The 108,304-nt window shown below is 71.9% G+C and carries 95 protein-coding genes, 5 tRNA genes and 3 pseudogenes; 54 read left to right on the plus strand and 49 right to left on the minus strand.

Features of this window, described 5'->3' with window-relative positions; all coding sequences use genetic code 11:
- Together AB0G63_RS08565 and AB0G63_RS08570 are read right to left on the minus strand one after the other, a co-directional pair.
- The coding region (locus AB0G63_RS08565; RefSeq protein ID WP_360746315.1) for a hypothetical protein at positions 1–455 on the minus strand (455 nt) is incomplete at its 3' end.
- A gap of 306 nt (positions 456–761) precedes the next feature.
- Entirely contained in the window at positions 762–1,601 is an 840-nt protein-coding gene (locus tag AB0G63_RS08570) for a hypothetical protein (protein ID WP_360746318.1), read from the minus strand.
- Between AB0G63_RS08570 and AB0G63_RS08575 the strand changes: the two are divergent.
- A pseudogene (locus AB0G63_RS08575) lies at positions 1,579–2,199 on the plus strand (YihY/virulence factor BrkB family protein); the annotation flags it as partial. The gene AB0G63_RS08570 and the pseudogene AB0G63_RS08575 overlap by 23 nt on opposite strands.
- Before the next feature lie 42 nt (positions 2,200–2,241).
- Here the strand turns inward: AB0G63_RS08575 and AB0G63_RS08580 are convergent.
- The 5 genes from AB0G63_RS08580 to AB0G63_RS08600 form a co-directional block, all read right to left on the minus strand.
- Positions 2,242–4,077, minus strand: coding sequence for a copper resistance protein CopC (locus AB0G63_RS08580; protein WP_360746584.1), 1,836 nt, complete (start codon positions 4,075–4,077; stop codon positions 2,242–2,244).
- A 274-nt stretch (positions 4,078–4,351) separates the two neighbouring features.
- Positions 4,352–5,116 (minus strand): SDR family NAD(P)-dependent oxidoreductase, encoded by a 765-nt coding sequence (locus AB0G63_RS08585; RefSeq protein WP_360746321.1) that lies wholly within the window; start codon positions 5,114–5,116, stop codon positions 4,352–4,354.
- Positions 5,113–5,586, minus strand: coding sequence for a cupin domain-containing protein (locus tag AB0G63_RS08590; RefSeq protein ID WP_360746324.1), 474 nt, complete (start codon positions 5,584–5,586; stop codon positions 5,113–5,115). Before AB0G63_RS08590 ends, AB0G63_RS08585 begins: the two co-directional genes overlap by 4 nt.
- A 10-nt stretch (positions 5,587–5,596) precedes the next feature.
- On the minus strand, positions 5,597–6,202 hold the full coding sequence (locus AB0G63_RS08595) for a GNAT family N-acetyltransferase (protein ID WP_360746327.1): 606 nt from the start codon (positions 6,200–6,202) through the stop codon (positions 5,597–5,599).
- Entirely contained in the window at positions 6,195–8,480 is a 2,286-nt protein-coding gene (locus tag AB0G63_RS08600) for a penicillin acylase family protein (RefSeq protein ID WP_360746330.1), read from the minus strand. Before AB0G63_RS08600 ends, AB0G63_RS08595 begins: the two co-directional genes overlap by 8 nt.
- Before the next feature lie 173 nt (positions 8,481–8,653).
- Here AB0G63_RS08600 and AB0G63_RS08605 point away from each other — a divergent pair, with 173 nt between their 5' ends.
- From AB0G63_RS08605 to AB0G63_RS08630, 6 genes are all read left to right on the plus strand, one after another.
- The gene (locus AB0G63_RS08605) at positions 8,654–9,247 is read left to right on the plus strand and encodes an HhH-GPD-type base excision DNA repair protein (RefSeq protein WP_360746333.1); all 594 of its coding nucleotides are present in this window, start codon (positions 8,654–8,656) and stop codon (positions 9,245–9,247) included.
- A 183-nt stretch (positions 9,248–9,430) separates the two neighbouring features.
- Entirely contained in the window at positions 9,431–10,096 is a 666-nt protein-coding gene (locus AB0G63_RS08610) for an HdeD family acid-resistance protein (RefSeq protein WP_360746336.1), read from the plus strand.
- 83 nt (positions 10,097–10,179) lie between these two features.
- Positions 10,180–10,503, plus strand: coding sequence for a hypothetical protein (locus tag AB0G63_RS08615; protein WP_360746339.1), 324 nt, complete (start codon positions 10,180–10,182; stop codon positions 10,501–10,503).
- 49 nt (positions 10,504–10,552) lie between these two features.
- Entirely contained in the window at positions 10,553–10,687 is a 135-nt protein-coding gene (locus tag AB0G63_RS08620; RefSeq protein ID WP_360746596.1) for a hypothetical protein, read from the plus strand.
- Between the two features lie 194 nt (positions 10,688–10,881).
- Positions 10,882–11,178: a type II toxin-antitoxin system VapB family antitoxin gene (locus AB0G63_RS08625; protein WP_003999914.1), complete on the plus strand. Its 297-nt coding sequence runs from the start codon at positions 10,882–10,884 to the stop codon at positions 11,176–11,178.
- Positions 11,179–11,276: 98 nt separating this feature from the next.
- Positions 11,277–11,918 (plus strand): LytR C-terminal domain-containing protein, encoded by a 642-nt coding sequence (locus AB0G63_RS08630; protein ID WP_360746343.1) that lies wholly within the window; start codon positions 11,277–11,279, stop codon positions 11,916–11,918.
- An 88-nt stretch (positions 11,919–12,006) separates the two neighbouring features.
- Here the strand turns inward: AB0G63_RS08630 and upp are convergent, their stop codons facing one another.
- Positions 12,007–12,642 carry a uracil phosphoribosyltransferase gene (upp, locus tag AB0G63_RS08635; protein ID WP_360746346.1) on the minus strand — a complete coding sequence of 212 codons (636 nt, stop codon included), beginning with the start codon at positions 12,640–12,642 and terminating at the stop codon, positions 12,007–12,009.
- A gap of 163 nt (positions 12,643–12,805) precedes the next feature.
- On the opposite strand from upp, the gene AB0G63_RS08640 reads away from it, so the two are divergent.
- The 4 genes from AB0G63_RS08640 to AB0G63_RS08655 all read left to right on the plus strand — a co-directional run bounded on the left by AB0G63_RS08640 (position 12,806) and on the right by AB0G63_RS08655 (position 14,549).
- Positions 12,806–13,060 (plus strand): hypothetical protein, encoded by a 255-nt coding sequence (locus AB0G63_RS08640; protein ID WP_360746587.1) that lies wholly within the window; start codon positions 12,806–12,808, stop codon positions 13,058–13,060.
- Positions 13,061–13,403: 343 nt separating this feature from the next.
- Complete coding sequence (locus AB0G63_RS08645) at positions 13,404–13,931, plus strand: hypothetical protein (RefSeq protein WP_360746349.1); 528 nt, start codon at positions 13,404–13,406, stop codon at positions 13,929–13,931.
- A gap of 56 nt (positions 13,932–13,987) precedes the next feature.
- Positions 13,988–14,419, plus strand: coding sequence for a tRNA adenosine(34) deaminase TadA (gene tadA, locus AB0G63_RS08650; RefSeq protein ID WP_360746352.1), 432 nt, complete (start codon positions 13,988–13,990; stop codon positions 14,417–14,419).
- A gap of 45 nt (positions 14,420–14,464) precedes the next feature.
- A tRNA-Ser gene (locus AB0G63_RS08655) sits at positions 14,465–14,549 on the plus strand.
- On the opposite strand, the gene AB0G63_RS08660 is transcribed toward AB0G63_RS08655, so the two are convergent.
- Positions 14,544–14,807 carry a hypothetical protein gene (locus tag AB0G63_RS08660; RefSeq protein ID WP_360746355.1) on the minus strand — a complete coding sequence of 88 codons (264 nt, stop codon included), beginning with the start codon at positions 14,805–14,807 and terminating at the stop codon, positions 14,544–14,546. The two genes, AB0G63_RS08655 and AB0G63_RS08660, sit on opposite strands and share 6 nt — an antisense overlap.
- A 328-nt stretch (positions 14,808–15,135) precedes the next feature.
- On the opposite strand from AB0G63_RS08660, the gene AB0G63_RS08665 reads away from it, so the two are divergent.
- From AB0G63_RS08665 to AB0G63_RS08685, 5 genes are all read left to right on the plus strand, one after another.
- Positions 15,136–15,315, plus strand: coding sequence for a hypothetical protein (locus AB0G63_RS08665; RefSeq protein WP_360746358.1), 180 nt, complete (start codon positions 15,136–15,138; stop codon positions 15,313–15,315).
- Positions 15,312–15,605 carry a Dabb family protein gene (locus AB0G63_RS08670; protein ID WP_360746361.1) on the plus strand — a complete coding sequence of 98 codons (294 nt, stop codon included), beginning with the start codon at positions 15,312–15,314 and terminating at the stop codon, positions 15,603–15,605. The genes AB0G63_RS08665 and AB0G63_RS08670 overlap by 4 nt, the downstream gene beginning before the upstream one ends.
- Before the next feature lie 155 nt (positions 15,606–15,760).
- Positions 15,761–16,615: an RNA polymerase sigma factor SigF gene (locus AB0G63_RS08675; protein WP_360746364.1), complete on the plus strand. Its 855-nt coding sequence runs from the start codon at positions 15,761–15,763 to the stop codon at positions 16,613–16,615.
- Positions 16,616–16,926: 311 nt separating this feature from the next.
- Complete coding sequence (locus AB0G63_RS08680; RefSeq protein WP_360746367.1) at positions 16,927–17,820, plus strand: RNA polymerase sigma factor SigF; 894 nt, start codon at positions 16,927–16,929, stop codon at positions 17,818–17,820.
- Between the two features lie 39 nt (positions 17,821–17,859).
- Entirely contained in the window at positions 17,860–18,684 is an 825-nt protein-coding gene (locus AB0G63_RS08685) for a hypothetical protein (protein WP_360746369.1), read from the plus strand.
- Between the two features lie 121 nt (positions 18,685–18,805).
- Here the strand turns inward: AB0G63_RS08685 and AB0G63_RS08690 are convergent, their stop codons facing one another.
- A complete protein-coding gene (locus AB0G63_RS08690; protein ID WP_351887720.1) occupies positions 18,806–19,000 on the minus strand; it encodes a hypothetical protein in 195 nt (64 codons plus the stop codon).
- A 195-nt stretch (positions 19,001–19,195) separates the two neighbouring features.
- On the opposite strand from AB0G63_RS08690, the gene AB0G63_RS08695 reads away from it, so the two are divergent.
- The 3 genes from AB0G63_RS08695 to AB0G63_RS08705 all read left to right on the plus strand — a co-directional run bounded on the left by AB0G63_RS08695 (position 19,196) and on the right by AB0G63_RS08705 (position 23,259).
- On the plus strand, positions 19,196–19,690 hold the full coding sequence (locus tag AB0G63_RS08695; protein ID WP_360746373.1) for a MarR family transcriptional regulator: 495 nt from the start codon (positions 19,196–19,198) through the stop codon (positions 19,688–19,690).
- A gap of 13 nt (positions 19,691–19,703) precedes the next feature.
- Entirely contained in the window at positions 19,704–22,331 is a 2,628-nt protein-coding gene (locus AB0G63_RS08700; RefSeq protein ID WP_360746376.1) for an MFS transporter, read from the plus strand.
- 106 nt (positions 22,332–22,437) lie between these two features.
- Complete coding sequence (locus tag AB0G63_RS08705; RefSeq protein ID WP_360746379.1) at positions 22,438–23,259, plus strand: YceI family protein; 822 nt, start codon at positions 22,438–22,440, stop codon at positions 23,257–23,259.
- A 62-nt stretch (positions 23,260–23,321) separates the two neighbouring features.
- Here AB0G63_RS08705 and AB0G63_RS08710 read toward each other — a convergent pair whose 3' ends face one another.
- Both AB0G63_RS08710 and AB0G63_RS08715 read right to left on the minus strand, forming a co-directional pair.
- Positions 23,322–24,020 carry a GAF and ANTAR domain-containing protein gene (locus tag AB0G63_RS08710; RefSeq protein WP_360746381.1) on the minus strand — a complete coding sequence of 233 codons (699 nt, stop codon included), beginning with the start codon at positions 24,018–24,020 and terminating at the stop codon, positions 23,322–23,324.
- Between the two features lie 128 nt (positions 24,021–24,148).
- The gene (locus tag AB0G63_RS08715; protein ID WP_360746385.1) at positions 24,149–24,877 is read right to left on the minus strand and encodes an ANTAR domain-containing protein; all 729 of its coding nucleotides are present in this window, start codon (positions 24,875–24,877) and stop codon (positions 24,149–24,151) included.
- 226 nt (positions 24,878–25,103) lie between these two features.
- Here AB0G63_RS08715 and AB0G63_RS08720 point away from each other — a divergent pair, with 226 nt between their 5' ends.
- Positions 25,104–25,457: an STAS domain-containing protein gene (locus tag AB0G63_RS08720; protein WP_360746388.1), complete on the plus strand. Its 354-nt coding sequence runs from the start codon at positions 25,104–25,106 to the stop codon at positions 25,455–25,457.
- A gap of 65 nt (positions 25,458–25,522) precedes the next feature.
- Positions 25,523–25,993, plus strand: coding sequence for a PPOX class F420-dependent oxidoreductase (locus AB0G63_RS08725; protein WP_360746391.1), 471 nt, complete (start codon positions 25,523–25,525; stop codon positions 25,991–25,993).
- 117 nt (positions 25,994–26,110) lie between these two features.
- On the opposite strand, the gene AB0G63_RS08730 is transcribed toward AB0G63_RS08725, so the two are convergent.
- The 7 genes from AB0G63_RS08730 to AB0G63_RS08760 form a co-directional block, all read right to left on the minus strand.
- On the minus strand, positions 26,111–26,881 hold the full coding sequence (locus tag AB0G63_RS08730; protein ID WP_360746394.1) for a TetR/AcrR family transcriptional regulator: 771 nt from the start codon (positions 26,879–26,881) through the stop codon (positions 26,111–26,113).
- Positions 26,882–27,086: 205 nt separating this feature from the next.
- Positions 27,087–29,453 (minus strand): glycosyltransferase family 39 protein, encoded by a 2,367-nt coding sequence (locus AB0G63_RS08735; protein WP_360746397.1) that lies wholly within the window; start codon positions 29,451–29,453, stop codon positions 27,087–27,089.
- Entirely contained in the window at positions 29,450–30,916 is a 1,467-nt protein-coding gene (locus tag AB0G63_RS08740; protein WP_360746400.1) for a bifunctional glycosyltransferase family 2/GtrA family protein, read from the minus strand. Before AB0G63_RS08740 ends, AB0G63_RS08735 begins: the two co-directional genes overlap by 4 nt.
- 14 nt (positions 30,917–30,930) lie before the next feature.
- Positions 30,931–32,601: a HAMP domain-containing sensor histidine kinase gene (locus AB0G63_RS08745; RefSeq protein WP_360746403.1), complete on the minus strand. Its 1,671-nt coding sequence runs from the start codon at positions 32,599–32,601 to the stop codon at positions 30,931–30,933.
- Positions 32,598–33,338, minus strand: coding sequence for a response regulator transcription factor (locus AB0G63_RS08750; protein WP_360746406.1), 741 nt, complete (start codon positions 33,336–33,338; stop codon positions 32,598–32,600). The genes AB0G63_RS08745 and AB0G63_RS08750 overlap by 4 nt, the downstream gene beginning before the upstream one ends.
- 133 nt (positions 33,339–33,471) lie before the next feature.
- Complete coding sequence (locus AB0G63_RS08755; protein WP_360746409.1) at positions 33,472–34,500, minus strand: amidohydrolase family protein; 1,029 nt, start codon at positions 34,498–34,500, stop codon at positions 33,472–33,474.
- Between the two features lie 75 nt (positions 34,501–34,575).
- On the minus strand, positions 34,576–35,451 hold the full coding sequence (locus AB0G63_RS08760; RefSeq protein WP_360746412.1) for a DUF2797 domain-containing protein: 876 nt from the start codon (positions 35,449–35,451) through the stop codon (positions 34,576–34,578).
- Positions 35,452–35,866: 415 nt separating this feature from the next.
- Here AB0G63_RS08760 and AB0G63_RS08765 point away from each other — a divergent pair.
- Positions 35,867–36,270: pseudogene (locus AB0G63_RS08765) on the plus strand (MarR family transcriptional regulator).
- Positions 36,271–36,397: 127 nt separating this feature from the next.
- Here the strand turns inward: AB0G63_RS08765 and AB0G63_RS08770 are convergent.
- Complete coding sequence (locus AB0G63_RS08770) at positions 36,398–36,592, minus strand: hypothetical protein (protein WP_360746415.1); 195 nt, start codon at positions 36,590–36,592, stop codon at positions 36,398–36,400.
- A gap of 389 nt (positions 36,593–36,981) precedes the next feature.
- Between AB0G63_RS08770 and AB0G63_RS08775 the strand changes: the two genes are divergently transcribed.
- The 3 genes from AB0G63_RS08775 to AB0G63_RS08785 all read left to right on the plus strand — a co-directional run bounded on the left by AB0G63_RS08775 (position 36,982) and on the right by AB0G63_RS08785 (position 41,608).
- Positions 36,982–38,166: a DNA cytosine methyltransferase gene (locus tag AB0G63_RS08775; RefSeq protein ID WP_360746418.1), complete on the plus strand. Its 1,185-nt coding sequence runs from the start codon at positions 36,982–36,984 to the stop codon at positions 38,164–38,166.
- 176 nt (positions 38,167–38,342) lie between these two features.
- On the plus strand, positions 38,343–39,512 hold the full coding sequence (locus AB0G63_RS08780) for a Shedu anti-phage system protein SduA domain-containing protein (protein ID WP_360746421.1): 1,170 nt from the start codon (positions 38,343–38,345) through the stop codon (positions 39,510–39,512).
- 509 nt (positions 39,513–40,021) lie between these two features.
- Positions 40,022–41,608 carry a DUF262 domain-containing protein gene (locus tag AB0G63_RS08785; RefSeq protein WP_360746424.1) on the plus strand — a complete coding sequence of 529 codons (1,587 nt, stop codon included), beginning with the start codon at positions 40,022–40,024 and terminating at the stop codon, positions 41,606–41,608.
- Between the two features lie 278 nt (positions 41,609–41,886).
- On the opposite strand, the gene AB0G63_RS08790 is transcribed toward AB0G63_RS08785, so the two are convergent.
- Together AB0G63_RS08790 and AB0G63_RS08795 are read right to left on the minus strand one after the other, a co-directional pair.
- On the minus strand, positions 41,887–42,276 hold the full coding sequence (locus AB0G63_RS08790) for a hypothetical protein (RefSeq protein WP_360746427.1): 390 nt from the start codon (positions 42,274–42,276) through the stop codon (positions 41,887–41,889).
- Positions 42,270–42,677 (minus strand): ATP-binding protein, encoded by a 408-nt coding sequence (locus AB0G63_RS08795; RefSeq protein ID WP_360746430.1) that lies wholly within the window; start codon positions 42,675–42,677, stop codon positions 42,270–42,272. Before AB0G63_RS08795 ends, AB0G63_RS08790 begins: the two co-directional genes overlap by 7 nt.
- 212 nt (positions 42,678–42,889) lie before the next feature.
- Here AB0G63_RS08795 and AB0G63_RS08800 point away from each other — a divergent pair, with 212 nt between their 5' ends.
- Both AB0G63_RS08800 and AB0G63_RS08805 read left to right on the plus strand, forming a co-directional pair.
- A complete protein-coding gene (locus AB0G63_RS08800) occupies positions 42,890–43,204 on the plus strand; it encodes an antibiotic biosynthesis monooxygenase (protein ID WP_360746434.1) in 315 nt (104 codons plus the stop codon).
- The gene (locus AB0G63_RS08805; RefSeq protein WP_360746437.1) at positions 43,185–44,423 is read left to right on the plus strand and encodes a helix-turn-helix transcriptional regulator; all 1,239 of its coding nucleotides are present in this window, start codon (positions 43,185–43,187) and stop codon (positions 44,421–44,423) included. The genes AB0G63_RS08800 and AB0G63_RS08805 overlap by 20 nt, the downstream gene beginning before the upstream one ends.
- 620 nt (positions 44,424–45,043) lie before the next feature.
- On the opposite strand, the gene AB0G63_RS08810 is transcribed toward AB0G63_RS08805, so the two are convergent.
- Together AB0G63_RS08810 and AB0G63_RS08815 are read right to left on the minus strand one after the other, a co-directional pair.
- Positions 45,044–45,116: transfer RNA gene (locus tag AB0G63_RS08810), tRNA-Arg, on the minus strand.
- 191 nt (positions 45,117–45,307) lie between these two features.
- Positions 45,308–45,398: transfer RNA gene (locus tag AB0G63_RS08815), tRNA-Ser, on the minus strand.
- A 169-nt stretch (positions 45,399–45,567) separates the two neighbouring features.
- On the opposite strand from AB0G63_RS08815, the gene AB0G63_RS08820 reads away from it, so the two are divergent.
- The 3 genes from AB0G63_RS08820 (at position 45,568) to AB0G63_RS08830 (ending at position 51,999) form a co-directional block, all read left to right on the plus strand.
- Positions 45,568–46,041 carry an SSI family serine proteinase inhibitor gene (locus AB0G63_RS08820; RefSeq protein ID WP_360746440.1) on the plus strand — a complete coding sequence of 158 codons (474 nt, stop codon included), beginning with the start codon at positions 45,568–45,570 and terminating at the stop codon, positions 46,039–46,041.
- A gap of 268 nt (positions 46,042–46,309) precedes the next feature.
- Complete coding sequence (locus AB0G63_RS08825; RefSeq protein WP_360746443.1) at positions 46,310–51,256, plus strand: PAS domain-containing protein; 4,947 nt, start codon at positions 46,310–46,312, stop codon at positions 51,254–51,256.
- A 188-nt stretch (positions 51,257–51,444) separates the two neighbouring features.
- Positions 51,445–51,999: a hypothetical protein gene (locus tag AB0G63_RS08830; protein WP_360746446.1), complete on the plus strand. Its 555-nt coding sequence runs from the start codon at positions 51,445–51,447 to the stop codon at positions 51,997–51,999.
- A gap of 129 nt (positions 52,000–52,128) precedes the next feature.
- Here the strand turns inward: AB0G63_RS08830 and AB0G63_RS08835 are convergent, their stop codons facing one another.
- From AB0G63_RS08835 to AB0G63_RS08860, 6 genes are all read right to left on the minus strand, one after another.
- Entirely contained in the window at positions 52,129–53,808 is a 1,680-nt protein-coding gene (locus tag AB0G63_RS08835; protein WP_360746448.1) for a long-chain fatty acid--CoA ligase, read from the minus strand.
- Positions 53,809–53,921: 113 nt separating this feature from the next.
- Positions 53,922–54,482, minus strand: a complete 561-nt coding sequence (locus AB0G63_RS08840; protein ID WP_360746451.1) for a SigE family RNA polymerase sigma factor — start codon at positions 54,480–54,482, stop codon at positions 53,922–53,924.
- A 274-nt stretch (positions 54,483–54,756) separates the two neighbouring features.
- Positions 54,757–55,923 (minus strand): lipid-transfer protein, encoded by a 1,167-nt coding sequence (locus AB0G63_RS08845; protein ID WP_360746454.1) that lies wholly within the window; start codon positions 55,921–55,923, stop codon positions 54,757–54,759.
- Positions 55,920–56,330 carry a MaoC family dehydratase gene (locus AB0G63_RS08850; protein ID WP_360746590.1) on the minus strand — a complete coding sequence of 137 codons (411 nt, stop codon included), beginning with the start codon at positions 56,328–56,330 and terminating at the stop codon, positions 55,920–55,922. Before AB0G63_RS08850 ends, AB0G63_RS08845 begins: the two co-directional genes overlap by 4 nt.
- Before the next feature lie 8 nt (positions 56,331–56,338).
- Positions 56,339–57,382, minus strand: coding sequence for an OB-fold domain-containing protein (locus AB0G63_RS08855; RefSeq protein WP_360746457.1), 1,044 nt, complete (start codon positions 57,380–57,382; stop codon positions 56,339–56,341).
- 223 nt (positions 57,383–57,605) lie between these two features.
- Positions 57,606–57,917 carry a hypothetical protein gene (locus AB0G63_RS08860; protein WP_360746460.1) on the minus strand — a complete coding sequence of 104 codons (312 nt, stop codon included), beginning with the start codon at positions 57,915–57,917 and terminating at the stop codon, positions 57,606–57,608.
- Positions 57,918–58,266: 349 nt separating this feature from the next.
- On the opposite strand from AB0G63_RS08860, the gene AB0G63_RS08865 reads away from it, so the two are divergent.
- Positions 58,267–59,148, plus strand: coding sequence for a bifunctional DNA primase/polymerase (locus AB0G63_RS08865; RefSeq protein ID WP_360746463.1), 882 nt, complete (start codon positions 58,267–58,269; stop codon positions 59,146–59,148).
- 3 nt (positions 59,149–59,151) lie between these two features.
- Here the strand turns inward: AB0G63_RS08865 and AB0G63_RS08870 are convergent, their stop codons facing one another.
- The 3 genes from AB0G63_RS08870 to AB0G63_RS08880 form a co-directional block, all read right to left on the minus strand.
- Entirely contained in the window at positions 59,152–59,817 is a 666-nt protein-coding gene (locus tag AB0G63_RS08870) for a hypothetical protein (RefSeq protein WP_360746466.1), read from the minus strand.
- A gap of 273 nt (positions 59,818–60,090) precedes the next feature.
- A tRNA-Ser gene (locus AB0G63_RS08875) sits at positions 60,091–60,177 on the minus strand.
- A gap of 64 nt (positions 60,178–60,241) precedes the next feature.
- Positions 60,242–61,699 (minus strand): trypsin-like peptidase domain-containing protein, encoded by a 1,458-nt coding sequence (locus AB0G63_RS08880; protein WP_360746468.1) that lies wholly within the window; start codon positions 61,697–61,699, stop codon positions 60,242–60,244.
- Between the two features lie 247 nt (positions 61,700–61,946).
- Between AB0G63_RS08880 and AB0G63_RS08885 the strand changes: the two genes are divergently transcribed.
- The 3 genes from AB0G63_RS08885 (at position 61,947) to AB0G63_RS08895 (ending at position 64,932) form a co-directional block, all read left to right on the plus strand.
- Positions 61,947–62,774, plus strand: coding sequence for a glycerophosphodiester phosphodiesterase (locus tag AB0G63_RS08885; RefSeq protein ID WP_360746471.1), 828 nt, complete (start codon positions 61,947–61,949; stop codon positions 62,772–62,774).
- 167 nt (positions 62,775–62,941) lie between these two features.
- Entirely contained in the window at positions 62,942–63,589 is a 648-nt protein-coding gene (locus tag AB0G63_RS08890) for an ATP-binding protein (RefSeq protein ID WP_360746474.1), read from the plus strand.
- Between the two features lie 353 nt (positions 63,590–63,942).
- On the plus strand, positions 63,943–64,932 hold the full coding sequence (locus AB0G63_RS08895; RefSeq protein WP_360746477.1) for a DUF5926 family protein: 990 nt from the start codon (positions 63,943–63,945) through the stop codon (positions 64,930–64,932).
- Between the two features lie 426 nt (positions 64,933–65,358).
- Here AB0G63_RS08895 and AB0G63_RS08900 read toward each other — a convergent pair whose 3' ends face one another.
- Positions 65,359–66,018, minus strand: coding sequence for a bifunctional DNA primase/polymerase (locus AB0G63_RS08900; protein WP_360746480.1), 660 nt, complete (start codon positions 66,016–66,018; stop codon positions 65,359–65,361).
- Between the two features lie 493 nt (positions 66,019–66,511).
- Here AB0G63_RS08900 and AB0G63_RS08905 point away from each other — a divergent pair, with 493 nt between their 5' ends.
- The 4 genes and pseudogenes from AB0G63_RS08905 (at position 66,512) to AB0G63_RS08920 (ending at position 72,629) form a co-directional block, all read left to right on the plus strand.
- The gene (locus AB0G63_RS08905; protein WP_360746483.1) at positions 66,512–68,023 is read left to right on the plus strand and encodes a PP2C family protein-serine/threonine phosphatase; all 1,512 of its coding nucleotides are present in this window, start codon (positions 66,512–66,514) and stop codon (positions 68,021–68,023) included.
- A 204-nt stretch (positions 68,024–68,227) separates the two neighbouring features.
- Entirely contained in the window at positions 68,228–69,745 is a 1,518-nt protein-coding gene (locus AB0G63_RS08910) for an aminopeptidase P family protein (protein WP_360746486.1), read from the plus strand.
- A 155-nt stretch (positions 69,746–69,900) separates the two neighbouring features.
- The gene (locus AB0G63_RS08915; RefSeq protein ID WP_360746489.1) at positions 69,901–71,268 is read left to right on the plus strand and encodes a PLP-dependent aminotransferase family protein; all 1,368 of its coding nucleotides are present in this window, start codon (positions 69,901–69,903) and stop codon (positions 71,266–71,268) included.
- An 88-nt stretch (positions 71,269–71,356) separates the two neighbouring features.
- Positions 71,357–72,629: pseudogene (locus AB0G63_RS08920) on the plus strand (MFS transporter).
- On the opposite strand, the gene AB0G63_RS08925 reads toward AB0G63_RS08920, so the two are convergent.
- From AB0G63_RS08925 to AB0G63_RS08935, 3 genes are all read right to left on the minus strand, one after another.
- A complete protein-coding gene (locus AB0G63_RS08925; protein WP_360746492.1) occupies positions 72,604–73,452 on the minus strand; it encodes a triphosphoribosyl-dephospho-CoA synthase in 849 nt (282 codons plus the stop codon). The pseudogene AB0G63_RS08920 and the gene AB0G63_RS08925 overlap by 26 nt on opposite strands.
- A gap of 9 nt (positions 73,453–73,461) precedes the next feature.
- Positions 73,462–74,394 carry an intradiol ring-cleavage dioxygenase gene (locus tag AB0G63_RS08930; protein WP_360746495.1) on the minus strand — a complete coding sequence of 311 codons (933 nt, stop codon included), beginning with the start codon at positions 74,392–74,394 and terminating at the stop codon, positions 73,462–73,464.
- Between the two features lie 109 nt (positions 74,395–74,503).
- The gene (locus AB0G63_RS08935) at positions 74,504–74,950 is read right to left on the minus strand and encodes an ATP-binding protein (protein ID WP_351887575.1); all 447 of its coding nucleotides are present in this window, start codon (positions 74,948–74,950) and stop codon (positions 74,504–74,506) included.
- A 221-nt stretch (positions 74,951–75,171) separates the two neighbouring features.
- Here AB0G63_RS08935 and AB0G63_RS08940 point away from each other — a divergent pair, with 221 nt between their 5' ends.
- The 9 genes from AB0G63_RS08940 to AB0G63_RS08980 all read left to right on the plus strand — a co-directional run bounded on the left by AB0G63_RS08940 (position 75,172) and on the right by AB0G63_RS08980 (position 85,001).
- Positions 75,172–76,017 (plus strand): hypothetical protein, encoded by an 846-nt coding sequence (locus tag AB0G63_RS08940; RefSeq protein WP_360746499.1) that lies wholly within the window; start codon positions 75,172–75,174, stop codon positions 76,015–76,017.
- A 141-nt stretch (positions 76,018–76,158) separates the two neighbouring features.
- Entirely contained in the window at positions 76,159–76,905 is a 747-nt protein-coding gene (locus tag AB0G63_RS08945; RefSeq protein ID WP_360746502.1) for a YcnI family protein, read from the plus strand.
- A 96-nt stretch (positions 76,906–77,001) separates the two neighbouring features.
- Positions 77,002–77,655 carry an SCO family protein gene (locus AB0G63_RS08950; RefSeq protein ID WP_360746505.1) on the plus strand — a complete coding sequence of 218 codons (654 nt, stop codon included), beginning with the start codon at positions 77,002–77,004 and terminating at the stop codon, positions 77,653–77,655.
- Complete coding sequence (locus tag AB0G63_RS08955; RefSeq protein WP_360746508.1) at positions 77,652–78,110, plus strand: copper chaperone PCu(A)C; 459 nt, start codon at positions 77,652–77,654, stop codon at positions 78,108–78,110. Before AB0G63_RS08950 ends, AB0G63_RS08955 begins: the two co-directional genes overlap by 4 nt.
- Before the next feature lie 13 nt (positions 78,111–78,123).
- Complete coding sequence (locus AB0G63_RS08960) at positions 78,124–80,190, plus strand: copper resistance protein CopC (RefSeq protein WP_360746511.1); 2,067 nt, start codon at positions 78,124–78,126, stop codon at positions 80,188–80,190.
- A gap of 8 nt (positions 80,191–80,198) precedes the next feature.
- Complete coding sequence (gene efeB, locus AB0G63_RS08965; RefSeq protein ID WP_360746514.1) at positions 80,199–81,479, plus strand: iron uptake transporter deferrochelatase/peroxidase subunit; 1,281 nt, start codon at positions 80,199–80,201, stop codon at positions 81,477–81,479.
- A 73-nt stretch (positions 81,480–81,552) separates the two neighbouring features.
- Positions 81,553–82,485, plus strand: coding sequence for a prephenate dehydratase (gene pheA, locus AB0G63_RS08970; protein WP_360746516.1), 933 nt, complete (start codon positions 81,553–81,555; stop codon positions 82,483–82,485).
- Between the two features lie 438 nt (positions 82,486–82,923).
- Positions 82,924–84,201, plus strand: coding sequence for a serine--tRNA ligase (serS, locus tag AB0G63_RS08975; RefSeq protein WP_360746519.1), 1,278 nt, complete (start codon positions 82,924–82,926; stop codon positions 84,199–84,201).
- Positions 84,198–85,001, plus strand: a complete 804-nt coding sequence (locus tag AB0G63_RS08980) for an HAD family hydrolase (RefSeq protein ID WP_360746522.1) — start codon at positions 84,198–84,200, stop codon at positions 84,999–85,001. Before serS ends, AB0G63_RS08980 begins: the two co-directional genes overlap by 4 nt.
- A gap of 542 nt (positions 85,002–85,543) precedes the next feature.
- Here AB0G63_RS08980 and AB0G63_RS08985 read toward each other — a convergent pair.
- The 6 genes from AB0G63_RS08985 to AB0G63_RS09010 form a co-directional block, all read right to left on the minus strand.
- Positions 85,544–85,631 (minus strand) — tRNA-Ser (locus AB0G63_RS08985).
- 254 nt (positions 85,632–85,885) lie between these two features.
- A complete protein-coding gene (locus AB0G63_RS08990) occupies positions 85,886–86,086 on the minus strand; it encodes a hypothetical protein (protein ID WP_360746525.1) in 201 nt (66 codons plus the stop codon).
- Positions 86,087–86,187: 101 nt separating this feature from the next.
- Positions 86,188–86,907, minus strand: coding sequence for an ABC transporter permease (locus tag AB0G63_RS08995; protein ID WP_360746528.1), 720 nt, complete (start codon positions 86,905–86,907; stop codon positions 86,188–86,190).
- A 9-nt stretch (positions 86,908–86,916) separates the two neighbouring features.
- Positions 86,917–87,828: an ABC transporter ATP-binding protein gene (locus AB0G63_RS09000; RefSeq protein ID WP_360746531.1), complete on the minus strand. Its 912-nt coding sequence runs from the start codon at positions 87,826–87,828 to the stop codon at positions 86,917–86,919.
- Entirely contained in the window at positions 87,828–88,736 is a 909-nt protein-coding gene (locus AB0G63_RS09005; RefSeq protein WP_360746534.1) for an ABC transporter permease, read from the minus strand. The genes AB0G63_RS09000 and AB0G63_RS09005 overlap by 1 nt, the downstream gene beginning before the upstream one ends.
- Positions 88,726–89,688 carry an ABC transporter ATP-binding protein gene (locus AB0G63_RS09010; protein ID WP_360746593.1) on the minus strand — a complete coding sequence of 321 codons (963 nt, stop codon included), beginning with the start codon at positions 89,686–89,688 and terminating at the stop codon, positions 88,726–88,728. The genes AB0G63_RS09005 and AB0G63_RS09010 overlap by 11 nt, the downstream gene beginning before the upstream one ends.
- A gap of 223 nt (positions 89,689–89,911) precedes the next feature.
- Here AB0G63_RS09010 and AB0G63_RS09015 point away from each other — a divergent pair, with 223 nt between their 5' ends.
- From AB0G63_RS09015 to AB0G63_RS09030, 4 genes are all read left to right on the plus strand, one after another.
- Entirely contained in the window at positions 89,912–91,669 is a 1,758-nt protein-coding gene (locus AB0G63_RS09015) for an SDR family oxidoreductase (RefSeq protein WP_360746537.1), read from the plus strand.
- A gap of 151 nt (positions 91,670–91,820) precedes the next feature.
- Positions 91,821–92,369: an RNA 2'-phosphotransferase gene (locus tag AB0G63_RS09020; protein ID WP_360746540.1), complete on the plus strand. Its 549-nt coding sequence runs from the start codon at positions 91,821–91,823 to the stop codon at positions 92,367–92,369.
- Between the two features lie 41 nt (positions 92,370–92,410).
- Positions 92,411–93,328, plus strand: a complete 918-nt coding sequence (locus AB0G63_RS09025; RefSeq protein WP_360746543.1) for an LLM class flavin-dependent oxidoreductase — start codon at positions 92,411–92,413, stop codon at positions 93,326–93,328.
- 119 nt (positions 93,329–93,447) lie between these two features.
- A complete protein-coding gene (locus AB0G63_RS09030) occupies positions 93,448–94,335 on the plus strand; it encodes a Cof-type HAD-IIB family hydrolase (RefSeq protein ID WP_360746546.1) in 888 nt (295 codons plus the stop codon).
- A 55-nt stretch (positions 94,336–94,390) separates the two neighbouring features.
- Here AB0G63_RS09030 and AB0G63_RS09035 read toward each other — a convergent pair whose 3' ends face one another.
- The 5 genes from AB0G63_RS09035 to hisC form a co-directional block, all read right to left on the minus strand.
- Entirely contained in the window at positions 94,391–95,446 is a 1,056-nt protein-coding gene (locus AB0G63_RS09035; protein ID WP_360746549.1) for a M23 family metallopeptidase, read from the minus strand.
- 105 nt (positions 95,447–95,551) lie between these two features.
- On the minus strand, positions 95,552–99,055 hold the full coding sequence (gene cydD / locus AB0G63_RS09040; RefSeq protein ID WP_360746553.1) for a thiol reductant ABC exporter subunit CydD: 3,504 nt from the start codon (positions 99,053–99,055) through the stop codon (positions 95,552–95,554).
- A 71-nt stretch (positions 99,056–99,126) separates the two neighbouring features.
- Complete coding sequence (cydB, locus tag AB0G63_RS09045) at positions 99,127–100,146, minus strand: cytochrome d ubiquinol oxidase subunit II (RefSeq protein ID WP_360746556.1); 1,020 nt, start codon at positions 100,144–100,146, stop codon at positions 99,127–99,129.
- Between the two features lie 17 nt (positions 100,147–100,163).
- The gene (locus AB0G63_RS09050; protein WP_360746559.1) at positions 100,164–101,672 is read right to left on the minus strand and encodes a cytochrome ubiquinol oxidase subunit I; all 1,509 of its coding nucleotides are present in this window, start codon (positions 101,670–101,672) and stop codon (positions 100,164–100,166) included.
- A gap of 378 nt (positions 101,673–102,050) precedes the next feature.
- A complete protein-coding gene (gene hisC, locus AB0G63_RS09055) occupies positions 102,051–103,130 on the minus strand; it encodes a histidinol-phosphate transaminase (protein WP_360746562.1) in 1,080 nt (359 codons plus the stop codon).
- A gap of 397 nt (positions 103,131–103,527) precedes the next feature.
- Here hisC and AB0G63_RS09060 point away from each other — a divergent pair, with 397 nt between their 5' ends.
- The 3 genes from AB0G63_RS09060 to AB0G63_RS09070 all read left to right on the plus strand — a co-directional run bounded on the left by AB0G63_RS09060 (position 103,528) and on the right by AB0G63_RS09070 (position 106,993).
- Positions 103,528–104,640, plus strand: coding sequence for a LacI family DNA-binding transcriptional regulator (locus AB0G63_RS09060; RefSeq protein WP_324790139.1), 1,113 nt, complete (start codon positions 103,528–103,530; stop codon positions 104,638–104,640).
- Positions 104,641–104,841: 201 nt separating this feature from the next.
- Positions 104,842–105,918, plus strand: coding sequence for a metallophosphoesterase (locus tag AB0G63_RS09065; protein ID WP_360746565.1), 1,077 nt, complete (start codon positions 104,842–104,844; stop codon positions 105,916–105,918).
- A 193-nt stretch (positions 105,919–106,111) separates the two neighbouring features.
- Entirely contained in the window at positions 106,112–106,993 is an 882-nt protein-coding gene (locus AB0G63_RS09070) for a hypothetical protein (protein WP_360746569.1), read from the plus strand.
- Between the two features lie 57 nt (positions 106,994–107,050).
- Here AB0G63_RS09070 and AB0G63_RS09075 read toward each other — a convergent pair whose 3' ends face one another.
- A complete protein-coding gene (locus AB0G63_RS09075) occupies positions 107,051–108,154 on the minus strand; it encodes a hypothetical protein (RefSeq protein ID WP_360746572.1) in 1,104 nt (367 codons plus the stop codon).
- Between the last annotated feature and the right edge of the window lie 150 nt (positions 108,155–108,304).

Raw genomic sequence — 108,304 nt, forward strand, 5'->3', positions numbered from 1 at the left:
TCCTCACGCCGGCGCATCAGCGCCGCGAGCAGCAGCGGGTGCTGGATGATCGACTCCTCGCCCCCGCGCTCCTCACGACGGCGCATCAGCGCGGCCAGCAGCAGCGGGTTCTGGATGATGGACTCGCCGCCCCGCTCCTCACGCCGGCGCATCAGCGCCGCGAGCAGCAGCGGGTGCTGGATGATCGACTCCTCGCCCCCGCGCTCCTCACGACGGCGCATCAGCGCGGCGAGCAGCAGCGGGTGCTGGATGATCGACTCGCCGCCCCGCTCCTCACGCCGGCGCATCAGTGCGGCGAGCAGCAGCGGGTGCTCGATGATCTGCTCCTCACCGCGGTCCTCACGGCGGGCCAGCATCGCTGCCAGCAGGAGCGGGCCGAAGGCGGATTCCTCGCCGAACTCTTCCTGGCCGGCCTCGGCCTTTTCACGAGTGGGAGTCTCCGTCGTTGCCGTCATGGTTCCCTCTTTCTTCGACGCATGTTCAGCGGAGTGCCGGCCTTTACCGGCCTGGCGCCCCGCCCTTCATCGCCATCGTCCAGGCGCACGTCGTCGGCCGCATTTCGATCATGCGCCAGATGGCTGGTGAATTCCCGGAAACTCGCGCACGTCGAAAGCGGGAGTTATAGCGGCAGCAAATGAGGGAAAAGTTCCGGGTCCGGTGCCTGTCGCGCGGGCCGCGCCGCTGCGGGCCGCGGCCCGTACGGCGGCGGACCACCGCTGCCGTCATGACCACGGCCGGCCGTCGGCGGCGGCCTCCACTGATCACCCGACCGGCCCACCGGTCCTCGGTGGCCGTACGGGCGAAGGCCCCGACCGGTTCGCCGGTCGGGGCCTTCGTCGGGGCGGGGAGTCGCGGGGAGTCGCCGGGGGTCGCCCCGGGCTCAGCTGGTGAAGGTGAGGTAGGAAGTAGAAGGAGTACGCGCTGCCCGTGCCGAGGGGCTTGGTGCCCAGGGACTTGCCGTTCGGCGACTCCAGGTCGGTGCGGGTGACCTGCAGCGGGGTGCCCGCGGGCAGCGCCAGGTTCGCGGCCGGCTTGCCCTTGACGGTGAGGGAGGCGGCGCGGGTGGCCGTCGAGGGGGCGTCGACCGTCAGGGTGGGGGCGTACTTGCGGGGCGCGTCGACGGTCTGGAACCGCATGGCGTTCGCGGACCCGGTCAGCACGAACAGCTGCGAGCCGTCGGCCGACCAGGTGGTGGTGTGTCCGCCGCCCGGCATCCAGGAGTGCGACAGGTTGCGGACACTGGCCGGCTGGGCGGGGTCGGTGCCGAAGACGTAGGTGTCGCCGACGTCGTCGGTGTCGAGGACGGTGGCCGCGACCGTGCCGTCCGGGGCGACGCTGACCGTCAGCGGATTCGAGGCGATCGGGTAGGTGCGCACCTCGGACAGGTCGGAGCGGCGGTACTCGGTGAGCGTCCGCGGCCCGGGCACATAGCCGAACCACAGCCTGCCGTCGGCGCAGGCGAGGCGGGAGGGGCCGGTCTTGTCGCCCGTCGGGTACTCGGCCGCCTGCATGAGCTGCTCGGTGTCGAGGGCGACGATCTTGTCGGCGCCGGGGACCGCGGCGTACGGGGTGCTGGAGTCCGGGTACGTCGCGGCGTTCATCCGCACCGCCAACGCGGTCTACGACATCCCCGAGGGACGCCCGGTGTGGAAGATCCTGCCGGTGCGGCTCGGGGTGACGGTCACGCTCATGGTGCTGGCCGTCATCAGCGCGCTGATCGTCGTCTTCACCGGCGGCGTCGCCCGTCAGGCGGGTAAGGCGCTCGGCATCGGCGACACGGCGCTGACCGTCTGGTCCATCGCGAAGTGGCCGGTGCTGGTCCTGCTGGTCACGATCATGATCGCGATCCTGTACTGGGCGACGCCGAACGCCAGGACGCGCGGACTGCGGTGGGTCACGCCGGGCAGCTTCCTGGCCCTGCTGATCTGGCTGGCCGCCTCCGCCGGGTTCGGGGTCTACGTCGCCAACTTCGCGTCGTACAACAAGACGTACGGCACGATGGCGGGGGTGATCGTCTTCCTGATCTGGCTGTGGATCGGCAACCTCGCCATCCTGCCGGGCCTGGAGTTCGACGCGGAGGCGGCACGGCAGCGCGCCCTGGCCGGCGGGCATCCGCCGGGCGAGGAGCCGTACACCACGCCACGCGACACCCGCGCCTGGGACGAGGAGGACCGCCGCCGCCTGCGCGGCACCACGTGACGACGGCGCCGCCTCCCCGGCCTGACCGGTCGGTGCAGCCGGCTAGCCGGTGATGCGGACCGGCTTCGTGACGGTCACCTGGTCGACGTCGGAGACGCGGACCGTGACCCTCATCGTCCAGGTCCCGGCCAGGGGGAGGGTGAGGGAACCGGTGCCCCAGTAGCCGCCCCGGTCGGTGAGCCGGGCGTCGACCGGGCCGATGCCGCGGGCGGGCAGCGTGAGCGACATCCGCAGTTCGGGGACGGTGGAGATACCGCCGTCGGGCCCGTACACCACGGCCTGCACGGAGTTGCCGCCCACCCGGCCGGGGTCGAGGGTGATCTGCACCTTGCCGCGGCCGCCGGGGGTGCCGACGTCGAAGGGGACCGTGGTGACCGACGCCACCGGCAGTCCGCCCGCGGTGGTCGCGGGCCCTCGGGCCGCCTCGGCCTCGGCGCGGCCGGGCAGGGTGCCGGTGAGCACGGTGGTGATCACCAGCACCACCAGGCCGACGGCGACCTCGGCCAGCACCCGATGGCGCAGGACGCGGCGGTGGTCGTCGCCGGACCGGTCGTCTCCGGACCGGTCGTCGCCGGACGCCTTCTCGGCCTCCTCGGCCGCCTCGGCGGGCTCCGGCGGCAACGACGGCAACGACGGCAACGACGGCAGGGACGCCGGCAGCGGCAGCGGCGGGGCGCCCACCGGCTCGGAGACCCGCTCGGGCACGGCTGCCTCCGCCCGCGCCGCCGGGAGAAGCGCCGTTGCGCGCCGGGACAGCCCGGCCGCCGCCAGCAGCAGCGCCACCGCGGCCAGCTTCGCGGTCAGCAGACGGCCGTACGCGGTGCCGGTGACCTGGTCCCAGGAGCCGAGGCCGCGCCAGGACTGGTAGACGCCGGTGATCACGAGGACGGTGACGCAGGCGAACGCGATGCGGGAGAACCGGGCGACGACGGCCGCCGGGACCCGGTCGCGGTGCAGCGTGCGCAGCAGGGCCGTCAGGCCGCCCAGCCAGACCGCCATGGCCAGCAGGTGCAGCACCGACGACGCCATCGCCGCCGGCACCTGGATCCCGGCCGACGCGTGCTCGGCGGACGCCCAGGTCAGCGCCAGACCCACGGCGAGCGCGGCGCCCGCCGCGAGCGCCGGGCGCGGCCACGTCCCGCGCCCGCGCAGCCACCGGGCCCACACCGCCGCGGCCACCAGCAGCAGCGCGAGCCGGGCCAGCAGGGCCAGGCCCGGCCGACCGGTCAGGGTGCGGGCCAGGGCGGAGGGGTCGAGGGCGGCCGACGGGCCAGCGCCCGTCTCGTAAGGGCCGCGCAGCACCAGCAGGGCGAGCGTGGCGGCCAGCAGCGTCCACCAGCCCGCCGTCAGGGGCCGGCGCAGCGCGCCCCGCTCGGTCGGCCGGCACAGCGCCACGAACGCCGCCGTGCCGATGAGCAGGGCAGCGGCCAGATACGCCAGATAGCGGGCGACGGTGAAGAGACTGCCGGTGACCGGGTCCTCGACGGGGCCGGTGTCCACGGGCGCCGTGGTCGCGGAGGGCCGGCCGACGGAGAAGGTGAAGGCGCCGGACACCGGGTGACTGTCGGCGGAGACGACCCGCCACGCCACGACGTACGTGCCCTCGGACAGGCCCGCGGGCAGCGGCACCCGGACCGTGTCGGAGCCGCCGGGGCCGTGCTGGGCGCCGCCCGTGCGGACCCGCCGGTTGCCGGGGTCCAGGACGCGCACGGAGTCGTCGAGCAGTCCGACGGACTCGGTGAAGGCCAGGGTGACGTGGCGGGGGGCGGAGTCGAGGACGGTGCCGTCGGCGGGGTCGGTGGAGCGCAGGGCCGCGTGGGCGGACGCCGGGACAGCGCCGCCGAGGACGAGCAGGAGCAGCAGGACGCCGAGCAGCACCAGGCGCGGCGGTCGCCGGGGTCCCCGGCGGGCCGGGTCGGCGCGCCGGGCCTCCGGGCGGGCCTCCCGGCGGGCCGGACCGGCGCTGTGCGCCGGGTCATGCGACACGTCGTGTCCCGGGCTCTTCGCCACGCTCCCTCACTTTCCGCCGTGCGGCCGTCCCGTCGTCGCCGAACCCCTCCCCATAGGTACGGACGCCGGTCCCCGTGCGCTCACCACGTACGCACGCCGGTCCCCATGCGCTCACCACGTGGGCCGCGCCGGCCCCGTGCGCTCACCACATGGGCCGCGCCGACACGCCGCCGTCCACGACGAGGTCGTGCCCGGTGATCCAGGAGGCGAGCGGGGAGGCGAGGAACACGCAGGCGTCGCCCACGTCCTCCGGCCGTCCGAGCCGCCCCGTGGGCGCCGCCGCCCGCCAGCGCCGCACCCCCTCCGGCCAGTCCTCGGCCAGCCCGGCGCGGTCGATCAGGCCGGGCGAGACCGTGTTGACCCGGATGCCGTGCGGGCCGTACTCCAGGGCGGCGGAGCGGGCGTGCATCACGACCGCCGCCTTGGACGCGCTGTAGTGCGCGTGCCCGGGGGCGGGCTGTCGTGCCTCGATGGAGGCGATGTGCGTCACGGAACCCCCGCCGGCCTGCTCCCGCATGATCTCGGCGGCGGCCTGCGTGCAGGCGAAGACGCTCGACAGGTTGGCGTCCACGACCGCCCGCCACTCGGCCGCCGTCATGCCGGGCAGTTCCCGGACCGGCTGCACGCCCGCGTTGTTGACCAGCGCCGTGAGCCGCCCGCCGCCCCAGTCGGCCGCCTCCCGCACGACCCTCGCGCACGCCTCCTCGTCGGTGAGGTCGCCCCGCAGTACGACGGCCCGGCCGCCCGCCCCCTCGATGTGGCGGGCCACGTCGTGCGCCGCGTCCACCGCCGTACGGCAGTGCACCGCGACCGCCGCGCCCTCCTCGGCCAGCCGCACCGCGATCCCCCGCCCGAGGCCGCCGCTCGCGCCCGTGACCAGGGCGACCTGGCCCGCCAGCAGGCTCATGGGCGGCACAGTCGCGCGATCCGCGCGGCCTCGGCGGGATAGCGCGCGGTCAGCGCGGCCGCGTCGCCGTGCTCGTAGTCGGCGTAGGTGAAGCCGGGCGCCATCGTGCAGCCGAAGAACGTCCACGCCCCGCCCGCGGCGACCCGTCCGCCCATCCAGGTGCCGGCCGGAACGGTCAGCTGGGGCCGCTGGCCGTGCAGGACGTCCGGTCCGAGGACGGCGTCGGCGGAGGTGCCGTCCGGGGCGAGGAGCAGCAGCTCCAGCGGGTCGCCCAGGTAGAAGTGCCAGATCTCGTCGGCTGGCAGGCGGTGCAGGGCGGAGAAGTCGTCCGCGGTCAGCAGGGCGACGATCGCGGTGCCCTCCGGCCGCCCGTCGGCGCGCTCGGGGCCCGCCCAGGTACGGCGGAACAGGCCGCCCTCGCGCGGGATCGGCTCCATCCGGTAGTGGGCGACGAGGTCTTCCGGAGTCATCCGGCGAAGGCTACCGCCCTCCCCCGGACTCCCGGTGGAGGAACGCCAGCCGGGCCGTCTTGGCGGGCAGGTACACGTCCGGGAGGTCGACCTCGGGCAGCACCACCACCGGGCCCGCCGTGAAGCCCTGGCGCAGGAAACGGGCGACCGCCTTCTCGTTGCGCACGTCGGGGTCGACCACGATCCGGCGCCGGTCCGGGCCGGTCAGGAGGTGGGCGGTGACGACGCCGAGCAGCGCGGCCGTCCAGCCGGGACGCGGGCCGCCCGGCCCGGCGGGCGCGAGCAGCAGGTGCAGGCCGATGTCGCCGGGGCGCACCTCGTAGCACTCGCCGACCCGGTCGGCCCGCGGGTCGTACGTCTGCACCAGCGCGGCCGGTTCGCCGTCCTTGACGACCAGGAAGGCGTGGTGGGTGTCCAGCGTGTCCAAGTGGGCGTAGACGTCGGCCACCTGGTCGCGCGTCAGGCCGTTCATGCCCCAGAAGGCGGCGCGTTCCTCGCGGACCCAGCGGTGGACCGTCCCGGCGTCGCCGTACGGGTCGAGGGGCCGGATGCGGACGGTGCCGAAGCCGTCGACGGTCTCCTCGTGGACCGGGGCGGGCGGGACGACGTCAGGCATGGCTCTCCTTCTCGAGGCGGGCGAAGTCGGTGACGACCGGGACGAGGTCTCCGGTGAGCCACAAGGGCAACTGGTCGCGGTGGTGGGGGGAGCCGGGGACCCCGGAGGCGCCGAACGGGACCACCCACCGGCTGTCCTCACGCCGGGCCAGGTCCCACACGTAGCGGGCGGCCGGACCGCGCGCGGCCAGATCGGTCAGCCCGGGCACGCCGGAGGTGCACAGCACGCAGTCGTGGTCGCCGGACAGGCCCGGTTCCTCGGGCGCGGAGGCGGGCGTGGGGAGCGCCCGCCAGGGGGCGAGGCGGTGGGTGTCTCCCCAGGTGGCCGCCGTGCCCGCGGCAGCCACCTCCTCCAGGGCCGCGCGTACCGTGGCCGGGCGGTCGACGCCGTACAGCTCCTCGGCCCGCAGCAGGTGTTCGAGGGCCAGGCCGACGCGCGGCGTCAGGGCGAGCCAGGGGAGGAAGACCTCCGGGTAGGCGGGCGGCGCGGCCAGCGCGGCGAACGCCGGGTGCGCGGCGAGCCGGCGGACGACCGCGCCGCGCACCGCCGCGTAGCCGGCCGCGTCGGCGCTGTCCGCGTCCATCCGGCGGTCCCAGCGCAGCAGGCGGTCGCGCAGGGCGGCGGCCTCGGGGGACAGGCCGTCCAGGGCCGCGAGGAGGTCCAGCAGGGGCGCGGCGGAGGCGAGGTGGGTGTCCCTGTGGATCGCCGCCATGTCGCCGGGCGCCCAGCGGTCCTTCCGGGCCAGCAGGGCGGTGATGCGGTCGGCGCGGTGCGGCGGGGCGAACTCGACGCCGAGGGCGGCCGAAGGGCCGCGCTGGTTGGCCATCACCGCGACGCCGTCGGTCAGCCCGGCCCGCGGGGGTTCGTGCCAGCCCCGCCATTCGTGGCCGGGCTCCCAGGCGGGCACGAGCCGGACGCGGTTCGCCGCGGAGCGCACGGGCACCCGGCCGGCCACCCGGTGCAGCACGCCGCCCTCGGTGTCGCCGGCCAGCACGACGTTGACGGGCTCGGCCCACAGGTCGACGGCCCGGTCGACGTCGCCGACCCGGCGCGCCCGCAGCAGCGGAAGCAGGGCGCTGAAGCCGAGGTCACCGGTGACCCGGGGCGGGTAGCGCAACGCCAGGGCCAGGGGGACGGGGACGGGGACGACGGGGTCGGCCGCGTCCCGCGCGGCGCCGGACGCGGCCCCGGAGGGGGCGGGGGCGGCGGCGGACGCGGGGGCACCGGCGGGACCGGCGGCGGACGCGGGGGTCCTGGCCGGGCCGGCGGCGGACGCGGCCTGGGCGTCGGGCGGGGCCTGGGCGTCGGCGTCTGCGTCGGCGCCGGGCGGGGTCCCGGGTTCCGTCACCCCGCCGTCCAGGCCCTCCGGGCCGCCGATGATCACCGGTCCGCGGGCGGTTTCGAGGATCTCGATCTCGACCGGTTCCTCCCCGGCCACCTCGACGGTCTCCGTGTGGCGCGAGACGCGGTGCCAGGCGCCGTCCGGACCGAGGGCCTGCACGCCCGCGCCGGTACGCCTGAGGCGTTCCCGGTACAGGTCCTGGTAGTCGGCCATGGCGTTGGTGATGGCCCAGGCGACCGTGCCCGTGTGGCCGAAGTGGGCGATGCCGGGAACGCCGGGGACGGCGAGGCCGACGACGTCGAACTCGGGGCAGGAGAGGTGGATCTGCTGGTAGACGCCGGGGTCCTCGATGAAGCGGTGGGGGTCGCCCGCGAGGACGGCGTGCCCGGTCGCGCTCCGCTCGCCGCTGACCAGCCAGCCGTTGCTGCCCGAGGTGCCCGGGCCGTCGGCGGCGAACAGCCCGACCGCCTCGGGCCCGAGGTGCACCAGTGCCTGCTCCCGCCAGAGCTTGGCCGGGAAGCCCGCGAAGAGGATGTGCGTGGCGAGCCAGACGCCGAGCGGGGTCCACGGCTGCCAGCGGCCGGGGCGCAGGCCGGTCGCGGCGAACTCGGGCGCCGCGGTCCGCGCGAGTTCCGCGTTGACCCCGTCGACGTACGCCCGGACCCACTCCGCCGTCTCCGGGTCCTGTTCCGCCAGGCTCGCCCAGCAGCGGCGGGCGGTGTCGTCGAGGCGGGCGCGGCGGGCGAACAGGTCCCAGGGCAGGGCCGCGGCGCCCAGGAAGGACGCCGAGGTGCCCTGGGCGCGGTGCCGCTCGACCTCCAGTTGCCAGGCCCGGTCGCGGGCGGTGACGACGCCCTGGGCGCGGGCGAGTGCGCGGGCGTCGTCGGCGCGCAGATGCGGGATGCCCCAGGCGTCGCGACGGATCTCGGCTGCCACCCCGCGACCCCCTTTCACTTAAGTAAGCCTTGCCTAACCAGTCCGGACGGAATCGTACGTCAGGGGCGCCGTGGGAGCGCCGTACGGCCGGAAGCGCCGTACCGCCGGAAGCGCCGTACGGCTGGGTGGGCGCATCGCGCGCGGCCCGGAACGGTCCGCGGGATCATCGGTCCATGGACGTCACCCTGCACCTTGCCCAGGACCCCGAAGCCGACGAACTCCTCGGGCGTTCCCCGCTGGCCGCGCTCGTCGGGATGCTGCTCGACCAGCAGGTCCCCATGGAGTGGGCGTTCAAGGGGCCCCGCACGATCGCGGACCGGCTCGGCGCCGACGACCTGGACGCGCACGACATCGCCGTGCAGGACCCGGAGGCGTTCGCGGCCCTGCTGGCCGAGAAACCGGCCGTGCACCGCTATCCCGGCTCCATGGCCAAGCGGGTCCAGGAGCTGTGCCAGTACCTGGCCGAGCACTACGACGGCAACGCCGAACTGGTCTGGAAGGGCGTCACCGACGGGCGCGAGCTGCTGCGCCGTCTGCAGGAGCTGCCCGGGTTCGGCAGGCAGAAGGCGCAGATCTTCCTGGCCCTGCTGGGCAAGCAGCTCGGCGTGCGCCCCGAGGGCTGGCAGGAGGCCGCCGGCGCGTACGGCGAGCCGGGGTCCTTCCGCTCCGTCGCCGACATCACCGGACCGGAGTCGCTGGCCAAGGTGCGCGCCCACAAGCAGGAGATGAAGGCGGCCGCCAAGGCAGCGAAGGGCGCCCGCGGCTGAACGGCTGATACCGCTGATACGGCTGATACGGCTGATACGGCTGATACCGCTGATACGGCTGAGCGACTGAACGGCTGAACGACTGAACGGCTGAACGGCTGATACAGCCGAACGGCTGATGCCCGTAAGCCGATCGGCCCTCGCCCGGTGGCGGGGCGTCCCGGGCCGGTCCCAGCATGGACCATGACCGAGGCACCGACCGGCTCCTCACAGGGCCCTCACTTCGACGACCGCAAGGTCCACGCGGCAGGCCACGCACCGGGCGGACACGAACCCGAGCCGCCCCTCGAAGGCCCCCTGCACGCGCTGTCCCACGCCGCCTGGCAGGTCGTCCTGCTCACCGGCGTGGCGTCCCTCGTCCTGGGCGTCCTGCTGCTGGTCTGGCCGGGCCCCTCCCTGCTCGCCGTGGGCGTCCTGTTCGCCCTGTACCTGCTGATCAGCGGCGTCTTCCAGCTGGTCGCCGCGTTCGGCACGCACCGCACGACGTCCCTGCGGGTGCTGGCCTTCGTCAGCGGCGCCCTGTCGATCCTGCTGGGCCTGTTCTGCCTGCGCGGCCCCATGCGCTCGATCCTGCTGCTCGCCCTGTGGATCGGGATCGGCTGGCTCATCCGCGGGATCACGCAGACCCTCGCCGCCGCCTCCGACCGGTCCATGCCGGCGCGCGGCTGGCAGATCTTCCTCGGGATCCTCACCTTCCTCGCCGGGATCGTGCTGATCGTCTCGCCCTTCACATCGGTCGCCGTGCTCACCCTGGTATGCGGGATCTGGCTGATCGCGGTCGGCGTCGTGGAGATCGTCACCGCGCTGCGCATCCGGGGCCTGGCCCGGCAGGTGCCGCGCGCCCTGTGACCGGCACGGCGCCCGCTACGCCGAACGGGCGGATTCCGCGTCCGCGTGACGCACACCGGGCGTGCCGGGGGAAGCCACCCGGCGTGAGCACCGCACGACTCCTCCCGCGCGGCCGCGGCTGGCCGCGGCTGCTCGTGCTGCTGTTCGTGCTGCTGGTGCCGGCCGCGCACACCGACGCCCTGGCGGCCCCGCCGATGTCCGCGGAGACCGTCGAGTACGACGCCCCGGACACGGCCGTACGGCCACCGGCCCCCGCCGCCCACCGTCCCGCCGCCCCCGCGCGCCCGGCCGCCGTCACGGCCGCCGCGCCCCACGCGCGCGCCCTGCCCGGGGCCCGCCCGTGCGCCGCCCCGCCACTGCCGCCGTACGCCCTGCGGGCCCGGCGCTCCGTGGTCCTGCGCTGCTGACCGGCCCTCCTTCCTCCCGGCCCGTCAGCACACCGCAAGGAGCACTCCCATGCCCACAGACATGCCCACAGACCCGTACGCGGTGCTGCGCGCCCTGCTGCGCGCGGAGGCCGTGCGCAGCGCCTCCCGGCCGCAGCGCGCGGAAGCGAAACCGCAGCCGGCCGGACAGGACCGGCGCGGCTGACCGCGCGGCCGGGCGCCGCCGGACGGCGCCCGGCCCACCCCCCGGTTCCTCTCGCTCATTCACGCGAACATGTCCCGGCAAGCCGGCCACAGCCAACCCCTTTGACCGACATGGCCGGAATCTCCGCGCACTTGCCCCGCCCCGCCGGGGCCTGAAGGCTGCGCCCGGCGAGGCTCGCCCGGTAGGCTTTCCGTGTGATCTTCAAGCGCATCGGAAACGGCCGGCCGTACCCCGACCACGGCCGGGAGAGCACCCGGCAGTGGGCGGACGTCGCGCCACGCCCGGTCCGCCTCGATCAGCTCGTGACGACCAAGGGGCAGCTCGACCTGGAGACCCTCCTGGCCGAGGACTCGACCTTCTACGGCGACCTGTTCGCCCACGTCGTCAAGTGGCAGGGCGACCTGTACCTGGAGGACGGACTGCACCGCGCGGTGCGGGCGGCGCTCCAGCAGCGCCAGGTGCTGCACGCACGCGTCCTGGAGCTGGACTGACGCGCTCCCGCGTCCCGGGTTGGACCTTTCGGGTTGACTGAGCGGCGTCCAATGATCATCTAGTAGGAATCACCGCCCGGGCGCACTACGCTGCGCCCATGAGCATGCTGACTCCCCCGGGCATGGGCGGGAAGTACCGGATCACGGGGGACACGTACCCGCGGATGCGCCCGCGTCGGCGGCACGGAAGGCTCCTGGCCGCCGTGGCGGCGTCCGTCGCCGTGCTCGGTCTGATCGGCTGGGGCACCCTGCAGCTCATCGACGTCTTCACCGGCGGCGCCAAGAAGGATTCGGCGTCCCGCACCAAGGCGGCCTGCGCGGCCCAGGCGAGCCCGTCGGCCACCGCGGTCGTGCTGCCCAGGCCCGCGCAGATCACGGTCAACGTGTTCAACGCCACGCCCCGCAGCGGGCTGGCCAAGGAGACCGCGGACGAACTGAAGAAGCGCGGCTTCAAGATCGGCGAGGTCGGCAACGCGACCAAGCAGTACGACAAGAAGGTCAAGGGCACCGGGCTGCTGCTCGGCCCGGCCTCGTCGCTGAAGACCTCGCTGCCCGTGCTCGCCGCCCAGCTCTCCTCCGCCGAGCAGCAGGCCGACGCGGGCCGCAAGGGCACCGACGTGGACCTGATCATCGGCAGCGGCTTCAAGGCGCTCACGAAGAAGGCGGACGCCGACAAGGCGCTGGCCACGCTGGCCGAGCCACGGCCGACGCCCGCCACGAGCAAGAAGAAGGGCTGCTGAGCCCAGCAGGACCCCGGCGCGGGACGCCCACCCGGGGTCCATTCGGCGGTGGCCGCCCGGGGTCCGTTCGGCGGTGGCCGCCCGGGGGCTATTCGGCGGCGCCGTAGAGCCGGTCGCCCGCGTCGCCCAGGCCCGGCACGATGTAGCCCTGCTCGTTGAGGTGGTCGTCGACGGCGGCCGTCACCACGGTCACCGGGGTGCCCGCCAGCTCGCGCTCCATCACCTCGACGCCCTCCGGGGCGGCCAGCAGCACCACGGCGGTCACGTCGTCGGCGCCGCGCCTGATCAGCTCCCGGATCGCGGCGACCAGCGTGCCGCCGGTGGCCAGCATCGGGTCCAGGACGTACATCTGGCGACCGGAGAGGTCCTCGGGCATGCGCGTGGCGTAGGTGGAGGCCTGCAACGTCTCCTCGTTGCGGATCATGCCCAGGAAGCCCACCTCGGCGGTCGGCAGCAGCCGCATCATGCCGTCCAGCATGCCGAGTCCGGCGCGCAGGATCGGCACGACCAGCGGGCGCGGGTGGGACAGCTTGACGCCGGTGGTCGCCGCGACCGGCGTGTTGATGTCGACCTGCTCGGTACGCACGTCGCGCGTGGCCTCGTAGGCGAGCAGGGTGACCAGCTCGTCGGCGAGACGGCGGAAGGTCGCGGAATCGGTGCGGCGGTCGCGCAGCGTGGTGAGCTTGTGGGCGACCAGAGGGTGGTCGACGACGTGGAGACGCATGACCACACAGTAACCGGGCCCGCCGGGGCCGGCGTCCTCACCAGGCACAAGCCGCCACACCGGCCTTCACCCGTGAACCCGCATCAAACCACTCGCCCGAGGGAAAGTGGGAGGGACGGACCAGGGTGGTGAACCGATGCCTGAGCTGTCTGACCTGTCTGAGCTGCCGGAAGGCGAATCCGAGAGGAAGTCCCGATCCGAGAGGAAGTCCCGATCCGAGCCAGAGCCCCGATCCGAGCCAGAGCCCTCCGCGCCGGAGTCCTCCGCGCAGGACACCGATGCCGAGCGCCGCAGGCGCCGCGCCCAGTTCCTGCGCGACCTCGCCGAGGCCCGCGAACTGCGCGCCCGGGTCCAGCCCCGGCGCGCCAAGGCGGCCCGGCTGCGCCACGCGATGCGCATGCGGACGTTCCGCTGGTAGGACCCTCCGCCGGGAACCTCCGCCGGCGGCACCCGCCGCTCCGCCGCGCCGGGAAGATCTTCGGGGCACACGGGTGTTGACCGGGTGGCCGTGCATGGACTCGGGTGAAAGCCGCGTACGATCCGCTGGTGGCGGCAACGAGTGTGCTGGTGAGTGCTTGACCGACGCGCCTGCGGACGCGCGGTCGAAACTGCCGGACACAGGGAGCCGAAGACGTCCCCTGAACGCCTTGTTTCTGCCACGATTCCGAGTGGGTGGGGCTCGGAGCCCGAGCTCTCCCCGCCCGTAGCCTCCGCCGGGGGGATCCCCAACCGGCACGCCTAAGAACAGTGGGAGAGTCACGGTGTACTTCGCCGCACTGCTCGCGCGCACCGAAGACGGGTGGGAAGCGAGCGACACAGAACTCCTCGACAACGTGGAGACCCTGTCGGATCTGGCCGACCTCGCCCGGGAAGCCTCCGCCGACGAGGACACGGTGCTCGTCCTCATCGAGCAGGAGGACGAGTGGTTCGGCGTCGTCCGGATCGACGGCGAGGACGACCCTCGTATCTACGTCTCGGACGCCGCAGCCGCCGCCCGCAGCAGTTACGGCGAGATCCTGCTCACCGACGAACTGCTCGGAAGGGAGCCCGGCGACGACGGCCCCGACCTGGACTCCCTGGACCTCGACGGCACGGAGGACGGAGAGGACGAGGACGGCGACGAGGACGCCCCGTCCGCCGAGTCCGTTCCGCACGGCCCCGTCGGTGACAGCGAGATCCTCGACGACCTCGGTGTCAGCGCGAAGGAGCTGCGCCTGCTCGACGAGGACGCCCTGACCGCGATCGCCGAGGCCCTGGGCGCCTCGGAGGTACTGGAGACCGTCCGCTGACCTCACCGACCGCACCCCGTACGGCCGACCCGGTACGCGACCCCTGGCGGGCCGCGATGCGGCTCGCCCTGGCCGAGGCCGAGCAGGCCGGCCGGGGCGGGGACGTGCCGGTCGGCGCCGTCGTGCTGGCCCAGGACGGCACGACGGTGCTCGCCGCCGGACACAACGAACGGGAGGCCACCGGCGACCCCACGGCCCACGCGGAGGTGCTGGCGATCCGCCGGGCCGCCGCCGGGCTCGGCGGGTGGCGGCTGTCCGGCTGCACGCTCGTCGTCACGCTGGAGCCCTGCACGATGTGCGCGGGCGCGCTCGTGCAGTCCCGTGTGGACCGCGTCGTCTACGGCGCCCGCGACGAGAAGGCCGGAGCGGCCGGCTCCCTCTGGGACGTCGTGCGCGACCGGCGGCTCAACCACCGTCCGGAGGTGATCGAGGGCGTGCTCGCCGACGACTGCGCCCGGCTGCTCACGGACTTCTTCCGGAGCCGCTGAATACCGATTTCTGAGCTGGGCCGGTCTTGCTGTAGGGTCTCCCTCGGTAGCGTGTCCGAGCGGCCGAAGGAGCTCGCCTCGAAAGCGAGTGTGGCGCAAGTCACCGAGGGTTCAAATCCCTCCGCTACCGCTTGGCGAAGGGTCCGGCTCGGTGAGCCGGACCCTTCGCGCTTCTCCCGCCGCGGTTTCCGTCCCGGTCGCTCCGGCCCCGGCCGGGGCTCGCCCGTCGGACGGTCGCGGCGAGCCAGCCGATGGTCTCGGTGGTGTGCTTGCCGTCGCTCTTGGCGGCGCCGGCGCACACCTCGTTCAGGCGGATGAGGAAGCCCGTGTCGGTGACGTCGTGGATGCGGATGCCCGGCGTCTCCGGACCGTTGCAGCCCCGCCCCACCGCAGAAGGGCCCCACCGCAGAAGGGCCCCGTCGTGAGACGGGGCCCTTCGGGTGCTTACGGACGGACCCTCAAGTGCGCGTCGCCTACGGGGGAGAACAGCGCCGCACACCCCGCAGTGGGGGTCCGTCCGGGCCCTCGGGACTCCTGCCAGATCCGCCGGGCTTGGTCCCATGATGGCCCCCGGCGGCGCCGCGTGGACCCGGCGAAAGCCCCTGAACCGCGGGCCGTTGGTCCCTAAAGACGATGTGAGCGGGACGACGCGGGGGTTACACTCGCGGCCGGCAACAGGGGGCCCTCGGGGCACAGCAGTCACAGGGGAGGCCGCGGTGGCGGTGAACTTGAAGAAGATCGCCGTCTACCTGCTCGTGGTCTTCGCGCTGTACGTGATCATCACGGACCCGGCAAAGGCGGCCGACTACGTCCAGATAGGCTTCGAGGGCATATCGGACGCAGCCAAGGCCATGGGCGACTTCATGACCTGGGCCGTCAACGGAGGTAAGTCATGATCCGCCATCTGGTCCTCTTCAAGCTCGACGAGGGCGTCGAGCGCGACGACCCGCGCGTCGTGGAGGGCTTCGAGGCCTTCCGCTCGCTGGAGGGAAAGATCCCCGAGATCCGGTTCTGGGAGCTCGGCTGGAACCTCAGCGACCGGCCCATCGCCTACGACTTCGCCATCAACTCCGGCTTCGACGACGTCGCCGCGCTGCGCCGCTACGTCGAGCACCCGGAGCACCAGGCGGGGGTCGCGCTGTGGAAGCAGTTCTCCACCTGGGTGATCGCAGACTACGAGTACTGAGCCCGGCGTCCTCCGAGCCCTCCGCCGCGACGGCGGGGGGCTCTCTCGCGTTCACCGGTCAACTCGTCCCTCAACACGGCGTTATGCGGTGCTTGCACACAGTGCACATGTCTTGTGATGCTATGACCGCTTTTGACGGATGAGTTGACCGATGTATGACCGATGAAGAGGTGGCGTTGACCGTGTCGGCCAGTACTGCGCCTCCCCAGGACGTCGACGATCCCGCTCCCGCCGCCGACCGGCGCAGCCGCGGCGCGGACACCCGGGCCCTCACCCAGGTGCTCTTCGCCGAGCTCAAGCAGCTGCGGCCGGGCACCCCCGAGCACGACCGGGTGCGCGGGGCACTCATCGAGGCCAACCTCCCGCTGGTGCGCTACGCCGCCGCCCGCTTCCGCTCCCGCAACGAGCCCATGGAGGACGTGGTCCAGGTCGGCACCATCGGGCTGATCAACGCCATCGACCGCTTCGACCCGGACCGGGGCGTGCAGTTCCCGACGTTCGCGATGCCGACGGTGGTCGGCGAGATCAAGCGGTACTTCCGCGACAACGTCCGCACCGTCCACGTACCGCGCCGCCTCCACGAGCTGTGGGTCCAGGTGAACAGCGCCACCGAGGACCTGACCACCTCCTTCGGGCGCAGCCCGACGACCGCCGAGATCGCCGAGCGGCTGCGCATCACCGAGGAGGAGGTGCTCTCCTGCATCGAGGCCGGGCGGTCGTACCACGCGACCTCCCTGGAGGCCGCCCAGGAGGGCGACGGGCTGCCGGGCCTGCTGGACCGGCTCGGCTACGAGGACCCGGCGCTGGACGGCGTGGAGCACCGCGATCTGGTCCGGCATCTGCTCGTCCAACTCCCCGAGCGGGAACAGCGAATCCTTCTTCTGCGGTACTACAGCAATCTCACCCAGTCGCAGATCAGCGCGGAACTCGGCGTGTCACAGATGCACGTCTCCCGGCTACTCGCACGTAGCTTCCAGCGGCTGCGGTCCGCGAATCGCATCGAGGCATAAGAGGCGCACGGGAGCATGACCGGAACACACCCGGAACTCCGCAGTTCGCAAGCAGGATCGACGGGTAACCGATGCGAGCGAATCGCTCACCAGCGCTCTTCCCGACAGTTTCGCACCGAAAAAGCCTCAGACCCCCTCTTTCCAGGGCCGATTCGGCTCTTACATGTCGACATGTCACTACAGCGTGTTGCCGACATGTGACATTCTTCCGGAAGCGCGTTTGCCGCGGCTTCGGCTCCGGTATTCAGGTGAAGGCTGCGTTCCTCGATGGGACGTTCGCCGCGACCGTCCCGCGACCCAGAGGGGGTGGCATGTCCGTAGACCAGGGCAGCTCGAAGGTGCTCACGCTCACGAAGAGCGAAGCGGCGCCCGTAGAGCCCGACGTGCTCGACGACGTGGTGGCTCTCGAGGCCGCGCCGGCCCCGGCCCTCCCGACCTCGGAGAGCATCGACACCCGCACCCTGTCCCGCTCCCTCTTCCTGCGGCTGGCCGCCCTCGACGAGAACAGCCCCGAGCGCGCGTACGTCCGGGACACCCTGATCGAGCTCAACCTCCCGCTGGTGCGCTACGCCGCCGCCCGCTTCCGCTCCCGCAACGAGCCGATGGAGGACATCGTCCAGGTCGGCACCATCGGCCTGATCAAGGCGATCGACCGCTTCGACTGCGAACGGGGCGTGGAGTTCCCGACCTTCGCGATGCCGACGGTCGTCGGCGAGATCAAGCGGTTCTTCCGCGACACCTCGTGGTCGGTGCGCGTGCCGCGCCGCCTGCAGGAGCTGCGGCTGGCCCTGACGAAGGCGAGCGACGAGCTCTCGCAGAAGCTGGACCGCTCGCCGACGGTCACCGAACTCGCCGGCGCGCTCGGCGTCTCGGAGGAGGACGTCGTCGACGGCCTCGCGGTCGGCAACGCCTACACCGCCTCCTCGCTGGACTCCCCGGCGCCCGAGGACGACGGCGGCGAGGGCTCCCTCGCGGACCGCCTCGGCTACGAGGACAGCGCCCTGGAGGGCGTCGAGTACCGCGAGTCCCTCAAGCCCCTGCTGGCCAAGCTGCCGCCCCGGGAGCGCCGGATCATCATGCTGCGCTTCTTCGCCAACATGACCCAGTCGCAGATCGGCGAGGAGGTGGGCATCTCCCAGATGCACGTCTCGCGACTGCTGACCCGGACCCTGTCCCAGCTCCGCGAGGGGCTCATCTCCGACTGAGGGGTTTTCTTCTGACGGAGCGTCAGCCACACTGGCGCGATGCTTCGCGGGTCTTCTCGGACTACGACGACATGGACACCCGGCCGTCGGCGCGCCCTGATCGGCGCGTCGGCGGCCGTCGTCTGCCTGGGCGGCGTCCTGGGCGCCTGCGCCGGTGACGACGGGGGCGGCGGATACGTGGCGACCGGGGCGGCGGGCGGACCGCCGCCGGTCTCGGGCGCGGCCGCGGCGCCGACGGACGGGGTGCGGCTGGTTCCGCTCGACGACAGCGCCGGGAGCGGCGGGAACGGCGGGGGCGGGGGCGACAGCGGGGACACCGGCGCCTCGGGTGACGGGGGTGACCGGCGGGCGGCGGGTGCGGACGGCTCACCGGATCGCGGGACTGCGCCGGACCCCGGCGGTACTCCTCGGTCCACGCCGACGACGGCGTCCGGCACGCACGGCGGCACCGGCGGGCCGGGCGACGGCACCGCGTCCGGCGGCGGAACGGCCGGTCCGGGCTCTCCGGGCTCTCCGGGCTCTCCGGCGCCGACTCCCGGTCAGCCGACGCCGGCCGGACCCGCCGTACTGAGCTGGAGCGAGCCGGAGCGGGAGGCGACGGACCGGCGGTGGTGCGAGAAGGTGACCGTCGCCTTCGACAACTCCGGCGGTACCGCGGTGCGTTCGGGCACCGTCACGTTCGGCACCCATGTCGTCGGCGCGCTCGGCGTCGACTGGGGGACCGTCGAGTCGACGGTGGGGCTTCCGGTGCCGATCGGGGCCGGGACGCGGACGGAGCGGACCTGGACGGTGTGCGTCGACTGGTGGCGGGTGCCGCTCGGCATGCACATCGAGACGCGGGACGTCTCCGTCCGGTGGGAGTAGCCCGGCCGTCGGGGCACTCTTGAACGCCGCCCGGCCGGCCGGAAAGCGGCCCGTCCGGTCCACTCGAACGTGGTCCGGTCCACTCGAACGTGGTCCGGTCTGCTTGAACGCGCGGTCCGTTCTACTTGAACGCCAGCCAGGCCACCGCGGCGACGACCGCGACGGCGACCACGATGCCGACGATCAGGCCGACGCGCGGGCCGGACGACGCGGCCGCCTGCTGCCGGGCCGGCGGCGCCTCGTCGACGAAGGCGCGGAACATCTGGGTGCTGCCTGCGGGGTCGTGGTTGCCCTGGGGGCCCTGGGGGTTAGCCATAGCCCGGAACACTAGCGAATACCGGGTGGGGACCCAAGTGCGGGGCGTCCCACCACCACGGACGCCCCCACCTGCACGTTTACGTCCGCAATACTTGCCTTTGCCAAGTTTTTGGCCCGCACCCGCCCGATTTTGTTTGCCTTCAGCAACCAACAACTCCTATGGTTGCCCCAAGCAACGAATGCGGGAGGTGTCATGGCCGAGCGGGCGCAGTACGAGGAACTGATCCGCCAGTTCAGCGCCTTCGGCGCCGTGAAGCGGGAGCTGGGGCGCATCCTGCCGCACGACTGCCCCAGTGGCTCCGCGGCCGTCCTGACGCTCCTCGGACGCCACGGCGACATGCGCATGAGCAAGCTCGCCGAGCTGCTCTCGGTGGACATGTCGGTCACCAGCCGCCACGCCGCGCACCTCGCCGACCGGGGCTGGATCGACCGCTCCCCCGACCCGTCGGACAAGCGGTCCCGGATCCTGCACCTCACAGCCGCGGGCCGCGCCCAGCTGGAGGCGCTGTCCGAGCGCACCGCCGAACTGCTCGCCGACCGCCTGAGCGACTGGAGCGACGACGAGGTCGCACAGCTCACCCGGCTCATGGCGCGGCTCAGGTCGAGCTTCGACGACTGCCGCACCGCAGCGCCCCGGCACGCGCCGCCCGCACTCGCACCGACCACCCGTACACCCGCAAGCACGTAAGAGAAGGAAGCCCATGGCAACGACCACACCAGCCGGTGTGCGGGCCCACGCCAAGCACGGGGGAGGCTCCTCCGACGGCGCTCCGATGACGCACCGGCAGATCATGGAGGCGCTCTCCGGGCTGCTGCTCGGGATGTTCGTGGCGATCCTGTCGTCGACGATCGTCTCCAACGCCCTTCCGGAGATCGTCGGCGACCTCGGCGGCGGCCAGTCCGCCTACACCTGGGTCGTCACCGCCAGCCTGCTGGCGATGACGGCGACCACTCCCCTGTGGGGCAAGCTCGCCGACCTGTTCAGCAAGAAGGTCCTCGTCCAGGCAGCCCTGGTCGTCTACGTCCTGGGATCGGCCGCCGCGGGTCTGTCGCAGAGCTCGGGGATGCTGATCGCCTGCCGCGTCGTGCAGGGCATCGGCGTCGGCGGTCTGTCGGCCCTGGCGCAGATCGTCATGGCCGCCATGATCTCCCCGCGGGAACGCGGCCGTTACTCCGGCTACCTGGGCGCGACCTTCGCCGTCGCCACCGTCGGCGGCCCGCTGCTCGGCGGTGTCATCACCGACACCTCCTGGCTGGGCTGGCGCTGGTGCTTCTACGTCGGCGTGCCCTTCGCCGTCATCGCGCTGATCGTGCTGCAGAAGACCCTGCACCTGCCCGTCGTCAAGCGGGACGTGAAGGTCGACTGGGCCGGCGCGTTCTTCGTCTCCGCCGCGGTCTCGCTGCTGCTGCTGTGGGTCACCTTCGCCGGTGACAAGTACGACTGGCTGTCGTGGCAGACGTACACGATGATCGCCGGATCGGTCGTGCTGGGGCTGATCTTCCTGCTCGTCGAGTCGAGGGCCGCCGAGCCGATCATCCCGCTGCGGCTGTTCCGCAACCGCACCATCACCCTGTCGTCGCTCGCCTCGCTGTTCGTGGGTGTGGCGATGTTCTCCGGGACGGTCTTCTTCGCCCAGTACTTCCAGCTGGCGCGGGACGAGTCCCCGACCATGTCCGGCGTCCTGACGATCCCGATGATCGGCGGCCTGTTCGTCTCCTCCACCGTCTCCGGGCAGTTCATCACCCGCACCGGCAAGTGGAAGGCGTGGCTGGTCAGCGGGGGCGTGCTGGTCACGGCGGGGCTGGGTCTGCTGGGCACCATCCGCTACGACACGCAGTACTGGAAGACCGCCGTCTTCATGGCCCTGCTGGGTCTCGGCATCGGCATGATGATGCAGAACCTGGTGCTGTGCACGCAGAACCAGGTCGACCCGCACGACCTCGGCGCGGCCAGCTCCACGGTCACGTTCTTCCGGTCCCTCGGCGGTGCGATGGGCGTCTCGGCGCTCGGCGCCGTCATGGCCAACCGCATCACCGACTACGCCCGGGACGGCATCGCCGGCCTCGGCCCGAAGTACGCCGCGCTGGCGTCCGGCTCGAGCTCCTCCAGCCAGATCCCGGACATGGACAAGCTGCCGGCGCCGCTGCGCACCGTCATGGAGAGCTCCTACGGCCACGGCATCGCGGACGTGTTCCTGATCGCGTCGGGACTGGCGCTGGTCGCCTTCCTGATCACGCTGTTCATCAAGGAGGTCCCGCTGCGGACCAAGGGCGGGCTGGCGCAGGCCGCCGAGAACGAGACACCCGCCGGGGCTCCCGCCGTCGAGACCGCGTCCGCCGCCGGGTCCGGGGGCACCGCCGCCGTGGCCGCGTCCGCCGTCCAGGCCGAGGCCGCTGCCGCCGCCGAAGCCGGGTTCGCCGCCATCGAAGCCGGGGCTCCCGCCGTCGAGACGGCCGCGGGCCGGGCGGTGTCCGGCACGGAGCCGGCGCCCGAGGGCGGGCGGCCGCTCGCGGCCGTCGCCACGGCGGCCCGCCCCGAGGAGACCTCCGGCGTCCCGGGCCCCTCCGACGGCATACCGGTGCGCGGGTTCGTGCGCGGCGCCGAGGGCGTGCCCGTGCCGCAGGCCGCCGTCACGCTGATCTCGCTGACCGGACGGCAGCTGGGCCGGTCGGTCGCACAGGCCGACGGCTCCTACACGCTGGACGCGCCGGGCGCGGGCTCCTACGTCCTGATCGCCGCCGCCGACGGCTTCCAGCCGCAGGCGTCCACGGTCGTGGTGACCGGCGAGCCGGTCTCCTACGACGTCCTGCTCAGCGGGACCAGCGGGCTGAACGGTCTCGTGCGGGCCGCGCGGACCGGTGAGCCGGTGAAGGACGCGATGGTCGTCGTCACCGACGTGCGCGGAGACCTGCTGGCCACCGGGACGACCGGGGAGCAGGGCGAGTTCGGCTTCACGGAGCTGGTGCCGGGTGCCGTGACCGTCGCCGTCAACGCCTCCGGGTACCGGCCGCGGGCGCTGCCCGTCGAGGTGGGCGGCACCGGCGTCACCCGGATCGAGGTCGGCCTCGACGCGGGCGCCCAGGTCCAGGGCGTCGTACGGGCCCCGCACGGGCCGCTGGCCGACGCCCGCGTGACGCTGGTCGACGCGGCGGGCAACGTGGTCGGCACTGCCACCACCGGGCCGGACGGCGCGTACGCCTTCGCCGACCTGGACGGCGGCGAGTACACGGTGATCGCGGCGGGCTACCCTCCGGTGGCCACGGCGCTCACCGTCAGCGGCCGCGGAGTCGACGACCACGACATCGAACTGGCCCATCCGGGGGAGTAGTTCGGAACCGGCCCCGGCCCGTGGCGGTGGCGCACTGTGAGCGGCGGTGCGCCCGCCACGGGCCGGCCTCTTTCACGACCACGTGCTGTTGCAGGGAGAAAACGGGATGGGACTGACCGCGAGGATCCGCACGCGGGACGGATGGGCCGTGTCGCACGCGATCGTCACGGTGACCGACATGACCGGTGCGCAGGTGCTGCGGGCCGAGGCGGACGCCGAGGGAAACGTACGGGACACGACCGGGCTCGCTCCCGGGCCGTACACCGTCGTCGTCACGGCCGTCGGGTACGCGCCCGCCGCCGCGACCGCGATCGTCACCGCGAGCCGGCGGGCCGAGGTCGGCACGGTGACCCTGGACCGGCAGGGCGGCACCGAGCTGCCGGCGCCCGGGCCGTGGACCATCGACCCGGCGCACTCGGCGGTCACCGCCGTCGCCCGGCACCTGGGGATCTCCAGTGTCCGCGGCCGGTTCACCGAGTTCGCCGGACGCGTCGAGATCGCCCCGGACGAGGCGGAGAAGTCCAGCGTCGAGGCCGTCATCCGGGCCGCGTCCATCGACACCGGCAACGGCATGCGCGACGGCCACCTGCGCTCGCCCGACTTCCTGGACGTCGAGAAGTACCCGGAGATCGTCTACCGTTCCACGGGTCTGACGGCGGCCGGGCCGGACCGCTGGACAGTGCACGGCGAGCTGACGCTGCACGGCGTCGTACGGCCCGTCGACCTCGACCTCGCCTACCTCGGCACCGGCGCCGACCCGTGGGGCGGCACCCGCGCCGCGTTCCGCGCGACGACGGAGCTGCGGCGCGAGGACTTCGCCATGCACTACAACCAGGTCGTGCAGGCGGGCATCGCCGCGATCGGCACGACGCTGAAGGTGGAACTGGACGTCCAGGCGGTACAGGGCGAGTCACTGCCCCAGCCGTGACCCACCCGGACCGCGGGCGGCTGACCGCCCGGGGTGGACGGTCAGCCGCCCGGGGTGGACGGTCAGCCGCCCGCGGTCCGGGTGACGAGTTCGGCGCACAGGTCGCGCAGCTTCATGTTCGCGTTCTGCGAGACGCGGCGCAGGCGCTCCATGGCCGTGGCGGCGTTGATGCGCTCCTGCGCCATGAGGATGCCGATCGCCTGGTCGATGACGCTGCGGGAGAGCAGGGCGGTGCGGACGTCGGCGACGGAGTCCGCCTCGCGTTCCACGCGCAGCGCGAGGCTGACGGCGTCCGCGGCCTGCGCGGCGAAGGCGCGGGCCGCCCGTCTGCCGGTGCCCAGGACACCCGGCTCGACGCCGTAGAAGTTGAGGGCCGCGCCCCGTTCGCCCTGCACGACGAGCGGCAGGGCCAGGACGCAGCGGACGCCGACGGAACGGGCGTAGGCCGTGTAGCGCGGCCAGCGGGTCTCGGCGGCGAGGTCGGGCGCGTACTGCTCGAGGCCGGTGTCGGCGGCCTCGACGCAGGGGCCCGAGCCGTTCTCGTACTGGCGCTGGTCGAGACCGTTGACCAGGTCGCTGCTGCCCGCCAGGGTCAGCAGGCGGTCGCCCCTGCGCACGGTGACACTGCACGCGGCGGCACCGGGCACCGCCCGGACCGCTCGGTCGGTCAGGTCCCGCAGCAGCGTGTCGAGTCCGCCGCTGCGCGCGATCGCCATCTCCAACGTGTCGGAGCCGGATGTGCCGGGCGTGTCAGGACTCATGAGAGTACTGATAACCTGGAAGGCCGCGGACAAGCACGGACCGGACCGTGGCGGACGTCGCACCGCCGCCCGCGCGCCCGCGCGCCCGCGCCCTCACGACGCCCGCGCACACGCCCTCACGCACGCCCTCACGCAGGCCGGTTGCTCGCGTCGACGATGCGCCGGGCCAGGTCGCGCAGCTTGACGTTCTCCCGCTGTGAGGCCCGCACCAGGCTGTCGAACGCCTCGGCCGCGTCCATGTTCATGCGCTCCATGAGGATGCCGGTGGCCTGGCCGATCAGGTCGCGGGTGCGCATCGCCTCGGTGAGCTGCTCACGCACCGTCGTGGAGTCCAGGGCCTGGCTGACGTGCGCGGTGAACAGGCGGCCGATGCGGGTGGCGGCCTCGTCGAAGGCCCGGGGCCGGCGCGCGTACGCGGTCAGCACGGTCAGCCGCCGCCGGTCGGTGCGCAGCCGCAGCGCGAGCGCGGAGCGCAGGCCCAGGTCCGCCAGGCCGCCGCCGCCCTCCTCGGTCTCACTGTCGTCCAGGCGGACGACGGGCCGGTGCCAGAGCCCGTCCCAGTACGGCTGCTGCCGGTCCCCGTCCGCGCCCGACGCCTCCGCGGCGCGGACGATCTCGTCGGTCCAGGCGACCGTGCGCGGGTGGCTGTCGCCGTCGAGCACCGAGACGCCGGCGTGCTCGGCGCCGGGCAGCAGGTGCACGGCCAGGCGGGCCGCGGTGCGCATGGCGCTGTTGGGGGTGACGGTGTCGTGCAGTTGCTGTGCCGCCACCGTCAGGGCCTCGGCCAGCTCGAAATCCGCTGAAAAAGGGGGCAAATCAGGAAATTCAGACGCAGTCACCACGAACCTCTTCGGCATGCACGGCCGACAAGCCGCGCGCAGGAGAGCTCCGCAGCACATTCCTGACTGCGAGCACAGTACGGACAGCACTTTATCCGTTCTCCCGCACGCCGATCACGTCCTCCCGGCCGTCGGTACGGCTGCCCTTTTCAAGCCTCCATGGGGCATGGTGGAATGACGGCAGGTCGGGAAGTGGCCTCCCCCGGATTCCGGACGTCCGTCTGCCGTCTGCCAGGTGAGTGCGATGACCTTCCTGCTGACCCTCTGCCGGGTCGATGACCTGCCCGGATGCACACTGATCACTCTTCCCGACGAGATCGACCTCGCCAACGGCGCGCTGCTGCTCGACGCCGTGGCCGCCGCCGTGACCTCCCGCCTCGACCGGATGGACCTGCTGGTGCTGGACCTGACCGGCACCGGCTTCATGGACTCCCAGGGCGCCCGACTCGTCGGGGACGTCCACCGCTTCCTGGCCGGCCGCGTCCCGCTGCGGGTCGTGGCGGCGCCGGGCGGCCTGCCCAGCCGGGTCCTGGAGCTGACCGGCATACGCCGGGACGTGCCCGTCTTCGGCAACCTGGCGGAGGCGCTGCCGGGCTGAGCGGCGCGGCGAGAAGCCGCGCGACACGTCCCGGGCCGGCGGGCGGGACGTCCTAGGCTGGCGCCATGGCACCGAACATCGCGACCAACACCCGCGTCTCCCTGGACGAGCTGCTGGACTTCGTACGGCCCCGCCATCGCGCGATCCTGCTGACCCGGCGTGCCGACGGCAGCCCGCAGGGCTCCCCGCTGACCTGCGGCGTCGACGACTCGGGCCGGATCGTCGTCTCCACCTACCCCGAGCGCGCCAAGACGCGCAACGCCAAGCGGGACCCGCACGTCAGCCTGATCGTGCTGAGCGACGACTGGAACGGGCCCTGGGTCCAGATCGACGGCACCGCCGAGGTGATCGACAGCCCCGACTCCGTCGAGCCGCTGGTGGAGTACTACCGCAACATCGCCGGCGAGCACCCGGACTGGGACGAGTACCGGGCGGCCATGCTGAAGCAGGGCAAGTCGATCATCCGGGTCACGCCCGAGAAGTGGGGTCCGGTGGCCACCGGCGGCTTCCCGGCCCGGCTGGCGTCCCAGGAGTAGCGCGGCCGGCGGCCGGGAGCAGCACGGCGGGCGGCCAAGAGCAGCACGGCCGGCGGCCAGGAGCGGGAGGCCCGGCGGCGGCCAGGAGCGGGAAGCCCGGCGCCCGGGAGCGAGCGGTCAGCCCCGGGCGGCCATCGCCTCGATGCCCGCCACCAGCAGCTCCAGGGCGAAGGCGAAGTCCCTCTCCCGCATGTCCTGCACCGTGTCGCCGCCGCGGGCCGCCATCAACTCGGCGGACTCCTGGACGACCTCGGCGGCTTCCGGGGCCCGGGTCGCCGCGCTCATCGCGTACCGGAAGTACTCGTCCTGGGTCATGCCCGCGGCGGCGCAGCGGGCGATGAAGTGGCCCTCGACCGTGCCGTAGCCGTACACGAACTGGAAGACGGCGGAGATGGCGCCGGTCAGACCGTGCACGGGCAGGCCGGTCCTGCGGACGACCTGCTGGACGGCGCGGGAGAACGACAGCGAGTTCGGGCCGATGTTGAGGAACGTGCCGGCCAGCGGGGAGAGCCAGGGGTGGCGCACCAGCAGGGTGCGGTACTCCCGGGCCAGCGTCCGCAGCTGGTCGCGCCAGTCCTCGTCGGCGTCGGGGCCGGCGTCCGGGTCGGGCAGGGCCAGTTCGCCGAAGGCCGCGTCGAGGGCGAGTTCGAGCAGGTCGTCCTTGGTGTCGACGTACCAGTAGACGGACATCGCGGTGACGTTCAGCTCGGCGGCCAGGCGGCGCATGGAGAATCCGGCCAGCCCCTCGCCGTCCAGCAGCCGGACCGTCGCCTCGGTGATCCGCTCCCGGTCCAGCCCCGACGGCTGTCCGCTGCCGCGCCCTCCCCGGCGGGCCTTGCCCTCCAGCCAGACGCTGGTCCGCCCGGCCCGCTCGGCTGCCCTCACCATGGCGCACCTTCCTCGACGTCGTTCGCCGGTCAGGATGCCAGGTGCCGGCATCCGCCCGCCCGGCTGCGGGCGGCCACCACCCCGAGTCTGCCCGCTCCGCCCCGCACGCCAACGCGGCGCGGGCCGCAGGACGTTTCCCGCGCTGGACGACAGAACGGAGCAGGGCGGTGGCCGTGGCCACCGCCCTGCTCCGTCCGACGGACCGTCAGTCGCTCGCCTTCTGCGTGAGGTCGTAGAAGGTGGCCGAACCGGCCGTGACCTTCTTGAAGTTGGCCTCCACCCAGGAGGTGATCTGGGAGGACGTGCCGCTGTTGCCGCCCATGCCGCCGCCCATGCCGCCGCTCGCGATGAAGTAGTGGATCTTCCCCTCCGCCACGTACTTCTTGAACTGGGCCAGCGTCGGGGAGGGGTCGGTGCCGTTGAAGCCGCCGATCGCCATCACCGGTTCGCCGGTGGAGAGCTGGTAGCTCGCCGCGTTCTGCGAGCCGATGGCCGCGGCGGCCCAGGTGTACTTGTCCGCGTCGGTCTCCAGCAGCTTCTTGGCCTCGGAGCTGACGCTCGCGCCGTTCAGCAGGCCGCCGACGCCACCGCCGCCCATGCCGCCGCCCTCGCCCATCTGGCCGCCGGGCATGCCACCCTGCTGGTTCTGGCCCTGGCCCTGGGTGCTGCCGTTGCCGTTCTGCTGGCCCTGCTGGCCGGGTGTGCCGCCCGGGAAGCCGCCGGTGCCGCCGGGGAAGCCGTTGCCCTGCTGCCCCTGCGTGCTGCCGTTGCCGTTCTGCTGGCTCTGGCCCTGCCGGCCCGGCATGCCGCCGCCGAAGCCGCCCCGCATGCCGCCACCGCCGCCGGGGCCGCCGCCCATCGTGCTCGCGCCCGCCGGGCCGGCCGTCACGATGGAGCCGGTGTGTCCGCTGTCTACGGTGCTCAGGGTGTACGCGGTCGGGCCGGCCAGCGCGGCCACCAGGCCCAGGGCCGCCGCCGCGAGGGCGAGCCGCCGGGTGATGCGGCCCGCGAAGATCAGGCCGAGGGCGGCGGTCAGGCCGCCGATCAGGACCAGCCACTTCAGCCAGGGCAGGTAGTCCGGGGTGCGGTTGAGCAGGACGTAGCCCCAGGCGGCGCTCGCCACGACCGAGGCCGCGAGGGTGAGCGACGCCCGTGTCTCGCTCCGCCGCTCCCACAGCAGCGCCGAGCCCATGCCGACCACGGCCGCCAGGTAGGGGGCGAGGGCCACCGTGTAGTACTGGTGGAAGATGCCCGCCATGTAGCTGAAGACGACCATGGTCGTCAGCAGCGAGCCGCCCCAGACCAGGAACGCGGCGCGGGTCGCGGAGGTACGCGGCAGCTTGCGGGTGGCCACCAGACCGGCGGCCAGCAGGATCAGCGCGGCCGGCAGCAGCCAGGAGATCTGGCCGCCGACCTCGGAGTTGAACATCCGGTTCCAGCCGGTCTCGCCCCACATGCCGGTGCCGCCCCCGCCGCCCCCACCGCCGACGCTGCCGGTCTCGTCGCCGCTCAGGCGGCCGAGGCCGTTGTAGCCGAAGGTCAGCTCCAGGAAGGAGTTGTTCTGCGATCCGCCGATATAGGGGCGGGAGGAGGCCGGCCACAGCTCGACGATCGCGACCCACCAGCCGCCGGAGACGACCAGCGCGAGCGTCGCCGCGGCCAGCTGCCCGAACCGCTTCTTCAGCGGCACCGGCGCGCACACCGCGTACACGATCGCCAGCGGCGGCAGGATCAGGAAGGCCTGCAGGGTCTTGGCGAGGAACGCGAAGCCGATCGCGACCCCGGCCCACAGCAGCCACCTCGTCCGGCCGTCCTCGACCGCGCGGACGACGTAGTAGCAGGCCAGCGCCATCAGCAGCGCCAGCATCGCGTCCGGGTTGTTGAACCGGAACATCAGCGCCGCGACGGGGGTGAGCGCGAGTACCGCGCCGGCGATCAGTCCGGCCGCGGGGGTGGACCGGCGGCGCACGGCCGCGTACACGACGGCGACCGTCGCGACGCCCATCAGGACCTCGGGGACCAGGATCGCCCACGAGTTCAGCCCGAAGATCCGCACCGACAGCTCCATCGGCCACAGCGAGGCCGGGGGCTTGTCGACGGTGATGGCGTTGCCCGCGTCCAGCGAGCCGAAGAAGAACGCCTTCCAGCTCTTGCTGCCGGCCTGGACGGCCGCGGAGTAGAAGGAGTTGGCGTAGCCGGAGGCGCTGAGGTTGTAGAGGTAGAGCAGGCCGGTGGCCAGCAGCAGGCCGAGGAGGGCCGGGCGGGCCCAGCGGGGGTCCTCGGGCCGGCCCCGCCACAGTCCGCGCCCGAGCGGCTGCTTCGGTTCGCCCGCCGCGGGGGCGGGCGGGAGCGGCGGCGGCGCCACGGGCTCGTGCGGGGCCGGGGTGAGCGTGTCCGTCGTCGGCACGCTCACCGGCGGCCCGCCGGCTGTCCGGGTGCTGGTCGTCGGTGCGCTCGTCGTCGGTGCGCTCGTAGTCGGTGCGCTCGTCGTCGGTGCGCTCGTAGTCGGTGGTCCCCAGGCTGAGGGACCCGGTCCGCCCTCGTGGCTGGTCCGGTCGTAGTCGGTGGTCATCGGAAGTCCCTCGGGTCGGTGTCGGTGGGGCGCGCCGGCTGCAGCTGCGCGGTGGCGTCCCCCCAGGTGCGGGTGCGGTTGCGGTCCGCGGCTTCACCGGCGTGGAACGGGACCGTGGTCTGCTGCCAGTACGGGTGCGCGTGCGGGTGCTGGGGCTGCGCTTGCTGTGCGTGGGCCGGCGCGGACGGGGTGTGCGAGGCCACCACGGCCGAGTGCAGCTCCTCCTGGCGGTCGGGGAACACCCACGCCCGGAACAGCAGGAAGCGCAGCACCGTCGCCGCGAGGTTGGCGGCGATCAGGACGGCCAGTTCGGTGGAGTGGGCCGGGTCGGACGTCGCCGCGTTGAGGGCGGCGAGCGAACCGCTGGTCAGCGCGAGGCCGATGCCGAAGACGACCAGGCCCTGAGCCTGGTGCCGGACGGCGCCGCCGCGCCCGCGCACCCCGAAGGTCAGGCGGCGGTTGGCCGCGGTGTTGGCGACCGCCGAGACCAGCAGGGCGAGCGCGTTGGCCGCCTGGGAGCCGGAGAACATGCGGAAGCCGCTGTAGAGCAGCAGGTAGAACAGCGTCGACAGCCCGCCGACCACGCAGAACCCGACGAGCTGGCGGGCCAGCCCCTTGGGTACGTCCTTCAGGTCGCGGTCGCGCGGATCGTCGCCGAAGGGACGGGCGAGCCGGTCCAGCGGCAGCGAACCGGTGGCCAGGGCCCTGCCCACGCGCCACACCCCCTTGAGGTCGTCGGTCGCCGTCTTCACGATGTGCACCGTCGAGTCCGGGTCGTCGACCCAGTCGACCGGCACCTCGTGGATGCGCAGGCCCGCGCGCTCGGCGAGGACCAGCATCTCGGTGTCGAAGAACCAGCCGGTGTCCTCCACCAGCGGCAGCAGCACCTGGGCGACATCACGGCGTATCGCCTTGAAGCCGCACTGCGCGTCCGAGAACCGGGCCTGCAGCGAGCCGCGCAGGATGAGGTTGTAGACCCGGCTGATGAACTCCCGCTTGGGACCCCGTACGACGCGGGAGGAGCGGGCCAGCCGGGAACCGATCGCCAGGTCGGAGTGGCCCGAGATCAGTGGTGCCACCAGCGGCAGCAGCGCGTTGAGGTCGGTCGACAGGTCCACGTCCATGTAGGCGAGGACCGGGGCGTCCGAGGCGGACCAGACGGTCCGCAGCGCGCGGCCGCGGCCCTTCTGCTCCAGCCGGCAGGACCGGACCTCGGGGATGTCCGCCTCCAGCCGCCGGGCCACCAGGGGGGTGGTGTCCGTCGAGGCGTTGTCCGCGATCGTGATGCGGAACGCGTACGGGAAGGTGCGCCTGAGGTGCTCGTGCAGTCTCAGCACGCACGGCTGGAGGTCCTTCTCCTCGTTGTAGACGGGGATCACTACGTCCAGGACAGGCGTACCGGCGTCGCCGGCCGGGAGGTGCTCCCGCGCCGGCAGGGTGCCGGGAGAAGAGTCGGTTCGCATGACATCGACTCTGGTCAAGCGCCCTGTCGCACCCATGTGGTGGCGCTGTGCTGTGCCTGTGAGTGCGATTGCCAGTTCGTTTCGGGGGCCGGGTGGGGCGCCTGCGGGGCCAGGGCCGGCAGATGGACGGTGAACACCGTGCGTCCGGGCACGCTGTCCACGGTCACGGCGCCGCCGTGCGCGGTCGCCACGGCCTGCACGATCGCGAGCCCCAGCCCTGTCGAGCCGGTCGAGCGGGAGCGCGCCGAGTCGCCGCGGGCGAACCGTTCGAAGACGTGCGGCAGCAGCTCCGGCGGGATGCCCTGGCCGTTGTCCTCGACGTCCACGCACATCCACGGTCCGCGCCGCTGCACGCGCGCGGTGACGGTCGTACCGGGCGGGGTGTGCTTGCGGGCGTTGCCGAGCAGATTGACCAGCACCTGCTGGACGCGTGCCGCGTCGGCCGACACCAGGGCCGGCTCGTCGGGCAGGTCGAGGCGCCAGTTGTGGTCCATGCCGGCCGCCCGGGAGTCGCTCACGGTGTCGACGACGAGGGGGATGAGGTCAGTCTGCTCAAACTGCAGCGGACGGCCCGCGTCCAGCCGGGCGAGCAGCAGCAGGTCCTCCACGAGCAGCGTCATCCGGCCCGCCTCGGACTCGATGCGGCCGAGGGCGTGCCGGGTGTCGGGCCCGACCTGTTCACGGCCGCGCCGGGTCAGCTCGGCGTAGCCGCGGATGGAGGCGAGGGGCGTACGCAGTTCATGGCTGGCGTCGGCGACGAACTGCCGTACCCGCATCTCGCTCTGCTGGCGGGCGTGCAGGGCGCCGTGGACGTGGTCCAGCATCCGGTTGAGCGCGGCGCCGACCTGGCCGACCTCGGTGTGCGGGTCGGTCTCGGACTCCGGGACGCGCTCGCTGAGGTTGACCTCGCCGGTGTGCAGGGGGAGTTCGGAGACGCGGGTGGCGGTGGCGGCGACCCGGCGCAGCGGGCGGGTGGCGACGCCGACCAGCACGTAACCGGCGATGACGGCCGCGCCGAGACCGGCGGCGGTGACGCTGACCTCGACGAGGATCAGGGTGTTGACGGTGCTGTCGACCTCGGTGGTCGGGAGGGCGACGTAGTACGAGTCGCTGCCGTTCGTGACGTACCGGACGCGGTAGTCCCCGAGGCCCGGGATCGACACGGAGTGCTCGGTGTTGTCCTTCGCCACGGAGGCGAGGGCCGCCTTCTGCGCCGTGCTGAGGCTGCCCGCCTTCATGTCCTTGAACACGCCGTTGCTGTCGCTCGTCTGCTCCGCGACGGCCGCACTGACGATCTTGCCGCTCTGCACGTAGGCGGCGATCGTCCCGAGCTGCGTCGGGGGTTGCTTGACGAACTTGGTCGCCTTCTCGCTCGCCGGGATGTCGTCGTCCCGTGCGCCGGGCTGGCCCGCGATCCCGGAGGAACCGCTGTTCGAGCCGCCGACCTGACCGCCGGGCGGCAGCTTGCCGTCCATGCGACCGCCGACCGCGCGCATGGCGACGTCCCCCACCTTGGTGTCGAGCTGCTCGTACAGATGGGAATTCAGCGCCAGCGTCGTCACCGCGCCGATCACCGCGCACACCACGGCGATCAGCACCACGGAAGCGACGACGAGCCGCGCCCGCAGGGTGCGCGGCTGTCCCGCTCGACGCTTCTGCGGACGCGTTCGTCGTCGTCCGCTCATGACACGGCGGGCTTGATCAGGTACCCGGCACCCCGACGGGTGTGGATCATGGGCTCGCGTCCGGCGTCGATCTTCCGGCGCAGGTAGGAGATGTACAGCTCCACCACGTTGGCCTGGCCGCCGAAGTCGTACGACCACACGCGGTCGAGGATCTGCGCCTTGCTGAGCACGCGCCGCGGGTTGCGCATCAGGAAGCGCAGCAGTTCGAACTCGGTGGCGGTGAGGTGGATGTTCTGGCCGGCCCGTGAGACCTCGTGGCTGTCCTCGTCGAGGGTGAGGTCGCCGACGACCAGGACCGATTCGGAGCGGCGGTCGGCGGCGCCGGAACGGCGGATCAGTCCGCGCAGCCGGGCGACGACCTCCTCGAGGCTGAAGGGCTTGGTCACGTAGTCGTCGCCGCCGGCGGTGAGACCGGCGATACGGTCCTCGACCGCGTCCTTGGCGGTGAGGAACAGGACCGGCACGTCGGGCAGCTCGCGGCGCAGCCGCCCCAGGACGGTCAGCCCGTCCATGTCGGGGAGCATCATGTCGAGGACGACGGCGTCGGGACGGAACTCCCGCGCGGTCTGGACGGCTCCCGTGCCGTCACCGGCGCTGCGTATCTGCCAGCCCTCGTAGCGAAGGGCCATGGACAGCAGTTCGGTGATCGACAGTTCGTCGTCCACCACCAGGACTCGGACGGGGCTCCCGTCCGGCCTCAGCAGTTCGGTGCGCCCCTGGGGCGAGGTCGTGGTCATGGTGAACACACTGTCCGGACCCTCTGAGAGCGCCCTTTCGGCAACCTGTGATTTTGCTAAGAAACGCACAGGCGCCTCTCAGGCGGCGCTTGGGCAATCCCTTGCCGCTTCCCTGGTGGGAAGTGACGTGAGGTCACAGCCCGAACAGCCGGGCCCCGTTGTCGTGGCACACGGCGCGCAGCCACGGGTCCCCGAGCCCCAGCTCCTCCAGGGCCCGCAGCTGCTCGAGGTAGGGGTAGGGGATGTTGGGGAAGTCGCTGCCGAGCAGGATGCGGTCCCCGAGGCCGGCCAGCCTGGGCAGCGCGCGCTTCGGGAACGGGGCCAGCCGCTCGCTGAAGCCGGTGAACGCCATGGTGGTGTCCAGCCGCACCTCGTCGTACCGCTCGGCCAGGGCGAGGAAGTCCTCGTACTCCGGCATGCCCATGTGCGCGACGACGAGCCGCAGCCGGGGGTGGCGGGCCAGCACGCGGGCGACGGGTCCGGGACCGGTGTGCTTGCCCGGCGCGGGACCGGAACCGCAGTGGATCACCACCGGCGTACCGGCCTCGGCCAGCAGCCCCCAGGCCGGGTCGAGCAGTTCGTCGGCCGGGTCGTACGCCCCCACCTGCACGTGCGCCTTGAAGACCCGCGCGCCCGCCTCGACCGCGTCCCGCACGTACGCCTCGACCCCGGGCTCGGGGAAGAGCGTCGAGGTGTGCAGGCAGTCCGGGGTGCGGCGGGCGAAGTCCACGGCCCAGCCGTTGAGCCACTCGGCCATGCCGGCCTTGTGCGGATAGAGCATGGCCGTGAACGCGCGCACGCCGAACTCCCGGATGACGGCGACCCGTTCGGCCTCCTCCGCCCGGTAGGTGATGGGCCACTCGACACCGCCGGTCAGCGGGCCGAGCGAGTCGAAGTACCTCCAGACCTTGCGCAGGACGCGCTCCGGCATGAAGTGCGTGTGGACGTCGACGAGCCCCGGCACCCCGAGCCGCTCCCAGAACCGCCGCACTTCGGCGGCCTCGCCCGCCCCGGGCGGGGTGGGGGCGGTAGGCGCAGTGGGGGCGGGCTCGGTGCGGGCAGGCTCGGTGTGCTCGGTGGTGGCGGGCGTACGGGTGTGGGTGCCCGGCTGCACTGCTCTCCGTCCGCCCGGCCGCCCGGACAGGGCTCGGTGATCGCTCATGCCCTCACCATCACCCGCACCCGCAGGCCGGAACAACCCGTCCCGCAGACCCCTCCCGCAGACCCGTCCTGCATGTCAGAACAACCCGTCCTGGACCCCCGCGTCCTCTCTGAACTCCCGCACCGGAACGGTGAACCCGTCTCCGCCCGGGGCGGGAACGAGGTCCCAGCCGGTCATCAGCCGGGTGTCGAGCACGACGATCCCGCGCCCGGTCGCGAGATGCAGGTCGGGCCCGGCCGCCGCCAGCAACTCGCCGGCCACCGACCCGCCCGCGACCAGTTCGCCGACCTGCCCGGCGGCGGGCGGCAGCCCCGCGATCCCGAACGCCTCCACGTGGTCGACCACCCGGCACGGCTCACACGCCAGCGACTCCGGCCAGCCGGCCAGCCCCACCGCCCGCGCGTGCAGCGCCGCCACCTCGGCCGCCCGCTCCGCCGCCGACGCGGGCAACCGGGGCCGCACCGCCCGCTTCTCGCCGTACGGGATCCGGTCCGGCACCTGAAGCGCGGCCCGCAGCAGTTCCTCGGTGCGCCGGGCGGCCATCAGGGGTCCGGCGCCGAGCCAGCTGAAGCAGACCGCCCCCTGTTCGAGCAGCCGGGCCGAGCCCCGCTCCACCGCGGTGATCCCGACCTTGACCATGCCGGGCCCGAACCACGCCAGGTATACGCGGTACGGCCGCGGGTCGTCCGCGATCGTGTCGGCGGCGACGGAGTGCGCCCGGTCCAGCCGCGCGCACTCCTCGCACCGCGCCCCCGTGCTCCGCCCCGGCACACCCGCCCGCACCGGACACGGATGCCCCCTGGCTCCCACGCATGTCCGCCCACCCCCGTCCGCGACCGCGAAGGCCACGCGTTTCCCCCGCACCAGCGCGCTGCCCCGCCCGCCCTCCCAAGCCAGCACGGGACGACCTGCCGTCCAGCGCAGCCCCGCGCACTTCCATGCCTGTGCCATCTCTCACGAGCGTAGAGGGAGCCACTGACAATCGGTCCCCGCGCGGGCCGCCCCCGGCCGCCCCCGGCCGCAGACTCAGCCGCCGGTCTCCGCAGCGGCAGCGGACGCCGGCCCCGCGGGACCGGTGACCCTGACCTCCGTCTCCGCCGTGGCCGCACGGCGTCCCCGCGCCCCGCGCCCCGCCAGCCGACACCCCGACGCACCCCGGATGCCCCTCCCGAGCGGTGAGTTCCCGCACCCGCCAGCCCCACTGGTCCCGGGGCCGCGGCCCCCGACGGCTTGCCCCGCCCGGCGGGGTGCAGCACCCAAGTGACCAGGACGCTCGCCGCCACGACCGCAAGCCCGACGGCCAGGGATTCCCGGTACGCAAGCCAAGCCGCGCCCGCCCGCCACCCCGGCACAGGCGCTGTCGGCGATGGACCACCTCATCGCGACGAGCATGATCAGCCGGCAGGAGATGGCCCAGCAGCCGGGCTGAACGTCACCGACCTGACCTGCTTCGCCTACGTCATCGAGGCCGGCGAGAACCAGCTCACGGCGGGCGATCTGGCGACCCGCGCCCATGTCACGACGGGCGCCGTGACCGGAATCCTCAACCGCCTGGAACTCGCGGGCTACGTCACCCGCCGCCGCGTACGCGTGGCCGCACGGCAGGACGCCGAGGCCCGCATCCGCGAGGTCTACGAGCCCTACTACGCCCACCTGGCCGCCCTCTTCGGCGACTACTCACCCGACGAGATCGCGGTCCTGACGGACTGGTTCACCCGGGCGAGCGCACTGGCCGCCGACTACCTGGAGGAACAATGCCGGACGGACTGAAGCACCCGCCCGCCCCGGGCCCGGCGGCACACGACCATTCACCTGACCCGCTGGACAGAAGCCCCGTGCCCCACCGGTTGCTCCTCAAGACTCGTGAGCGGAGCACGCTTGACAAGCTCAGCAATGTCTAGCGGGTGGCAACCATCACGACGTGAACCATCCCGACGACGACGGCCAGGCAGAGGACGAGGGCAGCAATCGCGGCAAGCGTCATCAGCCCCGTCACGCCCAAGATCGCTGTCCAGCCCACCCGAGTCATCCGCTCGGCTCGCCCGACCGCGCTCTCGTAGCCGCTGTCGTCGTACCAGTCTCGGTCGGTCATGGCAGTTCGCTCCCGGTCGCCCTGAAGGTGCACCCGAAGGTGGCTGCGCTGACTCCAGCTGACCCAGGGCCCGTTGCCGTACTCCACTACCGTACGCCCGTGAAACACCAGAGGCCCCGGAGTGATCCGGGGCCTCTGGCCTGCTGTGCACTCGGCAGGATTCGAACCTGCAACCTTCTGATCCGTAGCTCTACAGGGATCGGTCATTGGAGGTCATACAGGCTGCGGGGAGGACCGTCAGGGCCAGTGTCGGTCGCTGGCGGTTGCTGGGGTCGCTGTACTTCGCTGCTGTACAGAGCCGGCCCTCCCAAGGCCCGGGAGCGAGGCACTCAGCGTGAGATCGGTCGCTTCCGTATGCTGAGTCCAAACGCCATGGGATCATTGAACCCATGGCAACACCTGACGTCACCGACCCAACTCCGACAGTAGCCGGGCTCTTTGCGGGCATCGGCGGCCTGGAGCTCGGCCTGCACCGTGCAGGCTTCGAGACGAAACTTCTCTGCGAGTGGGCGGAACCTGCGAAGGCTGTGTTGCTCGATCAGTTCCCCGATGTCGACTACCACAACGACATTCAGGATCTGCCCGCATTGCCCCCGGTTGATGTAGTAACAGCCGGTTTCCCCTGCACGGATCTTTCGCAAGCAGGCAGAACCGCAGGCATCCATGGGAAGCAGTCAGGGCTCGTAAAGCACCTGTTTGAACTCCTGGCCGATGCATCCCCGCGATGGGTCGTCATCGAGAACGTGCGAAACATGCTTGCGCTCGATCGAGGGCACGCCATGGAGTACCTGGTAGGCGAATTCGACAGGCTCGGCTACCAGTGGGCCTACCGGCTCGTCGATTCGAGGTTTACAGGCGTCCCACAACGCAGGCAGCGAGTAATCGTGGTCGCGTCTCGCACCGAGGACCCTAGGAGGGTCCTCTTCGCTGATGAAACCAACGAGATTCCGGACGCGGAATACCGCGATGATGCTTACGGGTTCTACTGGACTGAGGGGAATACGGGTTTGGGGTGGGCAAAAGACGCCTTGCCTACCCTAAAGGGCGGGTCCGGCCTAGGAATTCCTTCTCCCCCTGCGATGTGGATCCGAAGTGCACCCACCGGGCGGGCAGTCGTCACTCCATCGATCAACGACGCCGAGGAACTGCAAGGCTTTCCACGGAACTGGACCATTGCAGCCCAACAGGCGAACGGCAGGACGGGCCCCCGCTGGAAACTAGTAGGCAACGCCGTCACGGTAGGCGTAGCCGAGTGGGTGGGCAAACGACTCAGGAATCCAGGAGAATTTGACGAGACTGGCCAGATTCCCCTATTGAAGGGCATGCGTTGGCCACTAGCCGCTTGGGGTAACGGCGAGGAGCGCTGGGAGGTGCCTTATGGAATGTGGCCAGAGCAGCACCCGTACAGGCACCTGCTCGACGTTGTAGATAAGGAATCCCTAGAGCCTTTGAGCTTGCGTGCCACCAGTGGATTCTTTGGACGCCTACAGAAGAGCCGATTGCGATACGACGAAGACTTTGCCACGGCACTCAAAGAACACATCGAGCTGCTCAGCCCCGCAGTCTCGGTATGATTTGAGGACTTTCGCACGTTTAGCCAGAGTCAGCCTAATTCTGTGCGCTTTGCCGTCTTTTTTGGCTTGCTGACTGTTGCTGTACGCCACGCTGAATCCCTCACCCCACCTGCGAGAACGCTGTCCTGTGCTCAAAAGGCGTGCACTCTTTGATCACGAGAGCTAGCGTCTGCCTGGTGACCGTCGAAGACAATCTGGCCAAACTTGCTGAAGCCCTACAGGGCGTCAACCACTCGGCGACAATAAATAGCAAGTACAAGTACGGCCGTTTGATGACCCTCATAGGGCAGCTAACCGGATTCCCTAGTGAAACAATCTATGCTAGTCAGGTAAGTAAGCCTGATAACCTCGACGTACGCTTTGGTCAGTCCAAGGACGCTAGACGCGCAGCCATTTCGGTTGCCGTTATCCTTGACGGAAAATTCAGCAATGCGGTTATTGCCGCAGCGCAGCGTTTTTCCGAGGAGTACGGACGCACGCTTGTGCTTTTGGTTCAAAAGCATGACGGAGAAAACGAGTCATGGCGGCCTAGGCTTGGCTTGGCCTCGACGGGCGATGGAAAGTCACTCAAAGTCCTCCAAGAGCTCCGAGAACAACTTGGAGACTTCGAAATCCGCGAGACTCAAGCTCAGCTCTTTAATGTTGTCGGGTTCAGCCCAGATGCGATTGGACGCGCCCTTGAAGGTGACGCGAGCCTTCCGGTCGTCCTGTCCGCAGTAACAGAGACACATCGTGGTCTAAGCGAGGTCGAATCGGCTGTTGTGCGTCGCCGCCGCGAAGCAGTCGAACAACTCCAAGTGCTCGCCGCCACACCCGGCACGACGGAAACTGATTTGCAGCGCGCTATCGGCGATAAGTATTGGCTGTTCGGGGGACGCTACGTAGGCATAGCTCCGAGGCGCAAGTTTACCTTTCTCGACGAGTACGATATTCCTTTGCTTTGCGCAGATGGGTCATTGCACATCGTCGAACTGAAGGGTCCGTGCATCCCAGGGCTCGTCAAGGAGCATCGCCGGCACTACATCGTAGGGAAGGACGTGCATGAGGCGGTTGCGCAGACAGTAAACTACTTGCGCGCGCTTGACGATCAACGCGCCTCCTTGCAAGTTGAGCTGAGTGAGGAACTCGACTTCGAGGTTGATCTCCGGCGGGTACGTTCCTCAGTCGTGATTGGTCATCCGACTCACGTGCAACTAATACATGGGGCACCTTCTCGCTTGCAAATTGACCAGGCAATACGCTCGTACAACTCACACCTGTCACGTATCGAAGTGCTCACGTATAAAGATCTTCTGGACGCTGCGGAGCGCACTCTCGTATTCGAGGAAGAGTTGACTGAGGGGTAATTTTCATCAACTCCCGCCGCCTCAGACTGTGGCACGTTTATTACTTTGGGATCGCTACCAGGCCCGTCTGCATCTCAGCCAGCGAAAGTCAGCCACGACGTCGGGTGCGCCGACCGACCAGGCACGCGTGTGACTCGCTGCACTCCCACCGGCCCCAGCCACGCTGTCAGGGTCGTCGGCCAGAGCAACCTGTGACCGCCGGCCCGTGAGGACAGCGGAACAGGACACGGATGTCTTTGCTGGGCAGTGTCCGACTGCGGGAAGGACCGGGGCTCGGCGCCTCCCGCGGCCCTCACAACATCTGGCACGCATCACGTATTGCCTCCGGGCACGGCGACGGCTGCCGCACTCCCTCGGTGGCTACAGCACAGCGTGCATGCCTTAGCCGTGAATCTGGCGTTCTGCTTGCTGCGACCCACCGTGCCGTCTAGCGTGCATCTTGACCTCGGTGTGGTTTCGAGGGCACTGACGCGGCTGAACACAAGCGAGGCAGCTCGCTTGTTTGGGGGGTGAACACCTTGGACGGACTGTCAATTCGCAAGGTTATCGACCAAGTTACATCGGGCTCCGTTCGAATCCCTGCTTTTCAGCGTGGATTCGTATGGGATGCCGAGCGTGTGGCCTACCTCATGGATTCCATTTACAAAGGATATCCGTTTGGCGCGTTGATTCTTTGGCGAACCAAGGAGCAGCTTCAATCAGAACGCCAACTCGGACCGTTCGTGCTGCCGCAAAATGACCCCGACTATCCGATTGATTACGTTCTTGACGGGCAGCAACGCCTGACTTCCATCTTTGGTGTTTTCCAGTCAGAAATTACCCCGGAAGAAGCGGTCGAATGGAATAGGATTTATTTTGACTTCAGCGCCTCTCCCGATCTCCAGGAGAGTCAATTCCTCGCCCTTTCGAACGAGAAGGTCGACCCCGAAAAGCACTTCCCTATCGGCACCTTCTTCAACGTTACGGCATATCGTAAGGCTACAGAGCATCTCGACGCCACAAAACTTGAGCTAATCGATAAAGTGCAGTCAGAATTCAAGGAAGCCGTCATCCCCGTCCAGTCGATCGAGACTGACAATAGGGCGAAAGTGGCCATTGTCTTCGAGCGGGTAAATCGAATGGGGGTGGAGCTAGATACACTCCAGCTGCTTTCTGCGTGGACGTGGAGTGAAGAATTCGACCTGCAAGAGCGCTTCAATGACTTGGCTGAGGATCTTCGCCCCTTCGGTTTCGAGGACGTTGGGGAAGACACTAACCTTCTCTTGCGTTGCTGCGCAGCTATCATTGCGCATGATGCATCCCCGTCTGCTTTGATTGGACTGAACGGGTCAGAGGTACGAACTCGTTTTCAGGAGATCGAAAACGGCATCAAGGGAGCTGTTGACTTTCTGCACAAAAATCTAAGAGTCGAGTCTCTAAACAATTTGCCCTATGCGACGCTTATTGTCGCACTGAGCGCCTTCTTTGCCACTCCTGGGACCACCGCCGTGAAGTACACGGAGGCTCAGCGCAAGCAACTGCTCAGGTGGTTCTGGCGGTCCTGTTTCTCCCGCCGCTATTCTGCAGGCGTTCTGCGCAATATGAATCGCGACATCGCGGAAGCAGTAGAGTTGCGAAAAAAGGGGAGCTCTAGTATTGATCAAATTGCTTCTTCGGTCGATCCCGACTATTTCCTCAGTCAGAGCTTCTCGGTGGGTACCGTTAGTACTCGGACCTTCGTGCTCCTGCTTGCGCAGCAATCGCCACTCTCCTTCGTGTCGGGTTCCCCTATCACGTTGGCGAAAGTGCTGCAGAATTACAATCGGAACGAGTTTCATCACCTTTACCCTAGGGCCCACCTGAAGCAGCAAGGGGTGAAGGCGGAGCAAATTAATGCGCTCGTGAACTTTGCGTTCATGTCTTCTCAAGACAACAAGACCTTGGGCGGGAGTGCTCCAAGCGTTTATCGGCAGAGCATGGACGAAGAAGCAATTCCGAAAATCCTTGAGAAGTCCCTCTGTCCGGCGAGCTTGTTTGAGGATGACTTCGAAAAGTTCTCCACCGAGCGTGCCGCTCGTCTCGTCAGCACAGCCAAGGAATTTATCGCTGACGAGTAGAACGTCTCCAAATTCCTCGGCCTCTCTCAGGAAGTGCCCGGTGTAGCGCAACTTTGGGTGGTCATCGCCGCTGCGGCCAACATAGCCACTCACAACCGCCAGCCCAGTCGACCCGATCCGCACTGTGCCTGGTGTCTGGAAGCGGCTCATTGCTGAGTGCGGCGCGGGTGCCGGCCGGGCTGGAGCGGGACGGAGGCAGGAGCGCAGGCCCGGCCGGGGGCCGGGCCGCGCGCGGTGAGCGGAGCGAGCCGCCTTGAACCCGTGAAGAAGGTTGTTACTCAGTCGGATGCATGCGTCGCCTGAGGCGTGAAGTCGTATGCGCAGGCTGGAAGTTGAGTGATCTGGCGGTGTGCGAGCGGGAGGAAGATCACTGGCCGGATCGTCCATGTGATGCGGATGCTCTCGTGGGTGATTGAGACCATGCAGGGCTCGGAGCGCAAGAGGGCTCGTCTGGTCTCGATTCGGCCGTCGCACAGCCATTCCCATGCTGCGTCCGAGGCATCCGGGTCCAAGGCTGGGGAGATCGTGCGGAGCGCGACTGCAACCCACCGGTCCGCCTGGGGTGCTGTGTAGGCGTCGAACGATGCCAGGCGTGCCGGCCGCCGTTGCTCGGTGAGGTCTTCCGTCCAGCACTCGCACCAGTAGCCGCGTTGTGGACCCATCAGCATGGGTGGGCTCCGCGGTGGCCGTCTGCGTGGAGCTCCGCGGTGATGGTGCGGCCGGAGTCGTCGCCCTGGACCGTGAGGCTGTCGGCCAGGGCGGCCACCATGGCCAGTCCGCGGCCGTGGGTGGCACTGAGGGGCGCGTGCTGGATTTCGGGGGCGGTCTTGGTCTGTCCGGCGTCGGTCACCGCGATCGTGGTGCTCAGTTCCGAGACGGTCAGCGTGACGTGGAAGGCGCCGGCGCCGTCGCCGCTGGCGGTGTGGGTGAGGGCGTTGGTGCCGAGTTCCGTGACGATCAGGGCGGCGTCGTCTGTGCGGGGGTGGCCGTTCAGGGTGGTGTGGATCCAGTTGCGGACGGCGCGGAGTGCTTGGGGGTCTCCCGGGAAGGTTCGTCGGTGCGTGGCCATGGCGTCCTCCGTGGCGGTGACCTGCTGTTTTCTGTGTCCGCCGGACGGATCGGCTGACACGGACCATGCAGAGCCGTACAATTAGTACTAGCGCCGTACCGAATGTGCGCGTACGGAGAATGCGGGTTCGTACTTTTCGTACGGGCGGGTGGCGCATAGCGTTCGCCGCGTGGTCTGGTGCTGACCTGGATGCCGATGGAGGGAGGCTTCGCATGTTCGGGCTGTTTGTGCGCTTCACGTGCAAGGACGACGTGGCGGCGGCTGCGTTCGACGACCTGGTGGCGCGCACCGGTGCGCTGATTCGGGTGAATGAGCCCGGGACGGTGGTCTACGCGGTGCACCGTGTTGACGGCCGTCCGCTGGAGCGCGTGTTCTATGAGCTCTACCGGGACAAGGACGCCTTCGAGGAGCACGAGTCGAAGGACTACGTGCGCGCCTTCCTCTCCGAGCGGGGGCAGTACCTGTCCGCCGTCGAGGTGGACCGCTTGGACTTCGTGTCCGGCAAGGGTGTGGACGTTGAGCACTGAGTACCAGAAGGCGCTTGGCCGCAAGATCGCCTTCAACCGCAAACGCCGGGGGCTGTCCCAGAAGGAGTTCGCCGGGCTGCTGGGGCGCTCGGAAGCGTGGGTGTCCCAGGTGGAGCGGGGCGTGCGGCGCATCGACCGGATGACCGTTCTGGAGAAGGTCGCCGACGTCCTTGAGGTGCCGATCGCCGAGTTGGCGGCCGAGGCCCCCCTCGTCGCGTCGGTGTCCGAAGGGGAGCCGCCGGGTGCGAGTCGGCTGCGACTGGTGCTGAGTGCCGCGCATTCGCTCAAGGCGGTTCTCAGTCGACAGGACACGGCGCCTGATGTGCCGACGCTGCGCGCCGAGGTCGACCGGGCCTGGTCGCTCACGCATCAGGGCAACTACGCCGACCTGGCCGAGTTGCTGGAAGGGCTGGTGCCCCAGCTTGAGTCGGCCACCCGGTCCGTTCCCGAGTCGGACCGCCCCGAGCTGTTCCGGCTGCTGGCGGTCATGTACCACACGTGCAGCGGAGCGCTGGCGAACATGGGCGAGCCGGAGGCGGCCTGGATCGCTGTGGACCGTGCCGTGGTCGCTGCCGAGCGGGCGAACGATCCGCTGCTGATGGCGGCCGGTGAGTTCCGTCTGTCGCTGGTCTTTCTCGGCGCGCGTCATTTCGAGCAGGCGGCCCAGGTGTCCGGGAGTGCGGCTGACGCGCTGCGGCCCCTGGCCGAGTCCGGACAGGTCGAGGCGGTGGCGTTGCGTGGCGCGCTGACGCTGCAACGGGCGGTCGCCGCAGCTCGGTTGAACCTCGCTGATGAGGCGTACGGATTCCTCCGCGAGGCCCGCGATATGGGCGAACTGGTCGGCGACGGGCGCAACGACTACAACACCGAGTTCGGCCCGACGAACGTCGCTCTGCACGAAGTGGCCGTCGCTGTCGACCTGGGAGACGCCGGCGTCGCCCTGCGGGCCGCGCGGGCCGTTGACGCCTCCGGGCTGTCGGCGGAACGGCAGACCCGTTTCCAGATCGACGTGGCCAGGGCCTATGCCCAGCGTCGGCAGGTCTCTGACGCGGTCTCGGCATTGCTGACGGCACGTGAGCTGGCGCCCGAGATGGTGCGGTCTCTGCCGCTGGTGAAGCAGCTAACCACCGACCTGCTGACCATGAGCCAGCCGCCCTCCGAGGAACTGCACGCCCTGGCAGAAGAGTTGGGTGTCCAGGAGGTACGGACTGGCGGATAACGCGCTGGACACAACCTCAGTACGGGTTCCGTGTTCGCGCCTCACCTTGGCGCGAAGCGCTCGGCAGGCTAACCGTCCGGGACGTCCGCGAGTGGTTGACCAAGTCGGCCGACGTCTGCCAGTGCTGCGCGCATGGCAAGACGCTGGGCGGGCCCCGGAACGGCAGCGGTGCTGAGCGATCGGAAAGTGCGGAGGGACGTATTCCTCCCGACGGGGGATCTAGACGGCCCGCGGCAGATCCTTCACTGGGAGACCGAAACGGAGGGGGCCGACTACTTCCTGCCGTTGCCCGAGCTGTTTCTGAAAGCCCTCCGAAGGCGGCGGGCTCAGCAGCCTCACCCGCACATCCGCCCTGCGCGCCCACCGCGCCAGCCTCCCGTGATCCCGATCCGGAAACCTGGCACACGCGCAGCTCGCTGCTGGTCGCCTCAAGGTCCATCCAAAGATCACGCAGCACGTCCTGCGGCACTCGCAGATCGCCATGACGACGGAGGCCTACGTTGAAGCCGGTGAGTAGGGGAAGATCCGCAGTGCTCGGCAAGCTGTTTGCCGCGATGGACGGTACCCAGGCCGGCTGAAACACCAGAGGCCCCGGATCTCTCCGGGGCCTCTGGTCTGTGTGCACTCGGCAGGATTCGAACCTGCAACCTTCTGATCCGTAGTCAGATGCTCTATCCGTTAAGCTACGAGTGCTTGTTTTGTTTTCTGCCGGTCTTGGTCCTTTCGGCCCCGTCCCGGCGACAGGAAGAACATTACATGACTGCCGCCGCCATGTGAAATCCGTTTGGTCCACCCCTTGTGACCTGGGCAAACGCCCTCACGGGGGGGGAGGACGGGAACGACGAAGCCCCGGTCCTGGGGACCGGGGCTTCGGTGATGCAGCGCGGAGGCGGAGGGATTTGAACCCTCGATGGGCTTTAAGGCCCAAACCGCATTAGCAGTGCGGCGCCATAGACCGGACTAGGCGACGCCTCCAGCACAACCGCCCGCGCGAGCGCGAGTGGTGCGTGCAGATGATGACACAGCCGAGTGCGGTGTCACCAATCGCCTCCCACGGTACTAGGCCGGAAGCCCGCAGGGCAAAGCCCTTGCCCGTGACGGGTGTGGCGCGCAACGTCCGGGGGTGTGGCGCGTTAGTCAGGTCATGCTGCAGGCCATCCCCCGCGCCCTGGTCGCCGCCACCGCCGCGACCGCCGCCGCCTTCTCCGTCGTGCCCGCCGTCGCGTACGCCGCGGCGGGCACGCTCGCGCCCCCGCCCGTCCGTGACGAGGACCGCGGCGGCGATCACCTCATGGTCACCGTGCGGCACGCCGGGGAGGGGCGGGACGGCACGTACGAGTTGTACTGCCACCCCGCGAGCGGCAGTCATCCCGACGCCGCCGGCGCCTGCGCCGCGCTCGACCGGGGGACCCGGTGGGGGACGGACGTCTTCGCCCCCGTCCCCGACGGCGGCATGTGCACCATGCAGTACGGAGGACCGGCCACCGCGCACGTCACCGGCACCTGGGCCGGACGGCCGGTGGACGCGGTGTACGACCGCGGTGACGGGTGCCGGATCGCCCGCTGGGACCGGCTCGTGCCGCTGCTGCCCGATCTCGATTCCCGCGGGCGGCCGTGACCGCACGGCGTCTCTCGGCGGGACGTCTCACGGCGGGGCCGGGCTGCGCCGAAGTCGCGTGAAAGTCCCGCGGAGAGCGGGCGCCGGGCGGGCGGCGTGGTCACGGCAGGGTCACGGGTTCTGCGGCATTTCGTTGTGCGACCTCCCTCTCATCCGGCGTCGCCGGCGCAACCGCTGCCCTTAGACTCCCTCGCGTGACACGTCGCGGGCAGGTTGGCAAGATGGCCCGAGCGGTCAGCAAAGGGCGGTAACAGGGAGGAAGCGTCTCGTGAGCAGCAGGCCATCCCGAGGCGCTGCTCGCCTCGCAGCCATACTGGACGCGCTTCCCGACGCGTTGGTGCTGGTCAACGCCAATGGGACCGTCGTCAACGCCAACACCATCGCGCTCGAGGCGTTCGAGGCGCCGGGGACGGCTCTCGTCGGGCGCGGGCTGCTCGACCTGCTGCCGCAGTTCGACTCCAAGCTCATCCCCGGGTCCATGCGGCGGCCGGACCACATGGATCCGCGCGGGCGGACCAAGCCGACGCGGATGATCGCCCGGCGAACGGACGGGGCCGAGTTCCCCGTCGAGGTCACCAGTGCGAACCTCGAGAGCGGCCACCAGGCGTACGACAGTCACGGCTACAGCGGCGACGAGCTGCTGATGCTCGTCGTGCGGGACCTCACCGGCACCGTGGACACCGAGGCCGAGCTGGCCCGCTCGCAGCGGCAGACCGAGATGATCCTGCGGGCCGCGTCCGAGGGCGTGGTGGGCACCGACACCGACGGGCGCATCGTCCTGGTCAACCCGGCCGCCGCCCAGATCCTCGGGTACCGGGCCAGCGATCTCGGCGGGCGCGAGCTGCACACGCTCGTCCTGCACTCGCGCGCCGACGGCTCGCCCTTCCCGTACGACGAGTCCCCGCTCGCCGACACCCTGCGCTCCGGGCGCAAGCACCGGGTGCGCGGTCAGGTGGTGTTCGCCAAGAACGGCGACGCGCTGCCGGTCGATCTGACGACCGCGCCCGTGCGCGACGGCGACCAGCTCGTCGGCGCCGTCATGACCTTCACCGACCGGCGGCCCTACGACGCGCTCGTCGAGGAGAAGAACGAGCTCGAGAAGCGGCACGCGGCGGAGCTGGAGCGGATCGAGGAGGAGCACGCCTCGGAGCTCACCGCCCTGCGCCAGAAGCACGTCACCGAACTCGAGGAACTGCAGGAGCGGCACGACGAGGAACTCGCCGCCGGGGAGGAGCGGTACGCCGCCCTCGGCGAGCGCGAGAAGGACCGCTACGAAGCTCTCGCCGGGCGGCACGAGCAGTTGCTGACGCTGCTGGGCCGGTCGCTGCGCGGGCCGCTGGAGGAGCTGCGGCGCGAACTCGCCACGCTGGCCGCCGACGACGCCGGGCAGTTGTGGCCCGAGGCCAACCAGGTGCTGCACCACCTCTCGGCCGGTTACTCGCGGATCACCTCCCTCATCGACAACGTCCTCGGCTACCAGCGCCTCGATGCCGGCAGCGAGGAGATCAGCCGTACGAAGGTCATGCTCGACGCCGTCGTCGCCGCCGGCGTCGACGGGGCGGTGGAGCTGATCGGGCCCGGGCGGGTGCAGTTCGCGGTGCACGCCCCGCCGATCGAGGCCGAGGTCGACCCGCAGCGCCTCGCGACCGCCCTCGCGCACCTCGTCGCGGACGTCGCGGGGGTCGACGCGACCGGCAACGCGCCGGTGTCGGCGGGCGGTTACATGGACAACACCGTCGTCGTGGCGGCGGCGCAGCGCGGTGAGGTCGTACGGATCGAGGTGCGCGGGCCTTACGCCGGGGGTGACCCGGTGCACGAGCCGATCGTGCGCGGGATCGTGCGCGCCCACGGCGGCGTGCTGCAGACACACGAAGTGCCGGGCATGAGCGGCAACGCCTACGTGCTCGAAGTGCCCATCGGCGGTGGCGCGGGGGCCGTTCCGGCAGCCGAGATCGCGGTGGCCGAGATCGCGGTGGCCGAGGTCCCGGTCGACGAGGCTCCCGCCGTCGATGCGGCGGTCCCGGCCGAGCAGCCGGGCGGCGGGCGGCGGCGGGCGCGGCGGTCCTCCGTCGACGCCTTCCTGGAGAGCGAGGTCTCCGGCGGGTCCGGGACGGCCGGAGCGGGCGACACGGAGGGCGGCGCGCCCACCGGTCGGCGCCGGAGGCGTGCGGCCGAGGAGGCGGCCGCCCAGGCACAGGGGCAAGGGCAGGGGCAGGGGCAGGGGCAGGTACCGGCGCAGGCGCAGGCCGCCGTCGAGGGTTCCGGCGGTACGGGGCGACGCCGGGGGCGGCCTGCCGAGGGCGCCGGGGAGGGCGTCTCCGAGGGCGCCGTCATGACGGCTGCCGAGCATGCGGCGGGGACCGCAGCCGTGGGGACCGGGCTGGGCGGAACCGTGCCGCCGCAGGGCGTGCCCGCGCCGGGCGCCGGGCACCACCGTGCCCGGCGTGACGACGGCGGGCAGCAGGCGTTGCCGCCGGCCCTGCCGGCTCCTTCCGCCCCTCAGCCTGGCCTGAGCGTCCAGCCCTCCCAGCCCCCGCAGCTCTCCCAGGCGGCTCAGCCGGGCCAGACCGAGGACGGCCAGCCGACCGGGCGGCGGCGACGGGCCCTGGCCGCCGCGAACGAGCGCGCCGCCGCGCAGGAGGCCGGGCCCCGCGCGGTGTTCGCCCTGCCCCCGGCTGAAGCCGACCGTCCGTCCGGCGGGACGGCGACGGATGCCGGAGCGGAGGCCGGAGCGAAGGCCGCGGCGGGGGCGCCCGCGGCAGCGGAGGCGGCCGCGGGAGCGGGAACAGCCGCGCCGGGCGGGCAGGCACCGGTTCCGGTGCCGGTGCCGGTGCCGGTGCCGGGACAGGTCCCCATGCAGGCACAGGTTCCGGGGCAGGCACAGGTTCCGGGTGCGGCTGCGGCGCAGGGGCTCGGTCCCGTGCCGGGGGGGACGCCCGCGCAGGTTCAGGTCCCGGGTCAGCCGCAGGCGGTCGCCGGGCAGGTCCAGGCACAGACACCGGTCCCCGGGCAGGGAGTCGTTCCTGCTCAGGGGGCCGTTCCCGGGCAACAGGTCGCGCCTGCGCAGGGAGTCGTCCCCGCACAGGGAGTCGTCCCCGCACAGGGGCTCGCGCCCGCGCAGGCGGTGATGCCGGCACCGGGTATGGCTCCGGCGCAGTCTCAGCTTCCCGGCCAGCCCCTAGCTCCCGTGCAGCCGCAAGCTCCCGTGCAGCCCCAGGCTCCCGGCCAGCCGCAGGCGCCGGCGCAGCCGCAAAGTGCCGGCCAACCGCAGAATCCGGGCCAGCCGCAGTTGCCCGCGCAGGCCCAGGTGCCCGCACAGGCGCAACCTCCGGTGCAGGTGCCCGCACAGGCGCAACCTCCGGTGCAGGGGCAGGTTCCCGGGCACCCGGCGGGGCTTGTCCAGGCCGGTAACGGCGTCCCCGGTGACGCTCTCGACGACGGTCGGCACGACGCCGTTCCGCACGACCAGGCCGACGACCACACCCCGCCCCAGCCACACCCCACGACCGCGCCGACGGGGCGTCGGCGTCGTGCCGTGGCCCAGCCGGGCGCGGTGGCCGGAACGCCCGCGCACGGAGTTCCGGTGCAGGAGGCCGGTGGGCCGACGGCCGGACAGACAGCCGGGCAGGGGGTGCCGGTCCAGCAGCCCCAGCCCCAGGTGCAGCCCGGCGCTCCCGTTCCCCCGCAGGGCGCCCTGACGTCGAGCGTGCAGATGGCTCCCGGTCAGCCGGTCACCGCACCGGACGCGACCGGGCAGGTCGGCCTGCCCGCCCAGCCCATGCCGGCCGAGCCCGCGGCCGCGCAGCCGGCAGTCGCGCCCCAGCAGCCCGCCCCCGCGGAGCCCGTGCCGGCCCCGCCGGTGCCCGCCGAGGCCGGTCCGGCCCCCGCCCCCGCTCCCACCCCCGCCCAGCCCTGGCCCGGCACCGGCGGTACCTCCGGCGCCGGCGTGCCCCTGGCGAACGCCGCCGCCCCGGCCCCGGCGCCGGTGGAAGCCGCGGCCCAGCCGGTGCCCGCCGAGGGCGTCGCGCCGGTAGATCCGAACTCCACGCAGGGGCGGGCGATCAGTGTGCGGACACTGGGGCAGGGCGTGCCGTTCACGCGGCAGGCGGCCCAGGTGCAGCAGCCGGCCGCGACGCCCGCGCCGCATCAGCCGGGCGGCTCGGGCCGTCGGCGCAAGCTGGGGACGAGGGCCGACGCCGCCGCGGTCACGGAGCAGGCCGCCCGGCCGCACCCGCCGGCCGAGCAGACTCCCGTACCGCCGCAAGCACAGCCACAGCCCCAGCCCGCAGTGCAGGCGCAGGCGCAGCCACAGCCGCAGCCGTCGCCGGCCGGACAGACGCGGCTGGTGCAGCCGGGCACCGAGGGCACCGGACGGTCGTACGCCATCGGCGCGCCGGACGAGAACGCCGCAGAGGGGCCCGAACCGCTGGACGGTCCGGGCGGGGCCGTGGAGGTCGCGGATCCGCCGCGGCCGCAGCCGATGGACGACGAGCTGCCGCCGGAGCCGCTGGACAACCCGCGCCGGCTGCTGGTGTGGCCGGCCCCGGACGTCACCACCCAGCAGGCGCTCAGCGACCGCGGCTACCGGCCGGTCATCGTGCACTCGCGCGAGGAGGTCGACGCGCAGATCGCCGCCTTCCCGGCCGCGCTGTTCGTCGACCCGCTGACCGGGCCGATCACCCGCACCGCGCTGCAGTCGCTGCGGCAGGCGGCGGTGGCCGCCGAGGTTCCGGTGATGGTGACGGCGGGCCTGGGACAGGCGACGCGCGAGGCGGCATACGGCGCCGATCCCGCCGTTCTGCTGAAGGCGCTCGCGCCGCGTGACAGCGAGCAGCATCCGCCGCGCGTGCTGCTCATCGAGGAGCACGCGGAGATCGCGCTGGCGCTGACCGCGACGCTGGAGCGGCGCGGGATGCAGGTGGCGCGGGCCGCGAGCGACGCGGACGCGGTGGCGCTGGCGGGGCAGTTCCGGCCGAACCTGGTCGTGATGGACCTGCTGCAGGTGCACCGGCACCGGGCGGGGATCGTCGACTGGCTGCGCGCCAACGGGCAGCTCAACCGCACCCCGCTCGTCGTCTACACCGCCGCGGTCGACGCGGCCGACCTGCCGCGGCTGGCCTCCGGCGAGACCGTGCTGTTCCTCGCGGAGCGCTCCACCAGCGCGGAGGTGCAGGCCCGGATCGTGGACCTGCTGGCCCGGATCGGGACCAACTAGGGCGGACCCACGCTTGCCACCGGCCGGTGGCAAGCGTGGGTCCGGGCCGGTCACTGCCCGGACCCCGGACCGGTGTGTCCGGCCGTCCGGTTCGCCGCCCGCCGGACATTGAGCAACGATTACTCAATTCCCCGGCACGGCTCGCTTGTCTTACGGAATGGTTGTTCAACTTTCTACGGAGGCGAGTTGTGAAGAAGAATGCGATGCGCGCGGCCCTGGTGGCCGGCGTCGCGGTCATGGCCGCGGGCCTTCCCGCCATGACGGCGCAGGCGTCGTCCGCCGAGGCGGGCAGCGGTGCGACGACCTCGCGCGAGAAGGGGCACGTGCTGTCCTGCCAGGGCCGGGCAGGAGACAGATCCATCCTGGTGGATCTGTACGACAACTCCCAGTACGGCTCCTTCGCGTCGGTCAACATCGAGGGACCCGACGGGGAGTACGGCGGCGGCTCGGAACCCGCACAGCTGTTCGTGAACGGTTCGGTCTCCGCCGACGTGCCCATCGAGCACTTCGGCGAGAACGGCGGTGACGCGGGAACCGCGACGATCCGCGGCACCTACGCACTCACCGGCGAGACGACCCGGATCCACGACGTCTACCGGGAGCCCACCTGGGTCGTCGTCACCCACGGCGTGCACCGGCAGCTCAGCTCCAGCCTCACCGTCGACGTGCTCGGCGAGACCTCGTCGCTGTCCTGCCAGCCCTCCTTCGAATACGACCTGAAGGTGACGCGGACGCCCATGTGACGCGCCGTCCCGTTCACCGAGGCCGGCCGCGGATGAGGATGCGGGCGACGCGGTGGACACCGGGGAGCCGGCCGGCTGTCACGCCCGCTGCGAAACCGCGGGCCTCGGCAGCCGGCCGGTCGCTTGAGGTCAGCTGAGCGTCGTCACGTCGAGCTTGCCCAGCCTGTGTGCCTCACGGATCTTCTTCTTGTCGAACTTGCCCACGCTCGTCTTCGGCACCGACTCGATGATCGTCCAGCGCTCCGGGAGCTGCCACTTGGCGATCTTGCCCTCGGCGGCCAGGAAGGCGCGCAGGGAGGCAAAGTCGGCGGTGGCGCCTTCCTTCAGGACGACGGTGGCCAGCGGGCGCTCGCCCCACTTCTCGTCGGGAACCGCGACGACGGCGGCCTCGGCGACGTCCGGGTGGGACATGAGGGCGTTCTCCAGGTCGACGGAGGAGATCCACTCGCCGCCGGACTTGATGACGTCCTTGGCGCGGTCGGTGAGGGTGAGGAAGCCGTCGGGGGAGATGGTGCCGACGTCGCCCGTCTTCAGCCAGCCGTCCTCGCTGAACTTGTCCGCGGGGCGCAGCGGTTCGGCGTCGGGGCCGTTGTAGTAGGCGCCCGCGATCCACGGGCCGCGCACTTCCAGCTCACCGGCCGACTCGCCGTCCCAGGGCAGGCGCTCGCCGCCGGGGCCGGTCAGCCGTCCCTCGACACCGGCCGGGAAGCGGCCCTGGGTGAGCCGGTAGGCGAACTCCTCGTCGGTGCCGACCGCGTGGGCCGGCGGGCGGGCGATCGTGCCCAGCGGCGAGGTCTCCGTCATGCCCCAGGCGTGGCAGACCCGCATGCCCAGGTCGTCGAACGCCGCCATGAGGGAGGGCGGGCAGGCCGAGCCGCCGATGGTGACCTGGGTGAGCGAGGAGACGTCGCGCGGCTTGGCGGTGAGTTCGGCGAGCAGGCCCTGCCAGATGGTGGGCACGGCGGCCGCGTGCGTCGGCTTCTCCGTCTCGATCATCTCGGCGATGGGGGCCGGCTGGAGGAAGCGGTCCGGCATCAGCATGTTCACGCCGGTCATGAAGGTGGCGTGCGGCAGGCCCCAGGCGTTGACGTGGAACTGCGGGACCACCACCAGCGACGTGTCCCGGTCGGTCAGCCCCATCGACTGGGTCATGTTGACCTGCATCGAGTGCAGGTAGATCGAACGGTGGCTGTACACCACGCCCTTGGGGTCGCCGGTGGTGCCGGAGGTGTAGCACATGGCGGCGGCCCGGCGCTCGTCCAGCTCCGGCCAGTCGTAGCGGGCCGGCTTGCCGGCGATCAGGTCCTCGTACTCGTGCACGGTCACGGAGGACCCGGCGAGCAGCGAGCGGTCGCCCGGGCCGGACACCACCACGTGCTCGACCGACGTCAGGCGGGGCAGCAGCGGGGCCAGCAGCGGCAGCAGCGAGCCGTTGACGATGACGACCTTGTCGGCCGCGTGGCCGACGATCCAGACCAGCTGCTCCGCGGGGAGGCGGAGGTTGAGGGTGTGCAGCACCGCGCCCATGGAGGGGATCGCGAAGTAGGCCTCGACGTGCTCGGCGTTGTTCCACATGAGGGTGGCCACCCGCTCGTCGTCCACGACGCCGAGGTCGTCGCGCAGGGCGTGCGCCAGCTGGGCCGCGCGGGCACCGACGTCCGCGAAGGAACGGCGGTGCGGTTCGCTCTCGCCGGTCCAGGTGGTCACCTGCGATGTGCCGTGGACCGTGGACCCGTGGGTCAGGATCCTCGAGATCAGCAGCGGTACGTCCTGCATCGTGCTCAGCACGGTGTCCTCCCGGGGCGACATTGCCAACGCGGCGGTAAGGTGTGCGCTGATTCTGCGCACATACCGCGCGGTATGTCACTAGCCGACGGTGATCGATCTGCCCGGATCGGCACCGCAAATAGGATCATGACGGTTCATTTCCGCACAAGCCCCAGCTCAGGATCGTCCCGCAGCTTGCCGAGGGCACGCGAGACCGCCGACTTCACCGTGCCCACCGACACCCCCAGGACCGCGGCCGTCTGGGTCTCGCTGAGGTCCTCGTAGTACCTGAGGACGACCATCGCCCGCTGCCGGGCGGGCAGCTTCATGATCGCCCGCCACATCGCGTCGTGCAGTGCCTGCCGCTCGGCCGGGTCGTCACCGCCGGGCACCGGCTCCGGCTCGGGCAGCTCGTCGCACACGAACTCGTCGACCTTGCGCTTGCGCCACTGCGAGGTGCGGGTGTTCAGCAACGCCCGGCGCACATAGCCGTCGAGGGCACGGTGGTCCTCGATCCGCTCCCAGGCGACGTACGTCTTGGCGAGCGCGGTCTGCAGCAGGTCCTCCGCGTCGCTCGGGTTCGCGGTCAGCGAGCGGGCGGTGCGCAGCAGCACCGGCTGACGCGCCCTGACGTACGACGAGAACGACGGATAGGGCAGAGTCTGCGTCGCCGGTTCGGCGGCGGTCGAGGCGCTGGTGCAGACGGGTGTGGTCATGGCGTCCACGCTAGGAGCGGCGCGGGCCCGGCGGATCGGCCGCAGGTCCCGAAGGGGAATCCGCCTCAGGTTGTAGGGGTGGGGCCGGCCCCACCTACTGGAGGTGGACGATCGGCCCCGGCGCACTGCGGGTTCACCCCTGGGTACGTGTCCCTGGGTGCGTGTCGCTGGGTGCGTGTCCCTGGGTGCATGTCCCTGGGTGCGTGTCCCTGGGTGCGTCCGGGCACGCCCGAGGGGTGCTCGCGGAGCGCCCGAGGGGGGAGCCCGGGTGCGCTCAGCCGTCGGCGGTCAGCAGCAGGGCCGATGTCGGCACTCCCGTGCCCGCCGTGACCAGTACGTTCTCCGCATCCGGCACCTGGTTGACGGCGGTGCCCCGCACCTGCCGCACGCCCTCCGCGATGCCGTTCATCCCGTGCAGGTACGCCTCCCCCAGCTGCCCGCCGTGCGTGTTGAGCGGCACCGTGCGCGCGGCCACGAAGTCCGCCGCCTCCCCCCTCCCGCAGAACCCGAACTCCTCCAGCTGCATCAGCACGAAGGGGGTGAAGTGGTCGTACAGGATCGCCACGTCGACGTCGGCCGGTGCCAGGCCCGCCGTCCGCCGCAGCTGGCGTGCCACCACGCCCATCTCCGGCAGCCCGGTCAGATCGTCCCGGTAGAAGCTGGTCATCTGCTCCTGTCCGCGGCCCGAGCCCTGGGCGGCCGCCGCGACGACGGCGGGCGGGTGGGGCAGGTCGCGGGCCCGTTCCAGGGATGTGACGACGACGGCCTGGCCGCCGTCGGTCTCCTGACAGCAGTCCAGGAGCCGGAGCGGCTCCACGATCCAGCGCGAGGCCGCGTGGTCGGCGAGGGTGATCGGCCGGCCGTGGAAGTACGCCGCCGGGTTCGTCGCCGCGTGCTCGCGGTCCACCACGGCCACCTGCCCGAACGCCTCCGGGGTCAGCCCGTGGACGTGCAGGTAGCGCCGGGCCGCCATGGCCACCCAGGACGCCGGGGTCAGCAGCCCGAACGGCAGGACCCAGCCGAGCGCCGCGCCCTCCGCCGACGGTTCCCGGTGCCGTACCCCGGAGCCGAACCTGCGCCCCGACCGCTCGTTGAAGGCGCGGTAGCAGACCACGACCTCCGCCACGCCCGCCGCCACCGCCAGTGCCGCCTGCTGGACGGTCGCGCAGGCCGCCCCGCCGCCGTAGTGGACGCGGGAGAAGAAGGACAGCTCGCCGATCCCGCAGGCCTGGGCCACGGTGATCTCCGGGCTGGTGTCCATGGTGAACGTGACCATTCCGTCGACGTCCGCCGGCCGCAGTCCGGCGTCCCGCAGCGCGGCCCGCACCGCCTCGGCGGCCAGCCGCAGCTCACTGCGCCCGGAGTCCTTGGAGAACTCCGTGGCCCCGATGCCGACGACGGCCGCCCGCCCGCCGAGGGCGTCCGGCACGCGCAGGCTCATGACGCACCGCCCGAGGCGGGGACCATGGCCGTCACCGTCACCGTCACCGTGCCCGTGACGTGATCGCCGACGCTGTTCGAGCCGACCACCCGGACCGTCGCGGTGTCGCCGTCGACCTCCTCGACCGTTCCCGTCAGCACCATGGTGTCGCCCGGGTGGTTGGGCGCCCCGAGCCGGATGGCCACCTTGCGCAGCACGGACGTAGGGCCGAAGTGGTCGGTGACGTAGCGGCCGACCAGGCCGTTGGTCGTCAGGATGTTCATGAAGATGTCCGGGGAACCCTTCTCGCGGGCCCGTTCGGCGTCGTGGTGCACGTCCTGGAAGTCGCGTGAGGCGACGGCACCGGCGATGATCAGGGTGCGGGTGACCGGGATCGTGAGCGGCGGGAGCTTCTCGCCGGCCCGCATGCCGGCCCTCATGCGGCCGCCTCCCGGGGACGGAACACCGGCAGCACCGGATCCTCGCCGTCGGCCTCGAATGTCAGCCGCACCGGCAGCCCGATCCGCACCTCGCCGCAGGGCACCCCCACGACGTTGCTGACCATGCGGACGCCCTCCGCGAGTTCGACCAGCGCCACCGCGTAGGGCGGGTCGAAGCCCGGGACGGGCGGATGGTGCACGACGACGTACGAACAGACCGTCCCCTCGCCGCTCGCCTCGACCGTGTCCCAGTCGGGGCAGCCGCAGGCGCCGCAGCCCGGCAGCCACGGGAAGCGCAGGACGCCGCAGCCCGCACACCGCTGGATCAGCAGGCGGCGCCGCGCGACACCCTCCCAGAAGCCGGCGTTGTCGCGGTTGACGACCGGGCGGGGGCGCGGGGAACCGGTGCGCGAGGGGCTGGTGCTCGTGGGGCCGGTGCGTGGGGAACCGGTGAGCGTGGGGCCGGTGGGCGGGGGGCTGGTGCTCGTGGGGCCGGTGCGCGGGGAGCCGGTGGGCACGAGGCCGGTGCGCGGGTGCGCGGGGGCGTACTTGAGGATGCGGAAGCGGTGCGTGCCCGCCAGGTCGGCGCCCACCCGCACGTCGGTGCGGGTCGTGACGAACCAGCCCGTCCCCAGTCGGGTCGTCTTGGGCCCGGAGACCGACTCGATCACCGCGTCGAAGGTGATCTCGTCGCCGGGGCGCAGGGGCCGGAGGTAGTCCTGCTCGCAGTCGGTGGCGACGACGGCGGTGCAGCCCGCCTCGTCGAGCAGGCCGAGCAGTTCGTCGTACGCCCGCGCGCGTCGCCCGTGACCGGAGAGGCCGCCCATGGTCCACACCTGGAGCATGGTGGGCGGGGCGACGGGATCGGGGCCGGCGTAGGCGGGGTGGGTGTCTCCCAGCGCCTCGCACCAGTGCCGGATCATGGGCGCGTTGACGGGGTCCTTGCCCCGGCACGCCACGGCCGCCGCCCGGCCCTCGTACGCCTTCAGCCGCGCCTCCAGGCCGTCGCTCCCCTCCGCCTCCGGCTCGCCGCTCACCATCGCCCCCCTCGCCGTGGCCGCTCGTCGTGCCCCCTCGTCACGGACGGCACTGCGCCCGCACGGTTTCTGACTGTCCGTCAGATGACGCGGGCTGTCAAGGTGCCCGCCCGGGCACCCGAAAACGTCTGCGCGGCGGCACCGGAGTACCACCGCAACCGCCGCACAGACGCCTTACGACCCTTGCAAAGCACGTCCCCCCGCCCCCGAGGTCAGGGCCGCCGGCTCACCCCATCGGAGCGAAGTGGATGGTGACGTTCTCGTTGCCCTGCTGAACGGCCGTGCGATCGGAGCCGTTGACCTGGACGGCGTTGCTCTGGTTCGTGGCACCGGGGCCGACCGCGTTCTGCTGCGTGGTGGACGAGTTGCCGTAGTTGTCGAGCCCGACACCGCTTCCGACGACGCTCGCGACTCCCGCGTTCGAGCCGTCGTCCGCGAAGGCGCCGTTGTCCGCCGCCGCGACTCCGGTGAACAGGGCGACTGCCAGCGGGAGGGCGGAGACGGCGGCGATGACGCGGGCGGTACGGATGCTTGCCATGTGCTTCCTCCAGAATCCGGCTTACTGGCCGGAGGTCCGTCAAGTAGGGCTTTCATCGAGGCAGTTGGCCGACCGCCCCGGCACTGTGCACGACGTCGCAAGACCAGGGTTGCCCACCGCATCCCCGGCGAACCACCCCGGAAGCCGTGATTCGCCCCTAAGTGCTACGACATGTCGATAAACCCCTTTCGCCACTTCTCCCATCGGACCAGGACAGACCATTTGCCCCCCACCCCAAGCGCCGCAAGGGGTGAAGCGTTCCGGCAGAGACCCCGTCCCCGAACTCCACCCCGGCGTGTCGCAACCACCCCCTCTTCCCTTTTTCGAACGCACGTACGAACATGGAAGCATGGCCACCACCGACCGGCAGGCCACGACGCTGGCCCTCGCGCACGCCCTGTCAGCCGCCGAACGCGGCCTGGCCGTCATCCCGCTGACCCGCACGAAACTCCCGGCCCTGCGCTCCCCCCACCGCGACGACCCCGACCCCCGCCCCTGTCACGGCGAGTGCAGCCGCTTCGGCCACGGGGTGTACGACGCCTCGACCGACCCGGCCCGCATCCGCGAGATGTTCGCCTCCGCCCCCTGGGCCACCGGCTACGGCATCGCCTGCGGCCTTCCGCCCCACCACCTCATCGGGGTCGACCTCGACACCAAGTCGGGCACGGACTCCTCGGCGGCGCTGCGGGAACTGGCGCTGCGCCACCTGTTCACCATCCCCGACACCGTCGTCGTCCTCACCCCCAGCGGCGGCCGCCACCTGTGGCTGACCGGTCCGCCGGACGTCGCGGTGCCCAACTCCGCCGGCCGCCTCGCCCCCGGCATCGACATCCGGGGCGCGGGCGGCTACCTCGTCGGGCCCGGCTCCCGGACCGACCGCGGCGTGTACACGACGGCGCCCGGCACAGCGCGCCTCGCCCCCGCGGCGTGCCCACGGGCCCTCCTGCGCCTGGTCCTGCCGCCGCCGCGCCCCCTCCATCCCGCGACGCACCCATCGGCCGGCGACCACGGCCAGGGCCTGATCCAGTTCGTGCTCGCCGCGCACGAGGGCCAGCGCAACACCCGCCTGTTCTGGGCCGCCTGCCGCGCCTACGAGAACGGCATCGGCCCCGCACTCGTCGCCCCGCTGGTCGACGCGGCCCTCGACACCGGCCTGTCCGAACGCGAGGCGAGGGCGACGATCGCCTCGGCGGCCCGCATGACGGGGCGCCGCCGTGGCGGTGAGCTGTGACCGTCAGGGCGAGTAGACCTGCTCCAGTCGGTCGATGGAGCCGTCGGCGCCGGTCTGGTACCGGAACACCAGGCCGGAGTCGGGGTGCGCGTCGATCCAGTCGATCAGTTCCTGCACGCCGATCCGCTGGTTCGCGCTGCTGTCCGTGATGGGGTTCGTGGCGGTGACGTACGCGGCCTGGTCCAGCGCCCAGCGGCTGTCCTCCCCGGTGACGACGAAGGGCACGCCGTCGCCGTCCCCGCCGGGGCACCCCCAGGCGCCGTGCTGGACGACGAGGTTCACCTTGCCGGTGCTGCCGTCGAGTTCCTCGACGCGGTACACGGCGAACTCGTCGGGGTCGACCTCGTCCGGGGTCGGCGCCTTGTCGACGCAGCCGGCGGTGGATGCGGCGGGCTTCGCCGGGGCGGCGGGCTTGACGGAAGCGGCCGGCTCGGCGCCGGAGGTCGCGGCGGACGTGCCCCCGCCGCCCTTGCCGGCCGAGGGGGTGGCCGCGGCGGCGCCGCTCGGCGTCGCGCCGGCCGCGGACGCGGCGGGCGACGAGGCTGCCGCGCCGTCGGCCACCGCTCCGGTTCCGCCGCCTCCCTGGCAGGCGGTGAGGACGGCGGTCAGCGCGACGGCCGTGAACGCGAGGACTGCGGGTCTGAGACGGTCGGCGTTCATCTGGGACATCCCCCCCCTGCTCAAGGACGACCCGATCGGCCGCACCCCGGAGCGGGAACGTAGCAGCGGCCCCCACCACACCACAGCCCCCGGCGAACGGATGTCACAGACGCAGGACAGACCCGTCACACCCCCCGGACAGGCGTGACGCCCCACACGCGGAGGCCCGGGGCACACGGACGGCCTCCGGCCAGGGCCACCGCGGACGGGTCACAGCCGCCCCGGACGGGAACGGCCCCCGACCGGAGGCCGAAAAGCCAGGTCAGGGGCCGCGTCACACTGCGGTGGGTGTGGGATTTGAACCCACGGTGACATCGCTGCCACGACGGTTTTCAAGACCGTTCCCTTAGGCCGCTCGGGCAACCCACCCCGCGCCGGCCGGTGATCGGCGGCGCGGGGACAAGAGTAACGGGTCGGTGCGAGGGTGTGCGGGTCAGTTGTCGCCGACGCGGGAGCCGAGGGTGAGGTCGACGGTGCGGGACTTGCCGCCGCGCTCGTAGGTGATCGTGACCTTGTCGCCGGGCTGGTGGGTCCAGATCTCGCCGATCAGGGTGGGACCGGAGTCGATCACCGTGTCGTCGAGCTTGGTGATGACGTCACCCGGCTTGAGGCCGGCCTTGGCGGCGGGACCGCCCGGCTCGACCGAGGCGGAGCCGCCGGAGCCCTGGTCGGTGATCTTCGCGCCGTTGGAGGAGTCCTCCAGGGAGACGGACGCGCCGATCTTCGCGTACACCGGCTTGCCGGTCTTGATCAGCTGCTGGGCGACGTACTTGGCCTGGTTGATCGGGATGGCGAAGCCCAGGCCGATCGAGCCGGACTGGCTGGTGCCGCCCAGGCCGCCGCTGCCGGTGGACTGGATCGCGGAGTTGATGCCGATGACATTGCCCTGGGCGTCGAGGAGCGGGCCGCCGGAGTTGCCCGGGTTGATCGACGCGTCGGTCTGCAGGGCGCTCATGTAGGAGGCGTTGCTGCCGGTGCCGTCGCTGGAGGCCACGGGCCTGTTCTTGGCGCTGATGATGCCCGTCGTCACCGTGTTGGACAGGCCGAAGGGGGCGCCGATGGCGATCGTGGAGTCGCCGACGGCGACCTTGTCCGAGTTGCCCAGCGTCAGCGGCTTGAGGTCGGACGGGGCGTTCTTGAGCTTGATGACCGCCACGTCGTAGCCCTGGGCGTGGCCGACGACCTCGGCGTCGTACTTCTTGCCGTTCGGGAAGGTCGCCGTGAGTTTGCCGCCGTCGACCGCGTCGGCGACGACGTGGTTGTTGGTGACGATGTGGCCCTGGGTGTCGAAGACGAAACCGGTGCCGGTGCCGCCCTCGCCGCTGGTGGACTCCGCCTGGATGGTGACGGTGCTGGGCAGCGCCCTGGCGGCGACGGCCGCGACCGTGCCGGGGTCGCGCTTGATGGAGCCGCCGCTGTCGGAGGCGGAGACCGTGGTGGAACCGGTGTTGTCGTCGTTCTTGGCCAGGGTGTAGCCGAGGCCGCCGCCCAGGCCGCCGGCGACCAGCGCGGCCACCAGGATCGCGGCGACCAGGCCGCCGCGTCCCCGGCCGGACTTCGGCGCGGGCTGCTGGTGGGGTGAGCCCCAGCCGCCGCCCGAGTCGCCTCCCGCGTCGGCGTAGGACGGGGTGGCGGGGGGCGGGGGCGGCCAGGCGGCGTCGGCGGCGGAGCCGACGGGGCCGGCCGAACCGGCGGGGCCGTAGCCCGGCGCACCGGCGGCGGGGCCGGCGGGGCCGTAGCCCTGGGGGCCGCCCGCGGGGGACGGCGTGAGCGGCGCCATCGGTGCGCTGCCCTCGTGGGCGGCGGGCGCCGAGGGAGCGGGAGCATCCACCGGCACGGGAGGTGCGGACGGGGCCGGGGGTACCGCGGTGCCCTCGTTCTCGGTGCTCACAGCTTCTCTCCTCGATCCACGGCTGTTGTCTTGGGTCACGCTGGTTCACGCTGGTCGGCGTCCGGCGCGCGACAGCTGTGCACGTCTTTTTGTATGCCGTCAGCTTTTCCCATGGTCCGTCAGGGCACCATAAGCGGCCGCTGTGGGTACGGGACCATTCCTTATATAGGTCATGTACGACAAAAAGGGCGCAATCTCGACTCCGCCGAGAGCACGCTTACCCCCTTCTCGGTGGCACCATGACGCGGTGACCCTCGCACGGCAGCACCGGATCCAAGTCGTCGCCCACCGCGGAGCCTCCGAAGAGGCCCCGGAGCACACCCTGGCCGCGTACCGGAAGGCGATCGAGGACGGCGCCGACGCCCTCGAATGCGACGTACGCCTCACGGCGGACGGCCACCTCGTCTGCGTCCACGACCGTCGCGTCAACCGTACGTCCAACGGCCGCGGTGCGGTCTCGGCGCTGGAGCTCGCCGATCTCGCCGCCCTGGACTTCGGCTCCTGGAAGACGCGGGACGCCTGGCGCACGCGCGACGAGGAGCCGGACTGGGAGCACCGGCCCGAGGACCGCGAGCACACCGCCGTGCTGACCCTGGAGCGGCTGCTGGAGCTGGTCGCGGACGCGGGGCGCCGGGTGGAACTGGCCGTGGAGACCAAGCACCCCACCCGCTGGGCCGGGCAGGTGGAGGAGCGGCTGCTGGTGCTCCTGAAGCGGTTCGGACTGGACGCGCCGGCCTCGGCCGAGGAGTCGCCGGTGCGTGTGATGAGCTTCTCGGCGCGCTCGCTGCATCGCGTGCGTGCCGCCTCGCCGACGCTGCCGACGGTGTACCTGATGCAGTTCGTCTCGCCCCGGCTGCGCGACGGACGGCTGCCCGCGGGTGTCCGGATCGCGGGCCCCGGCATCCGGATCGTGCGCAACCACCCGGCCTACGTGGAGCGGCTGAAACGGGCCGGCCACAAGGTGCACGTGTGGACCGTGAACGAGCCCGAGGACGTGGATCTCTGCGTCGAGCTGGGCGTCGACGCCATCATCACCAACCGGCCGCGGGCGGTCCTGCACCAGCTCCGCGGGTGACCGGGCCGCAGGTGGCCGGCCGCGGGGCGACCGGTGAAGACCTCTGAAGAAAAGCTTGACCTCACGACACACCTACAGCATCTTCAGTCTCGGCCACATCGCAAGAATCCAGCCACATGACTACGGGGAGTGCTCCGGCGCGTTCGCTGTGTGTTCGCTCGTTTCGAATGCGTCACCGCACCGGGATTGGCCGGTTTCCGGTACAGGCCAATGGGGCATCCACACCGTGGCGTGGGGCGAAGGAGGTCTCGGGGGTGGCGTTGGTGGTGGCACAGGAGGTGCCCACGTCGTCGAGCATGGCCGTACCCCATGGCCCTGCGGGCGTGGGCGAGGCAAGGCACCGGATGCGCGAGCAGCTGCGCAGGGGCGGGGTCTCGGAAGCGGTCATCGACGATGCCGTACTGATTCTGTCGGAGCTGTTGAGCAACGCGTGCAAGCACGGCCGGCCGCTGGGCGACGCCCTGGCCGGGGACGGTGACGTCCTGGCCGCGTGGCGGGTGGACCCGTGCGGCAGGCTCACGGTGGAGGTGACGGACGGCGGCGGTCCCACCCGTCCCGCTCCGGCCACGCCCTCGGTCACCGCGCACGGCGGCCGCGGGCTGAACATCATCACGGCGCTGGCCGACGACTGGGGCGTACGCGACGACGTGCGCGGCGAGGTCACCGTATGGGTGGTGGTCCACCAGGACGTTCATGATCCGGACGCCGGGTACCGCCGCGACGACTTCGCTACGCGCGTCACGGCCCCGTCCCTGTCCGCGATACGCGGGCTGGCCGGACTGGACTTCGCGGACGCGTTCGACGACCTGGACTGACTGACCCTTCGGACGACCTGGACTGACTGACCCTTCGGACGACCTGGACTGACCCTCCGGGCGACCTGGACTGACCCTCCGGGCGACCTGGGCCCGCCTATGAGCGACCCGGGGCGACCGTCCAAGCGTCCTGGACCGGCCTCCGGGCGACCTGGACCGGCCCGCAGGCGACCCGGGCCGACCGTCCGGGCGACCTGGCCCGGCATCCCGGCGACCTGGCCCGGCATCCGCGGGGCGTTCCGCCCGGCCCCCGACGGCACGCGGGCCGCGTCGTCCACAGGCTCCCGTGTCCCGTGGCGTGAACGGCTAGGCTCCCGCCCGTACGAGACAAGCCGTAACCGGGAGACCCCACGATGGCCAAGAAGCGACCTCAGACGAAGGCCAAGCGCCCCCAGACCAGCGTCGGGGCCGGCGCCGCAGGCGCTGATGGACAGGTTCCGGTTGTCGGCGCCCGCGAGCCCTGCCCGTGCGGCAGCGGCCGCCGCTACAAGGCCTGCCACGGCCGGGCCGCCGCGCAGGCCGTGACCGAGCTGGTGCAGCGTCCCTTCGAGGGGCTGCCCGCCGAGTGCGACTGGGTGGCGCTGCGCGAGCTGGTTCCGGCGGCCACGGTGGAGCTGGCGCTCAAGGACGGCCTGCCCGAGGGCGTCCCGTCGGTCACCCTCGCCACGGTGCTGCCGATGGCCTGGCCGGCGCTGCGCCGCGACGACGGCTCGGTGCTGCTCGGCCTGCAGAACGACACGGCCTCCGGAGACATCAGCCGCGACCTCGCCGACACCCTCCAGCGCGCCCTCACGGCCGAGCCGGGCACCCCCGTCCAGGGCCGCCGCGCTCCGGCCGACGGTCCGCGGCTGCAGGATCTGCTCGATCCCGAAGGCGCCTTCGAGCCAGTTGTGCACAGCGGCTTCGAGTTCTGGGTCCCGGACTCGGAGAACGCCACGCCGGAGGTCACCGCCTCCCTGGAGCGGGCCAACGCCGCGGCCATCCCGACGGTCCGGCTGACCGGCGTGGACGCCGCGTACTGGTGCCGGACACCGGAGAAGAACCATCTGCGGTGGGTCATGCCGCACGAGGAGGAGCGGCTTCTGGACGCCCTCGCGCGGCTGCACGCGGCGGGCCGGTCGAACCTCGGCGAGGGCACCCGTCTCGTGGGCTCCTTCCGCGCTCACGGGCTCACCGTCCCGGTCTGGGACCTGCCGAGCGAGGTCGGCGCGGAGGACGTGGAGAAGCCGGCGGCCGAGTTCGCCGAGCGGCTGGCCGACGCCCTCGCCGCGGACGCCCCGCTGACCGCCGACGAGCGCCGGGCGCGCGGCGGCCTGACCAACCGGCAGGTCACGCTCAGCTGACAGCCGTGCGAGGGGTGGTCCGCACGGCCGGTCCGTCCGGCCGGACCGGCCCTCGCGCGGACCGGAAACTTCCCTCACAACTCCCTTGCCGCGCAAGCGGATAGGTGACTGGAAAGCCCGGATGGAATTTGCGAACCGCCGATCTCTTGTTACCGTTCCAGTAGCCCGGTTGCTGGTGCATCCCCCGTCGCCAGCAACCGGGTCTTTTCATGTGCACGGTTCTTCACAGAAGGTCGTCACCTGTCAACTGGCCGCTGACGCACGGGTGTTGCTACCGGATCGCGGGCGTCGCCGCCCTGCTCCGGGACACTCACGGGCGTCAGAGGGCGCCAGAGGGCACCGACGGGCGGCGGCGGGGGTGGCAGGCGGCGGGGCAGCCGACGGCGACGGCCCGCGCGCGCCCGGTCCGGCGCGCGCCCGGCACCGTCACAGCTCGGGCGCGCTCACACCCGTACGCGTGATGGCCTCGACGACGGCGTCCACCACGGCCTCGACGTCGGGCACCCAGGGGGCGGCGGAGCCGGGCAGCGGCGCGCGCTCCCAGCGGATCTCACCCTCGCCGGTCTCGGACGGTGGCAGGGCGATGTAGCCGCCCTCGCCGTGGAAGCGGAGGGAGCCGGGGACGAAGTCCTTGGCGTACAGCAGCTCGCCCAACTGCTCCATGGAGTACGGCTTGACGAGGATCGCCCAGCGGCTGGGCGAGGCGACGACCGGGCCCAGGCGCATGCCCGCGCGGTCCAGGGCGGTCAGGGCGTGCGCGGCGGCGAGGGCCGGCAGGCTGACCGCGCAGGGGGCCTTGCCGCCGGTGGCCAGGATGATCGGCGCGGTGGGGCGGTTGGTCCACCACCAGCGCACCATGCGGGCGTCGGCGGTGGCCGCGAGCAGGCCGGGGTCGAAGGGATGCGCACCGGGCACCGTGCACTCGGGGTCGGGGCAGCCGCAGCGCCCCTTCAGGTCCGCTGTCACGCCGGGGAGCACGGGCCACTGCCATCCGGCCGCGAAGGTCAGGGCCGCGCTGATCGACTCAGGCCTCCCGTCGCTGCGCTGGGACAGGAGCCTGCGTCGCCTTCCGAGGATCTCGCGCATGAGCGCTCGTTCCTTTCCGTTGCACCGCTGGCAACACCGTGGGCCACATCACACCATGTGTAGATCACTTCACTGTGCGTACCTGTTGGCGCGTCACACCCCTGCCGGAGGCACAGGGAAACCCCTCTTGGCCGAGCGTCGGCTGCGTCCGCGGCAGCCTCGCCCTTGCTGCGTCTGTCAAAAGCACGGGCGTGGCGTGGGGGTGGCGAAGTCTGGCGTTTTGCGTCGCGCGTATTTCTCTTCGCCTCCGCCACGGGAGGATGGGGCACGGTCGTCGGTGGATAGGACGCCCGGGTCGGTCACCAGGTTCCGGGCGACTGCCAACCGCCCCTGGTCTTCTCCGAGTACGTACCCATCACGACCGCTGTGACGCTCCGTGGAGCAAACCCAGTCGACCGCAATACGCCGTCGCCCGAGTCATTTTTAGGCCAACTTTGCTTTTTAGCAAGGGGTCCACTGGCTCCTCAGGGACACCAGGAATCCCCGCAGGACAATGCTGGACATCCCCTTACGAGTGCGTGTACATGTGGAGACACTGCCAGCGGCGCAGAACGACATGGGGGTTTGCGATGCTTTTGAGCAGTACGCACCGGTCGGAAAGCCGGTTGCCATGAACGCCCCTCACCCTCCGAAAGTGGCCGGAATCGATTCAACGGTTCCGGCTCCCGCACACACTGTCGCGCCCGTGTCCGTCGTCTCGGGTACCTCGCCGGTCACGCCGCCAAACCCGCCCTGCGCCCTGCTCCAGGACCGCCTCGCCGGCTGGGTCTCGGACCTCACGACCCTCCACGAACTGACCGAACGTCTGGTGCGCACGGACGCGCTCACGGACGCCCTGACCGAACTGCTGCGCGCCGGGTCCGCCCTCGTGGGCGCCCGGCGCGGCCTCGTCGTGCTGGAGCCCGGCGACGGGCTCGGGCCGGACACCACGATCGGCCTGGGTCTCGCCCACGCGGACCTCGGTCACATCGAGACCGTGCCGCGCAGCGCCATGTCGTACGGGAGGATCCTGGACGGACTGCCGGGCTGCGACCGTGAGATCGCCCAGCCCGACCTGTTCTCCGAGGACGGGCTCGACCCGCGCCACCGCGAGGTGGCCGCCCGCCTCGGCTACGCCGCCAGCTACGCCCTCCCCCTGGCCACCGACGCCCTGGGCCGCGTCGGCGCGGCCGTGTGGCTGTACGACGAGCCCGCCGAACCGAGCGAACGCCAGCGTCACCTCGTCGGCCTGTACGCCCGGTACGCCGGTGAGCACCTGGCCCGGCTGGTGGAGGTCGAGCGCGCCCGCACCCGCATGGCGACGATGGCCGAGGAGCTGCTGCCCTCCCGGCTCCCCCGCGTCGCCGGCGTCCAGCTCGCCGTGCGCCACCGCACCGGACCGCGCGGAGGCGGCGACTGGTACGACGCGCTGCCGCTGCCGGACGCGGCGCTGGGTCTCGCGGTCGGCTCGGTGACCGGCTCGGGCCCCAGCGCGGTCGCCGCGATGGGCCGCCTGCGGGCGAGCCTCAGGGCGTACGCGGTGATGGAGGGCGAGGACCCGGTCGCCGTGCTGTCCGACCTGGAGCTGCTGCTCAGACTCACCGAGCCCGCCCGCTCCGCGACCGCCCTGTTCGGCTACTGCGAGCCCGCGCTGCGCAAGATCACGCTGGCCGGTGCCGGGCACTGCCCGCCGCTGCTGCTCGGCGAGGGCCGCGCGGAGTTCGTCGAGACGTCCGTGTCCGCGCCGCTCGGCATGCTCGCCTGCTGGGAGGCGCCGAGCGTGGAGATGCAGGCGGGGCTCGGCGAGACGGTGCTGCTGTACACCGACGGGCTGCTGCACCGCACCGGCGACGCGATCGACCGCGCCTTCGCCCGGCTGCACGCGGCGGCGGCCGGCGTGCCCCGGGTGCTGCGCCACGACCCCGACGCGGTCGCCGACCACGTGCTGCGCACGATGCTGCCCGACGGGCTGGACGCGGCCGACAGCGCGGACGACGTCGTTCTGCTCGCGGCGCGTTTCGACTGACCCCGGGTGAGCCGGGGCGCGCGTCTCGGCACGTACGCCGCCGTAGATGCATCCTCATACGCACGCCTCCGCACGCACACGTCTCCATATGCGCGTGCCGCCGTGCGCGGTGACGCGTCGCTGCCCGCGGTAACAGGTCCTCGGGGCCTGGGCCCCCTTCCGTACGACCGTACGATGGAGCGGTCCTGTGCCGTATCAAGGAGGATGACCGTGGCTGATGAGCTCTCGGCTGTGACCGACGGAGCTGCTGCCGCAGCGGCCCCGGAGGCTTCCGGGGAAGAGCCGATCGAGCAGCGCAAGAACGGCCTGTACCCAGGTGTCTCCGACGAGCTGGCCGAGAACATGAAGTCCGGCTGGGCCGACACCGAGCTGCGCGACCTGCGGCCGATCGCCCAGGCCGCCGAGACCGCCGCCCGCCGCGCCGCGCTGTCCGCGCGCTTCCCGGGCGAGCGTCTGGTCATCCCGGCGGGCAACCTCAAGACCCGGTCGAACGACACGGAGTACCCCTTCCGCGCGTCGGTCGAATACGCCTATCTCACCGGCGACCAGACCGAGAACGGCGTACTCGTACTGGAGCCGAAGGGGGACGGCCATGTCGCCACGCTGTACCTGCTGCCCCGCTCGGACCGCGAGAACGGCGAGTTCTGGCTCTCCGGCCACGGCGAACTGTGGGTGGGGCGCCGGCACTCGCTGACCGAGGCGGCGAAGCTGTACGGCATCCCGGTCGCCGACGTCCGCGAAATCGCCGACACGCTGCGCGGGGCCACCGGCCCGGTGCGCGTGGTGCGCGGGTACGACGCCGGCATCGAGGCCGCCCTGACCGACAAGGTCACCGCCGAGCGCGACGAGGAGCTGCGCGTCTTCCTGTCCGAGGCGCGGTTGGTGAAGGACGCGTTCGAGATCGGCGAGCTGCAGAAGGCCGTCGACTCCACCGTGCGCGGCTTCGAGGACGTCGTACGGGTCCTCGACCGGGCCGAGGCCACCAGCGAGCGCTACATCGAGGGCACGTTCTTCCTCCGCGCGCGCGTGGAGGGCAACGACGTCGGCTACGGCACGATCGCCGCCGCCGGCCCGCACGCCTGCACCCTGCACTGGGTGCGCAACGACGGGCCGGTGCGCTCCGGCGACCTGCTCCTGCTGGACGCGGGCGTGGAGACGCACACCTACTACACGGCCGACGTCACCCGCACACTGCCGGTCAACGGCCGCTTCACCGAGCTCCAGAAGAAGATCTACGACGCGGTGTACGAGGCGCAGGAGGCCGGCATCGCGGCCGTGCGGCCGGGCGGCAAATTCCGCGACTTCCATGACGCGGCGCAGCACGTGCTGACCGAGAAGCTCGTCGAGTGGGGCCTGGTCGAGGGTCCCGTGGAGCGGGTGCTGGAGCTCGGGCTGCAGCGCCGCTGGACGCTGCACGGCACCGGGCACATGCTCGGCATGGACGTCCACGACTGCGCCGCGGCGCGCGTGGAGTCGTACGTCGACGGGACGCTGGAGCCCGGCATGGTGCTCACCGTCGAGCCGGGGCTGTACTTCCAGGCCGACGACCTGACCGTGCCCGAGGAGTACCGGGGCATCGGCGTGCGCATCGAGGACGACATCCTGGTCACCGAGGACGGCAACCGGAACCTCAGCGCCGCGCTGCCGCGCCGGTCGGACGAGGTGGAGGCGTGGATGGCCGCCCTGACGGGCAGCAAGGACAGCAAGGACAGCAAGGGCTGATACGCAGCGGATGGCCGGGTACCGGTGGGGTGCCCGGCCATTGACGTGCCCGGCCGTTGACGTGCCCGGACGCACGTGCCCGGTCATGCGGCATGCCCGGATGCGCGTGCCCGGACGCACGTGCCTGGATTCACGTACCTAGGGGGAGGGTCTTCGTGGAGGACTTCTGGTCCGGTGTCGGTGTCGATCTGCATCTGGAACCCGAGGCCGGGGACGGCCGGCGCATCGGTCTGGAACGGGCGCTGAGGGACGCCGTGCGGGACGGCCGGCTCGCGCCGGGCACCCGGCTGCCGGCCACCCGGCGGCTCGCCACCGAGCTCGGGATCTCGCGGGGCACGGCCAAGGCGGCGTACGACCAGCTAGTCGCCGAGGGATACCTGACCGCCCGCCAGGGCTCGGGCACCCGGGTGGCCTCGCTGCCCTCGGTCGACACCGGCACGCCGGAGGCGGCGGCGCACGCGCGCGTGCCCCGGTTCGACCTCAGCCCCGGCAGCCCGGACGTCGGGGCGTTCCCGGCGGCGGCCTGGCTGCGCGCGCTGCGCCGCGCCATCGCGACGGCGCCCCTGCTGGCGTACGACTACGGGGACCCGCGCGGCCGCGTCGAACTGCGCACGGCGCTGTCGGGGTACCTGGGCCGGGCGCGGGGCGTCATCGCGCCGCCCGAGCGGATCGTGATCACCTCCGGGTACGTGCAGGGGCTCGCGCTCCTCACCCGCGTGCTGGGCGGCGCCGGGATCGCCATGGAGGACCCCGGCCTGCCCTTCCACCGGGAGGTGGTGCGGCACAACGGCGGGACCGTGGTGCCGGTGCGGGTGGACGGACGCGGCGTGTGCGCGGAGGAGTTGGGGGACGTCGGCGCGGTCGTCGTCACCCCCGCCCACCAGTACCCGACCGGGGTGACGCTGCACCCGGAGCGGCGGCGGGCGCTGACGGACTGGGCACGCGCGCGTGGCGGGCTGATCGTCGAGGACGACTACGACGGGGAGTTCCGCTACGACCGCCAGCCCGTCGGCGCGCTCCAGGGCATGGCGCCCGGGCAGGTCGTCTACCTCGGCACCGCCTCCAAGACCCTCGGCCCCGCGCTGCGGCTCGGCTGGATGGTGCTGCCGCCTGATCTGGTCGACGCGGTGGCCGACGCCAAGCTGCACAGCGACCACCACACCGAGACGATCGGCCAGCTGGCGCTCGCCGAGCTCATCGACAGCCACGCCTACGACCGGCACGTGCGCGCGGGCCGGCTGAGGTACCGGCGGCGCAGGGACCAGCTGCTGGACCGGCTCGGCTCCCGGCGCGCGGTGCGCGGGATCGCGGCGGGGCTGCACGCGCTCGTGGAGGTCGCCGACGAGGCGGACGTCCTGGCGCGGGCCGAGGCGGAGGGGCTGGCCGTCGGGCACCTCGGCGACCACTGGCACACCCCCGGCGAGGGACGGCCGCAGGGGCTCGTCGTCGGCTACGGGACACCGCGGGAACGGGTGTACCCGGAGGCGCTGGAGGTGCTGGCCAAGGTCCTGGACGGAGCCTGACCGGCCCGGTGCCGGCCCGTATTGGGCCATCAGATCGGGTTCGTATTGGATCTGCCGAGCGATCCATTCCCTGCCTGGCGTCGACGGCATGACCAATCGCCTAGTCCCTTCCGCGGGTCCGCGACGCGTCCTGGCGCTGGCCCAGTTGTCCCATTCGATCGGCGACGGCGCCTACTACGTGACCTCGGCGCTGTCCTTCACCCGGGTGGTCGGGCTGGCCCCCGCGCGCGTGGGGCTCGGGCTGACCCTCGCGTGGGCGGCAGGCTCGGCGGCCGGGGTGCCGCTCGGGCGGCTCGCCGACCGGCGCGGGCCGCGCGGCACGGCGGTGCTGCTCGCGTCGCCGACGGCGCTCGCGGTGGCGTCCTTCCGCGTCGTACGCGGCTTCGTGCCATTCCTGGCGGCGGCGTGCGCGTACGCGACCGCGCAGTCGGGACTCGCGGCGGCCCGGCAGGCGCTGCTGGCGGGACTGGTGCCCGCGGGGGAGCGCACCGGGCTGCTCGCGCGTCTGCAGTCGACGCTGAACGCCGGGCCGGCGGTGGGCGCGGGACTCGGCGGGCTCGCGCTGCAGGCCGGGACGCGGGAGGCGTATCTCGCGGTGCTGGCGCTGGACGCGGTGAGCTTCGCGGCGTGCGCCGGGATGCTGTCGCGGCTGCCGTCGGTGCCGCCCGCGACGCCCGCGACCTCCGTGCCGCCCGCGACCCCCGTGGCCCCCGCGCCGGTGCGTCGGCGGGACTCCCTCGGGGTGCTGCGCGACCGCCCGTACGCCCTGCTCGCCCTCCACAACGCCGTGCTGCTGCTGCGGATGCCGGTGCTCAGCCTGGGGCTGCCGCTGTGGATCACGGAGCGGACCAGCGCACCGGTCTGGCTGGTCTCCGCGCTGTTCGTCCTGAACACCGTCGGGGTGACGCTCCTCCAGGTGCGCGCGGCCCGCTCGGTCACCGGGCTCGCGTCGGCCACGCGCGTCCTGCGGCGGGCCGGATGGGTGATGTGCGGGGCGTGCGCCGTGTTCGCTGTCGGCGGGGGGCTCGCCCGGGCTCGCGGTGGGCGTCCTCGTCGCGGGGGCCGTGCTGCAGGTGGTCGCGGAGACGGGGCAGTCGGCCGGTTCCTGGCAGCTGTCGTTCGACCTGGCCCCGGCCGGCCGGGTGGGCGAGTACCAGGGCTTCTTCGGCACCGGGGTGACGGTCGCCCGGACCCTGGGCCCGCTGGTGCTGACCTCGCTGCTGGTGGGGTGGGGGACGCCGGGGTGACTGCTGCTGGGCGGCGTGACGGTCGCGGCGTCCTACGCGATGGGGCCGGCGGCGCGCCGGGCGGCCGCCGGCCGGACGGGCGGAGACCTCAGGCAGCCGGCAGCGGTGAGGTGACCGGCAGCGGTGCGGTGACCGGCAGCGCGTCCAGGAACAGCGCACCCGCCAGCAGGCCCGCGCTCCCCCGCGGGCTCCACCCGCGCGCGTCCAGGTCGGCGTCGAGGGCGTGGAGGGCCTCCTGGCCCGCCCCGGTCGCCGTGCCGCCCGCCTCCAGCACCGCCCGGGCGCCCGCCTGCACGTGCCGGAGGCCCACCGGGCCCGCGGCGTACAGCAGTTCCGTGTCCTGGAGGGTGGACATCACGGTCAGCAGGGCGTCGAGCCGGGCCTGTTCCTCGGTGGCACCGGCCGAGCGGGCCGCGGCGAGCGCGTCCGACGCCCGCCGTACGTGCGGGAACCCGGCCCTCGCCTCGCCCCGGGCCCCGGCGGCGCCGTACTTCGCCGAGATCGACGAACCGCGCGAGGGGCGGCGCGGGGCGCCCCGTTCGGTGTGGGCGGCGATCCGCTTGGCGACGGCGGTCACCTCCGCCGCCTCGGCCCGCGGGGCGATGGCGGCCGCCGCGACGAGGAAGCCGAGTATCCACAGGGCTCCCCGGTGGCCGCCGCCCGCGAGGCCCACCGTGTGCTCGGTGGACCGGCCGATGGCGCCGAGTTCGGCGCGCAGCCGCGGTGTGGGCTCGCCGGTGCGGCGGGCGGCGGCAGCCATCGCCGCGAGGCCGGGCGCGAGCGCCTTGGCCGACCAGCGCAGGGTGCGGTGATCCTGACGGGCGGGTACACCGAGGTCGCGCGGGTCGGGCAGGCCGGGCTTGGGAGCCAGCGCCAGCTGCCCGGTCAGCGCCGCCACGGCGGCCCGCGCCAGCGTCTCGTCCTCGCGGCTGCTCATGACCGCACTCTACGAGGAGGACGCCGACGGGGAGGCGGAGTCGCCCGGAGCGCCGCTCGGCGGCGTCCCCGTCGGGGCGTCGCCCGGCGGGGTGCCCCCGCCGCCGCTGCCGGCGCCCGTGTTCTCGGCGTCCGGATCGATGCCGAGAGTGAGGAAGCCCTTGTAGCCCTTCGACGGGTCGCGCTTGTGCACGGCCTTGAGGGTCAGCAGCCCGCTGGAGGCGCCGCCGCCGTCGTAGACCATGTCGTCGGCGAGGCGGGTGTAGGTGCCGGTGTGCTTCGCGTACGGGTCGAGGACGAAGATCTCCTCGGCAATGTCGTCGTCGAAGAACAACTGGCCGGTGTGGTTGACCTTGCCGCCCTCGTAGGTGCCGTCCTCCTGCGCGCCGCCCGTGTGCACCTTGACGTGGATGTGGCAGGTGCGCGGGGTGTACCAGCCCGGGAAGATCGTCTCGAACTTCACCACCCCGTTGGCGTTGGCGATCTGGTAGCCGCGCAGGTACGTGTCGTCGTTCGCGCTGTCGCCCTCCTCGCTCTCCGCGGGCGCGGAACCGCCGGGGTTGGCGGTGGTGTAGCCGGAGTAGTAGCCCCAGGCGTCGCAGTGCCAGATCTCCACGGCGGCGCCCGCGACCGGGGTGCAGCCGTCGGTGGCGTCGACGACGGTCAGGCGCAGGGTCAGCGGGACGCCGCTCTTGCCCTCGGTGATGTCCTTGCGCACCAGCGCGCCGTCGAGGTGGTAGGGGCCCTCGGTGACGCTCGACATCAGGGTCATGCACGCGCTGCCGGTGGAGGTGGCCGTGGCGGCGGCCGAGGTCCCGGAGGCCGTGTCCGCGAACGCCGTCTGGTAGCCCGCGGCGGCCAGGCCGCCCGCCGCGACCGTGCCGCCGGTCACCGCGAGGGCGCGGCGACGGCTGATCGATGTGTCCTTGTGGTTTCCCGTCATGCCCAGGACAGTAGGAAGGCCGTCCGTCAGGGAGATGAGGCCCGGCCGGCAGCCGGCTGTGAATGCCGGGGAAGCCGAAGTCCGTTCGCCCGTAAGGCTTCTGGCCGGTTCACACCGCCATCAGCGGCGCGCCCTCCCGGAACTTGAGGATCTTGTCGAAGCTCACCACGGTGCCGCCACGGCCCGGCTTGCTGCCGATGTGGACGTGGTCGGCGAGTTCCTGGATCAGACACAGGCCGCGGCCGTGCTCGGCGTCGGCACGCGCGGGCCGGACGGGCGTCGGCGCGGTGAATCCCGGACCGGGGTCGGCGACCTCGATGCGGCAAGTCTCGCCGTCGAGGTAGGCGGTGACGCGGTACGCCTCCGCCCGGCCGCCGCGCGTTCCGTTGCCGCCGTGCTCGACGGCGTTCGCGCAGGCCTCGCTCAGGGCGACGGAGAGGTCGAAGGAGACGTCGGGATCGACCCCCGCGGTCTCCATCGCGCCGAGTAACAGGCGTCTGGCGAGCGGGACGCTCGCAGCCTCGCGCCGCAGATGGAGTGACCACCAGATGCTCATGCTCCAGCCTCCCGGCCGCGGCTCGACATACCGTTACGTATTGCCGCGCGTACCCGGTTGTAAGCGCGGAGTTGACGTGATGCCGCCCATATGGACGATGCGTCCCCATGGGAATCGGTGTATGTACGGGCGGTCCACTCCCGAAAGGGATCACCGGTCGGCCGGAACCTTGCGGACCTGCTGTGTGGCGCCGAGGGCGCGAGTGCGATGATGAGCCCGCCATGACTGCCCCCCACCGGCTCCCGGAGCGCTCCGGAGGCGACCTGAGGGTCCTGCGGGCCGCGGTGTTCGCCGCGGTCTGCGTCGTGCTGGCCGCGGCCGGGCACGCGCTCGCCTCCTGCGCCACGGTTCCGCTGTGGACCCTGGGCGCGGGCTTCCTGGGGGTTCTCCTGGCCGTGGCGCCGCTCGCCGGACGCGAGCGGTCGCTGCCCGGCATCGCGGCGCTGCTCGCGGCCGGACAGACCATGCTGCACACGCTGTTCGAGCTGGGGCAGCAGACGTCCGCCGGCGTCGGCGCGGCGGCGGTGTCCCCGGTGCCGACGGGGCCGGCGGACGCCTCCCTGGTCGAACGGGCCGCGCGGCTCGTGTGCGGGACCACCGCGGCGGCGATCAGCCCCGCCCAGGCCCGCGTCATCCTCGCGCGCGCCGGGGTCTACCAGGACCCCGGCGGCCAGGGCACCGCCATGAGCTCCATGCACCACCCGGCCGACGCGCTGGCCGGCGCGGCCGGGGAGCCGGCCGCGCTGCTGCCGTCGCTGCCCATGCTGCTCGGCCACGTCCTCGCGGCGCTCGCCGCGGGCTGGCTGCTGCGGCGCGGGGACCTGGCGCTGCTGCGGCTGCTGGAGCTGTCGAGGCACTCCGTCGCCGAGGGCGCGCTCGTACGGTCCCTGCGCGGGGCGCTCGCCCTGGTGCGCGCCCTGTGTGCCGGGCTTCCCGGCGCCCCCGGGACGGGGCCGCGCCCGCCGCGCACCGCCCTGCTCGCCCCGCCGAAGCCCCGTACCGCCGCACTCCACCACACCGTGATCCGGCGCGGCCCGCCGGCCGCCGCGCTCGTCCTCGCCGCCTGACACGACGCGACCGCCGCTCCGCTTCTTCCTCTCCGGGGGCCGGGACCGCCGTCGTGCGGCACACGCGCGTACCCGCGTCCTCGCGGCCGCGCGCCCGACCCGATCACCGGAAACCTCACTCGAAGTGGAGTGCTCCCTGCCATGAAGGCTTCCCGACTCGCCGCTGCCGGCGCCCTCGCCGCCTCGGCCGTCGTCGTACTGTCCTCGCCCGCGTTCGCCCACGTCAGCGTGCAGCCCGAGGGCACCGCGGCCAAGGGCGGCTACGCGGTCGTCGACTTCAAGGTCCCCAACGAGCGCGACGACGCCTCGACCACCAAGCTCGAGGTCAGCTTCCCCGCCGACCATCCGCTGGCCTCGGTGATGCCGCAGCCGATGGACGGCTGGCGCGTCGAGGTCACCAGGGCGAAGCTGGCCAAGCCCGTGGAACTGGAGGGCGAGAAGATCACCGAGGCCGTCACCAAGGTGACCTGGACCGCCGACGGCAAGGGCATTCAGCCCGGCTACTTCCAGAAGTTCCCGCTCTCCGTCGGCGCGCTGCCGAAGGACACCGACGAACTGGTCTTCAAGGCGATCCAGACGTACGACAACAAGGAGGTCGTGCGCTGGATCGAGGTCCAGCAGGACGGCCAGGCGGAACCCGAGAACCCGGCCCCGGTGCTGACCCTCTCCGACGCCTCCGCCGACGGCCACTCCCACAGTTCCGGCTCCGGCTCCGAGGCCTCCTCCGCCAAGACCGGGAACACCGCCGCCGACACCTCCGCCTCCGCCTCCGCCTCCGCCGACTCCAGCGACACCACCGCGCGCGTGCTCGGCGTGGTGGGCATCGCCGTCGGCGCCCTGGGCGTCGCCTACGGCGTCCTCGCCGGCCGTCGGCGCACCGACGCCTGAGCCCGACCGTCCGCGTACCGCGCCGGGGCCGCCGGTACGACCCCGTACCGACGCCCCGGCGCACACCGGAACTCCTCACATCTGGGACATCTCTCCATGCGCAAGAAGACGTTCGCCGCGGCCGCGCTGCTCGCCGCGGCCGGCCTGACCCTCTCCGCCTGCGGCAGCGGCGACGACAGCGGCTCCCCCGTCGCCGTGGTCTCCGAGGACACCTCGCAGAAGGCCGCGACCATCCTCGACAAGCCCTTCGAGAAGCCGGACCTGGTCCTCACCGACACCCACGGCAAGAAGTACGACTTCCGCCGGGAGACCGCGGGCAGGCCCACGCTGATCTACTTCGGCTACACCCACTGCCCCGACATCTGCCCGCTGACGATGAACAACCTCGCCGTCGCGAAGAAGCAGCTGCCCAAGGCCGAGCAGGACAAGCTGCGGGTGGTGTTCGTCACCACCGACCCCGCCCGCGACACCCCGTCCGAACTCGGCAAGTGGCTCAAGGGCATCGACCCCCAGTTCACCGGCCTCACCGGCGACTTCGCCACCATCCAGGCCGGCGCCCGCACCCTCGGCATCTCCATCGAGCCGACCCACAAGGACAAGAAGACCGGCAAGACCGTCTCGGTGCACGGCACCCAGGTCATCGCGTTCTCCCCGAAGACCGACGCCGGGTACGTCCTCTACGGCGAGGACGCCACCGTCGACGACTACACCAAGGACCTGCCCCGTCTCATCGAGGGAGCCAAGCCGTGAGGCGCCTGGCCCTGCCCGCCGCGGTGCTGGCGGGCGCGATGGCCCTGACGACCGGCTGCGGCGGCTCCGACGAGGGCGCGGGCAAGCCCGAACTGACCGTCGGCTCCCCCTATATGCCCCAGCCGGTCTCCGACATGGCCGCGGGCTTCCTGACCGTCGTCAACGAGGGCGGCGCCAAGGACGAGCTGACCTCCGTCAGCAGCGACATCGCGGGCAGCGTCACCGTCCACGAGACCGTCGGGCAGTCGATGCGGGAGACCGACTCCCTCACCGTGCCCGCGCACGGCCGGCTCGTGCTGGAGAGCGGCGGCAACCACCTGATGTTCGAAAAGCTGAAGCGCAAGCCGAAGCAGGGCGAGAAGGTGACCGTCGAACTGCACTTCGCGACGTCCGACCCCATCACGGTCGAGATGCCGGTGAAGGCGGCCACGTACCGGCCGGCGACCGGCCACTGAGGGAGGGACCACCGTGAGGCAGACCACCACCCCCCGCCGCGTGCGGATCCTGGTGCTGCTGTTCCTGGCCGTCACCGGCGCGCTGCTCGCCGGTGCCGGCCCGGCATCCGCGCATGCCGCGCTGACCGGCAGCGACCCCGCGCAGGGGGTGGTGGTCGACAAGGCGCCCGCCCAGGTCTCCCTCACCTTCTCGGAGAAGGTCGCCACCTCCGACGGCTCCGTGCGCGTGCTCGACCCCAAGGGCGCACGCGTCGACACCGGAAAGCCCACCGAGACCGGCGGCGCCACCTACGCCGTACGGCTGCGCGGCGGCCTGCCCGACGGCACGTACACCGTGTCCTGGCAGGTCGTCTCCGCCGACAGCCATCCGGTCGCCGGCGCCTTCACCTTCTCCATCGGCGCGCCCTCCTCGACCACCGTGTCGGTCTCCGAGCAGACGGCGGGCGGCGGACTCGTCGGGAGGCTGTACGGCTTCGGGCGCTACCTGTCGTACGCCGGGTTCGTCGTCATGACCGGCGGGGCCGCCTTCGTGCTGGCCTGCTGGCAGCGCGGCTCCGGCGTGCGCGCGCTGCAGCGGCTCGTCGTCGGCGGCTGGCTCGCGCTCACCTCGGCCACCCTCCTGCTGCTGCTCCTGCGCGGCTCCTTCACCGGCTCCGGCAAGGTCGCCGACGTCTTCGACCTGGGCCTGCTCGGCCAGGTTCTGCAGACCAAGACCGGCGCCGCGCTGGTCTCCCGGCTGCTGCTGCTCGCCGCGGCGGCCCTGTTCATCGCCGTGCTCTTCGGCGCCTACGACAAACGGGAGGACGAGGAGAAGCGGGACCTGACCTTCGGGCTGGCGGTCGGCGGGGCCGTCGTGGCCGCGGGGCTCGCGGCGAGCTGGGCGATGGCCGAGCACGCCTCCACCGGCCTCCAGCCCGGCATCGCCATGCCGGCCGACATCGTCCACCTGCTCGCCGTCGCCGCGTGGCTCGGCGGCCTCACCGCGCTCCTCGTGGCCCTGTACCGCGCGGACCCCCCGGTCGAGTCCGCCGCCGTACGGCGCTTCTCGCACGTCGCCTTCGGCAGCGTCTGCGCGCTCGTCGCGACAGGCGTCTACCAGTCGTGGCGCCAGCTCGGCTCCTGGTCGGCGTTCACCGACACCTCCTACGGGCAGCTGCTGATCGCCAAGCTCGCACTGGTGGCGCTGCTCGTCGGTCTCGCCTGGTTCTCCCGGCGGTGGACGGCGCAACTGACGGACCCGGCGACGGCCACCGTGCGCCGGCGCCCGAAGGAAGCCGCCACGACCGGCGCCGCGAAGGCCGCGAAGGGCGTGAAGGCCGCGAAGGGCGCCAAGGCAGCCCAGAGCGCGACGGATGCGAAGGACGCGAAGAGCGAGAAGGACTCGAAGAGCGAGAAGGACTCGAAGAGCGGGAATGGCGCGAAGAGCGAGAAGGGCGCGAAGAGCGGGAAGGGCGGGAACAGAGAAAAGGGCGGGAAGCCGGCGGCGGCCGGTGACGGCGGGCGCGCCGCCCAGCTCGCCCGGCAGCGGGCCGCCATGGCCGCCGCCCGGCAGAAGCGGCAGCGCGACGCCGACCCCGTCCGCTTCGGACTGCGCCGCTCCGTGCTCGCCGAGGCCGGCGTCGCCGTCGTCCTGCTCGCCGTCACCACCGCGCTGACCCAGACCGAACCCGGCCGCACCGAACAGGAGGCCGCGGCGGCCACCGCGGCGGCCTCCTCCTCGTCCGCGGCGGACACCTCCGGCGCGCTGACGCTGACCATGCCGTTCGACACCGGCGGCACGGACGGCAAGGGCGTGGTGTCGGTCGACCTCGACCCCGCGCGCGTGGGCGGCAACGAGATGCACGTCTACGTCCAGCGCCCCAACGGCCGCGCCTTCGACATCCCCGAGGTCAAGGTCTCCTTCACTCTCACCGCCAAGGACATCGGGCCGTTGCCCGTCGTCCCCGACCACGTCACCACCGGACACTGGTCCGCGAGCGGCGTGCAGATCCCGATGGCCGGCGACTGGAAGGTCGCCGTGACCGTACGGACCTCCGACATCGACCAGGCCACCGTCTCCAAGAACGCGCAGATCGGCTGAACCACACCATGCCCGACCAGTCCCTCCCCCAGGCCCCCGGCGAGGACCGCGCCGCCGCTCCGAAGGCGCCCGCCGCCGAGGGCGTCTCACGCCGCAGCCTGCTCGGCACCGCCGGCGCCACCGGGCTCGCGCTCGGCGCGGCCGGCGGCGCTCTCGGATACAGCGCCGCGCCCGCCGCGGCCACCCCGCTCACCTCGCTGGGCACCAGCCGGGCGATGTTTCACGGGAAACATCAGCCCGGCATCACCGAAGGCCTCCAGGCCCGCGGCCACCTCGCCGCCTTCGACCTGGCCGCCGGCGCGGGCCGCAAGGAGGCGGCCGCACTGCTGCGCCGCTGGTCGGCGACCGCCGAGCGGCTGATGGCGGGCGAGGCCGCGTCCGGCGACGACACGGACGTGGCGCGCGACGCCGGGCCCTCGTCGCTGACGATCACCTTCGGCTTCGGCCACAGCTTCTTCACCCGCACCGGCCTGGAGAAGCAGCGCCCGGCCGCTCTGGACCCGCTGCCCGACTTCTCCTCCGACCACCTGGACAAGAAGCGCAGCGACGGCGACCTGTGGGTGCAGATCGGCGCGGACGACGCCCTCGTCGCCTTCCACGCCCTGCGCGCCATCCAGAAGGACGCGGGGCGGGCGGCCCGGCTGCGGTGGCAGATGAACGGCTTCAACCGCTCTCCGGGCGCCACGGCCCGGCCCATGACGGCCCGGAACCTGATGGGCCAGATCGACGGCACGCGCAACCCCAAGCCCACTGACGCCGACTTCGACCGGCGGATCTTCGTACCGGCGAACGGCACGCCCGCGTGGATGGCCAACGGCTCCTACGCGGTCGTACGCCGTATCCGCATGCTCCTCGACGACTGGGAGAAACTCTCCGTCAAGGCCCAGGAGAACGTCATCGGGCGCCGCAAGGCCGACGGGGCGCCGCTGTCGGGCGGCTCCGAGACGACGGCGATGGACCTGGAGAAGACCGGTGCGGACGGCACTCTCGTCGTCCCCGTCAACGCGCACTCCCGGATCAGCCGTCCCGACCAGAACGGCGGCGCGGCCATGCTGCGGCGCCCGTTCAGCTACCACGACGGCTTCGACGCGGACGGGACGCCCGACGCGGGACTGCTGTTCGTCTGCTGGCAGGCGGATCCGCTGCGCGGCTTCGTGCCGGTGCAGCGCAAGCTCGACCGGGGCGACGCGCTGTCGAAGTTCATCCGCCACGAGGCCAGCGGGCTGTTCGCGGTGCCCGGCGGAGCCGCCGAGGGCGGGTACGTGGGGCAGGCGCTGCTGGAGGGATGAGGGCCGCGGCGCCCACCGGGGCGCTCGGGGGACGGGTGCGCATGCGTCCGCCTGAGGCGATTAGGGTGAGGTCATGCCAGCGAGCTACGCGTATCTCGGCCCCGAGGGCACCTTCACCGAAGTCGCCCTGCGCACCCTCCCGGAGACGGCCACTCGGGAGCTGGTCCCGTACGTCTCCGTGCAGTCCGCGCTCGACGCGGTCCGCGGCGGCGAGGCCGAGGCCGCGTTCGTGCCCATCGAGAACTCCGTCGAGGGCGGCATCACCACCACCCTCGACGAACTGGTCGCGGGCACGCCGCTGATGATCTACCGCGAGGTGCTGCTGTCGATCACCTTCGCGCTGCTGGTCAGGCCGGGCACCAAGCTGTCGGACATCAAGACGGTCTCGGCCCATCCGGCCGCCCAGCCGCAGGTGCGCAACTGGCTGCGGAGCAACCTCCCGGACGCCGCCTGGGAGTCCGCCGCCTCGAACGCGGACGCCGCCCGCCTGGTCCAGGAGGGCCGCTACGACGCCGCCTTCGCCGGCGAGTTCGCCGCCGCCCGGTACGGCCTGGAGGCCCTGGAGACCGGGATCCACGACGCGGAGAACGCCCAGACCCGGTTCGTGCTGGTGGGCAGGCCGGCCCGGCCCGCCGCACCCACCGGCGCCGACAAGACGTCCGTCGTGCTGTGGCAGCGCGACGACCACCCCGGCGGCCTGCGCGACCTGCTGGGCGAGTTCGCCACCCGCGGCATCAACCTGATGCTGCTGCAGTCCCGGCCCACCGGCGCCGGCATCGGCAACTACTGCTTCTGCGTCGACGCCGAGGGGCACATCTCCGACCGCCGGGTCGCCGAGGCGCTGATGGGGCTGAAGCGGATCTGCCTGGAGGTGCGGTACCTGGGGTCGTACCCGCGCGCCGACGCGACGGTGGAGGACGTGAGCGCGCCGCGTCCGGGGACGTCGGACGCGGAGTTCGTCGCGGCGGCCGACTGGGTGGCCCGTTGCCAGGACGGGCGTTTCTAGGGCCTCACCTGCGTGGTTCTGTTATCCACAGAAGTTTTCCACAGGCATGGTTCTCGACCTGGGGACAAGTCGACAAGGAAGCGCCATTCGGTCGACAAATCTCCGTGCGGACCCGCTCCGGATTCACCGGCACTCAGGACGCCCTTCGCCCTTTCGTTTCCTTCGGTCAACCCATTGGGGCGATGCATTTCCACCCGAAAGGGTGAGGAATCCAGGTTTGCACCGGCCGTCACCCGCATCGCGCACGACATTCGGATTGATCAATTCCGATATCCACAGATCTTCCACACACCCTGTGGATAACTTTACGGGGAGCGGCACCCGCTGTGGACAACGCGGCCGCCAAGTCCCGTCCGCCGGACGGAGATCGGGCCGGAGAGCCGCGCGACGCGGATAGTGAGTCGTGGGCCGTATCCCCGCACCGGTAGCCTTGAGTCCGTGATTGACCTTCGTCTGCTCCGTGAGGACCCCGACCGTGTGCGCGCCTCGCAGCGTGCCCGTGGAGAGGACGTCGCACTCGTCGACTCTCTCCTGTCTGCCGACGAGCGGCGCAGGTCGTCCGGCGTCCGCTTCGACGAGCTGCGCGCCGAACAGAAGGCGCTCGGCAAGCTCATCCCCAAGGCCTCGGGAGACGAGAAGGCCGAGCTGCTGAAGAAGGCGAGCCAGCTCGCGGCCGACGTCAAGGCGGCCGACGCCGAGCGCGACGCGGCCGACGCCGAGACGCGGGAACTGCTGCAGAAGCTCGGCAACCTCGTCCACCCGGACGTGCCCGTGGGCGGCGAGGAGGACTTCGTCACCCTGGAGACGCACGGCACCATCCGCGACTTCGGCGCCGAGGGCTTCGAGCCCAAGGACCACCTGGAGCTCGGCCAGCTCCTCGGCGCGATCGACGTCGAGCGCGGCGCCAAGGTCTCCGGCTCCCGCTTCTACTTCCTGACCGGCGTGGGCGCCCTGCTGGAGCTGGCGCTGGTGAACGCGGCGATCGCGCAGGCCACGGCGGCCGGCTTCACGCCGATGCTCACCCCGGCGCTGGTGCGCCCGCAGTCGATGGCCGGCACCGGCTTCCTCGGCCAGGCGGCCCAGGACGTCTACCGCCTGGACGCGGACGACCTCTACCTGGTCGGCACGTCCGAGGTCCCGCTGGCCGCGTACCACATGGACGAGATCATCGATGCGGACCGCCTGCCGCTGCGCTACGCGGGCTTCTCGCCCTGCTTCCGCCGCGAGGCCGGCTCGCACGGCAAGGACACGCGGGGCATCTTCCGCGTACACCAGTTCGACAAGGTCGAGATGTTCTCCTACGTGACGCCCGAGGAGTCGCAGGAGGAGCACCGGCGCCTGCTGGAGTGGGAGAAGCAGTGGCTGACCTCGCTCGAGCTGCCGTTCCGCGTCATCGACGTCGCCAGCGGTGACCTGGGTTCCTCGGCCGCGCGGAAGTTCGACTGCGAGGCGTGGATCCCGACCCAGGGCAAGTACCGCGAGCTGACCTCGACCTCGGACTGCACCGAGTTCCAGTCCCGCCGCCTGCAGATCAGGGTCCGTGACGGCAAGCAGGTCAGGCCGCTGGCGACGCTGAACGGCACGCTGTGCGCCGTACCGCGCACCATCGTGGCGATCCTGGAGAACCACCAGCAGGCCGACGGCTCGGTGCGCGTGCCCGAGGTGCTGCGCCCGTACCTGGGTGGCCGGGAGGTCCTGGAGCCGGTCGCCAGGTGAGCGCGGCCTTCCCCTACACCCTCGTCGCCACCGACCTCGACGGCACGCTCCTGCGCTCCGACGAGTCGATCTCGCGGCGCACCCGGGACGCGCTCGCCGCGGCCACCGCGGCGGGCGCCGCCCACATCGTCGTCACCGGCCGCTCGGCGCCCTGGACCCGGCACATCCTCGACGACCTCGGCTACCGGGGTCTCGCGGTGTGCGCCCAGGGCGCGCAGGTCTACCACGCCGGGGAGCACCGGCTGCTGACGTCCGTCACCCTGGACCGGCAGCTGGCCGGGGTGGCCCTGGCCAAGATCGAGGCGGAGGTCGGCCCGCTGTTCCTGGCGGCGAGCCGGGACGGCCTGGACGGCGAGGTGCTGGTCGGGGCCGGTTACGCGGTCACCGGCAACCTCCCGTCGACGCCGCTGTCGGACGTGTCCGACCTGTGGGCCGCGCCGCTGAACAAGCTCTACATTCAGCACCCCCGGCTCTCCGACGACGAACTCGCCGAGGCGGCCCGCCAGGCAGCGGGCGGCTTCGTCACGGTCGCGATGGCGGGCGAGGGCATCGTGGAGCTGCTGCCGCTGGGGCTGTCGAAGGCGACGGGGCTGTCGCTGGCCGCCCGGCGGCTGGGTCTGAAGGCCGCCGACACGATCGCCTTCGGCGACATGCCCAACGACGTCCCGATGTTCGCCTGGGCTTCCTACGGCGTGGCGATGGCCAACGCCCACGACGAGCTCCGGACGGTGGCGGACGAGGTGACGTCCTCCAACGAGGAGGACGGGATCGCGGAGGTCCTGGAACGCTGGCTGCCCTGACGCCGGCCCCTGACCCCCGCCCCACCACGGCCCGCCGCCCCCGGGGCGACACCCACCCCGGGGCCGGCGAAAGCGGCAACCCTACGGATCAACCGCACACGGCACCGCACCACCCGCGAGAAACCCCACCCACCAGAAAACAGGCCCCACGCACGCGGGCCCCCGCACCACGGGCACGGCACCCCGCACCACAGGGGCGAGTCCCGAAGCACGGGGGCGAGTCCCGAAGCACGGGGGCGAGCTGCCAAACCACGGCCGCGAGGTACCAAACCACAGACGCGGGCTCCCCGAACCATCGGACGCAGGCCACCGAACCATCGGACGCGGCCCCCGCACCACGCACGCAGCCCCGCAACATGCGTCGCGCGAATCTTCGAACCACGGACGCGGCGCCGGGCGCGAGTCCCCGACCCACGCACGCGGGCCGCCGAACCAACGGACGCGGCTCCCCGCACATCGGGCGCGGGCCGCGCACCCTGGGCGCGGGCCCGCATCACAGGCGCGGGCCCGCATCACGGCGCAGTCCCAGTGACAACGTCTCGCGGAGGATGCACGGATCGAACGTGCGCGGGCTTTTCGGGCCCGACCATGGCTTAGCAAGCCAGTGCCTTACCACTCGGCCAATCCTCCGGGTGGGCGGCCCACGCGAGTGCGACATCGCGTGCTCGAAGCGGCCGCCCGGGCAGCTCTCGTGCGCGGCGGGCTCGACGGTGCGGTGATTACACCGGAGCCCGCCCCGGGCTGCCCTGCGGGGAGCCCGGCGGACTGTCGTGCATCGACATGCCGGACCCCTCCCCGGTACGTGGCGCCGGCTCGGTCCGGCGTCGTGGACATCTCCACTCTGCCCGCGGGACGAGTCGGACGCCACCGAATAAAAACGGCGGTCAGCGGCGCCGCCACCGGCGCCTGCGGGCCTTGCTGAAGAACCAGCCGGCCGGCGGCTCGTCGGACCGCCACGGCTGCGGCTCGGGCTCCTCGGACCGCCAGCGCGCGGCGAGCATGCGGGCCCGGGCCGACGGCTCGGTGGTCTCGGCGGCCCGTACGAAGTCCTCGTCCAGCACCAGGTCGTCCCACTCGTCTGCCATCGTCGTCCCTCCCGGACCCTCCCGGACCCTCCCGCCGAACGTCCCTTCGCCCAGTGTGCCCCGACGGGGGTGAAGCCCCCGTCAGGACCGGACCGGGCCTGTCACTCCTCGCCGGCGAGGGTGAGCGACCGCAGCTTCTGGCCGGCGTACCAGGTGGCGAGGACGGTGACCGCGACCAGCAGCACCGTCGCCGTGGTCAGTCCGACGTCCGAGGTCACCAGGTCCCCGCCGGCGACCTTGTGGGCCACCGCCAGCGACCACTGCTGGACGCTCAGCGTGCGCGCCCCGGCGACCAGGGAGCCGAACAGGGCCTCCCAGACGAGGGCGTAGACGAGGCCGAAGACGACCGCGTGCCGGGAGACGGTGCCCAGCAGCAGGAACAGCGCCGCGTAGGCGATCGAGGAGACGAGCGCCGCGACCGTGTAGGCGACGGCGATCTGCTGGCCGTTGCCGTTCAGGACGAAGCCCGCGATCAGGGTCGGCAGCGCCGAGAACACCATCGTCACCGCGATCGCCACGATCAGCTTGGTGAAGATGATCGTGGAGCGTTTCACCGGCTTGGACAGCAGGTACACCACCGAGCCGTCGTCGATCTCCGGTCCGATGGCGCCGGTGCCGGCGATGACGCCGATGATCGGCACCATCGTGGCCAGCGCGAGCCCGCCCAGCAGGTCGGAGGCGGTCTGGTCGTCGGCGCCCGCGAGGGCGCGGACGGCGACGGAGATCACGATCAGCAGCAGGGGCAGGGCGCCCAGGATGAGGGCCCGGCGGCGGCCGAGCAGGGCCCGGTAGGTGAGCCGGGCGACTGTGGGGTCGTACATCAGGGCCTCCTACGCCGCGACCAGGTACGAGAAGACGGACTCGAGGGACTCGTCGGACGGCGAGACCGTCAGCAGCCGGATGCCGTGGTCCCTGGCCACCCGGGGCAGCAGGGCCGTGAAGCGGCCGAAGTCGACGGCCTGGACGCGCAGCGCGCCCTCGGCGTGGTCGACCTCGATGCCGGACGTCGACGGGTCGGCGATCAGCGCGGCCGCTAGGGCCCGGTCGTCGCTGGAGCGCACCAGATAGCGGTGCGGCCGGTCGGTCATCAGCCGGCGGATCCGGCGGAAGTCGCCGCTGGCCGCGTGCCGGCCGGCGACGACGACCTCGATGTGCCAGGCGAGCTGCTCGACCTCTTCGAGGATGTGGGACGAGAACAGCACGGTGCGGCCCTCGTCGCCCATGCGCCGCAGCAGGTCCATCAGCTGCATGCGCTGGCGCGGGTCCATGCCGTTGAAGGGCTCGTCCAGGAGCAGCAGCGAGGGGTCGTGGACGAGGGCGCTGGCCATCTTCACGCGCTGGCGCATGCCCTTGGAGTAGGTGGAGATCTTCCGGTCCTGCGCGTACTCCATCTCGACCGTGGCCAGCGCCCGCTGGGCGGCCTTGGCGCCGAGGCCGTGCAGCTCGGCGTTGGCGACGACGAACTCGCGGCCGGTGAGGAAGTCGTACATCGCCTCGCGCTCGGGGACGATGCCGATGTGCTTGTAGATCGACTCGTTGCGCCACACCTGCTGTCCGTCGAGGGTGACGGATCCGGTGGAGGGGGCCAGGAAGCCGCCCATCATGTTGATGAGGGTGGACTTTCCGGCGCCGTTGGGGCCGAGGAGGCCGGTGACGCCGGGGCCGATCGTCATGGTGATGTCGTTGACGGCGACCACGTTGCCGAACCAGCGGGAGACGTGGTCGATGGAGAGGGTCGTCATCAGAGGCCCACCTTCTTGTAGCGGCGCAGCAGGAGGCCGTAGCTCGCGGCGATCAGGCCCAGGACGACGAGGACGTACACGGCGCCTTCGCCGCTGCTCGGGCCGATCCCGCCGGGGAAGGCCGAGTCGGCGCCGAGGAACGCGGACTGGAGCCCGTCGATGAGCGTGACGGGCGAGAACAGGCCGATCCACGGGACGGCCCCCGTGCTGTCCTGCGCGTCGGCGATGGCCTGGAGCGTGGAGACGGCGCCGTAGGAGATGGTCAGGACGGCGATCACGGCGGCGATACCGAAGCCGCGGCGCGGCGTGACCGAGGCGATGACCAGGCCGATGCCGGAGAACAGCAGCGAGAGCAGAGCCACCGAGACGAGTCCCTGCGCGAACCCCTTGGTCTGGTCGGTGAAGTCGAGTTTGGCCAGCAGCGCGCCCACGTAGAGCACGAGCAGCGGGGCCGCGGTGAGGATGAACATCGCCGAGGCCAGTGCCGCGTACTTGGCGCGCACGTAGTCCGCGGTCTCGATCGGGCGGGAGAAGTACAGCGGCACCGTCTTGAAGCGCAGGTCGCGCGAGACGGCCTGGGGCGCCTGCGAGGCGACGTAGAGGCTGATGACGGCCTGCATGATGATCGCGTAGCGCGTGTAGTCGACGGGCAGGTCCTTGGCCTTGGTGGCGACCGCGACGGCGACCATGATGGCCGCAGGCACGCACATCACCACGAACAGCAGCATCGGCAGCACCTTGGACTTCACCGAGCGGCCGAGGCCGTAGGCGCCGCGCAGGGACTGCGAGTACAGCGAGCGGGTGGCGTAGGAGCGGCCGAGGCGGGGGCCGTCGTAGGAGCGGTAGCCGATGTTGTGGATGCGGGTCTGGTCACCCGGTACGGCGGCTGCGGGGTGGTCAGTTGCCATGGCCGACGGCCTCCTTCCGGTCGGTGTCGTGGTCCGTGAAGACCTCGGAGATGTGGTGCCTGCGCTGTTCCATGCGCACCAGGCCGAGGCCGAGGTCGGCGACCAGGTCGCGCACCAGGTCGTAGGTGTCCTCGCCCCGCGCGGTCAGCAGCAGGATGTGCCCGGCGCCGGGCAGTCCGCTGCCGGCCTCGACGTCCACCCCGCGCGCGGTGAGCGCCTCGCGCAGCGCGCGGGTGCCGTCGGGGTGCTCGTCGGTGTCGGTCACCTCGATCGCGAGCGTGGTGGTGGTCTGCGTGAAGTCGGTGGTGCGGCTGGAGCGCAGCAGCTTGCCGCCGTCGATGACGACGACGTGGTCGCAGGTGCGTTCCAGCTCGCCCAGCAGGTGCGAGGTGACCAGGACCGAGATGCCGAAGTCGGTGTGGATGCGGCGGATCAGGCCGAGCATCTCGTCGCGGCCGACCGGGTCGAGGCCGTTGGTCGGCTCGTCCAGGAAGACCAGCTGCGGGTCGTGCACCAGGGCCTGGGCCAGCTTGACGCGCTGCTTCATGCCGGTGGAGTAGCCGCCGATGGGGCGGTAGCGCTCCTCGTACAGGCCGACGTGGCGCAGGGTGTCCGCGGTGCGTTCGCGGGCGGCGGTGGGCGGCAGGCCGGACATGCGGGCCATGTGCACGACGAACTCGGTGGCCGAGACGTCGGGCGGCAGGCAGTCGTGCTCCGGCATGTAGCCGACGCGCTCGCGGATGGCGGCGCCCTTGGTCGCGACGTCGAGTCCGAGCACCTCGGCTCGGCCCTCGCTCGCGGGGGACAGACCCAGCAGGATCTTGATCAGGGTGGACTTGCCGGCTCCGTTGGCGCCGACGAGTCCCGTCACACCGGGCCCGACGTCCATGGAGAGCCGGTCGAGCGCGGTCACCCGCGGGAACCGCTTGCTCAGGCTTTCGGTCGCGATCACAGTCACGGGTTCGACGGTAGTGACCGCGACCACTCGGGTCGTCAGACCGGAGAGCCGGTTGGAGGTCCATCTGGAGTTGTACGAACCCCTGAGGGAACCCCTGCCTGAGGGCTACGCGCCACCGTCCGTGCTCCCACGGGACTTCACGGGCCGCACTGTTGACGTTCGCTCTAACAACTGCCACATTCACCGGGGTCGGGACGGCGGCGAAGGAGAGGCCACGGTGCTGGAGGGCGCGCGGGAGCGCAGGGTGAGGACCGGCGGCATCGAGCTGTGCGTCGCCGAACTGGGGGACCCGGGGCGGCCGACGGTGGTCCTGGTGCACGGCTATCCGGACAGCAAGGAGGTGTGGTCCGAGGTCGCGCCGCGGCTGGCGGACCGCTTCCACGTCGTGCTGTACGACGTCCGGGGCCACGGCCGGTCGACGGCTCCGCGGCCGCTGCGGGGCGGGTTCACGCTGGAGAAGCTGACGGACGACTTCCTGGCGGTGGCCGACGCGGTCAGCCCGGACCGCCCGGTGCATCTGGTGGGACACGACTGGGGCTCGGTGCAGGGCTGGGAGTTCGTCACCACCGCCCGCACGAAGGGACGCGTCGCGTCCTTCACGTCGATGTCCGGGCCGTCGCTGGACCACTTCGGGCACTGGATCGGCCGGCGCGTGAAGCGGCCCACCCCACGCCGGATCGGCCAGCTCCTCGGCCAGGGCGCCAAGTCCTGGTACGTGTACCTGCTGCACACGCCGGTCGTGCCGGAGCTGGCCTGGCGCGGCCCGCTCGGCAAGCGCTGGCCGGGCATCCTGCGGCGCCTCGAGAAGGTCCCCGGCGGCGACTACCCGACCTCGTCGCTGCCGGCCGACGCGGCGCACGGCGCGTGGCTGTACCGGGACAACGTGCGGGCCAGGCTGCGCCGGCCGCGCCCGGACGCGTACGCGCACGTGCCGGTGCAGCTCGTCACGCCCCTGCACGACCCGTTCCTGTCGGAGCGGCTCTACGACGAGCTGGAGCGGTGGGTGCCGCGGCTGACCCGGCGCACCCTTCCCGCCGGGCACTGGATCCCGCGCACCCGGCCGGACCGGGTGGCCGCCCTGATCGACGACTTCGTCAGCTCCGTCGAGGGCGGCGCGCCCGGGACACCGGTCGTCGCGGCCGGCGCGCACGCCGACCGCTTCGCCGGGCAGCTCGTCCTGGTCACCGGGGCGGGCAGCGGCATCGGGCGGGCCACCGCGCTCGCGTTCGCCGGGGCCGGGGCGCGCGTGGTGGCCGTCGACCGGGACGCCGGTGCCGCGGCGCGCACCGCCGAGCTGTCCCGGCGGGCCGGGGCCGCCGAGGCCTGGGCGCAGACGGCCGACGTCTCCGACGAGCAGGCCATGGACAAGCTCGCGGCCACGGTGGCCGCCGAGTACGGCGTGGTGGACGTCCTGGTGAACAACGCCGGGATCGGGCTGGCGGGCTCCTTCCTGGACACGACCCCCGAGGACTGGCGGAAGGTCCTCGACGTCAATCTGTGGGGCGTCATCCACGGCTGCCGTCTCTTCGGCGGGCAGATGGCCGCGCGCGGGCAGGGCGGCCACATCGTCAACGTCGCGTCGGCGGCGGCGTACCAGCCCTCCAGGGCGCTGCCCGCCTACAGCACCTCCAAGGCCGCCGTGCTGATGCTCAGCCAGTGCCTGCGCGCCGAGCTGGCCGGGCAGGGCATCGGGGTCACCGCCGTGTGCCCGGGCTTCGTCAACACCGGCATCACCTCCGCCGCGCGCTGGGCCGGTGTCGACCCGGAGGAGGAGAAGCGGCGCCGGAAGAAGTCGGCGCGGCTGTACGGGCTGCGGAACTACCCGCCGGAGAAGGTGGCCGACGCGATCCTGCGGGCGGTGGCGCGCGACCGGGCCGTCGTGCCGGTGACGCCGGAAGCCCGCGCGATGTACACGCTGTCGAGGTTCACGCCGAGGGCGCTGCGGGGCGTCGCCCGGCTCAAGCCGCCGCTGTGAGGGGCCCGCGTCGGCTGCGGTCGCCGGCTGTGGGCGTCCCGTTGTCCACAGAAGAGCCCATGCTTCTGTGGATAACATCCCTTGGCTGTGGATCAAACGTCCGGAGGAAAACCCGTCGCGTGATCCGCGTCTCTCCCGGCACGCTGACGGCATGGACGACAGACGCACCGTGAAGGTGTCGAAGTACCTCTCGAAACACCTGCGGCACCAGCCGGAGCGGATCGGGCTGACGCTCGACGAGGGCGGCTGGGTGGAGATCGACGCGCTGATCGCTGCGGCCGCCGCGCACGGATTCCGCCTCACCCGCGAGGAACTGGACCACGTGGTCGCCACGAACGACAAGCGGCGCTTCGCCGTCGAGGGCACCCGGATCCGCGCCAGCCAGGGCCACAGCGTCGAGGTGGAACTCGGTCTGGATCCGGCGACCCCGCCGCCCTGCCTCTACCACGGGACCGTGGCCCGCCATCTGGAGGCGATCCGCGCCGAGGGCCTGCGGCCCATGAACCGGCACGACGTGCACCTCTCGCCTGACCGTGAGACGGCGACCCACGTGGGCGCCCGCCGCGGCAGGCCCGTCGTACTGTCCGTGGACGCGGCCGCCATGCACCGCGACGGCCATGTCTTCCAGGTCAGCGCGAACGGGGTGTGGCTGACGAAGGCCGTGCCGCCGCGCTACCTCCGCTTCCCAGGGCCACACTGACCGTTTCACGTGAAACCGGGCGGGCCGCATAGGCTCGGGGCATGAGTCTGCGTCTGAGCACCGTGATCCTGCCGTACCGCCGCTGGCACGAGGGGACACGTGAGACATGGCTGCGCGCGGAGCAGCTCGGCTTCCACGCCGCGTACACCTACGACCACCTGTCCTGGCGCACCTTCCGGGACGGACCGTGGTTCGGCGCCGTGCCGACGCTCACCGCGGCTGCGGCGGTGACCGAGCGGATGCGCCTGGGGACCCTGGTGACCTCGCCGAACTTCCGGCATCCGGTGACCCTCGCCAAGGAGCTGATCTCCCTCGACGACATCTCCGGCGGGCGGGTCACGCTCGGCATCGGGGCGGGCGGCACGGGCTTCGACGCCACGGTGCTGGGCCAGGAGTCCTGGACGCCGCGGGAACGCGCCGACCGGTTCGCCGAGTTCGTGCCGCTGCTGGACCGGCTGCTGACCGAGGAGTCGGTGTCGTACGAGGGCAACTTCTACTCGGCGCACGAGGCGCGCAACATCCCCGGCTGCGTGCAGCGGCCCCGGCTGCCCTTCGCGGTGGCCGCGACCGGGCCGCGCGGACTGAGCCTGGCCGCACGGTACGGGCAGGCGTGGGTGACCACCGGCGATCCGAAGCTGTACGAGAGCGGCACGTCCGAACAGTCGGTCCAGGCCATCCGGGGACAGGCCGAGAGGCTGGCCGACGCCTGCGCGGCGATCGGACGGGACGCGGCCGGGATGGACAAGATCCTGCTCACCGGGTTCACCCCGGACCGTGGCCGTCCGCTGGAGTCGCTGGACGCCTTCGTGGACTTCGCCGGCCGCCACCGGGAGCTGGGCTTCACCGAGATCGTGATCCACTGGCCCGTTCCCGACTCGGACTTCGCCGCGGACGAGAAGGTCTTCGAGCGGATCGCGACGGAGGCTCCGGCGCAGCTCGGGCAGACCGGGGAAGGATGACGGGGGCGCCCTGCCCGGGTGCTGAGGGCCTGACCGGGTGGGTGCTGGGGGCCTTCCAGGGGGCGCTCGACGGCGGTAATCACTCACATGTGCGGTCTCCCGCACGGCCGTGCGGGCATATGCGGGAGAATGAGCGGGTGACCTCAGCGACCCGCCAGCCCGAGCCCCCGGCCGCCCTCGCACCGCCGCGGCTGATCGCCACCGACCTCGACGGCACCCTGCTGCGGGACGACCAGTCGGTCTCCCCGCGCACGGTCGCCGCCCTCGCCGCCGCCGAGGAGGCGGGCATCGAGGTCTTCTTCGTCACCGGCCGCCCGGCCCGCTGGATGGACATCGTCAGCGAACACGTCCACGGCCACGGCCTGGCCATCTGCGGCAACGGCGCCGCCGTGGTCGACCTGCACGACGGCCCCGGCGCCCACCGGTTCGTCACGGTGCGCGACCTGGCCCGGGACAACGCGCTGCACGTCGTACAGGTGCTGCGCGAGGCCGCGCCGGGCACGGTGTACGCGGTGGAGCAGACGTACGGCTTCCACCAGGAGCCGGACTACCCCAAGCTGCACATGGAGGTCCCGGACCACCTCCTGCCCGCCGAGGAGATCCTCGCGGCGCAGGGGCCGGCCGCCGCCGAGCCGGTGCTGAAGATCCTCGCCTACCATCCCGACCTCGACCCGGACGGCTTCCTGACCACCGCCCGCCTCGCCGTCGGCGAGCACGCCAACGTCACCCGCTCCAGCCCCAGCGCCCTGCTGGAGATCAGCGGCCCCGGCGTCTCCAAGGCCAGCACGCTGGCCCTGTGCTGCGCCGAGCGAGGCATCTCGCACGAGGAGGTCGTCGCCTTCGGCGACATGCCGAACGACGTCGAGATGCTCACCTGGGCGGGCCGCTCGTACGCGATGGGCAACGCGCACCCGGACGTGGTCGCCGCGGCCTCGGGCCGGACGGTCGCCAACAACGACGACGGTGTGGCGATCGTCATCGAGCAGATGCTGGCGGAGTGGTTGTAGGCCAGGCCCGCCCTGTCGTCCGGGCCGGGCCGGCGTCGCGGGCCCTGGCCACGCGCTACTGGCCCAGGGGCACTCCTCGTGCCGTCAGCCACGGCACCGGGTCCACCGCCGATCCCGCCTCCGGAGTGACCCGCACCTCGAGGTGCAGGTGCGGGCCGGTGGAGTTGCCCGTGGTGCCGGACTGCCCGATCCACTGCCCGGTGGTCACGCGCTGGCCCCGGTCGACGGCGACGGCGGCGAGATGGGCGTACTGCGTCCAGTAGCCGCCCGCATGCTCGATGACGACCTCCATGCCGAAGGGACCGCCGCACGACACCCGCACCACGCGACCGGCGCCGACCGCCCGCACCGGGGTGCCGATGGGAACCGCGAAGTCCTGCCCGGTGTGCCGGTTCGCCCAGCGCGTGCCTCCGCTGCCGAAGCCCGCGGACAGCACGTAGTCCTCCACGGGCGCGACCCACCCGCTCGCCGGCCGCGCCGGCGGCTGGTCGAGGCGGACCGCGCCCCGGCAGGCGCCCGCGGCGGCCGCCGCGTCCGCCCGGCCCTGCAACTGCCCCCGCGCCTCCTCGAGCAGGCGCTGGAGGGCGTCCTTCATGGCGGCGAGTTCGGTGCTGCGCTTTCTCAGCGACCGCCACGCCGATGCCGCCCTGGCCTCGTCCGCGGTGAGCCGGGCCTCGGCCCGGCGGCTCCTGTCCAGCGCGTTGTCGAGCACCAGGCTCTCCTGGGAGAAGAGGTGCTGACCGCGCATCAGCTCTTCCGGGCTCCTCGCGAGCACGATCCGCGCCGTCAGCGGCAGCCCGCCACCGCTGCGGTACTGGGCGCGGGCGATGCGCCCGAGGCCGTCGCGCAGGACGCCGAGTTCCCGCCGCTCGCGCACCAGCAGCGCCTCCAGCCGCCGGGTCCGCGCCCGCTGCGCCTCGGCCTCCTGCCGGCCCTTCTCGTAGCGCTGCGTCACCACCACCGCGTCCTGGTACAGGCGGGCCACCCGCGCGCTGATCGCCGTGTCGCCGGCACCGTCGCCCTCGACCGCGCCGGCCGGCCGCGCCGAGGGCGCCGTCAGCGCGCACAGCAGCGCCACAACGAGCAGAGGCCGGCGATGAGGTGAGCACATGTCAGCGATCGTGCCCGCGACGGTCCCACGGCGCCTGTTCACGTCGTGCACCCGGGGGACCGCCGGCCCCGAACGGCCCAGTCCGGGACAGTCCGGCCCCCGCCGCTACCGCGCTGCCGCCAGCAGCTCCGACTGCTCCTCGCGTTCCAGCATGTCGCTCAACGGCCCGCCCGCAGCGGCCAGTTCCGCGTAGGCTCCGCGCTGCACCACCCGCCCCGCGTCCAGCACGACGACCTCGTCGACGGCCCGCAGACCGGCCAGCCGGTGGGTGATGAGCAGCGTCGTGCGGCCCTCGGTGGCCGCCAGCAGGTCGGCGGTGAGCGCGTCGGCCGTCGGCAGGTCGAGGTGTTCGGCGGGCTCGTCGAGGACCAGGACCGGGAAGTCGGCAAGCAGCGCGCGGGCCAGCGCCAGCCGCTGCCGCTGTCCGCCCGACAGCCGGGCCCCATGCTCCCCGACGAGTGTGTCGAGCCCCTCGGGCAGGCCGTCGGCCCACTCCAGCAGCCGGGCGCGCCTCAGGGCGGCGCGCAGCTCGTCCTCGGTGGCGTCCTTCTTGGCGAGCAGCAGGTTCTCGCGCACGGAGCTGTCGAAGAGGTGCGCGTCCTGGGCGCACAGTCCGACGAACCGCCTTACGTCGTCGCCGTCGAGCGCGTACGCGTCCACACCGGCCAGCGTGTACGAACCGGCGCCCGCGTCCAGGAAGCGCAGCAGCACCTGGGCCAGCGTCGTCTTGCCGGAGCCGGAGGGGCCGACGACGGCGATCCGGCGCCCCCGCTCCAGCGTCAGGTCGAGGCCGGCGAGCGCGTCCCGGTCCTGTCCGGCGTGCCGGGCGGCCAGGCCGCGGACGACGAGCGGGAACGGCGAGGCGGGCGCCTGCCGCGGCTGCTCGGGTTCCCGTACGGGCTCGGGGGCGTCCAGCACCTCGTACACGCGCTCCGCGCTCTTGCGCACCCGCTGCCGGTACTGCACGGCGAGCGGCAGCCCGAGCACGGCCTCGAAGGCGGCCAGCGGGGTGAGGACGACGACTGCCATGGCCACGCCGTTCAGCCGCCCGTCGGCGACCGCCTGGGCGCCCACGAGGGCGGCGACGGCGACCGTCAGGCCGGACAGCAGGGCGGTGAGCCCGTCGCCGAGCGCGGTCGCGGTGGCGGCGCGCGAGGCGATCCGGGTGAGCGTTCCATCGACCCGCCGCGCCTCGGCGGTGCGCGCGGGCAGCGCGCCGGCGACGGTCAGCTCCGCGGTGCCGGTGAGCAGGTCGGTCACCCGCGTCGCCAGCGCCCCGCGGGCGGGGGCGAGCCTGCGCTCCGCGCGCCGGGCCACGGCGCCGGTCACCAGCGGGACGCCGGCCCCGGCCGCGAGCAGGCCCACGGCGAGCGCGGCGCCGGCCTCGGGCAGCAGCCAGGCGGTGAAGGCGACGGACACGGCGGACACGACGACCGCGGCGCCCGCGGGCAGCAGCCAGCGCAGCCAGTAGTCCTGCAGGGCGTCCACGTCGGCGACCAGCCGCGAGAGCAGATCGCCCCGGCGGGTCCGCCGCAGTCCGGCGGGCGCCAGCCGCTCCAGACGGCGGTAGACGGCGACCCGGGTGTCGGCCAGCATCCGCAGCACGGTGTCGTGCGACACGAGCCGCTCGCCGTAGCGGAAGACGGCGCGCCCGATGCCGAAGGTACGCGTCGCCGTGACGGCCACCATCAGGTACAGCACCGGAGGCTGCTGCGAGGCCCGGGAGATGAGCCATCCGGAGGTGGCCATGAGCCCGACGGCACTGCCGAGCGCGAGGCTGCCGAGCAGCAGGGCGAGGGCGAGGCGTCCGCGGCGCGCCGCGGACATGGACCGCACGCGGGCGAGGACGTTCCGGCTGCCCGAGGGCGTCTGCGCCGTCTCGGGTTCGAGCGGGGCGGCGGGGAGGGGGGACGTCGTCCCTCCGGCGCCGCGCACCTCGGCCGTCGCGTGCTCCGCCTGAGCGGCGGGGGCCGGCTCATGAAGCCGCACGATCCGGTCGGCCACGCCGAGCAGCGCCGGCCGGTGCACCACCAGCAGCACCGTCCGCCCCACGGCCAGACGCCGCACGGCCTCGACGATCCCGGCCTCGGTGGCTCCGTCCAGGGCCGCCGTCGGCTCGTCGAGCAGCAGCACGGGCCGGTCCGCGAGGAACGCCCGGGCCAGCGCAAGGCGCTGCCGCTGCCCCGCGGACAGTCCGGCGCCGTCCTCGCCGAGCACCGTGGCCGCGCCGTCGGGCAGCGCGTCCACGAACTCCAGCGCCCCGGCGTCCTCCAGCGCGCGCCGCACGGCACCGTCGTCGGCGTCGGGGCGGGCCAGCCGCACGTTCTCGGCGATGGTGCCCGCGAACAGGTGCGGACGCTGCGGCACCCATGCGATCCGTGACCGCCACTGCTCCAGGTCGAGGCCGGCGAGGTCGGCTCCGCCGACCGACACCCGCCCCTCGGCCGGCCGTACGAAGCCGAGGAGGACGTTCAGCAGCGTCGACTTGCCCGCGCCGCTCGGCCCCACGAGCGCGACCGTCTCTCCGGGCGCGACGGCGAAGGACACGTCCGAGACGGCGTCGTCGGCGCGGCCCGGATAGCGGACGGTCACCCCCTCGAAGGCGAGGGCGCCCTCCGGCACCGCACCGTTCCCCGAGGCGGGCACCGGCGTCTCCAGGACCGCGAAGATCTCCTCGGCGGCGGCCAGTCCCTCGGCGGCCGCGTGGTAACGCACGCCGACCTGCCGCAGCGGGAGATACGCCTCCGGGGCCAGGACCAGGATGACCAGGCCGATGTAGAGGTCCATCTCGCCGTGGACCAGGCGCATGCCGATCGTCACGGCGACCAGCGCCACCGACAGCGTCGACAGCAGTTCCAGAGCGAAGGAGGAGAGGAAGGCGATCCGCAGGGTGCGCATGGTGGCCTGCCGGTACTCGCCGGTGATGCGCCGGATCGACTCGGCCTGCGCCTTGGCCCGCCCGAACACCTTCAGCGTCGGCAGGCCGGCGACGACGTCCAGGAAGTGCCCGGACAGCCGGGACAGCAGCCGCCACTGGCGGTCCATCCGGGACTGGGTGGCCCATCCGATGAGGACCATGAAGACGGGGATGAGGGGGAGCGTCGCGACGATGATGGCCGCCGAGACCCAGTCCTCGGTGACGATCCGCGCCAGCACCGCCACCGGCACGACCACCGCCAGCCCCAGTTGCGGCAGGTAGCGCGAGAAGTAGTCGTCGAGGGCGTCGACCCCGCGGGTGGCCAGGGCGACGAGCGATCCGGTCCGCTGCCCGCCGAGCCAGCCGGGTCCCAGCTCGGCGCTGCGCTCCAGCAGCCGCCCGCGCAGTTCCGACTTCACCGCCGCGCTCGCGCGGTGCGCGGCGAGTTCGGTGAGCCAGGACACCAGGGCCCGCCCGCACGCCACGGCCACCAGCAACAGCAGCGGAGTACGGAGTTCGGCGACAGACATGCCGTGCTGGAAGGCGCCCACCACCGTCTCGGCGATGAGCATCGCCTGCGCGATGACCAGCCCGGCACCGACGGCGCCCAGGCCGACGACCGCCATCAGGAAGAAGCGGGTGGCGCGGGCGTACTGGAGGAGTCGGGGATCGATCGGTTTCACGTGAAACATGCCCTTCGGTTCAGGGAGGGTGTTTCACGTGAAACATGACGGAACATCGTGAAACACCCTCCCCGGCAGATTCAGTGCACAGCTCCGGCGGCAGTGTCGGCGGCGATGTGCTGCGTACCGATCCGCTTGCGGAACACCCAGTAGGTCCAGCCCTGGTAGAGCAGCACGATCGGCGTGGCGATCCCCGCGCACCAGGTCATGATCTTCAGGGTGTACGGGCTCGACGAGGCGTTGGTGACCGTGAGGCTCCAGTCGCTGTTGAGCGAGGACGGCATGACGTTCGGGAAGAGCGTCAGGAAGAGCATCGCCACCGCCGCCACGATGGTGACTCCGGAGAGGGCGAACGACCATCCCTCACGCCCGGCCTGGTTCGCCACAAGGGCGGCGACCAGCGCGGCGACCGCCACGACCAGCGCGACCAGGCTCTTGCCGTCCCCGCCGTCGATCTGCGTCCACAGCAGGAAGACCAGTGCAGAAACAGCGGTGGCGAGACCGACCCGCAGGGCCAGCTTGCGCGCCCGCTCCCGGATGTCCCCGAGCGTCTTGAGCGCCGTGAACACCGCCCCGTGGAAGGTGAACAGCGTCAGCGTCACCACTCCGCCGAGCAGGGCGTACGGGTTGAGCAGATCCCAGAAGGTGCCGACGTATTCGCGGCTCTGGTCGATCTTGACGCCCCGCACGATGTTGCCGAAGGCCACGCCCCACAGCAGCGCGGGTATCAGCGAGGTCCAGAAGATCGCGTTCTCCCAGTTGCGCTGCCAGTTCTCCTCGGGCCGCTTCGCCCGGTACTCGAAGGCGACGCCCCGCACGATCAGGCAGACCAGGATGATCAGCAGAGGCAGGTAGAAGCCGGAGAACAGCGTGGCGTACCACTCGGGGAAGGCGGCGAAGGTCGCGCCGCCCGCCGTGAGCAGCCAGACCTCGTTGCCGTCCCAGACGGGCCCGATGGTGTTGATGAGCACGCGCCGCTCGGGCCGGTCGCGGGCGAGCAGCTTGGTGAGGATGCCGACCCCGAAGTCGAAGCCCTCGAGGAAGAAGTAGCCGATCCACAGGACGGCGATGAGGATGAACCAGACGTCGTGAAGGTGCATGACTTCAGCTCCTCGGCCTAGTACGAGAAGGCCATCGGCTTGTCGGCGTCACGGGTGTCGCCGCCGATCTTCGTGGGCGGATTGAGGTCGGCCTCGGTGAGCTCGGGCGGGCCGGCCTTGACGTACTTCGCCAGGAGCTTGACCTCGACGACGGCGAGGACGGCGTAGAGCACGGTGAAGACGATCATCGAGGTGAGGACCTCGCCCTGCGAGACGCCGGGGGAGACGGCGCTGCTGGTCTGCAGGACACCGAAGACGGCCCACGGCTGGCGGCCCATCTCGGTGAAGATCCAGCCCCAGGAGTTGCCGAGCAACGGGAAGGCCAGGGTCCAGATCGCCGCGAGCCAGTACAGCCTGCCGATCTTGGGGCTGAGCGCCTTGTCCTTGAACAGGACCAGATGCGGCACCTCGTCCTCACCGACGCGCAGGTGCTGCGGCAGCATGAACTTCTTGCGGGTCAGCCACAGGCCGGCCAGGCCGATGGCGAAGGACGCCATGCCGAAGCCGATCATCCAGCGGAAGCCCCAGTAGGTGACGGGGATGACCGGACGGTAGTCACCCGGCCCGTACTTCTGTTGCTCGGCCTTGTTGACGTCGTTGATGCCGGGGACGTGCGAGGTGAAATTGCTGTCGGCGAGGTAGGAGAGGAGGCCCGGCACCTCGATGGCCACCTTGTTGTGGCCCTTGTCCACGTCGCCGACGGCGAAGACCGAGAACGGCGCCGAGTCCTGCCCGTCCCACAGCGCCTCGGCGGCGGCCATCTTCATCGGCTGCTGCTTGAACATGACCTTGCCGAGGAAGTCGCCGCTGACCGCGGTGAGCAGACCCGCGATGACGACGGTGACCAGGCCCAGCCGCAGCGAGGTCTTCATCACGGTCACGTGCTTCTTGCGGAACAGGTGCCAGGCGGCGATGCCGACCATGAAGGCGCCGCCGGTCAGGAAGGCCGCGGACAGCGTGTGGAAGACCTGGGTGAGTGCGGTGTTCTGGGTCAGGACGTGCCAGAAGTCGGTGAGTTCGGCACGGCCCTTCGCCTGGTTGATCTTGTAGCCGACGGGGTGCTGCATCCACGAGTTGGCCGCGAGGATGAAGTACGCCGACAGGATCGTGCCGATCGCGGTCATCCAGATGGTGGCCAGGTGCAGCTTCTTCGGCAGCTTGTCCCAGCCGAAGATCCACAGACCGATGAAGGTGGACTCGAAGAAGAAGGCGATGAGCGCCTCGAAGGCGAGAGGCGCGCCGAAGATGTCACCGACGAAGCGCGAGTAGTCGGACCAGTTCATGCCGAACTGGAACTCCTGCACGATGCCGGTGACCACGCCCATCGCGATGTTGATCAAAAAGAGCTTGCCCCAGAACTTCGTCGCCCTGAGGTACTTCTCCTTGTCCGTGCGCACCCAGGCGGTCTGCAGGCCGGCCGTGAGGGCGGCGAGCGAGATCGTCAGGGGGACGAAGAGGAAGTGGTAGACGGTGGTGATACCGAACTGCCAGCGCGCCAGTGTCTCCGGCGCCAAAGCCATTTCCACGTCGTGGTCTCCTTACGTGGCCGTGGTCACAAGCGGCAGTTTGCTCCAGGGCAAAGGCACAGGAACGGAGCAACCGGGACACGTTTGTGAACGCGTTCACATTCACAAGGAATTATGACGCATACCCGTTCGGACCGGGATGGGCGGGGGGTCCCTGAGGCCGACCGACCGGCCCCCCATGGACAGGGCCGCCCGGCCCATGGCGGCGAAAGGGCTGCTCACGGAGGGTCGACACGAGGTCGGCGGCGAACGGCGGGCGGGCCGCGCCGCCCGCCTGTGAGGTTCCTCTCGGCCGTGCGGCCGGCATACCAAGGGCCTGTCCGGCGGATCATGCCGGACAGGCCCTGGTCGCCGCACTGGCCCGCGTCAAGACGGGGGCTACAGCTCCTTGCGGAACTCTTCCGTCACCTTCAGGAAGATGTCGTTCGCCTCGGTCTCCCCGATCGTGACCCGCACACCCTCACCCGGGAACGGCCGCACGACGACGCCCGCCTGCTCGCACGCCGCCGCGAACGCGGCCGTGCGCTCCCCCAGCCGCAGCCACACGAAGTTGGCCTGGGTCTCGGGCACCGTCCAGCCCTGGGCGCGCAGCGCGTCGACCATGCGCGTGCGCTCGCACACCAGCGAGCCGACCCGGCCGAGCAGTTCGTCCTCGGCGCGCAGCGAGGCGATGGCCGCCTCCTGCGCGATCTGGCTCACCCCGAAAGGCACCGCGGTCTTGCGCAGCGCCGCCGCCACCGGCTCGTGCGCGATCGCGAAACCGACGCGCAGGCCCGCGAGGCCGTAGGCCTTGGAGAAGGTCCGCAGGACGCAGATGTTCGGCCGGTCGCGGTAGAGCGCCACGCCGTCGGGCACCTCGGGGTCGCGGATGAACTCGCGGTAGGCCTCGTCCAGCACGACCAGCACGTCGGAGGGCACCCGGTCGAGGAACCGCTCCAGCTCGGCCCGCCGCACGACGGTGCCGGTGGGGTTGTTGGGGTTGCAGACGAAGATCAGACGGGTCCGGTCGGTGACCGCGTCCGCCATCGCGTCCAGGTCGTGCACGTCACCGGGCGTCAGCGGCACGCGCACGGACGTCGCGCCGCTGATCTGCGTGATGATCGGGTACGCCTCGAAGGACCGCCAGGCGTAGACGACCTCGTCGCCGGGCCCGGAGGTCGCCTGCACCAGCTGCTGGGCGACGCCGACCGAGCCGGTGCCGGTGGCCAGGTGGGAGGGCGGGACGGCGAAGCGCTCGGCGAGCTCGTCCACCAGGCCCGTGCAGGCCATGTCGGGGTAGCGGTTGAAGGAGGCGGCGGCGGCCGCCACGGTCTCCATCACACCCGGCAGCGGGGGGTAGGGGTTCTCGTTGGAGGACAGCTTGTAGGCCACCGGTCCCCCGGCTGCGGCGGGCTTGCCCGGCTTGTAGGTGGGGATACCCTCCAGCTCGGCGCGCAGCTTGGGGCTCGTCTCGCTCACCGCAGTCCTCCTCATGACCACCGGCATCCAATACTTCTCACCTTATGAGGATTCGGGGCCGTTGCGTACAGGTGCGCGCTGACCTCGTACTTTCCGACGACATCACGGGCATCGACGTACGAATCCCCATGAAACCAGGGGCGCTGTCACATATATCTACGCGCCGGTGGCTCGCGCCGTGGCGCGCATCGCTCGTGAAGGTGAGTTGAGACCTCTTCGAAACATCGGTGACTTGGCAGGCTCATGCGTGCCGACAAGTCACGTAATGCCATCGAATCGCTCAACTGGCTTCGTTTCACAGGACGTTAGTGGCAAATGACCATGCAGAAACGTGCCTGTCAACGCGTGCATATGCGTCCGCCCTACCCCACCGCATGAGCCCTACTATCGGCTCGCCATGACAGCAGCAGGGAAGCACCAGGTGAGCCGCGCGGAAACCTCACGGCGAGGCAGCCGGCCGGGCCGGGCGGGCATCAGAGACGTGGCCGCCGCCGCCGGAGTCTCCATCACGACCGTCTCCGACGCCCTCAACGGCAAGGGCAGGCTCCCGGACGCCACCCGGCGCCATGTGCGCGAGGTCGCCGACCGGCTGGGCTACCGTCCCTCGGCCGCCGCCCGGACCCTCCGTACCGGCAAGTCCGGCCTGATCGGTCTGACCGTGACGACGTACGGGGATGAACCTTTCACCTTCACCGAGTTCGCCTACTTCGCCGAGATGGCCCGCGCCGCCACCTCCGCCGCGCTCGCCCGCGGCTACGCGCTCGTCATCCTGCCCGCGACCTCGCGGCACGACGTGTGGTCGAACGTCGCCCTGGACGGCACGGTCGTCATCGACCCCTCCGACCAGGACCCGGTCGTCAGCGAGCTGGTCCGGCAGGGCTTACCGGTCGTCTCCGACGGCCGCCCGGCCGGCGCGCTCCCGGTCACCGCCTGGGTCGACAACGACCACGAGGCCGCAGTCCTCGGCATCCTCGACCACCTGGCCGACGCCGGCGCCCGCCGCATCGGCCTGCTGACGGGCACCACCACGGACACGTACACCCACCTGTCGACCACGGCGTACCTGCGCTGGTGCGAGCGCGTCGGCCAGGACCCGGTGTACGAGGCCTACCCGGCACACGACCCGTGCGCGGGCGCCGTCGCCGCCGACCGGCTGCTCGCCCGCCCCGACCGGCCCGACGCCGTCTACGGCCTGTTCGACCCCAACGGCACCGATCTGCTCGCCGCCGCCCGTCGTTACGGCCTGCGGGTACCGGACGACCTGCTTCTGGTCTGCTGCAGCGAGTCCACCGTGTACGCCAACACCGAGCCCCCCATCACCACGCTGTCGCTGAAACCGCGCCGGATCGGCACGGCCGTGGTGCAGCTTCTCATCGACGCGATCGAGGGGGTCGAATCGGACCAACCGGTCGAGCAGGTGATACCGACCGAGTTGATCGTGCGCACTTCCTCGCAGCGACGCCCGCAGCGGACGACGGTCAGCCCGCCGCGGTCGCCCGAGGAGGAGTAGAAGAGGTACCGTCGGCAGACGGTCGAAGCCCTGCTCAACCGGGGCGAAAGCCACAGTGAACAGGACTCTTGTTCCGATTGAGCACCCCTGGGTCATCACATGGCGCGATCCGCGTTCCTATGATGGGCCCACGACACCGCGGGCCGCTGCGACCAGGCAGTCCGAAGCGGTGCAGATGCGGCGCGATGGTGGAGGGGTCTGATGACTCAGGGGGCCGGTCAGGGACCCGAGGTGGAGCGGACGGCGACGCTGCGCGACTTCCGGGTACCGGCGTACGTCCACGAGACCGGTCCGTACGGCCACAGCGCGCACCCCGGCGATGTCGTCCCGCCCCACGAGGCCGCCCACCCGGAGGGCTACACGCCCACCGAGCGCGACCTGCCCGTCATCAAGCGCGGTGACACGCTCCAGGTGACCGTCGCCCCGGCTCCCGCGCCCGCCCCGCCGCACACCGACGGGCCGGGACCGCTGTACGTCGTCGGAGACGTGCACGGCTACCTCGACGAACTGGTGGCCGCCCTGCGCGAGAAGGGCCTCATCGACGCGGCCGGCCACTGGAGCGCGGGCACCGCCCGGCTGTGGTTCCTCGGCGACTTCACCGACCGCGGCCCCGACGGCATCGGCGTCATCGACCTCGTGATGCGGCTGTCCGCCGAGGCCGCCGCGGCCGGCGGCTACTGCAAGGCCCTCATGGGCAACCACGAGCTGCTGCTGCTGGGCGCCAAGCGGTTCGGCGACACCCCCGTCAACTCCGGCGCGGGCACCGCCACCTTCCAGGCGGCCTGGCTGCTCAACGGCGGCCAGAAGACCGATATGGACCGCCTCCAGGACCACCACCTGCAGTGGATGGCCCGCCTCGACGCCGTCGAGGAGGTCGACGGCTACCTGCTCGTCCACTCCGACACCACCGCCTACCTCGACTACGGCGACTCGATCGAAGCGGTCAACGACACCGTCCGCGAGACGCTCACGCGCAACGACGCCGACGAGTGCTGGGACCTCTTCCGCAAGTTCACCAAGCGCTTCTCCTTCCGCGACGAGGGCGGCGCCGACCACGTCCGCTCCCTGCTGGATACGTACGGCGGCACCCGTATCGTTCACGGCCACAGCCCCATCCCGTATCTCCTCGGCCAGGTCGGCTCCGAGGACGGCGGGGACGACAGCGGTCCGGTGGTCGAGGGACCGCACGTCTACGCCGACGGACTGGCCATCGCCATGGACGGCGGAGTGACCATGGCCGGAAAACTGCTGGTCCAGCAGCTTCCGCTGGAGGCCTGAGCGTTCACCGGGCAGGCGCCCCCGCTCGCCGGGAGCGCTCCCAACAGCGCAGGCCAGGGCCCAATTTCCGGAAACCCCCTGTCACCGCGCGCCCCCACCGCTCTACCATCGGCTTATCCGTAGCAGGCTCCCCTCCGTTTCTGCCCGACGGCTCGTTGTCATGCGAGCCCCAAGCCCTACGGAGCATCGGGGGATGCACATGAACAGCATTCCGCAGCACCTGCTGAGCGAGGACCGCCAGGAATACGAGCGGATCCTCGATGAGGCGCTGCGTCTGGCACCACACCGCCCGGAACTCGCCGCTGTGGGACAGCGGCTCAACTCCGAACAGCTGCGCACCATGGCGCTGAACGCCACCGCGCTCATCACGGCCGCCGCGGCGGCCGAGTACCAGCACTACGTGAAGGTCCGCGAGGAACTGCGCCGGCCGGCGCCGCCCACCCCGTCGTCCGCCCACGCGTCCGGCCCGGACGAGCCGGGCACGGGCGGCGGGCTGGGGCTCGCCACCACGCTCGGCGGGACAGCCGAGACCGACGAGGCGGCCGGCGCGGGCGCCGTCGCCGTCGCCGCCGTCCTGACCCCCGTCCTCGCCGGAACAGCAGCGGCGATCTTCCTGCTCGTCGGCTACGTCATCAAGTCGTTCGCCCCCCACAAGGCGTTCGGCAGGACCCTGCTCACCGCCGGGTGGGTGTTCGGTGCCATGACCGCGGTCGCCATCCTCGTCGCCGCCGTCGGGCTCCTGCTCACCGCCCTGCGCAACAGGCCGTCGTTCGACGCCGGGTCCTACGGGGAGTCGGGCGCGGAGGTTTTCCGGGCCAGGGAAGCCTGGCGCGAGGCCCTGCTGGAACGCGGCGTCCTCCCGTTCCTGCGGGAGGCGCTCGAGGATCCCGCCACCGCTGCCGTACTCCGGCGGACGGCACAGCCCACGCCGAGCGGCCGCATTCCGCAACTCGGCTACGACCGGCCGGGGTTCAGCAGCCCGGACGACGGCCCGGCCGCCGGCCCGCGCCCGAGCTTCACGAGCCCGGACTACACCAGCCCGGACTTCGGAGGCCCGGAACACCGGCCGGAGTGACCAGGGCGGACGCACGCAGCCTGCGCCCTCCGGACCCCGGGGGCGCGCATGCCGCGCCTACAGACGCCTGATGATCTGCGCCTCGGCCCGTTCCACCGGCGTACGGCCGTAGGCGTGCACGAGAGAGAGGTGGAACAGCGCCGGCGCCAAGGGCGCCCACCGGTGGACGCGGTCGTCCCGCATCAGGTACTTGATCACCGTTGCCGGGTTGAAGGGTACGTAGTCGATGGTCGCGTGCTCCCAGCGGTCCGCGACGCCCCTGCTCATACGGGCCTGGAGGTCCGCGCTCCTGAGCTGCGTCAGCCTGGCGTGGAAGTGAGCGCTCCAGTGGCGCTTGTCGACGTCGAGCACGAACGCCAGGAGGTCGAGCGTGTACTCGTGCGGCTCCAGGGACAGCTCTTCCCGCATCCCCCGCCGGGCCACGGCGTGCAGGTCCGGCGCGTTCCTGCCCGACGAGTCGATGTGGCGGGACAGACCCTCGTTGACGGAGGAGTTCCAGACGCCCGGCGCCATGCGCACCCGGTCGCTGCGCCTGCTCACCACCAGCATGTCGTCGGCGGTGACGACGGCGATGTTGACGGCGAAGCTGCACTGGAGGAAGTCCGGCGCCTCGAGCGGCCGGTCCGGGTCCAGGTAGCGGGAGCGGGGTGTCGTGCCGTCAGGCAGCCGGCGGTCGAGTTGCTGGGCGGCCAGGAAGGTGTAGTAGTCGGTCGGCCTGAGCCTCAGGTGGACTTCGGGCGTCTCGTCCAGAGCGGTACGCGACAGGTCGAACGATTCGACCGCGTAACGGGGTCCGTTCCACAGAGGTGCGCGTCCCTCCGCTCGCAGGCTCTCGCTCTGCTCCGCGATCTCCGCTCGCCAGGGGACCATGTCCGGCGGCAGCTCCACCTCGCCGTCGAGCACGTGGATGTGGATCGTCTCGGACGGTATCGGAGACGTTCCATCCCCTTCGACGATCAGGGCTGAGGTGTGCAGGGGCCCGAGTGAGAACGTACGCCAGGCGGGTCCCGACTCGTCCCCACGCGCCAAGGCGCGGATCGCGCCGGCCGAGCGTCTGCGCAGGCGGTACCAGGCGTCCTGCAACGGCTGCTGGAACAGCACGGCGAACACCATGCCGATGACGGCGCCCGCGACTCCGTTGGCTACATCGATCCCATCCACGCGGAAGACAGTATGGATCTTGACGACGCCGAGCGGCTTCGTGTTCCTACCGTTACGATCGGCTACGTGCGCTGGACCGAGCGCCGCAACCTGGCGTGCTTCCTCGACCTCGCCGCCCGGGACAGGATCGACGTGGAGCCCCTGGTCTCC

It is taken from the genome of Streptomyces sp. NPDC020996, assembly GCF_040641355.1.
GTDB lineage: Bacteria > Actinomycetota > Actinomycetes > Streptomycetales > Streptomycetaceae > Streptomyces.

What these genes read in the sequence shown, in the direction of transcription:
- AB0G63_RS08570 (WP_360746318.1), bottom strand. Translation starts at nt 1,601, where the DNA reads ATGAACGCCGCGACGTACCCGGACTCCAGCACCCCGTACGCCGCGGTC.
- AB0G63_RS08585 (WP_360746321.1), bottom strand. Translation starts at nt 5,116, where the DNA reads ATGAGCCTGCTGGCGGGCCAGGTCGCCCTGGTCACGGGCGCGAGCGGC.
- AB0G63_RS08590 (WP_360746324.1), bottom strand. Translation starts at nt 5,586, where the DNA reads ATGACTCCGGAAGACCTCGTCGCCCACTACCGGATGGAGCCGATCCCG.
- AB0G63_RS08595 (WP_360746327.1), bottom strand. Translation starts at nt 6,202, where the DNA reads ATGCCTGACGTCGTCCCGCCCGCCCCGGTCCACGAGGAGACCGTCGAC.
- AB0G63_RS08605 (WP_360746333.1), top strand. Translation starts at nt 8,654, where the DNA reads ATGGACGTCACCCTGCACCTTGCCCAGGACCCCGAAGCCGACGAACTC.
- AB0G63_RS08610 (WP_360746336.1), top strand. Translation starts at nt 9,431, where the DNA reads ATGACCGAGGCACCGACCGGCTCCTCACAGGGCCCTCACTTCGACGAC.
- AB0G63_RS08620 (WP_360746596.1), top strand. Translation starts at nt 10,553, where the DNA reads ATGCCCACAGACATGCCCACAGACCCGTACGCGGTGCTGCGCGCCCTG.
- AB0G63_RS08630 (WP_360746343.1), top strand. Translation starts at nt 11,277, where the DNA reads ATGAGCATGCTGACTCCCCCGGGCATGGGCGGGAAGTACCGGATCACG.
- upp (WP_360746346.1), bottom strand. Translation starts at nt 12,642, where the DNA reads ATGCGTCTCCACGTCGTCGACCACCCTCTGGTCGCCCACAAGCTCACC.
- tadA (WP_360746352.1), top strand. Translation starts at nt 13,988, where the DNA reads ATGCGGCTCGCCCTGGCCGAGGCCGAGCAGGCCGGCCGGGGCGGGGAC.
- AB0G63_RS08670 (WP_360746361.1), top strand. Translation starts at nt 15,312, where the DNA reads ATGATCCGCCATCTGGTCCTCTTCAAGCTCGACGAGGGCGTCGAGCGC.
- AB0G63_RS08675 (WP_360746364.1), top strand. Translation starts at nt 15,761, where the DNA reads ATGACCGATGAAGAGGTGGCGTTGACCGTGTCGGCCAGTACTGCGCCT.
- AB0G63_RS08680 (WP_360746367.1), top strand. Translation starts at nt 16,927, where the DNA reads ATGTCCGTAGACCAGGGCAGCTCGAAGGTGCTCACGCTCACGAAGAGC.
- AB0G63_RS08685 (WP_360746369.1), top strand. Translation starts at nt 17,860, where the DNA reads ATGCTTCGCGGGTCTTCTCGGACTACGACGACATGGACACCCGGCCGT.
- AB0G63_RS08690 (WP_351887720.1), bottom strand. Translation starts at nt 19,000, where the DNA reads ATGGCTAACCCCCAGGGCCCCCAGGGCAACCACGACCCCGCAGGCAGC.
- AB0G63_RS08695 (WP_360746373.1), top strand. Translation starts at nt 19,196, where the DNA reads ATGGCCGAGCGGGCGCAGTACGAGGAACTGATCCGCCAGTTCAGCGCC.
- AB0G63_RS08700 (WP_360746376.1), top strand. Translation starts at nt 19,704, where the DNA reads ATGGCAACGACCACACCAGCCGGTGTGCGGGCCCACGCCAAGCACGGG.
- AB0G63_RS08705 (WP_360746379.1), top strand. Translation starts at nt 22,438, where the DNA reads ATGGGACTGACCGCGAGGATCCGCACGCGGGACGGATGGGCCGTGTCG.
- AB0G63_RS08710 (WP_360746381.1), bottom strand. Translation starts at nt 24,020, where the DNA reads ATGAGTCCTGACACGCCCGGCACATCCGGCTCCGACACGTTGGAGATG.
- AB0G63_RS08715 (WP_360746385.1), bottom strand. Translation starts at nt 24,877, where the DNA reads ATGCCGAAGAGGTTCGTGGTGACTGCGTCTGAATTTCCTGATTTGCCC.
- AB0G63_RS08720 (WP_360746388.1), top strand. Translation starts at nt 25,104, where the DNA reads ATGACCTTCCTGCTGACCCTCTGCCGGGTCGATGACCTGCCCGGATGC.
- AB0G63_RS08725 (WP_360746391.1), top strand. Translation starts at nt 25,523, where the DNA reads ATGGCACCGAACATCGCGACCAACACCCGCGTCTCCCTGGACGAGCTG.
- AB0G63_RS08730 (WP_360746394.1), bottom strand. Translation starts at nt 26,881, where the DNA reads ATGGTGAGGGCAGCCGAGCGGGCCGGGCGGACCAGCGTCTGGCTGGAG.
- AB0G63_RS08735 (WP_360746397.1), bottom strand. Translation starts at nt 29,453, where the DNA reads ATGACCACCGACTACGACCGGACCAGCCACGAGGGCGGACCGGGTCCC.
- AB0G63_RS08740 (WP_360746400.1), bottom strand. Translation starts at nt 30,916, where the DNA reads ATGCGAACCGACTCTTCTCCCGGCACCCTGCCGGCGCGGGAGCACCTC.
- AB0G63_RS08745 (WP_360746403.1), bottom strand. Translation starts at nt 32,601, where the DNA reads ATGAGCGGACGACGACGAACGCGTCCGCAGAAGCGTCGAGCGGGACAG.
- AB0G63_RS08750 (WP_360746406.1), bottom strand. Translation starts at nt 33,338, where the DNA reads ATGACCACGACCTCGCCCCAGGGGCGCACCGAACTGCTGAGGCCGGAC.
- AB0G63_RS08755 (WP_360746409.1), bottom strand. Translation starts at nt 34,500, where the DNA reads ATGAGCGATCACCGAGCCCTGTCCGGGCGGCCGGGCGGACGGAGAGCA.
- AB0G63_RS08760 (WP_360746412.1), bottom strand. Translation starts at nt 35,451, where the DNA reads ATGGCACAGGCATGGAAGTGCGCGGGGCTGCGCTGGACGGCAGGTCGT.
- AB0G63_RS08770 (WP_360746415.1), bottom strand. Translation starts at nt 36,592, where the DNA reads ATGACCGACCGAGACTGGTACGACGACAGCGGCTACGAGAGCGCGGTC.
- AB0G63_RS08775 (WP_360746418.1), top strand. Translation starts at nt 36,982, where the DNA reads ATGGCAACACCTGACGTCACCGACCCAACTCCGACAGTAGCCGGGCTC.
- AB0G63_RS08790 (WP_360746427.1), bottom strand. Translation starts at nt 42,276, where the DNA reads ATGCTGATGGGTCCACAACGCGGCTACTGGTGCGAGTGCTGGACGGAA.
- AB0G63_RS08795 (WP_360746430.1), bottom strand. Translation starts at nt 42,677, where the DNA reads ATGGCCACGCACCGACGAACCTTCCCGGGAGACCCCCAAGCACTCCGC.
- AB0G63_RS08800 (WP_360746434.1), top strand. Translation starts at nt 42,890, where the DNA reads ATGTTCGGGCTGTTTGTGCGCTTCACGTGCAAGGACGACGTGGCGGCG.
- AB0G63_RS08820 (WP_360746440.1), top strand. Translation starts at nt 45,568, where the DNA reads ATGCTGCAGGCCATCCCCCGCGCCCTGGTCGCCGCCACCGCCGCGACC.
- AB0G63_RS08835 (WP_360746448.1), bottom strand. Translation starts at nt 53,808, where the DNA reads ATGTCGCCCCGGGAGGACACCGTGCTGAGCACGATGCAGGACGTACCG.
- AB0G63_RS08840 (WP_360746451.1), bottom strand. Translation starts at nt 54,482, where the DNA reads ATGACCACACCCGTCTGCACCAGCGCCTCGACCGCCGCCGAACCGGCG.
- AB0G63_RS08845 (WP_360746454.1), bottom strand. Translation starts at nt 55,923, where the DNA reads ATGAGCCTGCGCGTGCCGGACGCCCTCGGCGGGCGGGCGGCCGTCGTC.
- AB0G63_RS08850 (WP_360746590.1), bottom strand. Translation starts at nt 56,330, where the DNA reads ATGCGGGCCGGCGAGAAGCTCCCGCCGCTCACGATCCCGGTCACCCGC.
- AB0G63_RS08855 (WP_360746457.1), bottom strand. Translation starts at nt 57,382, where the DNA reads ATGGTGAGCGGCGAGCCGGAGGCGGAGGGGAGCGACGGCCTGGAGGCG.
- AB0G63_RS08860 (WP_360746460.1), bottom strand. Translation starts at nt 57,917, where the DNA reads ATGGCAAGCATCCGTACCGCCCGCGTCATCGCCGCCGTCTCCGCCCTC.
- AB0G63_RS08865 (WP_360746463.1), top strand. Translation starts at nt 58,267, where the DNA reads ATGGCCACCACCGACCGGCAGGCCACGACGCTGGCCCTCGCGCACGCC.
- AB0G63_RS08870 (WP_360746466.1), bottom strand. Translation starts at nt 59,817, where the DNA reads ATGTCCCAGATGAACGCCGACCGTCTCAGACCCGCAGTCCTCGCGTTC.
- AB0G63_RS08890 (WP_360746474.1), top strand. Translation starts at nt 62,942, where the DNA reads ATGCGTCACCGCACCGGGATTGGCCGGTTTCCGGTACAGGCCAATGGG.
- AB0G63_RS08895 (WP_360746477.1), top strand. Translation starts at nt 63,943, where the DNA reads ATGGCCAAGAAGCGACCTCAGACGAAGGCCAAGCGCCCCCAGACCAGC.
- AB0G63_RS08900 (WP_360746480.1), bottom strand. Translation starts at nt 66,018, where the DNA reads ATGCGCGAGATCCTCGGAAGGCGACGCAGGCTCCTGTCCCAGCGCAGC.
- AB0G63_RS08905 (WP_360746483.1), top strand. Translation starts at nt 66,512, where the DNA reads ATGCTGGACATCCCCTTACGAGTGCGTGTACATGTGGAGACACTGCCA.
- AB0G63_RS08910 (WP_360746486.1), top strand. Translation starts at nt 68,228, where the DNA reads ATGACCGTGGCTGATGAGCTCTCGGCTGTGACCGACGGAGCTGCTGCC.
- AB0G63_RS08925 (WP_360746492.1), bottom strand. Translation starts at nt 73,452, where the DNA reads ATGAGCAGCCGCGAGGACGAGACGCTGGCGCGGGCCGCCGTGGCGGCG.
- AB0G63_RS08930 (WP_360746495.1), bottom strand. Translation starts at nt 74,394, where the DNA reads ATGACGGGAAACCACAAGGACACATCGATCAGCCGTCGCCGCGCCCTC.
- AB0G63_RS08935 (WP_351887575.1), bottom strand. Translation starts at nt 74,950, where the DNA reads ATGAGCATCTGGTGGTCACTCCATCTGCGGCGCGAGGCTGCGAGCGTC.
- AB0G63_RS08940 (WP_360746499.1), top strand. Translation starts at nt 75,172, where the DNA reads ATGACTGCCCCCCACCGGCTCCCGGAGCGCTCCGGAGGCGACCTGAGG.
- AB0G63_RS08945 (WP_360746502.1), top strand. Translation starts at nt 76,159, where the DNA reads ATGAAGGCTTCCCGACTCGCCGCTGCCGGCGCCCTCGCCGCCTCGGCC.
- AB0G63_RS08950 (WP_360746505.1), top strand. Translation starts at nt 77,002, where the DNA reads ATGCGCAAGAAGACGTTCGCCGCGGCCGCGCTGCTCGCCGCGGCCGGC.
- efeB (WP_360746514.1), top strand. Translation starts at nt 80,199, where the DNA reads ATGCCCGACCAGTCCCTCCCCCAGGCCCCCGGCGAGGACCGCGCCGCC.
- pheA (WP_360746516.1), top strand. Translation starts at nt 81,553, where the DNA reads ATGCCAGCGAGCTACGCGTATCTCGGCCCCGAGGGCACCTTCACCGAA.
- AB0G63_RS08990 (WP_360746525.1), bottom strand. Translation starts at nt 86,086, where the DNA reads ATGGCAGACGAGTGGGACGACCTGGTGCTGGACGAGGACTTCGTACGG.
- AB0G63_RS08995 (WP_360746528.1), bottom strand. Translation starts at nt 86,907, where the DNA reads ATGTACGACCCCACAGTCGCCCGGCTCACCTACCGGGCCCTGCTCGGC.
- AB0G63_RS09000 (WP_360746531.1), bottom strand. Translation starts at nt 87,828, where the DNA reads ATGACGACCCTCTCCATCGACCACGTCTCCCGCTGGTTCGGCAACGTG.
- AB0G63_RS09005 (WP_360746534.1), bottom strand. Translation starts at nt 88,736, where the DNA reads ATGGCAACTGACCACCCCGCAGCCGCCGTACCGGGTGACCAGACCCGC.
- AB0G63_RS09020 (WP_360746540.1), top strand. Translation starts at nt 91,821, where the DNA reads ATGGACGACAGACGCACCGTGAAGGTGTCGAAGTACCTCTCGAAACAC.
- AB0G63_RS09025 (WP_360746543.1), top strand. Translation starts at nt 92,411, where the DNA reads ATGAGTCTGCGTCTGAGCACCGTGATCCTGCCGTACCGCCGCTGGCAC.
- AB0G63_RS09030 (WP_360746546.1), top strand. Translation starts at nt 93,448, where the DNA reads ATGCGGGAGAATGAGCGGGTGACCTCAGCGACCCGCCAGCCCGAGCCC.
- AB0G63_RS09035 (WP_360746549.1), bottom strand. Translation starts at nt 95,446, where the DNA reads ATGTGCTCACCTCATCGCCGGCCTCTGCTCGTTGTGGCGCTGCTGTGC.
- cydD (WP_360746553.1), bottom strand. Translation starts at nt 99,055, where the DNA reads ATGTTTCACGTGAAACCGATCGATCCCCGACTCCTCCAGTACGCCCGC.
- cydB (WP_360746556.1), bottom strand. Translation starts at nt 100,146, where the DNA reads ATGCACCTTCACGACGTCTGGTTCATCCTCATCGCCGTCCTGTGGATC.
- AB0G63_RS09060 (WP_324790139.1), top strand. Translation starts at nt 103,528, where the DNA reads ATGACAGCAGCAGGGAAGCACCAGGTGAGCCGCGCGGAAACCTCACGG.
- AB0G63_RS09065 (WP_360746565.1), top strand. Translation starts at nt 104,842, where the DNA reads ATGACTCAGGGGGCCGGTCAGGGACCCGAGGTGGAGCGGACGGCGACG.
- AB0G63_RS09070 (WP_360746569.1), top strand. Translation starts at nt 106,112, where the DNA reads ATGCACATGAACAGCATTCCGCAGCACCTGCTGAGCGAGGACCGCCAG.